Annotated in this window: 109 protein-coding genes, 1 other RNA gene, 3 pseudogenes and 3 other annotated features; of the genes and pseudogenes, 17 read left to right on the forward strand and 96 right to left on the reverse strand. The window is 41.2% G+C overall.

The annotated features are described in order from the left end of the window. Positions 1–205 precede the first annotated feature (205 nt). Positions 206–490 carry a DUF2624 family protein gene (locus tag OMHG_RS11090; protein ID WP_010650900.1) on the forward strand — a complete coding sequence of 95 codons (285 nt, stop codon included), beginning with the start codon at positions 206–208 and terminating at the stop codon, positions 488–490. Between the two features lie 37 nt (positions 491–527). Here the strand turns inward: OMHG_RS11090 and OMHG_RS11095 are convergent, their stop codons facing one another. The 40 genes and pseudogenes from OMHG_RS11095 to gpr form a co-directional block, all read right to left on the reverse strand. Beyond that, positions 528–1,421, reverse strand: coding sequence for a deoxyribonuclease IV (locus OMHG_RS11095; protein ID WP_010650901.1), 894 nt, complete (start codon positions 1,419–1,421; stop codon positions 528–530). A 38-nt stretch (positions 1,422–1,459) separates the two neighbouring features. Next, positions 1,460–2,773: a DEAD/DEAH box helicase gene (locus tag OMHG_RS11100; protein WP_010650902.1), complete on the reverse strand. Its 1,314-nt coding sequence runs from the start codon at positions 2,771–2,773 to the stop codon at positions 1,460–1,462. 20 nt (positions 2,774–2,793) lie between these two features. Continuing rightward, a pseudogene (locus tag OMHG_RS11105) lies at positions 2,794–3,913 on the reverse strand (Nif3-like dinuclear metal center hexameric protein). Then, positions 3,891–4,619 carry a tRNA (adenine(22)-N(1))-methyltransferase gene (locus OMHG_RS11110; RefSeq protein WP_010650903.1) on the reverse strand — a complete coding sequence of 243 codons (729 nt, stop codon included), beginning with the start codon at positions 4,617–4,619 and terminating at the stop codon, positions 3,891–3,893. The pseudogene OMHG_RS11105 and the gene OMHG_RS11110 overlap by 23 nt, the downstream one beginning before the upstream one ends. Positions 4,620–4,695: 76 nt before the next feature. After that, the gene (gene cccA / locus OMHG_RS11115) at positions 4,696–5,088 is read right to left on the reverse strand and encodes a cytochrome c550 (protein WP_010650904.1); all 393 of its coding nucleotides are present in this window, start codon (positions 5,086–5,088) and stop codon (positions 4,696–4,698) included. Positions 5,089–5,172: 84 nt separating this feature from the next. Beyond that, entirely contained in the window at positions 5,173–5,730 is a 558-nt protein-coding gene (locus OMHG_RS11120) for a hypothetical protein (protein WP_010650905.1), read from the reverse strand. 82 nt (positions 5,731–5,812) lie between these two features. Next, complete coding sequence (gene rpoD, locus OMHG_RS11125; protein ID WP_010650906.1) at positions 5,813–6,928, reverse strand: RNA polymerase sigma factor RpoD; 1,116 nt, start codon at positions 6,926–6,928, stop codon at positions 5,813–5,815. A 30-nt stretch (positions 6,929–6,958) separates the two neighbouring features. Next, complete coding sequence (gene dnaG, locus OMHG_RS11130; protein WP_010650908.1) at positions 6,959–8,779, reverse strand: DNA primase; 1,821 nt, start codon at positions 8,777–8,779, stop codon at positions 6,959–6,961. 1,057 nt (positions 8,780–9,836) lie between these two features. Beyond that, complete coding sequence (locus OMHG_RS11135; protein WP_010650909.1) at positions 9,837–10,643, reverse strand: pyruvate, water dikinase regulatory protein; 807 nt, start codon at positions 10,641–10,643, stop codon at positions 9,837–9,839. A 77-nt stretch (positions 10,644–10,720) separates the two neighbouring features. Next, complete coding sequence (locus tag OMHG_RS11140; RefSeq protein ID WP_010650912.1) at positions 10,721–11,350, reverse strand: transcriptional regulator CcpN; 630 nt, start codon at positions 11,348–11,350, stop codon at positions 10,721–10,723. Positions 11,351–11,437: 87 nt separating this feature from the next. Beyond that, positions 11,438–13,522: a glycine--tRNA ligase subunit beta gene (glyS, locus tag OMHG_RS11145; RefSeq protein ID WP_010650913.1), complete on the reverse strand. Its 2,085-nt coding sequence runs from the start codon at positions 13,520–13,522 to the stop codon at positions 11,438–11,440. Further along, positions 13,523–14,401 (reverse strand): glycine--tRNA ligase subunit alpha, encoded by an 879-nt coding sequence (gene glyQ / locus OMHG_RS11150; protein WP_010650915.1) that lies wholly within the window; start codon positions 14,399–14,401, stop codon positions 13,523–13,525. A 67-nt stretch (positions 14,402–14,468) separates the two neighbouring features. Then, positions 14,469–14,634 (reverse strand) — a binding site (T-box leader). Positions 14,635–14,693: 59 nt separating this feature from the next. Further along, the gene (recO, locus tag OMHG_RS11155; RefSeq protein ID WP_010650916.1) at positions 14,694–15,437 is read right to left on the reverse strand and encodes a DNA repair protein RecO; all 744 of its coding nucleotides are present in this window, start codon (positions 15,435–15,437) and stop codon (positions 14,694–14,696) included. 82 nt (positions 15,438–15,519) lie between these two features. After that, complete coding sequence (locus OMHG_RS17960) at positions 15,520–15,666, reverse strand: YqzL family protein (RefSeq protein WP_010650918.1); 147 nt, start codon at positions 15,664–15,666, stop codon at positions 15,520–15,522. Between the two features lie 93 nt (positions 15,667–15,759). Further along, entirely contained in the window at positions 15,760–16,668 is a 909-nt protein-coding gene (gene era, locus OMHG_RS11160; protein ID WP_010650920.1) for a GTPase Era, read from the reverse strand. 239 nt (positions 16,669–16,907) lie between these two features. Further along, the gene (locus OMHG_RS11165) at positions 16,908–17,285 is read right to left on the reverse strand and encodes a diacylglycerol kinase family protein (protein ID WP_010650922.1); all 378 of its coding nucleotides are present in this window, start codon (positions 17,283–17,285) and stop codon (positions 16,908–16,910) included. Beyond that, entirely contained in the window at positions 17,263–17,736 is a 474-nt protein-coding gene (ybeY, locus tag OMHG_RS11170) for an rRNA maturation RNase YbeY (protein WP_010650924.1), read from the reverse strand. The genes OMHG_RS11165 and ybeY overlap by 23 nt, the downstream gene beginning before the upstream one ends. After that, positions 17,737–19,869, reverse strand: a complete 2,133-nt coding sequence (locus tag OMHG_RS11175) for an HD family phosphohydrolase (protein ID WP_010650926.1) — start codon at positions 19,867–19,869, stop codon at positions 17,737–17,739. Between the two features lie 74 nt (positions 19,870–19,943). Further along, positions 19,944–20,903, reverse strand: coding sequence for a PhoH family protein (locus OMHG_RS11180; protein WP_010650927.1), 960 nt, complete (start codon positions 20,901–20,903; stop codon positions 19,944–19,946). Between the two features lie 2 nt (positions 20,904–20,905). Next, a complete protein-coding gene (yqfD, locus tag OMHG_RS11185) occupies positions 20,906–22,123 on the reverse strand; it encodes a sporulation protein YqfD (RefSeq protein ID WP_010650929.1) in 1,218 nt (405 codons plus the stop codon). A gap of 22 nt (positions 22,124–22,145) precedes the next feature. Then, positions 22,146–22,427 (reverse strand): sporulation protein YqfC, encoded by a 282-nt coding sequence (gene yqfC / locus OMHG_RS11190; protein ID WP_010650931.1) that lies wholly within the window; start codon positions 22,425–22,427, stop codon positions 22,146–22,148. Positions 22,428–22,574: 147 nt separating this feature from the next. Continuing rightward, positions 22,575–22,763, reverse strand: coding sequence for a hypothetical protein (locus OMHG_RS18345; RefSeq protein ID WP_010650932.1), 189 nt, complete (start codon positions 22,761–22,763; stop codon positions 22,575–22,577). 22 nt (positions 22,764–22,785) lie between these two features. Then, entirely contained in the window at positions 22,786–23,073 is a 288-nt protein-coding gene (locus OMHG_RS11195) for a hypothetical protein (protein WP_010650933.1), read from the reverse strand. A 29-nt stretch (positions 23,074–23,102) separates the two neighbouring features. Further along, entirely contained in the window at positions 23,103–24,095 is a 993-nt protein-coding gene (gene floA / locus OMHG_RS11200; protein ID WP_010650934.1) for a flotillin-like protein FloA, read from the reverse strand. A gap of 29 nt (positions 24,096–24,124) precedes the next feature. Beyond that, positions 24,125–25,465, reverse strand: a complete 1,341-nt coding sequence (locus OMHG_RS11205) for an NfeD family protein (RefSeq protein ID WP_010650935.1) — start codon at positions 25,463–25,465, stop codon at positions 24,125–24,127. 201 nt (positions 25,466–25,666) lie between these two features. Beyond that, on the reverse strand, positions 25,667–26,113 hold the full coding sequence (locus tag OMHG_RS11210) for a GatB/YqeY domain-containing protein (protein ID WP_010650936.1): 447 nt from the start codon (positions 26,111–26,113) through the stop codon (positions 25,667–25,669). A 15-nt stretch (positions 26,114–26,128) separates the two neighbouring features. Next, positions 26,129–26,305: a 30S ribosomal protein S21 gene (gene rpsU / locus OMHG_RS11215; RefSeq protein WP_010650937.1), complete on the reverse strand. Its 177-nt coding sequence runs from the start codon at positions 26,303–26,305 to the stop codon at positions 26,129–26,131. Positions 26,306–26,446: 141 nt separating this feature from the next. Continuing rightward, complete coding sequence (gene deoC, locus OMHG_RS11220) at positions 26,447–27,118, reverse strand: deoxyribose-phosphate aldolase (protein ID WP_010650938.1); 672 nt, start codon at positions 27,116–27,118, stop codon at positions 26,447–26,449. Positions 27,119–27,151: 33 nt separating this feature from the next. Further along, a complete protein-coding gene (gene mtaB / locus OMHG_RS11225; protein ID WP_010650939.1) occupies positions 27,152–28,501 on the reverse strand; it encodes a tRNA (N(6)-L-threonylcarbamoyladenosine(37)-C(2))-methylthiotransferase MtaB in 1,350 nt (449 codons plus the stop codon). Beyond that, positions 28,489–29,262, reverse strand: coding sequence for a 16S rRNA (uracil(1498)-N(3))-methyltransferase (locus OMHG_RS11230; RefSeq protein ID WP_044476925.1), 774 nt, complete (start codon positions 29,260–29,262; stop codon positions 28,489–28,491). Before OMHG_RS11230 ends, mtaB begins: the two co-directional genes overlap by 13 nt. Positions 29,263–29,297: 35 nt before the next feature. Then, complete coding sequence (gene prmA / locus OMHG_RS11235) at positions 29,298–30,236, reverse strand: 50S ribosomal protein L11 methyltransferase (protein WP_010650941.1); 939 nt, start codon at positions 30,234–30,236, stop codon at positions 29,298–29,300. Between the two features lie 64 nt (positions 30,237–30,300). Continuing rightward, on the reverse strand, positions 30,301–31,428 hold the full coding sequence (dnaJ, locus tag OMHG_RS11240) for a molecular chaperone DnaJ (protein WP_010650942.1): 1,128 nt from the start codon (positions 31,426–31,428) through the stop codon (positions 30,301–30,303). Positions 31,429–31,578: 150 nt separating this feature from the next. Next, complete coding sequence (gene dnaK, locus OMHG_RS11245; protein ID WP_010650943.1) at positions 31,579–33,414, reverse strand: molecular chaperone DnaK; 1,836 nt, start codon at positions 33,412–33,414, stop codon at positions 31,579–31,581. A 31-nt stretch (positions 33,415–33,445) separates the two neighbouring features. Then, complete coding sequence (grpE, locus tag OMHG_RS11250; protein ID WP_010650945.1) at positions 33,446–34,027, reverse strand: nucleotide exchange factor GrpE; 582 nt, start codon at positions 34,025–34,027, stop codon at positions 33,446–33,448. A 106-nt stretch (positions 34,028–34,133) separates the two neighbouring features. Continuing rightward, positions 34,134–35,165: a heat-inducible transcriptional repressor HrcA gene (gene hrcA / locus OMHG_RS11255; protein ID WP_010650946.1), complete on the reverse strand. Its 1,032-nt coding sequence runs from the start codon at positions 35,163–35,165 to the stop codon at positions 34,134–34,136. Positions 35,166–35,254: 89 nt separating this feature from the next. After that, complete coding sequence (gene hemW / locus OMHG_RS11260) at positions 35,255–36,430, reverse strand: radical SAM family heme chaperone HemW (RefSeq protein WP_010650947.1); 1,176 nt, start codon at positions 36,428–36,430, stop codon at positions 35,255–35,257. 84 nt (positions 36,431–36,514) lie between these two features. Continuing rightward, complete coding sequence (gene lepA / locus OMHG_RS11265; RefSeq protein ID WP_010650948.1) at positions 36,515–38,323, reverse strand: translation elongation factor 4; 1,809 nt, start codon at positions 38,321–38,323, stop codon at positions 36,515–36,517. Positions 38,324–38,493: 170 nt separating this feature from the next. Continuing rightward, complete coding sequence (locus OMHG_RS11270; protein ID WP_010650949.1) at positions 38,494–38,799, reverse strand: hypothetical protein; 306 nt, start codon at positions 38,797–38,799, stop codon at positions 38,494–38,496. A 12-nt stretch (positions 38,800–38,811) separates the two neighbouring features. Next, positions 38,812–39,972, reverse strand: a complete 1,161-nt coding sequence (gene spoIIP, locus OMHG_RS11275; protein WP_010650950.1) for a stage II sporulation protein P — start codon at positions 39,970–39,972, stop codon at positions 38,812–38,814. 116 nt (positions 39,973–40,088) lie between these two features. Next, positions 40,089–41,194 (reverse strand): annotated as a pseudogene (gpr, locus tag OMHG_RS11280) (GPR endopeptidase). A 229-nt stretch (positions 41,195–41,423) separates the two neighbouring features. Here gpr and rpsT point away from each other — a divergent pair. Next, positions 41,424–41,684 (forward strand): 30S ribosomal protein S20, encoded by a 261-nt coding sequence (gene rpsT, locus OMHG_RS11285; protein ID WP_010650953.1) that lies wholly within the window; start codon positions 41,424–41,426, stop codon positions 41,682–41,684. 102 nt (positions 41,685–41,786) lie between these two features. Here rpsT and holA read toward each other — a convergent pair whose 3' ends face one another. Continuing rightward, a complete protein-coding gene (holA, locus tag OMHG_RS11290) occupies positions 41,787–42,806 on the reverse strand; it encodes a DNA polymerase III subunit delta (protein WP_010650955.1) in 1,020 nt (339 codons plus the stop codon). A 331-nt stretch (positions 42,807–43,137) separates the two neighbouring features. Here holA and OMHG_RS17965 point away from each other — a divergent pair, with 331 nt between their 5' ends. Next, positions 43,138–43,272: a YqzM family protein gene (locus OMHG_RS17965; RefSeq protein ID WP_010650957.1), complete on the forward strand. Its 135-nt coding sequence runs from the start codon at positions 43,138–43,140 to the stop codon at positions 43,270–43,272. Between the two features lie 107 nt (positions 43,273–43,379). Here the strand turns inward: OMHG_RS17965 and OMHG_RS11300 are convergent, their stop codons facing one another. From OMHG_RS11300 to OMHG_RS11350, 11 genes are all read right to left on the reverse strand, one after another. After that, complete coding sequence (locus OMHG_RS11300) at positions 43,380–45,692, reverse strand: DNA internalization-related competence protein ComEC/Rec2 (protein WP_147629063.1); 2,313 nt, start codon at positions 45,690–45,692, stop codon at positions 43,380–43,382. Between the two features lie 41 nt (positions 45,693–45,733). After that, positions 45,734–46,291, reverse strand: coding sequence for a ComE operon protein 2 (locus tag OMHG_RS11305; RefSeq protein WP_010650961.1), 558 nt, complete (start codon positions 46,289–46,291; stop codon positions 45,734–45,736). An 84-nt stretch (positions 46,292–46,375) separates the two neighbouring features. Next, complete coding sequence (locus OMHG_RS11310) at positions 46,376–46,963, reverse strand: helix-hairpin-helix domain-containing protein (protein WP_010650962.1); 588 nt, start codon at positions 46,961–46,963, stop codon at positions 46,376–46,378. A 123-nt stretch (positions 46,964–47,086) separates the two neighbouring features. Beyond that, positions 47,087–47,839, reverse strand: coding sequence for a class I SAM-dependent DNA methyltransferase (locus OMHG_RS11315; RefSeq protein ID WP_010650963.1), 753 nt, complete (start codon positions 47,837–47,839; stop codon positions 47,087–47,089). A 3-nt stretch (positions 47,840–47,842) separates the two neighbouring features. Beyond that, positions 47,843–48,199: a ribosome silencing factor gene (gene rsfS / locus OMHG_RS11320; RefSeq protein ID WP_010650964.1), complete on the reverse strand. Its 357-nt coding sequence runs from the start codon at positions 48,197–48,199 to the stop codon at positions 47,843–47,845. A 4-nt stretch (positions 48,200–48,203) separates the two neighbouring features. Further along, the gene (yqeK, locus tag OMHG_RS11325) at positions 48,204–48,776 is read right to left on the reverse strand and encodes a bis(5'-nucleosyl)-tetraphosphatase (symmetrical) YqeK (protein ID WP_010650965.1); all 573 of its coding nucleotides are present in this window, start codon (positions 48,774–48,776) and stop codon (positions 48,204–48,206) included. Beyond that, positions 48,766–49,332 (reverse strand): nicotinate-nucleotide adenylyltransferase, encoded by a 567-nt coding sequence (locus OMHG_RS11330; protein ID WP_010650966.1) that lies wholly within the window; start codon positions 49,330–49,332, stop codon positions 48,766–48,768. The genes yqeK and OMHG_RS11330 overlap by 11 nt, the downstream gene beginning before the upstream one ends. Positions 49,333–49,353: 21 nt before the next feature. Continuing rightward, the gene (gene yhbY / locus OMHG_RS11335) at positions 49,354–49,644 is read right to left on the reverse strand and encodes a ribosome assembly RNA-binding protein YhbY (protein WP_010650967.1); all 291 of its coding nucleotides are present in this window, start codon (positions 49,642–49,644) and stop codon (positions 49,354–49,356) included. Position 49,645: 1 nt separating this feature from the next. Then, the gene (gene aroE, locus OMHG_RS11340; RefSeq protein ID WP_010650968.1) at positions 49,646–50,491 is read right to left on the reverse strand and encodes a shikimate dehydrogenase; all 846 of its coding nucleotides are present in this window, start codon (positions 50,489–50,491) and stop codon (positions 49,646–49,648) included. 14 nt (positions 50,492–50,505) lie between these two features. After that, positions 50,506–51,606, reverse strand: a complete 1,101-nt coding sequence (gene yqeH, locus OMHG_RS11345) for a ribosome biogenesis GTPase YqeH (RefSeq protein ID WP_010650969.1) — start codon at positions 51,604–51,606, stop codon at positions 50,506–50,508. Positions 51,607–51,608: 2 nt separating this feature from the next. Next, positions 51,609–52,124 carry a YqeG family HAD IIIA-type phosphatase gene (locus OMHG_RS11350; protein WP_010650972.1) on the reverse strand — a complete coding sequence of 172 codons (516 nt, stop codon included), beginning with the start codon at positions 52,122–52,124 and terminating at the stop codon, positions 51,609–51,611. Positions 52,125–52,716: 592 nt separating this feature from the next. Here OMHG_RS11350 and OMHG_RS11355 point away from each other — a divergent pair. From OMHG_RS11355 to sigK, 9 genes are all read left to right on the forward strand, one after another. Continuing rightward, entirely contained in the window at positions 52,717–52,863 is a 147-nt protein-coding gene (locus tag OMHG_RS11355; RefSeq protein ID WP_010650974.1) for a sporulation histidine kinase inhibitor Sda, read from the forward strand. 372 nt (positions 52,864–53,235) lie between these two features. Further along, positions 53,236–55,557: a Na+/H+ antiporter subunit A gene (locus OMHG_RS11360; protein WP_010650975.1), complete on the forward strand. Its 2,322-nt coding sequence runs from the start codon at positions 53,236–53,238 to the stop codon at positions 55,555–55,557. Then, the gene (locus tag OMHG_RS11365) at positions 55,558–55,896 is read left to right on the forward strand and encodes a Na(+)/H(+) antiporter subunit C (RefSeq protein WP_010650977.1); all 339 of its coding nucleotides are present in this window, start codon (positions 55,558–55,560) and stop codon (positions 55,894–55,896) included. Next, positions 55,889–57,370, forward strand: a complete 1,482-nt coding sequence (locus OMHG_RS11370; RefSeq protein WP_010650980.1) for a Na+/H+ antiporter subunit D — start codon at positions 55,889–55,891, stop codon at positions 57,368–57,370. The genes OMHG_RS11365 and OMHG_RS11370 overlap by 8 nt, the downstream gene beginning before the upstream one ends. Positions 57,371–57,376: 6 nt before the next feature. After that, positions 57,377–57,853 (forward strand): Na+/H+ antiporter subunit E, encoded by a 477-nt coding sequence (locus OMHG_RS11375; RefSeq protein WP_010650981.1) that lies wholly within the window; start codon positions 57,377–57,379, stop codon positions 57,851–57,853. Further along, complete coding sequence (locus OMHG_RS11380; RefSeq protein ID WP_010650983.1) at positions 57,850–58,155, forward strand: Na(+)/H(+) antiporter subunit F; 306 nt, start codon at positions 57,850–57,852, stop codon at positions 58,153–58,155. Before OMHG_RS11375 ends, OMHG_RS11380 begins: the two co-directional genes overlap by 4 nt. Next, positions 58,142–58,537, forward strand: coding sequence for a monovalent cation/H(+) antiporter subunit G (gene mnhG / locus OMHG_RS11385; protein ID WP_010650984.1), 396 nt, complete (start codon positions 58,142–58,144; stop codon positions 58,535–58,537). Before OMHG_RS11380 ends, mnhG begins: the two co-directional genes overlap by 14 nt. A 139-nt stretch (positions 58,538–58,676) precedes the next feature. Then, positions 58,677–60,155: a UDP-N-acetylmuramoyl-L-alanyl-D-glutamate--2,6-diaminopimelate ligase gene (locus tag OMHG_RS11390; RefSeq protein ID WP_010650985.1), complete on the forward strand. Its 1,479-nt coding sequence runs from the start codon at positions 58,677–58,679 to the stop codon at positions 60,153–60,155. Positions 60,156–60,294: 139 nt separating this feature from the next. Further along, positions 60,295–60,999 (forward strand): RNA polymerase sporulation sigma factor SigK, encoded by a 705-nt coding sequence (sigK, locus tag OMHG_RS11395; protein ID WP_010650986.1) that lies wholly within the window; start codon positions 60,295–60,297, stop codon positions 60,997–60,999. Between the two features lie 59 nt (positions 61,000–61,058). Here the strand turns inward: sigK and mtnN are convergent, their stop codons facing one another. The 19 genes and pseudogenes from mtnN to cymR all read right to left on the reverse strand — a co-directional run bounded on the left by mtnN (position 61,059) and on the right by cymR (position 78,702). Beyond that, the gene (gene mtnN, locus OMHG_RS11400; RefSeq protein ID WP_010650987.1) at positions 61,059–61,751 is read right to left on the reverse strand and encodes a 5'-methylthioadenosine/S-adenosylhomocysteine nucleosidase; all 693 of its coding nucleotides are present in this window, start codon (positions 61,749–61,751) and stop codon (positions 61,059–61,061) included. Positions 61,752–61,782: 31 nt separating this feature from the next. Then, positions 61,783–62,472: a YrrS family protein gene (locus OMHG_RS11405; protein ID WP_010650988.1), complete on the reverse strand. Its 690-nt coding sequence runs from the start codon at positions 62,470–62,472 to the stop codon at positions 61,783–61,785. 80 nt (positions 62,473–62,552) lie between these two features. After that, a complete protein-coding gene (locus tag OMHG_RS11410; RefSeq protein ID WP_010650989.1) occupies positions 62,553–62,807 on the reverse strand; it encodes a hypothetical protein in 255 nt (84 codons plus the stop codon). A gap of 206 nt (positions 62,808–63,013) precedes the next feature. Continuing rightward, positions 63,014–63,673: a DUF4352 domain-containing protein gene (locus OMHG_RS11415; RefSeq protein ID WP_010650990.1), complete on the reverse strand. Its 660-nt coding sequence runs from the start codon at positions 63,671–63,673 to the stop codon at positions 63,014–63,016. A gap of 602 nt (positions 63,674–64,275) precedes the next feature. After that, positions 64,276–64,752 carry a transcription elongation factor GreA gene (gene greA, locus OMHG_RS11420; protein ID WP_010650991.1) on the reverse strand — a complete coding sequence of 159 codons (477 nt, stop codon included), beginning with the start codon at positions 64,750–64,752 and terminating at the stop codon, positions 64,276–64,278. A gap of 125 nt (positions 64,753–64,877) precedes the next feature. Then, positions 64,878–65,513, reverse strand: coding sequence for a uridine kinase (udk, locus tag OMHG_RS11425; protein WP_010650992.1), 636 nt, complete (start codon positions 65,511–65,513; stop codon positions 64,878–64,880). A 20-nt stretch (positions 65,514–65,533) separates the two neighbouring features. Continuing rightward, positions 65,534–66,175, reverse strand: coding sequence for an O-methyltransferase (locus tag OMHG_RS11430; RefSeq protein ID WP_010650993.1), 642 nt, complete (start codon positions 66,173–66,175; stop codon positions 65,534–65,536). Between the two features lie 62 nt (positions 66,176–66,237). Further along, on the reverse strand, positions 66,238–67,356 hold the full coding sequence (gene mltG / locus OMHG_RS11435) for an endolytic transglycosylase MltG (protein ID WP_010650995.1): 1,119 nt from the start codon (positions 67,354–67,356) through the stop codon (positions 66,238–66,240). A gap of 122 nt (positions 67,357–67,478) precedes the next feature. Next, positions 67,479–67,760: a DUF1292 domain-containing protein gene (locus OMHG_RS11440; RefSeq protein ID WP_010650996.1), complete on the reverse strand. Its 282-nt coding sequence runs from the start codon at positions 67,758–67,760 to the stop codon at positions 67,479–67,481. A gap of 41 nt (positions 67,761–67,801) precedes the next feature. After that, positions 67,802–68,185, reverse strand: a complete 384-nt coding sequence (ruvX, locus tag OMHG_RS11445) for a Holliday junction resolvase RuvX (RefSeq protein ID WP_010650997.1) — start codon at positions 68,183–68,185, stop codon at positions 67,802–67,804. Then, complete coding sequence (locus tag OMHG_RS11450; protein ID WP_010650998.1) at positions 68,182–68,451, reverse strand: IreB family regulatory phosphoprotein; 270 nt, start codon at positions 68,449–68,451, stop codon at positions 68,182–68,184. Before OMHG_RS11450 ends, ruvX begins: the two co-directional genes overlap by 4 nt. 97 nt (positions 68,452–68,548) lie before the next feature. Continuing rightward, positions 68,549–71,189: pseudogene (gene alaS / locus OMHG_RS11455) on the reverse strand (alanine--tRNA ligase). Between the two features lie 55 nt (positions 71,190–71,244). Next, positions 71,245–71,452: a binding site (T-box leader), on the reverse strand. Between the two features lie 43 nt (positions 71,453–71,495). After that, positions 71,496–72,530, reverse strand: coding sequence for an AI-2E family transporter (locus OMHG_RS11460; RefSeq protein WP_315969520.1), 1,035 nt, complete (start codon positions 72,528–72,530; stop codon positions 71,496–71,498). 82 nt (positions 72,531–72,612) lie between these two features. Next, the gene (locus tag OMHG_RS19075) at positions 72,613–72,801 is read right to left on the reverse strand and encodes a hypothetical protein (protein WP_010651000.1); all 189 of its coding nucleotides are present in this window, start codon (positions 72,799–72,801) and stop codon (positions 72,613–72,615) included. A gap of 69 nt (positions 72,802–72,870) precedes the next feature. Then, positions 72,871–75,192 carry an SF1B family DNA helicase RecD2 gene (recD2, locus tag OMHG_RS11470; RefSeq protein WP_010651001.1) on the reverse strand — a complete coding sequence of 774 codons (2,322 nt, stop codon included), beginning with the start codon at positions 75,190–75,192 and terminating at the stop codon, positions 72,871–72,873. 25 nt (positions 75,193–75,217) lie between these two features. Beyond that, positions 75,218–75,880: a tetratricopeptide repeat protein gene (locus OMHG_RS11475; RefSeq protein ID WP_010651002.1), complete on the reverse strand. Its 663-nt coding sequence runs from the start codon at positions 75,878–75,880 to the stop codon at positions 75,218–75,220. Between the two features lie 15 nt (positions 75,881–75,895). Beyond that, a complete protein-coding gene (gene mnmA, locus OMHG_RS11480) occupies positions 75,896–77,008 on the reverse strand; it encodes a tRNA 2-thiouridine(34) synthase MnmA (protein WP_010651004.1) in 1,113 nt (370 codons plus the stop codon). 13 nt (positions 77,009–77,021) lie between these two features. Beyond that, the gene (locus OMHG_RS11485; RefSeq protein WP_010651005.1) at positions 77,022–78,164 is read right to left on the reverse strand and encodes a cysteine desulfurase family protein; all 1,143 of its coding nucleotides are present in this window, start codon (positions 78,162–78,164) and stop codon (positions 77,022–77,024) included. A gap of 118 nt (positions 78,165–78,282) precedes the next feature. After that, entirely contained in the window at positions 78,283–78,702 is a 420-nt protein-coding gene (gene cymR, locus OMHG_RS11490) for a cysteine metabolism transcriptional regulator CymR (protein WP_010651006.1), read from the reverse strand. 138 nt (positions 78,703–78,840) lie between these two features. On the opposite strand from cymR, the gene OMHG_RS11495 reads away from it, so the two are divergent. Next, entirely contained in the window at positions 78,841–80,118 is a 1,278-nt protein-coding gene (locus tag OMHG_RS11495) for a replication-associated recombination protein A (RefSeq protein WP_010651007.1), read from the forward strand. A 126-nt stretch (positions 80,119–80,244) separates the two neighbouring features. Then, a complete protein-coding gene (locus OMHG_RS11500; protein ID WP_010651008.1) occupies positions 80,245–80,910 on the forward strand; it encodes an RsfA family transcriptional regulator in 666 nt (221 codons plus the stop codon). 194 nt (positions 80,911–81,104) lie between these two features. Here OMHG_RS11500 and ssrS read toward each other — a convergent pair. The 4 genes from ssrS to OMHG_RS18770 form a co-directional block, all read right to left on the reverse strand. Next, positions 81,105–81,289: non-coding RNA, 6S RNA (gene ssrS, locus OMHG_RS17970), on the reverse strand. A 105-nt stretch (positions 81,290–81,394) separates the two neighbouring features. Next, positions 81,395–83,164, reverse strand: a complete 1,770-nt coding sequence (aspS, locus tag OMHG_RS11505; protein ID WP_010651009.1) for an aspartate--tRNA ligase — start codon at positions 83,162–83,164, stop codon at positions 81,395–81,397. Continuing rightward, a complete protein-coding gene (gene hisS / locus OMHG_RS11510; protein ID WP_010651011.1) occupies positions 83,157–84,449 on the reverse strand; it encodes a histidine--tRNA ligase in 1,293 nt (430 codons plus the stop codon). The genes aspS and hisS overlap by 8 nt, the downstream gene beginning before the upstream one ends. A gap of 515 nt (positions 84,450–84,964) precedes the next feature. Continuing rightward, positions 84,965–85,185, reverse strand: a binding site (T-box leader). Between the two features lie 52 nt (positions 85,186–85,237). Then, positions 85,238–85,411 (reverse strand): hypothetical protein, encoded by a 174-nt coding sequence (locus OMHG_RS18770; protein WP_010651012.1) that lies wholly within the window; start codon positions 85,409–85,411, stop codon positions 85,238–85,240. A gap of 116 nt (positions 85,412–85,527) precedes the next feature. On the opposite strand from OMHG_RS18770, the gene OMHG_RS11515 reads away from it, so the two are divergent. Then, positions 85,528–86,589 carry an N-acetylmuramoyl-L-alanine amidase family protein gene (locus OMHG_RS11515; RefSeq protein WP_010651013.1) on the forward strand — a complete coding sequence of 354 codons (1,062 nt, stop codon included), beginning with the start codon at positions 85,528–85,530 and terminating at the stop codon, positions 86,587–86,589. A 255-nt stretch (positions 86,590–86,844) separates the two neighbouring features. On the opposite strand, the gene dtd is transcribed toward OMHG_RS11515, so the two are convergent. The 7 genes from dtd to OMHG_RS11550 all read right to left on the reverse strand — a co-directional run bounded on the left by dtd (position 86,845) and on the right by OMHG_RS11550 (position 95,664). Beyond that, complete coding sequence (dtd, locus tag OMHG_RS11520) at positions 86,845–87,291, reverse strand: D-aminoacyl-tRNA deacylase (protein ID WP_010651014.1); 447 nt, start codon at positions 87,289–87,291, stop codon at positions 86,845–86,847. A 21-nt stretch (positions 87,292–87,312) separates the two neighbouring features. Further along, positions 87,313–89,514, reverse strand: coding sequence for a RelA/SpoT family protein (locus OMHG_RS11525; RefSeq protein WP_010651015.1), 2,202 nt, complete (start codon positions 89,512–89,514; stop codon positions 87,313–87,315). Positions 89,515–89,745: 231 nt separating this feature from the next. Then, positions 89,746–90,258 (reverse strand): adenine phosphoribosyltransferase, encoded by a 513-nt coding sequence (locus OMHG_RS11530; RefSeq protein ID WP_010651016.1) that lies wholly within the window; start codon positions 90,256–90,258, stop codon positions 89,746–89,748. After that, complete coding sequence (recJ, locus tag OMHG_RS11535; protein WP_010651017.1) at positions 90,248–92,563, reverse strand: single-stranded-DNA-specific exonuclease RecJ; 2,316 nt, start codon at positions 92,561–92,563, stop codon at positions 90,248–90,250. The genes OMHG_RS11530 and recJ overlap by 11 nt, the downstream gene beginning before the upstream one ends. Positions 92,564–92,619: 56 nt before the next feature. After that, positions 92,620–92,955: a LapA family protein gene (locus tag OMHG_RS11540; protein WP_010651018.1), complete on the reverse strand. Its 336-nt coding sequence runs from the start codon at positions 92,953–92,955 to the stop codon at positions 92,620–92,622. A 113-nt stretch (positions 92,956–93,068) separates the two neighbouring features. Then, positions 93,069–95,321 (reverse strand): protein translocase subunit SecDF, encoded by a 2,253-nt coding sequence (secDF, locus tag OMHG_RS11545; protein ID WP_010651019.1) that lies wholly within the window; start codon positions 95,319–95,321, stop codon positions 93,069–93,071. A 46-nt stretch (positions 95,322–95,367) separates the two neighbouring features. Then, on the reverse strand, positions 95,368–95,664 hold the full coding sequence (locus OMHG_RS11550; RefSeq protein ID WP_010651020.1) for a post-transcriptional regulator: 297 nt from the start codon (positions 95,662–95,664) through the stop codon (positions 95,368–95,370). A gap of 116 nt (positions 95,665–95,780) precedes the next feature. Between OMHG_RS11550 and spoVB the strand changes: the two genes are divergently transcribed. Next, on the forward strand, positions 95,781–97,334 hold the full coding sequence (gene spoVB, locus OMHG_RS11555; protein ID WP_010651021.1) for a stage V sporulation protein B: 1,554 nt from the start codon (positions 95,781–95,783) through the stop codon (positions 97,332–97,334). Positions 97,335–97,442: 108 nt separating this feature from the next. Here the strand turns inward: spoVB and OMHG_RS11560 are convergent, their stop codons facing one another. Continuing rightward, positions 97,443–98,741, reverse strand: coding sequence for an ArsB/NhaD family transporter (locus OMHG_RS11560; RefSeq protein ID WP_010651022.1), 1,299 nt, complete (start codon positions 98,739–98,741; stop codon positions 97,443–97,445). A 129-nt stretch (positions 98,742–98,870) separates the two neighbouring features. Here OMHG_RS11560 and OMHG_RS11565 point away from each other — a divergent pair, with 129 nt between their 5' ends. Further along, positions 98,871–99,251 carry a TIGR04086 family membrane protein gene (locus tag OMHG_RS11565; protein WP_010651023.1) on the forward strand — a complete coding sequence of 127 codons (381 nt, stop codon included), beginning with the start codon at positions 98,871–98,873 and terminating at the stop codon, positions 99,249–99,251. A gap of 142 nt (positions 99,252–99,393) precedes the next feature. Here the strand turns inward: OMHG_RS11565 and yajC are convergent, their stop codons facing one another. The 13 genes from yajC to OMHG_RS11630 form a co-directional block, all read right to left on the reverse strand. After that, positions 99,394–99,654, reverse strand: a complete 261-nt coding sequence (yajC, locus tag OMHG_RS11570) for a preprotein translocase subunit YajC (RefSeq protein ID WP_010651024.1) — start codon at positions 99,652–99,654, stop codon at positions 99,394–99,396. 23 nt (positions 99,655–99,677) lie between these two features. Beyond that, the gene (tgt, locus tag OMHG_RS11575; RefSeq protein ID WP_010651025.1) at positions 99,678–100,817 is read right to left on the reverse strand and encodes a tRNA guanosine(34) transglycosylase Tgt; all 1,140 of its coding nucleotides are present in this window, start codon (positions 100,815–100,817) and stop codon (positions 99,678–99,680) included. Between the two features lie 18 nt (positions 100,818–100,835). After that, a complete protein-coding gene (gene queA, locus OMHG_RS11580) occupies positions 100,836–101,861 on the reverse strand; it encodes a tRNA preQ1(34) S-adenosylmethionine ribosyltransferase-isomerase QueA (RefSeq protein WP_010651026.1) in 1,026 nt (341 codons plus the stop codon). Positions 101,862–101,892: 31 nt separating this feature from the next. Then, entirely contained in the window at positions 101,893–102,084 is a 192-nt protein-coding gene (locus tag OMHG_RS11585) for a DUF2905 domain-containing protein (protein ID WP_010651027.1), read from the reverse strand. A gap of 2 nt (positions 102,085–102,086) precedes the next feature. Beyond that, positions 102,087–103,091, reverse strand: a complete 1,005-nt coding sequence (gene ruvB, locus OMHG_RS11590) for a Holliday junction branch migration DNA helicase RuvB (protein ID WP_010651028.1) — start codon at positions 103,089–103,091, stop codon at positions 102,087–102,089. Positions 103,092–103,107: 16 nt separating this feature from the next. Then, positions 103,108–103,713 carry a Holliday junction branch migration protein RuvA gene (gene ruvA, locus OMHG_RS11595; RefSeq protein ID WP_010651029.1) on the reverse strand — a complete coding sequence of 202 codons (606 nt, stop codon included), beginning with the start codon at positions 103,711–103,713 and terminating at the stop codon, positions 103,108–103,110. Positions 103,714–103,802: 89 nt separating this feature from the next. Beyond that, the gene (locus OMHG_RS11600; protein WP_010651030.1) at positions 103,803–104,534 is read right to left on the reverse strand and encodes a YebC/PmpR family DNA-binding transcriptional regulator; all 732 of its coding nucleotides are present in this window, start codon (positions 104,532–104,534) and stop codon (positions 103,803–103,805) included. A gap of 88 nt (positions 104,535–104,622) precedes the next feature. Further along, positions 104,623–105,180 carry a YhcN/YlaJ family sporulation lipoprotein gene (locus OMHG_RS11605; RefSeq protein WP_010651031.1) on the reverse strand — a complete coding sequence of 186 codons (558 nt, stop codon included), beginning with the start codon at positions 105,178–105,180 and terminating at the stop codon, positions 104,623–104,625. A 68-nt stretch (positions 105,181–105,248) separates the two neighbouring features. After that, positions 105,249–105,989 (reverse strand): NAD(+) synthase, encoded by a 741-nt coding sequence (gene nadE / locus OMHG_RS11610; protein WP_010651032.1) that lies wholly within the window; start codon positions 105,987–105,989, stop codon positions 105,249–105,251. 238 nt (positions 105,990–106,227) lie between these two features. Next, the gene (gene safA / locus OMHG_RS19245; RefSeq protein WP_010651033.1) at positions 106,228–107,235 is read right to left on the reverse strand and encodes a SafA/ExsA family spore coat assembly protein; all 1,008 of its coding nucleotides are present in this window, start codon (positions 107,233–107,235) and stop codon (positions 106,228–106,230) included. 150 nt (positions 107,236–107,385) lie between these two features. Next, positions 107,386–108,237, reverse strand: coding sequence for a prephenate dehydratase (gene pheA / locus OMHG_RS11620; RefSeq protein ID WP_010651034.1), 852 nt, complete (start codon positions 108,235–108,237; stop codon positions 107,386–107,388). A gap of 29 nt (positions 108,238–108,266) precedes the next feature. Further along, positions 108,267–109,547, reverse strand: a complete 1,281-nt coding sequence (gene obgE / locus OMHG_RS11625; RefSeq protein ID WP_010651035.1) for a GTPase ObgE — start codon at positions 109,545–109,547, stop codon at positions 108,267–108,269. A gap of 13 nt (positions 109,548–109,560) precedes the next feature. Then, on the reverse strand, positions 109,561–110,091 hold the full coding sequence (locus OMHG_RS11630; RefSeq protein ID WP_010651036.1) for a Spo0B domain-containing protein: 531 nt from the start codon (positions 110,089–110,091) through the stop codon (positions 109,561–109,563). Between the last annotated feature and the right edge of the window lie 341 nt (positions 110,092–110,432).

Raw genomic sequence — 110,432 nt, forward strand, 5'->3', positions numbered from 1 at the left:
CCGTGATTCGGCGGGACCTGTGCATCTTTATTCTTCTCATGTTGAAATTCGTCCATAATCAAGACCTCCCATCTATTAATGAGGTGCGTTCATAGTTTATGGAAAGTTCCATTTAATACTGATGTTATATTATGGAATCCCGTTTCATGCACGATTGGTAAACAGAGGCATACAATAATACGTATTCTATAAAGGGGAGTCAGCGATGTCGATATTCATTAAAGAGCTCGTAAAAAATAAATTAAGAAATCTGTCCAGTTCAGAACTATTGAATTACAGTAATAAATACGGCTTTCAAATTTCAGAGAAACAAGCACAGGCAATCATCCATTATCTTAGGCAGTATTCTCCGGACCCATTTGATGCCGTTAAGCGCAAGGAAATGTTTCAGCAGCTTTCGCTCATAACCGATCAGGAAACCGCTGCTAAAGCACAGAAACTATTTGATGAGATCATTCGTTCTTATGGATTGGAACACTTGTTCGATTAAAAAGAGGAATAACAATTTACTGTTATTCCTCCAGTTTCTATGCATTTAGAATCTTTGCCTTCAAATCATCGTCAAAAGTACCACTCTTAATCATATCGATTTCAAGTTTGTATGGCGCCTTTTTATTCTTCTTATCTGTTCCAACATATGGTGTTTCCAGTATTTTCGGCAAGTGCTCAAGCTGCGGATGATGAACAACATAGTGCAGTGCTTGATACCCGATATGTCCAAACCCAATATTTTCATGCCGGTCTTTATGTGCGCCCCGCTCATTCTTGCTATCATTGATATGCAATACTTTAATGCGATCGACACCAATGATTTTATCGAATTCATTCAAGACACCATCAAAATCATTTACAACATCGTACCCTGCATCATGAATATGGCAGGTATCCATACAAACCGACAGATTTTCATTATGATGAACTCCGTCAAAAATTCTGGCAAGCTCATCAAAGGTTCTTCCTACCTCTGAACCTTTGCCGGCCATCGTTTCCAGAGCAATCTGCACTTCGCTGTCCTTTTCGAGAACTTCATTCAACCCTTCGATAATCTTTTTAATTCCCGCATCAGCACCTTCTCCAACATGGGCACCCGGGTGAAGTACGATTTGTTTAGCACCAATTGCTTCTGTACGGGCGATTTCATTTCTTAAAAAGTTGACACCAAGTTCAAATGTTTCTGGTTTAACCGAGTTCCCTATATTAATGATATAGGGAGCGTGGACGACAATATCTGCTATTCCATTGGCCTTCATATGTTCCTGTCCGGCCAGAATATTTAATTCTTCTATTGGTTTTCTTCTTGTATTTTGCGGTGCACCGGTATAGATCATGAACGTATTGGCACCATAAGAAAAAGCTTCCTCACTGGAGCCCAGTAGCATCTTTTTTCCATTCATTGATACATGCGATCCTATTTTTAACAAATTGTACACTCTCCCTGTTACATATACTGTTTCATTTTCTATTTATTAAACTTCGACTTTTTGTTTAATTTTCTCTTGATTGATTCCTGCTGTCTCTTCATTTTCTTCTTATAGCCTGGTTTGACCTTCTTGGCTTTCGGAACTTGTTTCCATGCTTCTCTTTCTGAATTTGTTGTTGTATTTGTACGAAGCTTCCGCTCATTCCATGGCTTCGCTTCTTTCCAGTCCCCGTCCTTTGCTTCCGCATAAGTGAATGTGAGACCTTTTTGCTCAAGTTTTGCAATCAATTTCAGGTCGGCTTCATCATAGAGGCTGATGGCCATTCCTTCCATACCTGCTCTAGCTGTCCTGCCAACACGGTGGATATAGAACTCCTCTTCTTTCGGAATCTGCGCATTGATTACATGGCTGACACCTTTGATATCAATGCCCCGCGCCGCTAAATCAGTAGCGACAACGTATTGATAGCGGAGATTTTGGATATCCTTCAGGACCCGTTTACGTTCCCTTGGTGTTAATCCCCCGTGAATTAGCCCCGCATCCAATCCCTTTTCCTGCAAAGCTTGAGCCAGCTCATTTGCTTGCTTTTTACCATTTGTAAAAATAATCGAAATATACGGCTGGATAGCTTTGGAAATCTCCAAAATGATAGCTGCATCACTACGGTGCTTGCGCGCAATCAGCCGATGTTCCATGGTTTCCGGAGAAAAATGTTCCTCGATTTTAACATACAAAGGGTTTTCCAAATATTTTTTGAAAAAGTGCTGCAGCCGCTGCGGAATGGTTGCCGAGAATACCAATAACTGAATATCTTTTCTTGAACGAACAAGCAGTTGATCCACTTCATTGATAAATCCGAGATCAAGCATCAGATCCGCCTCGTCTATTACAAATGATTTTGCGGAATAAATCGACAGTGCGTCAGCCTTTACCATGTCAAGGATTCTTCCTGGAGTACCTACAATGATATGGGGCGGCCTTTTTAATTTCTCCACCATTTTCTGTTTATCGGTACCTCCTACAAGCAGCTTGGCAATCCATTTTCCGTCTTTTTCGGCATAATGGATTATTTTCCTTACTTCATCATGAATCTGGGTCGCCAGCTCCCTAGTAGGTGCCGTGATAACAAATTGTACTTCTTGTTTGTTGCTGTCAATCTGATTAAATAACGGCAATAAGTAGGCATGTGTCTTTCCGGAACCTGTACGGGACTGTCCAATGACACTTTGTCCTTTTAAAATAGCCGGAATGACTTTCCCCTGAATTTCTGTCGGCTTTTTGAAACCCAGTCTTTCTGTAACATCGTTTATGATGGGATGGAGCGCGAAATGGTTAAATTCATTGTTGTTCATATAAGCAATACTCCTTTATTCTATATAAATTTAAATGGCTCTGTATTCGAATTGGAAATGACTACTTCCAATTTTTCTTGCTTAAGCTGTTCGTCCAAATAATTTTTGGTTGCTTCCTTCATCACTTTTTCAATATAATGACCCGGATCGATGACAGCCAGTCCCATTTGCTCTGCATCCTGGGCAATATGGAACGACATATCTCCTGTAATATAGACATCTGCGCCGCTGTGTTTGGCTGCATGAATATATTTTTCTCCGCTACCACCAAGCACAGCTATTTTGCGGACCTTTTTGTCAAGTCGGCCGATAACACGGAGTGCCGGCACATCCAATACATGTTTAACATGTTCGCATAATGCCCTAAGGTCGGTAGGCTCTTTCAATACTCCGGTTCGGCCAACACCGTATTTCTTTCCTTCATTGCCAAGTGGATAGATATCATAAGCGGGTTCTTCATAAGGGTGGGCATCAATCATATGATTAATAGCATTCTGAAGGCTGGACTGATGAACGACTGTTTCCAATTTGACTTCATTCACAATTTCAAGCTTATTCTCTGTTCCAATAAATGGATTCGTACCTTCCAAAGGCATAAATGTCCCATGTCCATTTGACTGAAATGAACAATGGCTATAGTTCCCAATATGACCTGCACCAGATTCATCCCAAGGCGCTGCGGACAGCGTTTAGATGCGAATCAGGTACATAAATGACAAGCTTGCATAGATTGTCCTCTGCTGACTCCAATAATATCTCTCTGGACTCCACACCCAATAAATCACAAAGCATGTCATTGACACCGCCATCGGCAGCATCCAGATTGGTATGTGAAGCATAAACCGTGATATCATGAGCAATCAGTTTTTGGATAATCCTTCCCTTTGCAGTATCTATATTAACCTGTTTCAGCGGTTTAAACAATAACGGATGATGTGCAATGATAAGATTTGCACCTTTTTCAATCGCCTCATCGACAACTTCCTCCGATACATCGAGTGTAACTATGATTTTTTGGACTGGATGATTGTAAGAACCAATCTGCAGACCTACATTATCCCATTCAAAAGCAAGATTTTTGGGAGCCCAGTTTTCCATAATTCGAAAAATATCTGAGTTATTCAGAATCCCCTGCTTCATCGTTTATTACCTCCTCTATCCATGCCAATTCCCGTTCAAACTGCTTTATTTTGGATGTATCCGGTACATTGGCATTTCGCATTTGGGCAACCACTCTAGTTAATTTTTCATATTCAAGCTGCCATTTTTCCATAAATACCGCAGATCTGTACTTTAACAGCAACGGTCCGAACAATAGTTGCTTTTCCCTTGAGCTGTCGGAGTATGGACTGTTATCTATCTTCCGATCGGCAACTAGGATTTCGTATATGTGGCCGTTTTCTTTCAGGATTGTTTCATCTGTTAAACGAAAGCCATTATCCAGAAACCATTTTCTGACGTTTCTTGCATCTACGTTTGGCTGGGCAATAATACGCTTTGTGCTCGATAATTTTGATTTGCCGTCTTCGAGAATGGATCGTATTAAGGCTCCCCCCATGCCAGCAATTACTATCTGGTCTGTTTCGTCTTTATTCAATATTTCCAATCCGTCTCCAAGTCTTACTTCCACCTGTTCATCCAAATTATAATTTTCTATCGTTGTTTTTGCACTATTATATGGTCCTTCATTAATTTCACCGGCAATTGCCCTTGCAGTAGCGTCCTGTAAACACACATAACATGGCAAATAGGCATGATCTGAACCAATATCAGCAAAAAAAGCTCCTTTTGGCAGAAATGAGGCAACTTGTACCAAACGATCAGAAAGTTTAAGTTTATTAATCATCATGTTCTCCTTCTAAAAAAGAAAAGCTTTCTGTTTGCGCAGAAAGCTTAGACTTTATATACCATTCACTTTATAATTATTGTTTTTCGCTAAGCCATTGAGATAAAGCTGATAGTTCTTCGCCGGCAACCTGAGATTGTGGAGGCATTGCACCTCTACCGTTTTGGATAATTTCAGCAATTTCATCTGCTGAATATTTAGATCCAACAGCAGTTAAGTCCGGGCCTGCTCCACCAGATAAATCTGCTCCATGGCACGCAGAACAGTTTGATTGGAATACAGCTTCTGCATCTCCACCCGCTGTTTCGCCTTCTTGACCCTCTTCTGCTCCCTGTTCTGTTTGTTCTCCGCCTTCTTCAGCTTGCTGAATGTCAGCACGCTGTCCTAAACCAACAACTGAAATAACAACTACGGTAAGTACCCCTAACAGTGCAATAATTGCATATGGTACAACTGGGTTTTTTCTCATTGTGTTTCCTCCTTATGTAATCCCAATAATGTATCTATAAAAGACTATATATAGTTTACTCGAATTTTGATTAATTTTAAAGGATTAAGCCATAAAATTTATAAAAATAATGTACAATAGTGTAAAAATAATACATGAAATACTAAGTGCTTGCAGGAGCTTAATCTTCTTCACGATGCTTATCGACAGCCAAAGGATAAAATTTACAACGATCACAGTTGCTAGTATGCTCTGATTTTGCGTAAATAAACGACTGGCCTCCATTGTGAATAAAAGCAGCAGCAATAGCGATGCGATCAATGGAAAATAAATGAAATCATATTGCTTCCTGCTGAATTGCCGATAAAGCCATATGGAATAAAAACCAAACAAAAGCAAAACCGTAAGTTGCAAAAGTGAATGAAATTCAGTAAAATATATCATAAGAAATGAAAACGGTATCATCAAAAACAAAAGCAAAATGCTGGTGATAATGAATGGTTTCCGCCGCTGCAGCGTTACGGATTCATTCTCTCCATCCTCCAGTTCCTCACCGTTTGTATAAAGCGCGAGGAGATAATCGCAATATCGTTCAGGAAGCATTCTATGCTCCTTCCAATATTTAATTTCTTTAATGATAATAGAGGTTCTTTCATCATTCATGGTTTCACCCCTATACGGATGGTTTTAAGTATGATTATAGGAAAAGTCATTATCCACACAGTGCATGAATAATGACAGCCTATCAATCCAAAAAGTCTTTTAATCGTTTACTGCGGCTTGGGTGTCTCAGCTTGCGAAGTGCTTTTGCTTCGATTTGACGGATACGTTCTCTCGTAACACCAAATACTTTCCCTACTTCTTCGAGTGTTCTCGTGCGCCCATCATCAAGTCCAAAGCGCAGCCGTAATACATTTTCTTCCCGGTCTGTCAATGTATCCAGGACATCCTCAAGCTGTTCTTTAAGCAGTTCATATGCCGCATGGTCTGATGGAGATACAGCCTCCTGATCTTCAATGAAATCCCCAAGATGGGAGTCATCCTCTTCTCCAATTGGTGTTTCGAGTGAAACAGGCTCCTGGGCGATTTTAAGGATATCACGTACTTTGTCAGGACTAAGCTCCATCTCTTCACCGATTTCTTCCGGTGTTGGCTCCCTGCCAAGATCCTGCAGCAATGAACGCTGCACACGAATCAGCTTATTGATTGTCTCGACCATGTGAACAGGAATTCGGATTGTCCTTGCCTGGTCGGCTATCGCCCGTGTTATTGCCTGTCTGATCCACCATGTTGCATACGTACTGAACTTAAAGCCTTTGCGGTAATCAAATTTCTCTACAGCCTTGATCAGCCCCATGTTCCCTTCCTGAATCAAATCCAGGAATAGCATGCCGCGGCCGACATAACGTTTTGCGATGCTGACAACGAGACGTAGATTCGCTTCAGCCAGACGGCGTTTCGCTTCTTCGTCACCTTCTTCAATGCGGGAAGCAAGTTCAATTTCCTCTGCTGCCGACAATAGATTGACTCTTCCAATTTCCTTTAAATACATGCGGACAGGGTCATTTATTTTAATTCCCAAAGGAACACTTAAATCATTTAAGTTGAATTCTTCTTCCTTTGCTATCTTTTGCATGTTTGGATCATCTTCCGATTCACCAATCACATCTACACCTTGTTCTTCCAGGTACTCATAAAATTCATCCATCTGATCTGATTCAATATCAAAATTGGATAAACGGTCTGCCACCTCTTCATAGGCTAATGAACCACGCTTCTTACCCATCTCAACCAATTTTTCTTTTGCTTGTTCCAGCGTTAATTCATTTTCCTTTATTTGCGAAGGCTTATTTTCGGCCATGAGTCCCCCTCCTTCCAGACTAATTAAAGATTAATTTGAATTTGTATTCTTCATATGCTTTTGAATCTCGATGATCTGTAATGCAATCTGTGCTGCTTTTAATGGATCGTTCTGCTGTTCAGCAAGTTTTTGCTGTTCTTTCAATGATTTAATGTTAACGGAATCACCAGACTCATTTTGGATGATGCGGATGTAATCATTAATTTCCCTGTCACTTATCTCTTCCAGGACTGGAATCATGGCGGCTTCCACCACCTGCTGCTTCAAACGATCATCCAGCCTTTCAATAAACAGACTTACATCCGGAGAATGGCCTTCCTCATAAAAAGCAAACAAGTGCGTCGCAATAATCTTATGATCATCCACATTGAATCCTGCACCTAGTTCATCCTGGACCTTATCCGTAATATGCGCATTTTGAAGCATATAGGAAATAAGTTTCTTTTCTGCATTATAATAAGCAGGGAATAACTTTTTAATAGGACGGCTAACTGTTGTCTTATTAGTATATCTGTTCTTTTGACGGTTATCCTTAGGTATTTCCCGTTTGTTCCTGTATTCATTCATTTCAGCAGATAAAGTTTCCAGTGAAATATTATACTCATTAGCGAGTTCTTTTAAATAATATTCCCTTTCAATGGAACTCTCAATCATGGCAAGCTCTTTTAATATGCTTTCTATATACTTTATGCGGTCCCCTTCCAATTTCAGATTAAAATCTTTTTTAAGGTAGCGCATATAAAAGCTCATGTAGGTATCGCTTGCTTTTATGACTTTGCTCTTGAATGCCTCACCACCGAATCGCTGGATATAACTGTCCGGGTCCATATCGGCATCAAGCTTAGCCACTTTTATCGAGCATCCTACTTTCTGCAATAAACTGGCAGCCTTGTAAGTTGCTTCAAGTCCTGCACGGTCCCCATCGTAACAAATGACTACAGTATCCACGTAACGGTTCAGAAGCTTCGCCTGTGGCTCTGTCAATGCAGTGCCAAGCGTTGCAACAACGTTTTTGATACCTGCTTGATAGGAAGAAATCACATCCAGATATCCCTCAAATAAAATTACTTCATTTTCTTTCCGAATATGCTTCTTTGCCAAATCAAAATTGTATAGCAGTTTACCTTTTTGAAATAATTCGCTCTCAGGACTGTTCAGGTATTTTGGTTCCTGATCCTTGCTTATGGAACGCCCCCCGAACGCCACTGTTTTGCCAATATGATTTCTGATTGGAAAGATGACCCTGCCTCTGAAACGGTCAGCTACGTTATTTTCACTTTGCTGAGACAGTATCCCAGCCTTAACCAAAAGCTGCTGCTGAAAACCCTTTTTGGTGAGGAATTCTGCTATAAAGTCTTTTACATTGGGGGCAAATCCCATTTGAAAGGCTTCGATTGCTTCATCCTCAATACCCCTTTCCTTCAAGTACTGGTAACCTTCTTTGCCATCTTTGGTGAATCTTAATAAATGATGGTAAAGTTTTGTCAACCAGTCATAGGCTGACAGGATATTCTGACTCTCCTGCGACATGGACGATTCTTTTTTGATGCCGGATTCCGGCAGCTCTATGCCGCTTCTATCGGCAAGAAACTTAATTGCCTCGTAGAAAGAGAAGTTTTCCATTTCCATCATGAATGTTACAGCGTTTCCACCCTTCCCGCATCCAAAGCAATGAAAAATCTGCTTCTCCTGGGTGACGGAAAATGATGGTGTCTTTTCCCCATGGAATGGACATAGCCCAAAGTAGTTCCTGCCCTGTTTCTTCAGTTGAACATATTCTCCAATAACATCAACAATATCATTGGACTTCCTTACTTCTTCGATTACCTCTTCAGGTATCTGATTGGCCATAATAACCACCATACTATACTATTATTCGTGATTCATTAAAAAAATCCTTCACGTTTCGACATTTTTTTCTGAACTTCCGAAAAAAATCAACCTCTTTATGTTTAGTAACTCTAAGAAGGCTGTCGTTTTTATTGCTTCATATTTACTTACCATTGTACCTCCAGCAACAAGATTATAAACAATTAATAAAGAAAGCATCCCCTTTTACAATTGCTATATGGTTTAATTCTACATAAACAGGCAGGAATCCTTCTTTATTATGAATGTTTTATTTTTCAGAATTGCATTTCATGGTATTTTTTTACGTATATGATTGCACAAAAATTTATTATAATACATTTTTTTTAATATATCTATCTTTATGCTTATTATTTTTCATTAAGACTCTTTGCATATGAACAATCCCAATAATCTTATATAAAATATAAACTACGCCGTGATTTGATGATGTGTTTTATCTCCGCTCCGGAAATACACTGCGCTTTCCGCGGGCTCGCGCTAAGCCTCCTCGCTCGCAAAGTTCGCTCCCTGTGGGGTCTTAGCGTCTTCGCTTTCCCGCAGGAGTCTTCGTGTATTTCCTCCGCTATGATTTGGCTTCTGAATCCTGAATCGATTTACTGATATTCAATTGTTAAGCTGATTGATTGGAGCGCAGGGAAGTCGACTCCAGCGGGAAAAGCAACAGCTGAAGATCCCGCAAGAAGCCGGTTTTGCTTCTGAGGAAGCTGAAGCGTTGCCCGCGGAAAGCGACTGCCTGGAGCGGAAATCGGCCGAAGCGTTCATCGGGTTTACTGACTGCCTTCTTTATAGAATAAATCCATAAGTAATTTGAGATGGCTGATAGAAGCCAAGAAAGTACAGCGGGAATAGCAACGGCTGAAGATCCCGCAGGAAGTGGGTTTCTTCCGAGGAAGCTGAGAGCGTCCGCCGCGGAAATCGGCCGTTGCTATTATGTCGCAGTTTCTATCAAATGAGAAGTTTAGAAATGACGTCACTTACGAAAAACAGCTTTCATAAAAGAAAGCATTCCACTCTTTATGGAGCAGAATGCTGCAGTCTAATTTTTTTGTATCATTCGTAAAATGAGATTTGCTGTTTCTTCAACCGCTTTATTGGAAACATCAATGACCTGACATCCGATCCTGTCTACGATCTTATTAAAGTAATCCAGCTCCTGATGTATCCGGTCCATATTAGCATATGTTGCCTGATCACCAAGACCGAGCGCTTTAAGTCTTTCTTTTCGAATCTCATTTAATTTATCAGCGGTAATCCGTAATCCAATGCATTTCGATGGGTCGACTACCATCAGTTCTTCTGGCGGATCCACTTCAGGCACAATCGGTACATTGGCCACTTTAATTCGTTTATGGGCAAGGTACTGTGATAAAGGTGTTTTGGAAGTTCTTGACACCCCGATTAAGATAATATCTGCCCTTGCGATTCCCCTTGGGTCTCTTCCATCATCATATTTCACAGCAAATTCAATTGCTTCGATTTTTTTAAAGTAATCCTCATCCAGCTTATGTATCAGTCCTGCTTCAAGTCGGGGTGTACGGTTAAAAACCCGCTCCATTGCCTCCATGGTAGGACCCATAATATCAATTGCCTCAATGTCTGCCTCTTTTGCCCTATCATTTAAGTAGCTTCTTAATTCTGGATCGACCAGTGTAAAGCCAATCATACCATTTTTTTCTTTAGCAATCTGGAGAAATTCATCGATGGTTTCTTTATCTTCCACATATGGAACACGCTGAATTTTATAATCACCGTTTTTGAACTGACTTAACCCTGCTTTAACTACCAATTCGGCAGTTTCCCCCACAGAGTCAGATAATACAAAAACAACTGGTTGGGTATTCATTATTAAAACTCCTCTCCATCCCTCGATAATTACCTATAGAAATTTGGAAATAAGTGACAACTTATCGTTGTTTCAGGTTAAATAGCATTATCTGTCGTTAACTCTACCAGAACTTTTGTCATCGTTGTTTTTGTAATCCGACCTACTAGTTCCAGACCAGCATCGGTATCTTTGACAACCGGCAGGCCATCAATCTGTTTGGTAATTAACTTTTGCGCTGCTTCGATCAATAAATCCTCTTTGCGGCACACCGTTATATTGGGCATTCGCGTCATGATGATATGAACTGGAACAGAGTTTAAATCCTGTTGGCCAATACTTGCCCGCAGTAGATCTTTACGGGAAAGTACTCCTGTCAAACAGGCATGGTTGTCAACGACAAATAATGTACCGACATCTTCCAGAAACATTGTTGATATTGCGTCGTAGACTGAGACACTTTCTTTGACAACAATCGGTATTTGCTGGAATTCCTGAACTTTAAATTTCTTTATTTTTTCTGTTAGCAGTTCAGATCCGGTTTTACCAGTAAAGAAATAGCCTACCCTTGGTCTCGCATCCAGAAAACCCGCCATGGTCAATATGGCTAGATCCGGACGAAGTGTTGCCCTTGCAAGATTTAGCTGATCGGCTATATGTTCACCAGTTATTGGCCCGTTTTCTTTCACTATTTCAATGATTTGTTCCTGCCGCTTAGATAATTCCACCTTTTCACCACCTAAAAACATTATGTCATACTATTGGTAAATATTATAGTGCATTACAAAGCAAAAAGGGAAACTAAGTTATACGGATTAGAATTGCTGCTTCCATTCAACCAATTTCAAATCTGCAAAATCCTTAATCAGTACGGATAGGCAGTTAACCAATGCAAGACGATTATTTCTAATCTGATCATCATCTGCCATAACCATATTATTATCAAAGAACGCATGGATGGGTTCAGCCAATGTTGCTAAGCATTCTAGAGCCTTAACGGAATCCTTTTGCTGATCATAAGCATAAAAGTCGTTTTTGCTTTGGTTATATTGATCAAATAAGTCCTTTTCGGTTTCTGAAATAAAGAATTCCTGATTCACTATATCTTTTCCATTGGCTTTTTCAGATAGATTGAGGACACGCAATAATGCTTCTTGTACCGGCTTGAACGCCTGATCATTCCTTTTTTCCGATAAAAGCTCAGCCTTGGAAACCGTGTAATCAAACCTGCCAATTTCGTTGTGAAGTACAGCCTGTATAACGTCCTGCCCCACATGTAGTTCTTTAAGCAGGAAGGCTGCCCGCTGCCTGAAGAACTCTTGAAGTTCCACGGTGGATGTCATGCTCTGCTGTTCCATGTTCACGTTTTGATATAAAGAGATAACGGTAGTCAAAATTTCCTCCAGAGAGAGCTCCCATTCCCTTTCCTTCATAATTCTCAAGATTCCTGTTGCCTGTCTGCGGAGTCCATAAGGATCTTGTGAACCAGTAGGAGTTAAGCCTGCTGATATACAGCCTACAATGGTATCCATCTTGTCTGCTATGCTGACGATTGCTCCTGTCAGGCTATCCGGAAGATCGCCATTTGCCTGTTTTGGCAAATAGTGTTCGCGAATGGCTTGCGCAACAGCTGGTGTCTCACCGAAATGAATGGCATATTTTTCACCTATTACACCTTGAAGTTCAGTGAATTCATTTACCATATTGGTCATGAGATCAAACTTACTGATTTCAGCTGCTCTTACAGCTGTTTTTGTCGTCGTTTCATCCAGTTTCAGTAGATCTGCAATATGTTTCGTAATGGACATAACACGGTTTACTTTATCACTGATTGTTCCCAATTTCTCTTGGAAGACAACCCGCTGCAGCTTCTCCTGATAGAAATGGATGGATTGTCTTTGATCCTCTTCAAAGAAGAATTCTGCATCTGACAGTCTAGCACGTAGAACTTTTTCATTCCCTCTGACGACAGTATCGATCTTATGCATATCTCCATTCCTGACTCCGATAAAACGGGGCAGCAGTTCGCTATCCGCTGACAATACAGGAAAATAGCGCTGATGTTCTTTCATCGATGTGATCAGTACCTCTGACGGTAATTCAAGGAATTTATCTTCAAAACTTCCCATAAACACTGACGGATACTCAACAAGGTTTCTAACCTCATTCAGTAACCCCTCATCGACCGGTATACGGAATTGATGTTTTTCTTCGAGTTCTTTTATTTCTTTTAAGATCATGTTCTCCCGTTCCTGCGAATTTGCAACAACAAAATTTTCTGCTAATGAATCCTCGTATTCAGATGGTTCATTCAGGCTGATTTCCCGGCCAAGGAAGCGATGCCCAAAAGTCTTGCTTCCAGTCTGCACACCGGCGATTTCAAATGGGATAACCTCTTTGCCAAACATGGCTACAATCCAGCGAATCGGGCGTGCATATCGCAGTGTACCATGAGACCAGCGCATATTCTTGCCAAACTGGATGGACTCCATAATTGCTTTAAAATCTGGAAGCAGCTGTTCTACAGGTTTACCTTCAATATGTTTATTAACGAAAATATAGGAAGTACCGTTAACCTCTTTGGTGAAAATGTCATCCGTCGATTTTCCTTGTCCTCTAGTAAAGCCGATGGCAGCCTTAGTCCATTCCCCATTTATGCCCTTCGCTATCTTTTCTGCAGGACCTTTTGCCTCTTCTTCAATCGTTGTCTGGAATTCGGCCATTTCTTTTATCGATACAGCGAGCCGTCTAGGGGTTGCGTAAGAGGTAATGGATTCATAGGAGATCCGCATCTCTTTCAGCCAGTCTGCAGTTTTATTTAAAAGCTGTTTCTCTGCATCATCAATGAATCTTGCAGGCAGCTCCTCTAATCCAATTTCAAATAAAGCATCTTTAGCCATTTACTCCTCCTCCTTCTTAAGCATTGGAAAACCAAGTTTCTCTCTTTCGGCAACATATGCTTTTGCAATGCTTCTGGCCAGGTTGCGGATCCGGGAAATATAACCTGTTCTCTCCGTTACTGAAATAACACCTTTTGCATCAAGCAGATTGAATGTGTGGGAACATTTCAGCACATAATCATACGCCGGGAATACGAGGCCCTTTTCCATCGTTGTCTTTGCTTCTTGTTCATACATGGAAAACAACTGGAAGAGCATATCTGTATTCGACTCCTCAAAAGTATATTTGGAATGCTCATATTCAGGCTGGTAGAATATATCTCTGACTGTCACCCCATGATTCCACTCCAGGTCAAAAACATTTTCCTTGTCCTGAATATAGGATGCAAGGCGTTCTATACCATACGTAATCTCCACAGTTACCGGGTTTGCCTCCAGGCCGCCGATTTGCTGGAAATAGGTGAATTGCGTAATTTCCATTCCATCCAGCCAGACCTCCCAGCCAAGCCCTGCAGCACCAAGAGTAGGGTTTTCCCAATTATCCTCAACGAAACGAATGTCATGTTCAAGCGGGTCAATTCCCAATTTCTGAAGGGATTCAAGATATAATTCCTGAATATTATCTGGTGATGGTTTAATAATGACCTGAAATTGATGATGCTGATACAGCCGATTTGGATTCTCGCCATAACGACCATCAGCAGGCCGTCTAGATGGTTCTACATAGGCAACTTTCCATGGTTCGGGACCCAAGCTGCGAAGAAGTGTCATCGGAGACATCGTACCTGCTCCTTTTTCGACATCATACGCCTGCATAAGTATACAGTTTTGTTCCGACCAGTGTTTCTGAAGCGTTAAAATCATTTCCTGGATATTCATCAAATGCTCTCCTTTATAACCAATTTATAAAAAATAAGAACCGTCCCTATGTCTACCAACTGATAGACATAGGGACGGTTCTTACCGCGGTTCCACCCTACTTGCTCAAAAGAGCCACTTTATCATCTTTGCTCCGGAGTGCCTTTCCCAGTATTCCCGTTGTCCAGCTTGCACTTCCCTGGACTCGCTTTGAACAGATAAATACCGGTACTCTTCTCCATCGTTGCAATTCAATATTAAAATGAAATATGTAAAAATGATACTGCATCCGGCCATACCTGTCAATCGAGAGCTATTTTAATCGATCCAGCTGCTCCAAAAATTTTCTCGATTTCAAATAAAAACCGCCATAACGATCATAGTATGCATTGAGTATCTGTCTTAGGACCTGTTTATTTTCCGGTTTGATGGAAATGGAGCCGATCCTTTCCAGACCAACTGTAGAAAACAGACGGAATAATTTGGCCAGTGAGTCAGATAATCCAACCGCATCTGCATCAAGGTGCCTGCAGCGCTGACAAAGCATCCCACCCTCTGCTATCGAGAATGCAAATGGATAATTTGGATTACCGCAATTTGCGCAGCGGTCAACGGTAGGGGCAAATCCTGCCTTCTCATACAGCTTCAGCTCATACATGATGACAGGTATTTCTGCATCCTCATTTTTGGAAATCCAGGTCAAAGTCTGGTGAAACTGCTCATACAAGGGTGGGTCCGTTACGTTTGAGTCCAGTAATTTATCGGTCAATTCTGTGATATAGGCAGCATAGGCGGTCTTGATAATATCTTCCCTTATTGCCCGAAAAGAATCAATGATCTCCCCTTGCTGAATTGTGCTCAGACCTGTATTGACATATACGAAAAATTGGGCTTGAATGAACGGCTGCGTAACTGCAGCCATCCTGCTTTTTGTTTTCTTAGCTCCCCGTGCAAGAGCAGTAAATTTACCGATCTTTTTACTGAAAATCGTCACAAGTTTATGTGTTTCGCCATAATCCTGTGTTTTTATGATAATACCATCTATTTTCTCCAGCACTCCGTTTCACCTTTCTTATCTTATTGCAAGGAATCAACAAATCCAATGATCTGCAAAATCTCTTCAGCGCAATTCGTCAAAGCTATATATTTGTATCCATTGATTGAATCGATTCCGTTTCAGCCTGTCCACGCTCTTCATTAAATGTTGCATTTTCCAACTCTTTCAGTAATAAATAGGTTTCAATGTTTCCTGTCTGACTAAAGATTTTCCAAGTTAGGTCGATCACAAGAAACCCCACCTTTCTTTTAATTTGAAAATGTAACTTACTAATTAGAGTGACTCATCTGCTGAATATCATAAGTATAAAAAATTACCAGATTTAATATTCATCATCCCGAAAACCATATTCATACAGTTGGCTTTCCTTATTGCGCCAGTCTTTTTTCACCTTAATCCACAGCTCCAGATACACTTTGGATCCCAGCAGCGCTTCAATATCCTTTCGGGCGTTTCTGCCAATATTTTTCAGCATGCTGCCTTGTTTTCCGATCAGTATTCCCTTTTGAGTGCTTCTTTCCGTTACAATAATTGCTTGAATCAGTAATTTTTCCTGTTCTCTTTTTTCTATATTTTCAATTACCACAGCAATTGAATGTGGTATCTCTTCTTTCGTTAGGTGCAACACCTTTTCCCTGATTAGTTCCGAGATGACAAACCGCTCAGGATGATCTGTCACCTGATCGGCAGGATAGTACTGTGGCCCTTCAGGCAAATGCCCTTTCAGTACATCCACTAAATGGTCGACATTATTCCCTTCAAGCGCAGATATCGGAATGATTTCCTCGAAATTGCCTTTATCCTTGTATTGTTCAATTAAGGAAAAAACTTCCTCCGGATGAATGAGATCGATTTTATTGATAATCAAATAGACGGGTCCTTTTACATTTTTCAGCAGATCAAGTATATATTGATCCCCCTTGCCATACCCTTCCTTGGCATTGATCATGAATAAAACAGCATCAACTTCATTTAATGTATTCTCAGCAACTTTAACCATAAAATCACCAAGACGATGTTTCGGTTTATGGATTCCCGGTGTATCGATGAATACCATCTGTGCATCATCCGTTGTGAGTACGCCCTGTATCTTATTTCTGGTTGTTTGAGCTTTATCAGACATAATTGCGATTTTTTGACCGATTACCCGATTCATGAATGTTGACTTTCCAACATTTGGTCTTCCAATAATTGTTATAAAACCTGATTTAAAATTTGAATTTGTATTCATGTTGTGTCCTCCGAAACGTTTTCTATTATATTATATATAATACTACAAATAATGCGTGCTTTCACTTATTCGACAAAACCTTTAAAAAGAATATCTTTTTTTACAGTACCCCATTGAACAATTATGAAATAAGTTTCTGACATTGCAGTTGAGTCTGCAAGGCAGCAATCATAATAAAACAGGCCTACTGATTGTTATCCAACAGCAATCCAACGACAAAAAGCCCTTGAGAATAGGGCTTAGAAAATTAACGATTCTATTTTTGGCCAGAAAATCAGAACACCTATAACGACAGAAATGACGGCAGCCACAAGCACAGCGCCGGCTGCCACGTCCTTTATAACCTTAGCAGATGGGTGTATTTCCGGCCGCAGATAATCAATTGTCTTCTCAATTGCACTGTTTGTGACTTCAGCCGTAAGCACAAGCCCAATGGTTAATATGATAATTCCCCACTCCAGTGCGGAGAGATGAAGCAGCAGACCTGTGATGATTACCAAAACCGTGACAGTCAAATGTATTCTGAAGTTCCGCTCTGATCGCACGATTTCCTTTAAACCGTTCCATGCGTATGAAAATCCAATTATTTTCCGTTTATCTTTCAATTCCAAACTCACCCAGAATATCATCCTGTCTTTTAAACATGATTTCTTCATCGTGCTTATTCATATGGTCATATCCTAATAAATGAAGAAAACCATGAAGAGTCAGGAATGCAAGCTCTCTCTCATAGCTATGATCATAATCAATCGCTTGCTCTTTTGCTTTATCCACTGAAATGACAATATCACCAAGTGTCAGTGGCATATCCTCACCAATCACATCGATAACATCCATTTCACCTTCGACCGATTCCTGCATAGCAAAGGAGATAACATCTGTCGGGGTGTCCTTTTGCCTGTAATTGCGATTCAGTTCTTGTATTTCCTTATTATCAACGAAATTGACAGACATCTCAGCTTCTTTTGAAATGCCCTCCTTCTCTGCAGCAAAATCAAGCAATCGCTGCAGTAAATCAATATAATCCGCGGCCACCGTTTTTGTTTTGTCATGAAAGTCAATATACATTCAGTTTGCCTCCTTCATCGGATATTGTATTCTTGAGTGGAAAATACCTTTCAAAGATTCACATATTGTTCTCTGAATGATTTTTAGCTCCTTTAATGTTAAAGGACTTTCATCCAATTGTCCATCAGCGACTTTATCTCGAATAATGGACGCGACGATACCGTCAATTTTTTCTGCTGTCGGTTCCTTTAAAGATCGTACCGCTGCTTCAACGGAATCACAAATGCAAATAATAGCTATTTCCTTTGTATGCGGCTTTGGACCAGGATACCTGAAATCCGACTCGTTGACATCTATCCCGTTTTCTTTCTCCTTGTAATAGAAGTACTTTAGCAACGAGGTCCCATGGTGCTGTCTCGCTATATTGATGATTTCCTTTGGTATCTTTTGCCTTTTAAGCATATCCGCTCCATCATATGGATGATTGATAATGATTTCAGCGCTTTCCATTGGTTCTATGAAATCATGCGGATTGCGCATGGCAACCTGATTCTCAATAAAATAATGTGGCCTGACGGTCTTCCCGATATCATGGTAATAGGCACCAACTCTGGCTAGCAGACCATTTGCCCCGATTGCTTCACAAGCCGTTTCACTTATATTTGCCACCATAACCGAATGATGGTAGGTCCCGGGTGCTTCGGTAAGCAGCTTTTTCAAAAGCGGCTGGTTCGGATTGGAAAGCTGCAGTAATTTAATATCGGAAAGTATGCCAAGGACGGTCTCGAATAGTGGCAATAAACCAATGGTAAGGACTACTGCAAGAAAAGCAGACAGTAATCCGAAACTGGATTGGATAAATAGATCTATCCATGAATATTTTTCGAACGAGAGAAATACAAATAGTAATACCGTTACCATATTGACAATGGCTATCGCTATCCCGCCCTTTAAAATAGCGAGCCTGTCCTTCATATTGATGAGGCAGATGATTCCGGCAAGCTGTGAAATGAGAAAATATATCCCAGCTTCTACATTCAATGCACCAGCTATTTGGCCATTGAATATGACAGATCCGAGAATCGAATAAACTGCAGCAAGCAAAATTGCCAGCCTCTCATTGATAAGAATCTTACTCAACAGGACACCTGTTGCAATTGGAGTTACAAAAAAGAGCTGATTTGTCGATGTCGTATAGAGACTAACTATTTTCATAAACGCCACAACGAGGATACTAATAAAAAAGATGGCAATGATTTTACCGTAGCTCCAATTTGACTTCTCCGCAGTCCTGTACATTTCGAAACCAATCAAACTGATCATAAGCAGGGTTAGCAGGAATAAGCCCAAGAGCGGGAATATATTCCTCTCTTCATTCAATAGTCCCACAAGCTCAAGTTCTTGGTAAATTTCGTTAGTAATGGTCTGCCCTTCCCTAACAATGACTTCCCCCGCCCGAATCATGACAGGGTCAACACTGCTAGCTGCATCCTTTCTTGCTTCCGATGTACTTTCATAATCAAAAAATGAATTTTCAGTTATCGCAAAACCTGCAAGCTCATTTAAAGCTTCCTTCTGAGCTTCATTCGGGCTCGAATAATTGATAAGCTGCCTTAAATTAGCTTCGGCAGTCTGCAGATTTTCAGTCCGGACACCATTATCCATCGTTTCCTCGAGGGAAGAAATAAACAGGTCCCTTCCAGCTGCCAGGTCTTCCTTAGAAAAATTCAGCAGTTTAAGCAGTGTTGCATCATCCACTTCATTACTGATTTCTTCCGACAGTACCTGCTTTAAATGCATTGTCTTTTCCTGATCGGTGACAAGGACTGACGCATTCTCCCCGTCTTCACTTGCTTCAGGCTCATCCTTTAATTTAATGATCGCATCAAATAACTCTTCAATGAAGCCAACCTGTTCGCTTGTCACCTCATCGGAAATATCGTAGCGATCCTGTACCGCCTGAACGGTCTCTCTTGTCTTTCTTTCTGTTTCCTGTTCGTTCTCTATCGTGATTGGAGAACGGATTGTTACATTAGCATTGCTGAACCTTTCGATATCATATGTTTCCGTATGTACATTGCTTAAAGTCATAAAGAAGAAATAGATTCCCAGTAATGAAACTGGCAACAAAATGAGCAACCACTTATTTTTCTCCTTTAAGTAATCCATGCCTTTTTTTAAATGATCCTTCACTCACATCACCCCATTGTAAGAAACGGTTTATACAGAAATAAGACCCGTATCCAGGGTCTTACTTCTCTAAAAAACTAATTATTAATTTCATATGCTGTAATTATGCGCTGAACTAAAGGATGTCTGACTACATCTGTTTGATTCAAATGTATGAAGGATATACCTTCCACCGAGCTTAACAGCTGCTGTGAAACATGCAGACCGGATTTTACACCTTTTGGAAGGTCAATCTGTGTAATATCACCGGTAATCACCATCTTTGACCCAAAGCCTAACCTTGTAAGGAACATTTTCATTTGTGCCGGTGTTGTATTCTGAGCCTCATCCAAAATGACAAATGCATCATCCAGCGTTCTTCCCCGCATATATGCAAGTGGTGCAATCTCGATTGTTTCCCGTTCGATTAGACGCAAAGTGTGCTCCACACCAAGTACATCATGCAGTGCATCATACAGCGGACGTAGGTACGGATCTACCTTCTCTTTTAAATCTCCCGGAAGGAAACCAAGGCTCTCTCCTGCTTCTACGGCAGGACGGGTCAGAATGATGCGTTTGACCATACCGCTTTTTAGGGCATTGACGGCCATAACAACGGCAAGATATGTTTTCCCAGTTCCAGCAGGTCCAATGCCAAATACAAGATCATTCGATTTGATTGCACTGATATAGCTTTTTTGCCCAAGAGTCTTAACCCTTATGGATTTCCCTTTTACGTTTTTAGATATCTCATCTTCAAACAGCGTTTCCAGCTGGTTGATCTTCCCGTTTTTCGCTAAATCTACGGCATATACAACATCTCTTTCAGAAATGGACTGGCCTTTTCTGATTACATTCAGTAGAGTAAGCAGGATTTCCTGAACCAGGGCAACTGCTTCAGCAGATCCCGATACACTCACAACTTCTCCCCTTGTAACAATGGAAACATCGAGCTGGTTTTCCAGCTGTTTTAAATTCTTATCATTTATTCCAAATAATGAAAGTGCTTCATTCGTACCCGTTAATTGCAAATCGATTTCAGTTAGGCTACCTGACATAATCAATCTCCTTGGTCTATTGGTTCGTGCTTTACTATATTTTCTTCTACAGAGATATATAGGTTTAATTTAACTTTACCATGCTCCATAGTTTCATGCAAAACTTTTTCTGACAATATTTTTGCATCTGTTCCCAATTCATTCTGAAGTTGTTTCACTGCCTGATTGATCCCCGTCTCAACCGCCTCTTCTTTTGTCCTTTCCATGCTATTGAATTCCTTTTCGCTTATCGTGGTTTCAACAACAGAAATCGGAAGCTCCCACTTCAGAAACTGGATTTTATCTTCTGTGCTATCCCGATGTATTTCCTTATATGGCGGTTCGCCAAATCCCCATATTGGCAGCTGGAATCCTGCCGCCTTCAGAAAATACTTCTTCTCCCTGTTTCCGGTCAGCTGCTCATCGCGATATTCCAGAGGAACTGTAACAGTGATTTCATACCATGTGTTTGCTTTTATCTCAGCTTCCGCCACTATTGTTTGTTTTGCTGTTTCTTCTCCATCCTCGGAATCCTCACTGCCTTCTTGCTCCACAATACCTTTTACAAGCATTTCTCCTGGCTCCACATAATCATTTATGCTGACCAGCGGTTGTCCTTTAGTTACATACATGTGGGTGATGACACCTTTTTTAGAAGCGACCAGGTTTCCTGGTATCTCTGGATCTGGTTCCTGTACAACAATCTTTTCTACCCCTTCAATATAGAAGGTTGTCCCTTTTTGATCCACACCTGCCCATAAAAGCTCAGGAACATCATTGATCAGTTTCTGCTGCAGTTCGGTAGGCGGGGCCTGAGCAAATAGCCAGGCGCCCGGATAAACGCCGTAACTGTTTAACTGCTTGTCTATTTTTGCCTCGATATCTTTCGGCACACCTGTAATTTTCACTTCCCAAATGATGTTGGATAAAAAAAGAAATAGGAGGAAACCAGCAAGAAGGCCAAACACCAGTGGTTTCTTTTTCATGAACCTTCTATATGCAAATGGGTAGCCATTTTTACGCAAGAATGAAACCTTATAAATTGTTTTTCTTCTTATTTGTTTCATTTGCCTTATATCGGATAGTCTGATGTTCCCCTCACAAGATTCTTCATCTATTTTTCTGACATTCCACACCTTTATTCCTTCACTGGCGCATTTTTGAAAAAACAATTCAGGTGCAGTGCCTTTAACAGATATCGTTACAAAGCCTGTTACCTTCGAACCGTCGATATGCTTCATAGCAACCTCCTTAAAGTCACTCTTAGTTCATTAAGAATTTCACCTCAGATATCGTACCTTCAAGCAGGATCTCTTTTGGTAGCATCATTTTTAAAACAAATGATGACCCTTTTATCTGTACATATCCTTTATTGACTTTCAGCTTCAGTTCCGTATCGGAATAAGCCGCCAAGCCTTGATGGTTCTCAATGTAAAAATGTATATGTCCAATGATCGTTATCCTGGGCATTTCCAGAATAACATCAGCTGGAAGAGAGAATTGTTCAGTTAATAAGGAACGAAGACGCTGTTGCCATTTAGCCAATGATGATCCCCCCTCACATAAATATTTATGAAAGCGGAAGGAAGATAAGAACTTATTTCATTTTCTTTTAGGCATAGCCCTTGCGAATACACAAAAAAGCCATTCATACGAAGTGCAATAGCACTTCATATGAATGGCAATATTACTTTATCTTATACGATCTTGCAAAATACTTCTATATGGTTTCTTTGCTCTGGGTGCACCCAAAATCTCGGACATCATAACACCGTTGACTAACCCTTTGGCACTAATATTATCAACTACCTGCCTTTTCATTTTTTCCTTATGAATGACAGATTCCCTTGTTGGTTCTTTCAGATTACTTTCATTAGACATCTGTTTGTTAGGATCGTCTATTCTAGTATCCGAAATAGCGCCAAATTTCTGCGATAGCCGCTCGATTTGATCTTTTTTGCCGCTGTTCAAATCTCGTAACAGCTGGCGTTTGCCTTTCCCGGTTGACACTTCGTTCGGCCGCACGCTTTTCACTGCTTTCGAACGGAGCTTGCGGTTTCGGATTTCGGGGAACGGGCCGTTTCTTTTCATTCTTTTTTTGCTGTTCATCATTGTTGTTATTTTTGAAGAAGCCGATAAGCCCCGAAACTATAATTGCAATGATAAACATATTATCAAAAATCCAGTCCATCAGATCCCTCCTTTAACAAATGAGGAAGATTATTTTTGATCATCATCCTTGTTATCTTTAGTCAGTTTACCAATGGTATCGCGCATATCCGTATCGGCACCGATATTTTGATAATTCATATAATCCATAACACCCATTTTACCGGATCTTAATGCTTCAGCAAGAGCAAGCGGCACATCAGCTTCCGCTTCCACAACTTTCGCACGCATCTCTTGGACGCGGGCAACCATTTCCTGTTCTTGTGCAACAGCCATAGCGCGTCGTTCTTCCGCTTTAGCCTGTGCAATGTTCTTATCTGCCTCTGCTTGATCTGTTTGCAGGATAGCACCGATGTTTTTGCCGATGTCAACGTCAGCAATATCTATCGATAGGATTTCAAATGCCGTACCAGAGTCCAGTCCTTTACTTAAAACGGTCTGTGAAATCGTATCCGGGTTTTCCAAAACTCTAGCATGTGTCTCAGAGCTACCGATTGTACTTACGATACCTTCCCCAACACGTGCAATAATCGTTTCTTCACCAGCACCACCGACAAGACGGTCAATGTTGGCACGTACAGTTATACGGGCCATTGCCTTAATTTCAATACCATCCATTGCAATACCTGCAATAAATGGTGTTTCGATAACTTTAGGATTAACACTCATTTGTACCGCTTCGAGCACGTCACGTCCTGCCAAGTCGATAGCTGCTCCCCTTTCAAATGGGAGATCTATGTTGGCACGATGGGCCGCGATTAACGCATTTACGACGCGATCTACATTACCTCCAGCCAGGTAATGACTCTCCAGCTGATTTGTCTTTACATTCAGTCCAGCTTTATGGGCCTTAATCAACGGGTTTATAACCCTGCTCGGTACAACCCGGCGGAGACGCATCCCGATTAATGTAAAGATACTTACTCTAACGCCAGCTGCTAAGGCACTAATCCAAAGCGCCACTGGAACAAATGTAAATAATACTGCTAAAGCGATTAAAATTACCGCAATAATAATCAACGGCATTAATTGGCCTAAATCCATTTAAATTCCTCCTATTGTTTGAATCTATATTATAATTCTTTAACTACAACGCGTACTCCTTCTACCTTAACAACTTTGATCGACTTTTCCTTTTCGATAAAACCGCCTTCTGATACGACATCAATTCGTTCTCCATCAAACACTCCAATGCCGGAAGGTCTCAGAGATGTGACAGACATGCCTTCAAGCCCAATCAGTTCCAGACGATTGACAGAAGAGACATATCCCTGTTCTGTCGTTGTACTGTCCTTCAGAATAATGTGACGGAACACTCCTTTATCCATCCCGATTCTCCTAAAGAGAATGACTGCCGCAACAACAGTAACGAGAAACGCAATCCCTATACTCATCGACATATGACCAAGATCATATCCTGACATAAAAAGGGATCCGATTATCGCACCTACTCCAAGCAGTCCGATGATTCCGCCTGGAACAAAAAATTCTGCAGCAATGAGTATAATACCAAGGATTAGCAAAACGACAGCTTCCATACCTGCAAGACCTGCTACAATATGGCCGTAAAAGAAGAGCAGTAATGCAATAATCCCCATTATCCCAGGTACTCCAAAGCCTGGAGAATAAAGCTCTACAACCAGTCCGAGGCTCGCTACTGACAGCAATATCGGTATAACAATTGGATTTGTCAAGAATCTGGCCACTTCCTCAGCAAAGCTTGGTTCGGTTTCAATGATTGTCGCTTCCGAAAGTCCCATTTTATATAAAAGCTCGACCCGATCCTTTATGATACCTTCTGAATATCCAACCTCAACCGCATCTTCCGGGCCCAATGTCAGAAATTTCCCTTCAGGTGCATCAAATTCCGGCAGATCAACGGAGCTATCTGCCATGGCGGCGGCATACAATGGATCCCTGCCTGTTGACTCTGCTGCACTTCGCATCTGCTCGAGCCATGCTGATTGTGCCTTGGCATCAGCAGCAGTTCCATCTGAATTGATAACACCACTGGCTCCCATCGTTGCATGCGGTTTAAAGTAAATAGTATCAGAAAATAAGGCAATATAGGAACCTGCAGAAAGTGCTTCGTTCACGATAAACGCTGTTGTAGGAATCTCCAGACTCTGTATCAATGATCCGATCTGCCCGGCAGAATCCACCCTGCCGCCAGGAGTATCAATTTCAAAGATAATATGGTCTGCCCCTGCTTCAGCAGCTTCAGCTGTTGCTCGTGACAAAAATGCTTCTAGTCCCCGTTCGACTTCCCTTTCTATCGGGATGACATAAACCGTTTTACCGCCGCCTTGGTCAGCAGCTTCTACAGGAGCACTTTTACCGGTAAACGTAAATAATGAAAGGATAATAGCTGCAATCATCAGTATGTAAAATGGAATCCGTTTCCCCGACAACATATTTCACCTCCCTATGCCTCTCACATACTTATACGAAACTGTTATGTAAAAGGTTTCAATAGACTTGCAGGAGTTTTGCATAACTTGATACTACCATAATCCTGCACCTAGAGAAACTATGGACGCCGCGTATTCTTCTTAAGGTGTCCCGAATACATAATAAAGGACCTCTGTTATTGTAACAGAAGTCCTTCATCTAACTTATTGCAATTGCTGTTGTACTGCTTTTTTTATTTGAGAGCCATCTGCTTTGCCTTTTACTTTCGGCATTACAGCACCCATCACTTTACCCATATCTTTCATTGATGCAGCATTAACTTCCTGAATCGTAGACTGAATGATTAACATTAGCTCTTCATCTGAAAGTTGTTCCGGTAAGTATTTTTCTAAAATAACCAGTTCATTTTCAAGTTTCTCAGCCAAGTCTTCACGTCCAGCAGATTTAAATTCCTGGAGGGAATCTTTTCTTTGCTTAACTTCTCTGGATAGGATTGTTAAATCTTCATCCTCGGATAGTTCATCTTTACCGAGTTTAATCGATTCATTCTGTATAGAAGCCTTCACCATGCGAATAACGCTCAGGGTTTCTTTATCTTTGTTCTTCATCGCTTGCTTCATATCTTGATTCAGACGATCAAGTAACGTCATACGCTTGCACCCTCTTTAGAATTTACGCTTTCTAGCAGCTTCAGATTTCTTCTTACGTTTTACACTAGGTTTTTCGTAGTGTTCACGCTTGCGATATTCCTGTAGTGTACCACTTTTTGATACACTGCGTTTAAAGCGACGAAGAGCATCCTCAAGAGACTCGTTTTTACGAACGCGAGTTGTATTTGACATGCTAATTTCCCTCCCTCCGAAGCACAAAACCATTTTATACAGGCATATATTACCTTCTCATGCCTTTTTAAAGTATAATATAATACTACTTTCAGGTCAACGATTTTTTATACCAAATGTAAGCATTTGGCCATACACTGTTTAATAATCAGAATTACCTTGATTGCCATTAACGATATCCACACCTGCACTAGCCCCAATACGAGTTGCTCCAGCAGCTATCATCGCTTGTGTTGCTTCGAGATCACGTACACCGCCAGATGCTTTTACACCCATGTCGGGTCCAACAGTCTCGCGCATTAGTTTGATATCTTCAACGGTCGCACCACCACCGGAAAATCCTGTTGAAGTCTTTACAAAGTCTGCTCCGGCTTCTTTAGCTAGCTTACACGCCCTTACCTTCTCATCTTCTGTAAGCAGCGACGTTTCTATAATAACTTTTGTTAGGGCATTGTCGGAAGCGGCATCAACCACTGCCTGAATATCAGCTTTAACGAATTCATCATTCCCTGATTTCAATTCCCCTACATTGATTACCATGTCTACTTCCGAAGCTCCGTCACGGATAGCTTGCTTTGTCTCAAAAACTTTTGATTCTTTTGAAGTGGCTCCCAAAGGAAAACCAATGACTGTACAGACTTTGACTTTTGAATTCTTGAGATGGTCAAAACAGTACGAAACCCAGTGCGGGTTTACACAAACTGAGGCAAATTCATATTCCAATGCTTCATCGACAATTTTTTTAATTTGCTCTTTTGTTGTATCAGGCTTTAATTGTGTATGATCGATATACTTAGCCAGATTTTGATTCATAGTAAACTTCCTTTCTTTACAAAAGCTTTCTTATTAATGAACTTTTTCAGCAGCATGTGTAGCATTGTCCATGATTCTGACAAATGTCCCATGATTATATGGATAACCTGATTTCGTAATTTTGACGCGGACAATTTTCCCAATCATATCCGGGGTACCTTCAAACTGCACTTTCATGTAGTTATCCGTATAGCCGACGAGCAATTCAGGATGTCCTTCGTCCAGAATACGTTCCTCCGGGATTACCTCGAGTACTTCATTTTCATAATTCGATGCATATTCTTTTGCCAGCTGATCGGATAAAGAAATCAGACGATGTACCCGTTCTTCCTTTACTTCATCCTCTACTTGATTATCCATTCTCGATGCAGGTGTTCCGGTTCTTCTGGAAAACGGGAAGACATGCAATTCAGAGTACCCGATTTCCTTTATGAAATTGTAGGTCTCCATAAACTCTTCTTCCGTTTCACCAGGGAAACCAACGATTACATCAGATGTTATGGCAAGGCCAGGCAAGGCCTGTTTGATTTTTTTCACCTTTTCTTTATAAAAACCGGTAGAATATTTCCTTCTCATTCTAGCTAATACTGCATCCGATCCAGCCTGTAACGGTATATGCAAATGTCTGACTATCTTTTTGGACTTGTCAAGCACATCAATAACTTCATCGGTGATTTGACTTGCTTCGATAGATGAAATACGGATTCGTTCCAGCCCTTCCACTTTTTCAAGTTCCTGAAGCAGCATTGCAAAATTGTAATCCTTCAGATCTTCTCCATACCCCGCAGTGTGTATGCCAGTCAGCACAAGCTCTTTGTAGCCCGCTTTTACCAGCTTGTCAGCCTGGTTGATGACACTTTCAGGGTCTCGGGAACGGAGTAAGCCGCGGGACCATGGAATGATGCAGAAAGTACAGAAGTTATTGCAGCCTTCCTGTATTTTCAAGGATGCGCGTGTGCGGTCTGTGAAAACTGGAACATCCATTTCCTCAAATACACGGTTCTTCATAATGTTGGAAACACCGTTGATAGGTTCCTTGGTCTTTTTATGCTCATCAATATAACTGAATATGTTTTTACGATCTTGGGTACCGACAACGACATCCACACCCGGAATCTCCATTATTTCACCAGGAGACGTTTGTGCATAGCAGCCTGTCACACAAATGACGGCATCTGGATTTTTCCGGATTGCACGTCTGATCACCTGTCTGCTTTTTTTATCACCTGAATTTGTCACGGTACATGTATTGATGACATAGACATCTGAATCATGATCGAAGTCTACGCGCTCATACCCCTTTTCAAGGAACATTCGCCAGATTCCTTCTGTTTCATAATGATTAACCTTACATCCTAATGTATGAAATGCTACTGTTGGCATTCATCACACCTCAATTCTTCAAAATGATAGGAAATACTTGCCAAGACATATAGTGCAGCTGTTTCTGTCCGCAGTATTCGCGGACCAAGCCTGACCGGGTGGAATCCTTCCTCCTTCAGCAACTCTGCTTCCTTCAGTGAGAATCCGCCCTCAGGACCGATGCACACCAAGAGACTCTGATTCGGCAAAAGGGCGTTAATGATGATCGTGCCAAATGACTTATAATCAGAAACCTTCGCCTCTTCTTCATAGGCAAATAACTTTACATTAAAGTTTTTGCTTTCCTCTATCAGAGCTTGAATGGACATGGCATTGTCTATCGCCGGCACTTTGTTTCGATGACTTTGTTCACTTGCTTCCTTAACGATTTTATTAAATCGTTTCATTTTTTTCTCTAACTTTTTAGGATCCCAGACGGCAACAGACCGTTCAGCCTGGAAAGGGATAAAGGAGTCTGCTCCAAGCTCCGTTCCTTTTTGCAGGATCAGTTCAAACTTATCGCCTTTGGGTATTCCCTGCGCGATAGTTACAGCTACCGGCAGCTCCACCGATTCATCAAGCCATTTTTCAACGATTGCATATACCGCGTCGTCCTTCATTTCAATGATCCGGCAAAGGGCCGCTTGTGCATGATCATTATTGCAAATGATATGATCTCCGACCTTATTCCTCATGACACGAATAATGTGATGGACATCATCACCTTTTATGAATACTTGATCACCCTCAAAATCACTAGAAGGAATAAAATATCTCTGCAATTTGTGCACCCACTTCATTGTTGAATTGCATTCAATTAATTTTTTCTGGCAACCATTGAAATCCAATCTTCCATTTCATTTACAGCGAGGATCTCAAAACCTTGTTTTTCCAGTTCATCCTTAACATGCTGTTTCTTATTTTGTATGATGCCGGATGTAATAAACAAGCCGCCTTCAACAAGATTATTCCAGGCATCATCAATGAACCGAACGATGATTTCAGCCAATATATTGGATACAATGACTTTTGCCTCCATGTCAATATTATCAAGCAGATTGTTCTGCTTCACAGTAATCCGCTGGTCCATTTTGTTAACCTTTGCATTCAATCTAGTACTGGCTACTGCAACCTCATCAAGGTCATAGGCGAAGACTTCCTTGGCGCCAAGCTTTCCTGCAGCAATGCTGAGAACCCCTGAACCACAGCCAACATCAATCACCGTATCGTTCGTGTTCAAGTATTCCTCAAGTGCCTGGATGCTAAGCACTGTAGTCGGATGTGTACCTGTTCCAAAAGCCATGCCTGGATCAAGTTCAATGATCAATTCATCACTGGAAACTGGAGTATAATCCTCCCATGTAGGTGTAATCGTTATTTTTTTTGAGATTTTCACCGGCTTATAAAACTTTTTCCAGGCTGTTGCCCATTCCTCTTCATTAACTTCACTCAATGATACTTGGTTTCTCCCGAGGTCGATGTCATATATCAATAAATTATTGATTGCTTGTTTAATCTCCTCAATCGTTTCACCAAGAAAACTATTCATTGGCAGGTATGCCTTTATCCGAACACCTTCTTCCGGATACTCACTTGAATCCAGATCATAAATCTCTCCAAAAACGTTTTCTCTTACTTTCACCAGATCCAAAGGGTCCTCGATAACCAGCCCGCTTGCACCGGTTTCATGCAGGATATTGGAAATTGGTTCGATTGCTTCGTTTGTCGTATGGATACTAATTTCTGACCATTTCATCATTCTTCACCCATTTCATTGGTAACATAATATGTATAGATGCTGCAAAGCAGCATCTTTTAATTTATTCTCCTTTAAAAGCCTTCTTAAACTTTTGGAAGATATTTCCGTCTTGTTCATCAGTAGAATCATTGCCGCCAATTTCATTAAACTCACGCAATAATTCTTTCTGCTTTTCGGTCAATTGGGTAGGCGTCATTACCTTGACACGAATATGCTGATCACCTTGCCCGCGGCCACGAACATTTGGAACACCTTTGCCTTTCAAGCGGAAGGTTTTGCCAGACTGGGTGCCTGCTGGAATCTTCAATTTAACCTTCCCATGAACTGTAGGCACTTCTAGTTCGTCCCCAAGCGCAGCCTGGGTGAATGTTAGTGGCAGCTCACAGAAGATGTGATCCTCTTCTCGTTCAAAGAAATCATGTGGCCTGATTTTGATAAGCACAAACAAATCACCGGCAGGTCCGCCATTTTTACCCGGTTCACCTTTTCCGGAAACGCGGATCTGCTGACCTTCATCAATGCCTGCAGGAATATTGATATGGATATTCTTGTTCTTTTTAACCGTACCTGTTCCACCGCATGTATTACATTTTTCGGGGATGATCTTACCTGTTCCGTTACAATAATGGCAGACTCTGCGGTTCACCACACGACCAAATGGTGTGTTCTGTTCCTGATTCAACTGGCCTGTTCCGGTGCAATGGGAACACGTTTCCGCACTTGTTCCCGGTTTAGCTCCAGAACCACTGCAAGTATCGCAGGTTTCCTCTTTAGGAATCTTAATATCTGTTTCTTTACCAAAAATTGCTTCTTCAAAATTAAGCACCATTGTATATTGCAAGTCTGCTCCCTGCTGTGGTGCGTTTGGATCTCTCGTGCGTCCCCCGCCGCCGAAGAACATATCAAAAATGTCTCCAAATCCACCGAAGTCCTGTGCTCCGCCGCCAAAACCGCCAAAGCCCTGACCCTGTGGACCTGCATGACCAAATTGATCATACTGGGCACGCTTTTGCTGGTCACTCAATGTTTCATATGCTTCTTTAGCTTCCTTGAATTTATCTGCAGCATCCGCTTCTTTATTTTGATCCGGATGATACTTCTTGGCGAGTTTTCGATATGCTCTTTTTATTTCTTCTTTAGATGCACCTTTGTCAACACCAAGGACATCGTAATAGTCTCTTTTACTCAACCTTCATCACTCTCCCGACACACTATAGCATAGGTTTTATCATATCATCAATTATTCACTTATAGCAAATGATGATTATTTGCTTTAAAAAAGTCAAAGTCAAGAGAATCCTGACTTTGACTTTTGGGTTACACATATAACAGATCTAAATTACTTGTTATCTTTGTCGTCATCCACTTCAGAATAATCCGCATCGACAACGTCATCACTTCCGCCATCTTCCTGCTGACCTTCTTGCTGTGCTGCTGCATCCTGCTGCATTTGTTCATATAATTTTACAGACAGCTGCTGAACATGCTCCTGCAATGTTTCTTTCTTCTCTTTTACTTGGTCCATATCGTTGGATTCCAAGGCTGTTTTCAATTCTTCTTTAGCAGCTTCCGCTTTTTGCTTATCTTCTTCACTTACTTTGTCGCCTAAATCCTTGATTGTCTTATCTGTTGTGAAGATCAACTGATCTGCTTCGTTGCGCAATTCTACTTCTTCACGGCGTTTTTTGTCCGCCTCAGCATTCTCTTCTGCTTCCTGAACCATTTTTTCAACTTCTTCATCAGAAAGACCTGAAGAGGATTTGATGGTAATGGACTGTTCTTTGTTTGTGCCCATATCTTTAGCACGTACATTAACGATACCATTTGCATCAATATCAAAGCTTACTTCGATTTGAGGTACTCCTCTTGGTGCTGGTGGAATATCTGTCAATTGGAAGCGTCCAAGTGTTTTATTGTCTGCGGCCATCTCACGTTCCCCTTGAAGGACATGGATATCAACAGCTGTTTGATTATCTGCTGCAGTAGAGAATACCTGCGAATGACTGGTAGGTATAGTCGTATTGCGTTCAATTAATTTAGTAAATACAGATCCCATTGTTTCGATACCAAGTGAAAGTGGTGTTACATCAAGTAAAACAACATCCTTCACATCACCTTGCAGGACACCGCCTTGGATTGCTGCCCCTAATGCTACAACTTCATCCGGGTTTACACCTTTAGATGGTTCTTGGCCAAGTTCCTTTTTAATCGCTTCCTGAACAGCAGGAATACGAGTTGAACCACCAACCAGGATGACTTTGTGGATATCATTTTTCGATAATCCGGCATCTGATAGTGCTTTACGGGTTGGAACCATTGTACGTTCTACAAGATCAGATGATAATTCATCAAATTTCGCACGGGTCATATTCATTTCCAAGTGCAATGGGCCAGCTTCTCCAGCAGTGATAAACGGCAGAGAAATCTGTGTCTGAGAAACTCCAGAAAGGTCTTTCTTCGCTTTTTCAGCAGCATCTTTCAGACGTTGCATAGCCATTTTGTCCTTGGCTAAGTCGATACCATTTTCTTTCTTGAATTCCTGTACCATATGGTTGATGATAACTTCATCAAAGTCATCTCCGCCCAGACGGTTATCTCCAGCTGTAGCAACAACTTCAAATGTGCCATCACCGATATCCAGGATAGATACGTCAAATGTACCGCCGCCAAGGTCATAAACAAGAATGGTCTGATCCTGATCGTCTTTATCAATGCCGTATGCAAGTGCTGCTGCAGTAGGCTCATTAATAATACGCTCTACTTCAAGTCCTGCAATTTTACCAGCGTCTTTTGTTGCTTGACGCTCCGCATCATTAAAATATGCAGGAACTGTAATTACTGCCTTTTCAACTTTTTCACCAATGTAATCTTCTGCATAGGATTTGATATACTGCAGAATAATTGCTGATATTTCTTGTGGCGTAAATTCTTTATCGTCAATTTTCACTTTGTAGTCTGTACCCATATGACGTTTAATGGATTGAATGGTATTTTGGTTTGTAATAGCCTGACGCTTTGCAACTTCACCAACCTGTCTTTCGCCATTTTTAAAGGCCACAACAGACGGAGTTGTCCGATTGCCTTCCGGATTAGGGATTACGACTGCTTCCCCGCCTTCCATTACTGCGACACATGAATTTGTAGTTCCTAAGTCAATTCCAATAATTTTACTCATTATTTGTTTCCTCCTTGTGCTTCTATTCCCATTATTTATTTACTTTTACCATTGCTGGGCGAATAACCTTATCTTTTAACATATAGCCTTTCTGAAGTTCCTCTACAACAGAATTGGGATCAATGCTCTCATCCTCAACCTGCATAACAGCATGATGCAGTGTGGGATCAAATGTCTTCCCTTCTGTTTCGATCACTTCAACCCCCTGGGACTTCAATGCATCCTGAAGCTGTCGGTATACCATTGTAATTCCTTCTACAAGGCTGGCGTTTTCCTCTGTTGTTTCGACTTGTAACGCCCTCTCAAAATTATCAATAGCCGGGAGCAGTTCATTAATCAACTCCTGCGATTTATATTTTCTGTCGGCCTCTTTTTCTTTTTGTGACCTTTTCTTGAAATTATCAAATTCTGCCTGAAGGCGAAGCAATCTGTTATAGACCTCTTCTTTTTCAGCTTTTAATGTTTCCATCTCTTTTTCAAAACCAGATGTATTCTCCTGAGCCTTCGTTTCTTTTTCGGCAGGATCGTTTTCAGCAGAATCAATTACTTCAATCTCTTCCTCATTCTCAACCGTTTTTTCTTCATTTGCATTATTTTTGTTGTTTTCTTCCACCAGTGCCACCTCCATTATAAAAATTCCATGTAAGACTATATCACGAAAAGCATTCTAAACAAAATACAATGCATGATAGACTTTCCATTCAAACTGCCCTGTCAGGCTAGTCATTGAATCTATTCCACATATACAAAGCATCCGTCATCTCACTCGACAACCCTCTTATCAGCGAAATGACCTTCCTGTATTCCATCCTGGTTGGCCCCAGCAGCGCAATGGTTCCCATATGGTTCCCGCCCAGATGGTAGGAGGCAGTGATGAGACTGAGATCTTTTATCGCCTCAACTTCATTTTCATTTCCAATCGAGACTTCAATTCCGTTTTTACTGTTTTTAAGCATACTCGCTATTTCATCCTCTTTTTCCATCATGGAGAAAAAGGAACGGATTTTATCAACGTCGTTAAATTCAGGCTGCATCAGAATATTGGATTTCCCACCGATATAAAGTTTCACAGGATGGTCACTCACAAAGATTGCTTTCAAATAATCGAAAGATCTATTCGAGTCATTCATATACATTTTCATCAGCTGGGCGACTTCAGTATCCAGAACTTCCTGCAATCTGATGATCGGCACACCTTTAAGCCGATCATTCAATATATTGACCATTTTCTCCAGATCAGAGGAATTAATCTTTTCCGGTATTGTGAATGAACGATGTTCGACATGTCCCGTATTGGTTACAAGAATCGCCACCGCGGTATGTGCGGACAGCGGAAGAATCTGAATCTGCTTCAATGTAGTTTCAAACATTTCAGGCCCAAGGATAATCGACGTATAATTTGTCAGCTCGGATAGAACCTCTGCAGACATCTGTACAATCTGTTCAAGTTCAAAAAAACCGTCCTGGATGATATCCTTGATAATACTTACTTCATTTTGTTTTGTACTTGGCCCAATCAGGTGATCGACATAGTAACGATATCCTTTTTCCGATGGTACCCTTCCGGATGAAGTATGGGTTTTTTCCAAAAAACCGAGTTCTTCAAGGTCTGCCATATCATTCCTTATCGTGGCCGCACTATACGGGAGACTCTCCTTTTTGGAAAGTGCCCTGGAGCCGATGGGACGGGCAGAATCGATGAAATCATCAATAATGACTTGCAATAAGATAAGTTGCCTTTCTGTTAACATGATGATCACTCCTGTTAGCACTCTATCTCATCGAGTGCTAATACTATAATAAAATTATCAAATCCCATTTTTTTGTCAAACAGAATGTCTCAGATGGCTCCGTTTTTAAGCAACCGTTCAAAATCATTGTCGAGAAGGAATTTTTCAAAAACCCTGTTTCCCAGCAGCATTCCCTTGTCAGTAAGCTGGATTGCCGATTCACTCTCGCTTATCAGTCCCGTTTTGGTCAGCTGGTCAAACTCACGTCTGTATAGTTCTTCTGGTCTGAAGGCAAACCTCTTCGCAAAGCTTTCTTTGTCAATTCCGCTCATTTTCCGAAGTCCAAGGAACATCTCCTCTTCTATCCTTTCTTTTAACGTAATTTTATCGATCTGCAGAACCGGTTTGCCATCCTTCATGGCCTGTTTCACATAGGCAGGGAGCGGCCGGATGTTGGTAATCCGGCGGCCTGGAAGGTATCCATGTGCCCCCGCACCAAAACCGTAGTAATAGTTATTGCTCCAATAAGTCAAATTATGTTTACTTTCATATCCGGGAGCTGCAAAATTACTGATTTCGTATTGATTGATTCCGTTTGTTTTCATGGTGTGCTTTAGAATCTCATACATCATTACTTCATCGTCCTCTGGAGGTCTGTGAAGCTGTCCTTTTTTATGCTTTTGATAGAATACCGTCTTTGGCTCAATCTGAAGTGCATAGGTTGAATAATGAGGAAGGCCAAACGACAATGCCTCTTGCAGAGAATGGCTGAACTGTTCCACCGTCTGATGCGGCAAGGCATATATCAGATCTAGACTCACATTCCTGAAATCATGCTTCTTCAGCAAATCCACTGTATGGTACACATCCCTCACACGATGGACTCTCCCCAGCTGTTCGAGCATGGCATCATCCATAACCTGTACACCAAATGATATTCTATTAATGCCATACTGTCTAAGCAATTGTGCCTTTTGACCATCAATATCGCCAGGATTAACTTCAATTGAAAATTCTTCACATCCTGCAATATCAAATTTCTCATTCAAGAAACTTAACAACGTCTCAAGCTGTGTTTTATTTAACGCTGTCGGCGTACCACCGCCAATATAGATTGTTTTCATTTTATGCTGCCCTCCCGGCAGCGAAACGTTTATTTCCTTTTTCAATGCTTCAATATACTCTGTCGCCAATTGTTCATTGTAGAAAAACTTAACGAAATCACAGTAATGGCAGATTTGCCGGCAGAAAGGGATGTGAATATATACAGATTGGACTTCATTCATTTGTGGTCAACTCCTATGTAAATTAAAAAAGGAAAAACTATCCCGCAAAGTAGATGCATTCAAGTTCTTCCTTTATCAAAGATATTAATCGTCATTCATTTCCAGGACGGCCATGAATGCCTCTTGAGGCACTTCTACAGAACCGACCATTTTCATCCGCTTTTTACCTTCTTTTTGCTTTTCAAGTAATTTGCGCTTACGTGTAATGTCTCCCCCGTACAGTTTCGCTGTTACATCTTTCCGAACAGCTTTGATCGTAGACCTGGCTACAATCTTGTTGCCGACTGCTGCCTGTACCGGAACCTCAAATTGCTGTCTCGGAATAAGCTCTTTTAATTTATCTACAATCTGTTTGCCGCGATTGAATGAAAAATCCTGATGGACAATGAACGATAATGCATCGATAGAATCGCCGTTCAGCAGAATATCCATCTTAACGAGTTTGGACGGCTGATACCCGATGAGCTCATAATCGAAGGAAGCATAGCCCTTCGTCTGTGATTTCAGCTGATCGAAGAAGTCATAGACAATTTCAGAAAGTGGTATATGGTAGATTACATTTACCCGAATATCATCCAAATATTGCATATCCACAAAATTTCCGCGCTTCTTCTGCGCAATTTCCATTACAGCACCGACATATTCATTCGGCACCATAATGGTTGCCTCTACATACGGCTCACGGATTTCCTGAACGGATTGCGGATCTGGCATTTTAGACGGGTTATCAATGTCAATCACTTCACCATTTGTCTGTTCCACTTCAAAAATAACACTTGGAGCAGTAGTGATAAGATTGATATTAAATTCGCGTTCAATTCGTTCCTGAATGATCTCCATATGCAGCAAACCAAGGAAACCACAACGGAAACCGAATCCAAGTGCCTGTGATGTCTCCGGTTCATATTGCAGGGACGAGTCATTCAATTCAAGTCTCTCCAATGCTTCCCGCAGATCATTATAATCATTGGAGTCCACTGGATATAGTCCGCAGAATACCATTGGATTTAATTTTCTGTAGCCGGGCAGTGCTTCCGTTGCCGGTCTCCCGGCATGTGTTACCGTATCACCGACACGTGTGTCACCAACGTTTTTAATAGATGCAGTCAGATAGCCGACATCACCCACTGTTAGTTCACCCTTTGAGATAGGTTTTGGAGTAAATACGCCAACATCATTTACCTCAAATTCTTTTCCGGTTGCCATCATTCTAACCTTGTCGCCGACTTTGACCGAACCTTCTTTAATACAGACATAGGCGATGACACCGCGATAAGAATCATATAAAGAATCGAATATAAGTGCCTTCAGGGGTGCTTCTGCATCGCCCGCAGGTTCTGGCACAACTTCTGTAATCCGTTCCAGAATTTCATCTATGCCGATATCTGCCTTAGCAGAAGCAAGTATGGCTTCACTGCCGTCAATTCCAAGCACATCCTCCAATTCCTTTTTCACGCGCTCAGGGTCTGCACTTGGAAGATCTATCTTATTGATAACCGGAATTATTTCAAGTTCATTTTCCATCGCAAGGTAGACATTTGCCAGTGTCTGGGCTTCAATCCCCTGGGCAGCATCCACTACTAAAATCGCTCCCTCGCACGCAGCAAGACTTCGTGAAACCTCGTATGTAAAATCGACATGTCCCGGTGTGTCTATTAAATGAAATATAAATTCTTCGCCACTTTTACTTGTATAAGCAAGCTGAACAGCATTTAACTTTATCGTAATGCCGCGTTCACGCTCAAGATCCATTCCATCGAGCAGCTGATCTTTCATTTCTCTTTTTGTTACTGTCTTCGTATTTTCCAAAATTCGATCTGCCAAGGTTGATTTTCCGTGATCAATATGTGCGATAATCGAAAAATTACGTACTTTACGTTGTTTATTCACCATTCCTGATGCTCACTCCTACAAGACTTTCAGCTGTTATCCAGATGAAAGTATCAAAATTTAAGGCGTCCATAGCTAGCATTGATTATAGCAATTGAACTAGGTTTATTCAATCAATAAATATATTGGATGCCTTAAATCATAGATAACAGTACCGTTTATCCATCGACTAATCAGAAGAAAATCTGTGCTGTCTGATACATCACCTGCATGATTATCTCAAAGAATCCTTTCACCCCCGCCTCCAATGCAGAAGCTGTCTTTTGCGTAAGTATCACCGACGAATCCCCGTCCAGCTCCGGCTGAACAGCTGATTTCGCAATCGTTTCCTCATCAAGCTCTAATGATTCTTCCGGCTCTGCCTCTGTTATTGAAGCTTCACTGTCTTCAACTGTCTGATTCGTTTCCTGATTCGTTCCATATACGATACCCGACAAGAAAAATACTGCCATTAACAGCAGAATGACAATCAACCGCATGTTTTTACCTCCTTAAGGATTTCCTTGGACCTCTTCTGCATCCCAATAATAGTCACTGAACACTTCTGCAAGCGCATCCGCTGAACGATACAGCTCTTCCATCGTATTTTCGACACCACCGAATTCCACAAGTATCGCATTTTCTGATAGGTCCTGATTAAAAACGCCGTTCGTACCTGCCCCTTGTTTGGGGACAACCCCTCTGCTGAGTCCAGGATAGTTCTCTTCTATCAAGGCATTCAGTTCTGTAGCAATTTGCAGGTTTTTCTCATGGCCGGCATGTTCCATCCCGACAACGAACATAATCCTGGCATAGGATTCACCATTTATTTCTTTTGTCGTTTCTTTCCTTAGCTGGGCATCCCGGTGCAGGTCAAATACGTATTGAATCTCTTTATTAGTGGAAATTGCCGCTTCTACCACCTCTCTAGATGCATCATAGGATTGCCAATACTCCAATCCCTCCTCATCCAGAACATTGCCTATGTCTGTGTGATCGATCTGTGTGCCGATCCCTTTATTCTTTAAAGCTTCTGCAAGTCTATCGCTGACTTTTGTGATATTCATTTCTGAGTGATGTGCTAAGTCAGGATCTGTTGTATCTGGTAAATACGGCAGGAATGATTCCCGATTATGCGTGTTATAAATAAAAACAACATTCCGTTTTCCTGTGGTTTGCTTGACCTCTTCTTTCGGTTCCCCGATTGGCTGCTCCGTTTCTTCCTCCATGATCGCTTCCCTGTCTCTAAGCACTTCTTCGAGCGGTGGAAATGATTCTATCGGAAGGTTAGTATAGTCTGTACCTTCCCCGGCTATCAGAATGTCACTGTCGTATATGGAAAAGCCAGGCAATTCATTTCCCAGCAGACTTCTCGGGTCATTTGGCTTTAGATTTGTTGCAATCTGGAAGATGACATTCGATAGTTCTGGCAGTTTGCGATCTTCCGGAAAGGCCTGCTTAAAGGACCTGTTTTCCATGCCTAGCAGATTGTAGAACACAAATCCATCTATATCCCTTGTCCATTCCGTGATTAAGGTAGAAGAAAAGCGGTAGGCGGGTTGAACTGTTGTCAGCATTCCGATAAAAACAAACAGGATGGCGACACTGAACAAATAGATGCCACTGCGCCTCGATAAAATCTGTGCATTGTTTTTCAGGTGATTTTTACTCATAAAAATACATGATCCCACCTTTCTGCTCTGTGCTCTTGTTAAAATCTATGAGCCATGCACAAAAACTAGAACCATGTTTTTTAAAAAAATAGACCAATTAATAGAGCCTGCTATACTTACCTCGAATAGGATGCAAAGTTATCCACATTCACGTTTTCATGCAATGCCGCATTCAATCCATTAGCAATCAGACTGGCCATATCTATCATGAACCCATCAACCTCTTTAGGGGTTACCATTAAATTATGGCCAATCGGTGTTAATACCTCAGTAATAAGCTTCCTCTTTTCATCTTCCGACAAGCTCCCGACAATCCCCATAAACGTTTTCCTTTTTTCCTCATCAGGAAGATCTTCCTCGGTAAGCTTCTTTGATCCAAAAGACATCCCGGCTGGTGCCAGCGATTTGGACGGTTTGTCTTTTTCATTCCATTCGCGTCCGAAGTGCTTCAGCAGGTAATCAATCGTATCACTGGCAATTGTGACGGCATCAACGACGGTTGGGACTCCAATGGCCAGTACGGGGACACCAAGCGTTTCCTTGCTGATTTCTTTACGCTTGTTGCCTACTCCAGATCCAGGATGGATACCAGAGTCCGACAACTGGATCGTCTCATTCACCCGCTCGATGCTTCTTGAAGCAAGTGCATCGATTGCGATGACGAAATCTGGCTTGTACTTTTCAGCAATGCCAAAGATAATGTCGCTCGTTTCAATTCCCGTCACTCCCATCACTCCCGGTGTAACAGCAGCCACATCTCGGTATCCGTCCGCAACAGTCTCCTGCTGCAGTTTAAATAAATGGCTTGTTACCAGCACCTTTTCCACAGTCATTGGTCCCAGGGCATCCGGTGTTACATTCCAGTTACCGAGACCAACAATCAGGCAAGTTCCATTGGCGGGTATGTCATTTCTGGATATCAGGTCCTCCAGTTCTTTTGCCAGCACCTTAGCAGCAGCCTCCTGTCTTGCCGTATCCTGTTTTTTGACGCCGTCTGCATAAATGGTTACATAGGAACCCGTTTTTTTGCCCAATAGCTTGGCGCCCTCTTCATCAATATCCACATAGGATATCTGTATATTGTCTTCATTCCGTTCTTTAAAAGTTACCCCTTTTATTTCGCTTTTCTTTTTTTCACTGCTGGTTCTGATTCTGTGTACATATCCCGCGCTTCTACCGCTAAGTCTGTTCTCACCTGAAACGATTGATTTAAGTCCTCCATCTGTAAGCCTTCCCTTCATTTGGTTGTCAATAATAGAATGGACAATTTAACCAAAAACATACGAAATGTTCAATTACACAACAATTCTATTGAAAACATCCGCTTCCTTTGGTAAAATACAATTTGTCCGCACTGAAAGTTGACTACAATAAACTTGATAACTTTACGAGGATGATTGAACTTTATTAACCTTTAATGGAATAACGTTCCTTACTAGGAGGTGAAATATATGGCTAATGTTAAATCAGCAATCAAACGTATTGGTGTAAACGAGAAAAAGCGTGTTGCCAATACTGCACAGAAATCTGAAATGCGTTCTGAAATTAAACGTGTTGAAGGTCTGATTGAAGCTAACGATGCAGACAACGCTAAAGCTGCATTGCAAACTACAACAAAACATATTGACAAAGCTGTTCAAAAAGGTTTGATCCACAAAAATGCAGGCGATCGTCAAAAGTCCCGTCTTGCTAAAAAAGTGAATAGCCTATAGGATTTTATATCTTATAATAGAAAAACGATCCAGATTAACTGGATCGTTTTTGTTTGTTTAATTTCATTTTTATTTAACTATCTAATTTCTTTCCTTCTTAACCTATGTAGCCTGTATTAGATCATACAACAATAACTCAAAAGCAAGTTCCTTCTCCATCTTTCCTTGCTTCATGACCGCATCGGCATCAGAGAGTTTACTCATGATATCCTCAAGTTTTTCAATTGTAAATTTCTTCTCACGGCTCAGAGCAATTTTAATTACATATGGATGGGAACCGATATTTTTTTGTATTTGATATTGACCATAACCCTTCTGTTTCAGCAATTTCGCCCGTAATATAGTGCGAAATTGAAATGCCAGCAAACCAATCATCGCAATTGGCTCCTCCTTCATTTTCTGCAGGTCTTTATAGATAGATATCGCCTTATGCAAGTCCCTTTCGATGACTGCATCTACGAGCCTTAGCGAGGAACTGTTTGAAGTGTGGGCAATAAGGCGTTCCGCTATCTCTTTGGTTATGGCTCCATTTTCACCCACATATAACGCAAGCTTTGTCAGTTCACTCTCGAGCAGCTGAAGGTTGGCAGAAAGTTCAGATTCAAAAATTTCATAAGCATCTGGGGCTATCTCAATCTGCAGACTGTTCGCCAATGAATCGATCCATTGCCTTAAATCCTGTTCCTTAATTGGATTGCAGACAACAACGGTTGTATTTTTCTTTAACATTTTACTTACTTTTTTCCGTTCATCGATTTTCTCATAGGGCGCTATCAGAACGAGCACCGAATATTCTGCAGGCTGTCCCAGATATCTTTCCAGGTATGCGAAATCGTGTTCAAAAGCAAGGTTGTCCGCTTTTGCCTTCAGGAAGCTGGCGTTATTGGCAATGATCAGTTTCCTTCCACCGAAGAAAGGATATGTCTCTGCATCTGTCACCACTTCCTGAATCGGTGTATCTTCCAGATCATATATGGAAAGATTATCTTCTTCTCCCGCGAGCACCTTGTTAGTAAGTTCTTTTTTGATATTCTGCAGAAAAAAAGCTTCCGAGCCATAAATAAGGTAGACGGGGGCTATTTCATTTCTTTTGATTTGTTTCATGACATCCATATATGACATTCATACTCACTCCAACTATGTATAGTTATAATGGTAAAGCCGAACGCATTGAATGGCAAGTGATAATTTGGAGAGGAGAATTTCTTTTTGTCAACACTTATGGAAATCCCCCCTCCAACATCTATATAAACGTTTGATTTACAGCTCTAGAAACTGCTTGCCAAACGATATTTTTACTTGTCTTTAGCTTATGCCGACACAGCAAAAGTATAGATGTAAAGTCTTACTAAAAATGGAGATGAAAATAAATTTAAATGATGTATTGGATATAAAGTAGATTTTTTGAACAAATTATTTTATACTAGGATTGATGACATAGGAGGGGTATATTGTGAACGAATTTGAAAAAGATGTACAGTATAAAGGCAATGATGTAGTCGATTCCATTAAAGGATTTGCCTTCTCATTTGTATTCTTTGTATTAATCTTCGCTATCGGGGCTGCTATCAGCGTTATCGGCCAATAAGTCTTTACCGAAAATTATATTCCTGCAATTGTATCGAAAGAGACTGCATTGTCAGTCTCTTTTTTGGCGCTGGTGAACAATCTTTTATTGTCCCTTACATCGGTAGTCTATGGCAGGAAGGTGAAAAATGTTCCATCATCCTGATCATAAAAATATTGGACTGCCCCATATCTGTCCGTTCTTAAAATTGTGATTCCTTTCTCTCTCAGCCTGTCCAGCACTTCGCTTCCCGGATGGCCGTAAGAATTATTTTCAGCAACGGAAATGAGTGCCGTACTGGGGTTTACCGTATCCAAAAAGCTCTGCTCTGTCGATGTATTGCTGCCATGATGGGCAACCTTAAGTATATCGACTGTCATATCCGGGTAATTTCGCATCAATTCCCGTTCCGCTTTCTGACCAATATCGCCTGTAAAAAGCCAGTCTTTCCCTCCTAATGGAGAATATAGCACAAGTGAATTCTCGTTTGCCGATAATAGATCCATTCCTGGTGCGATTACGTGAAATTGATGTCCTCCAATTAGGATTGTATCGCCCTGCCCAACCCTCCTTACATCCACTTTTTTCTGATTACCGCTGAATTCATCCAATAATGCTTCATCAAAATGATGGCTCACGATTATTTTCTCCACATGCATCTCATCAATAATGGAAGGGACACTTCCTGTGTGATCAAGATCTTCATGTGTGAGGAACAATGCATCTATATTCCTGATCCCCCGTGAATACAGATATGGCTTCAGGATTTGATCATAGATCGTTTCAGTTGCTTCCATATTGTCAAACGAAAATCCTGCTCCAGCATCAATCAACAGCACCCCTTTGCGATATGGAAGTTCAATTACAAAGGCATCTCCCTGTCCTATATCAAGCATGGTAACTACTCCGCTTGAAGAAAAATATGGTCTTGCTGCAATTCCTGCAATCAGGAAACACATTAATGTACCCGCCTGGATAGAACGATATAGTTTTTTGCGCTGTAGATTCATCATAAAAAGAAAAAATAAAACGAAATATAGTGTGGCAGCAGCAGATGGCAGCCTGTCCATGAGAAGCGGAAAAAAGAGCGTTTCATCGATATATTCAATGAAGCCAATCACAATGCGGTGAACATATGCAAATAATCCATCAAGTAGACTCACTATAGAATGCGGCAGAAATGTTAACGGCAGTAATATATACATGAACGGAATGGCTAATAAGGTAAAGTATGGAACGATAAGCAAATTGAGGATAATCGACAGGGGCTGGAAAATGGAAAAGTATGCAAACTGAACAGGAATGATTGCCATTTGTGAGACAAAGCTGATTTGAAGGACCTGCCAAAATGGAGAAGAGGTTTGATTTATCCATTTCCTGGATAAGAGGATAGCGAAGGTCACGAGAAAAGACAGTTGAAACCCTATATGATAGACAATATGCTTATCAAACAGGATAAGCAACAGAAAAACAATGCTTAAGATATCCGTATAGCTAAACCTGAATCTGGATTTGTTCAGGAAAATTAAAAATATAATCATGCTTGCCGCTCTCCATACGGAAGGCTCACCACCTGCCAGCAAGGCATATACTGGCAATAATGCAATCATCACCCACTCCGCCTTTTCCCGTGTTAATATATTCAGTTTAAGCAGCAGAAAGTAAAACAGTGCAACGATAAGTCCTATGTTGGAACCCGATATTGCTATAATGTGCGAAAGGCTCCATCGCTGGAACACTTCTTCTGTATCTTTATCAATCATGGAATCATCCCCAAAGACTATCCCGCTTAACCAGGAAGCCGTAAAATCACTAAGGGTTTCCTCCACATGAAGAAGAAGACTCTCCCGCAGCATATAGAAACGGTTAAGAAAGCCAGAACCAGTGCACTGGATATCCGCCAAGGAATCCACTATAAGCTGATAGGCAATTCCTCTCGTCTCCAAATAACGCCGATAGTCAAATTGACCAGGATTCCTGATTTCTTCGGGTAACTCTGCAAGCCCTGTCAATTGGCATTCAGCCCCAGATTTCAGATAAGAGCCTTTGGGGTTTTTTCTTATAGATTCTTCGTTGTCATCAGGAAAGTAAAGGATGAGGATATCATGATGGGAGTGCTTTTCAGAGAACACAAATTCAACCTTATCATCTGTTATGGTTACTGGTCCTGTGATTTGCCCATTATAGAGGCTAGTTTCTGAGGGTAAGGAATGTTCCGTGGCGATTCCCTTATCTAAGGAGGGGATATAAAAGCTAAAAAAAATGAGGACAGCCAAGGAAATGATAATGGTCCACTTCCCTAGCAGCTCATGATGAAACAGATAGAAGAGCCAAAATATAAAACTGAAGATAATCCAGTATTGCTGACTATATACAGCACAGATTGCAGCCGCGGCCGCCAGAGCCGGAAAATGCCAATATCCTTTCAATAGCTTAGTCACCTATTTCGATTATTTTTCAAGACTGGTTCGTAACGCAGCTTTTAAAGAAGTCTCTCCGCTATTTTCTTCATAGCATGGACTTCTTCGTCGTCTTCTGTAATTGATTCCAGTTTCCCTAACAGATTATTGATAAGTGATGTCTTTTGCTGGTAATTTGTGTCGACCGCAAGATAATCAAGTTTAACTTTGACTGTCTTGACACCTGCCTCTTTAAGCAACTGTACAGCATATTCATGATTATGGTAATCCTCGGCATAGAACACTGTCCGGATTCCGCTCTGAATCAGCTGCTTGGTACATTGCAGACATGGAAAATGGGTAACATAGATGTCCGCATTATCGGTAGGTACACCAAATTTAGCGCATTGCAACAATGCATTCGCCTCAGCGTGAACTGTCCTGACACAGTGACCATCAATGACATAACATCCTTCATCCATACAGTGGACACCGCCTGATACACTTCCATTATAACCACCTGCAATAATTCGCTTATCACGTACGATGGTCGCACCTACCATCAGTCTAGTGCATGTGCTTCTAAGTGCCAGTAAATGGCTTTGTGCCATAAAATACTGGTCCCATGATATTCTTTCCATCTCTGTGCATTCCCCTTTTTATGTGATTATTACCAGTTTACATTCCGGATTGAAGCTTCGTCAATGCTATAAACCATACTGCAATTATGGAACCTGTATTTTGTCTTCCAGATTTTCTAAAGTCTTCTCACCAATTCCTGACACTTGAAGCAAATCCTCAATTGTTTGAAAATAGCCAAATTCCTCCCTATGCCGGATAATTGCCTCGGCCTTTGACGGACCGATACCCGGTAATGTTTCTACCTCTTCCTGGACGGCATAATTTATTCGCAGCTTGCCATTCTGGCTTGCAGACGATGCATTGCTGTCGGTCAACTCTCCCATGTCCGGAACTATGATTATCATTTCATCTTGTACTTTTTGAGCTAGGTTTACCTGTGATTGATCGGCATCTGCTGTAAATCCTCCCGCTGCTTGAATGACGTCATTCACTCTCGCATCCAAATCCATTTCATATACTCCCGGACTTGAAACCGCTCCTTTTACATCAATTATAGCTGTTTCACTGAGCTGATCGATCTCAGACCGCTCTTCCTGTAAATTATCGGTTGCTTCTGCTGGGTGAAGGTTGTTTGCTATTGTCTCCTCGTCTTCATTTGTAAAGATAATAAAGAGGATTACAACAACTGCAGCAGCAATAAAAAAAGAGGATTTTTTGAAGAGCTCCAGCAATCGGAATACCTCCTTCCAAATAAAATTTAACAGTGGAGAAGATGGTGTAATAATGTGTTCTATAGTCTATTTCGACATTTGCCTTAAAAATCCTGCACAAAAGAAAAGACCGGAATAAGATAATTATTCCGATCTTTTTTCGGCCAAAAAGAAAATTCTTTCTGCCTTTTCTTCTATGAAATTTTGCTTTAATGAAAAATCTGCAAATACTTTCAGATTTTCGAAGCCTGCATGCCTTAAAAGATTTTTATAAAAATCAACAGAGTAGGTTTTTTGATGATGATATTCATCAAATCGCTTATAATCTTCCCCATCAAGTGCGAAGAAGGTCAAGTCATGAAACATCTCACCGCGCTCATCGCCCGCCGAACAAAACCAGATATAGGAAGCTTCCTCTGTCACATCGGCAAATGTCTGGTTAATATAATGCTGCTCCACCTGAAAAAGCGAATGAACATCAAACATGAAAATCCCACCCGGCTTCAGCGACTCTGCCACGTTTTGGAAGGTTTTCTCAAGCTCAGCAGGCTCTGTAATATAATTGATTACATCGCAAAAACTGATTGCAGCATCGTAGTCCATTAATCCGGTCAGATTTATTAAATCCTGCTGGAGCCATTGAATGGACAGATTTTTCTCGCTCGCCTTGTGTGCTGCATAGGTAAGCATATCGGCAGAATAGTCAATCCCGGTCATCGAATAGCCCGCTTGAGCCAATCTGGTTGTAATTTCGCCAGTTCCGCAGCCAAGATCCGCTATCTTCGTGATATTTTTCCCTGACTCATTCAGTACCTGTTCCGTAAAAGCAATCCACTCATCATATGGTGCATTCAGCATTAATTTATCGTACAATGTTGCCATTTCCTGATATGCCATCGATTAGCCTTCCTGCCCCAATTGCAGCGGCACCTGGGCAGCATCTCCCCATAGTCTTTCCAGATTATAGTAGTGCCTTTCATCTTTATGGAAAACGTGGCATACGATATCTCCAATGTCCACCAGAACCCAGCGGGCCTGCTCGAGTCCTTCTATCCGCTTAACATCTATCCCTTTTTCATCCATTGCTTCTTTAATTCCCCTAGCAATTGCCTGTACCTGTCTTTCTGTGTTTCCGTGGCAAATCAAGAAATAATCTGCAACTAATGATACTTGATTCATATCCAATGCAATAATATCCTCAGCGCGCTTATCATCACAAGCCTCAGCAATTATTTCAACAAGTTGTTTATTCTCCATATAATTAATTCCCTCCGTTTATTTGTTTAGTCAAATCATTGTAAGCATGAAAACTGTCTGGATAGATCGTGGCGTTCTTATTCATCAGATGGGCAATCGTATTTCTGGATGCCATCCAGCAAGCCTTTGTCAAATCCTGTTTAGCCATTTCTCTTACTTCATCAACTCCAGGAAATTTCCTGCCCGGTTCTATATAGTCGGCCAGAAATATAATTTTATCCAATTTACTCATATAGGCTTTTCCTGTTGTATGATAATAAATGGCATCCTGAATTTCACGATCTGCTATCCCATGTTCAATCTCGACAAGTATGGATCCAACAGGTCCATGCCATAATTCATGGTGATACTCGAGCAGATCCTTCGGCAAAGATGTTCTCTTTATCCAGCGCGCCAACTCGTCTATAGGCCGGTATTTGGCATAATCATGAAAGACCGCTGCAAGCTCAGCTTTTACTGACGAAGCTTTATATTGCTCCGCTAATTTTACTGCAGTCTCTGCAACGCGGAGTGTATGTTGAAACCTCGCGTCGGTCAAATGTGGTTTAACCTTTTCTATTGCAAGCTCAATCTTCATATAAATGATGCTCCTTGATATAGCTTATCACTGCTTCAGGTACAATATAGCGAACATCCTTCTCTGACCGCAGCCTTTTTCTTAGCATAGAAGATGAAATATCAATCATCGGAATATCTACTTCGGAAATAGGATACTCTGAATGCAGCTTGTAGCCTGCCCGTTTGACTCCAACAAAGTTTACAAGATAAAGCAGTTCATCAATTTTGTTCCAGTGCGGCAAGTATTCAACCATATCTGCACCAATAATGAAATAAAATTCCTTATCCGGATGCTTCTGTTTCAAAATTCTCATTGTATCCAATGTATATGATTTTCCCGATCGTTCTATTTCAATGGTATTTACTTTAAAGAAAGGATTATTATCTGTCGCCAATTGCAGCATGTTTATCCGATCTTCTGCGTTTGTCATCGAAGCTGCTTTGTGCGGGGGAGTATAGGTTGGGATGAACCAAACTTCAGCAAGTTCCATCGCCGTCCTTACCTCTTCTGCAATCAGCAGATGTCCCAGATGCGGCGGATCGAATGTGCCGCCCAATATTCCGATTCGTTTCATTTTAAACCCCTCTATTTAACTTTAAGGTAACTGCAGCTGCTTATTTTCCTTTGATTCCTTATAAAGGACAATATTATTGCCGATTACTTGTACGATATCAGAATGGGTACCTTCAGAAAGCTGTTCGGCTACTGTATCCTTATCTTCCATACAATTCTGAAGTACGCTTACTTTCAGCAATTCTCTTTTTTCCAATGCTTCTCCGATCTGTTCAATCATATTTTCATTTACACCCGTTTTTCCAACCTGGAAAATCGGCTTCAAATGATGTGCCTCTGACCTTAAAAAACCTTTTTGTTTACCTGTTAACATATTATCTTCCTTCCAATACAGCTTTTAGTTTCACATCTAAATCATTAATTGACAATTGTCTGTCTGTCCAAATCTCGAATGCATATTGTGCCTGATAAAGCAACATCGTATGGCCATAATGCAGCATCGCTCCGCGATTTTGCGCCTGTTGAAGAAACTTAGTCTGTAATGGCTGATACACAATGTCACTGACGATTGTGTCTGAGGTCAGTCTATCCAATGATAGGATTGCCTCATTCACATGCGGTTTCATACCTACAGATGTCGTCTGGATGATTAAGTCATATTGATCGATACACTTTTCTGCCTCACCCAAAGACAATATGTTTGATTTGCAGGAGTTGCTTGCAAGTTCCGAAATTTCTCTGGCACTCCCAGGGGTTCGGTTGGCTATATCAATCGCTGTAAACCCTGAATGGTTAAGTGCAAAATAGATTGCTCTTGCAGCACCACCAGCACCAATCAATAATATACGTATATTTTTATTCTGAACAAATTCCGGGTATTTATTTTCAAGCGAGCGTAAATACCCCATTCCGTCGGTATTATAGCCAATCCAACGATTATTCTTTTTTACTACCGTATTAACGGCCCCCATGTTTCTCGCAGTATCATCGATTTCATCCAGAAAAGGAATAATCGCCTGTTTATAAGGTACGGTAACATTGAAACCATCAGTTTCTTCCCTTTTAAGATGTTGCACGCTTTCTTCTAAAGACTTTTCGGGGCTTATTTCAAATATCGAATAAATCCCCTTCAGTTTTGATTTCTTGAGAAACTGCTCATGGATCCATGGAGAAAGGGAGTGTTTGATTGGGTAGCCAATAAGTTTGAAGCGATATCCCATAGTATCTCTCCTTTTTACAACAGTGATTTTCTTTTGGAAACTGCAACACCTTTTGGACTGTGTGCTGTGACGGTTGTATTTGCTCCGGCAATACTGACCCACCCCAGACCAGGGAAAACAATATCTGTTTTTTCTCCATCAATCTTAAAGGTGCTCTCCACCAGCTTCGGTAATTGTTCCAATGTCTTCTCATTTGGCGGAGACAATAACTCCCCGGCATGGTTTTCATACAATTCATCGGCTTTTTCAAGCTTTGTACGGTGAATGGGCAGTTCATTTGAAAAATAGCAAACAAATGATTGTCTGTCACCCTTGATAAAGTCGATCCTGGCCAAACCGCCGAAGTATAGCGTTTGTTGACTGTTCAATTGGTATACCCTTGCTTTTATTTCTTTTTTGGGAGTGATGATCTTCAAATCTTCATCAGAAATATAATGAGCCATTTGCTGCTTATTGACAATTCCCGGAGTGTCAATAAGTGATGTATTCTCATCCAAAGGAATCTCAATAAACCCAAGTGTTGTCCCCGGAAAATAGGAAGTTGTAATTACTTCGCCCATTCCTGTCGACTGCTTAATCAAACGATTAATGAACGTTGATTTCCCCACATTCGTTGTACCTACAATATAGACATTCTTATTGTTGCGATACCATTCAATCTGCTCTGTCAGCTCCTCGATTCCAGTACCCTTAACCGAAGAAATCAAGAACACATCCTTAACTTTAATACCGGCATCTTTTGCCTCTGTACGCAGCCATTGTTCCAGCTTGTTGCGATTGGTTGACTTTGGCAATAGGTCAAGTTTGTTTCCTACCAGTATAATTGGATTGTCGCCAGTGATCCTTGGGAGACTCTTAATTAAACTTCCATCAACATCAAATATATCAATCACATGGACAACAAGACCATTTGCTTCTCTTATGGAACTGACCATTTGCAAGAAATCATCATCTGTAATCGAGACATCCTGTATTTCATTATAATGTTTCAGTCGGAAACATCGCTTACATAATATATCTTCTTTTTCGAGTGATGAGGCCGGTGTATACCCTATTGCATTCGGATCTTCTGTCTGGATTGGCGCACCGCACCCTTGGCAATATATCGTTTCCAAATCTATTCCTCCCAGCTGATTTTGCCCTTACGACGCATATAGTTTAAGATTCTGCGTTCGATAGACCGGTTGATTTTCGTGATTTTTCCATCTGTCTTGACTATCGGTACTACAAGCACCGTATAAAATCCCGCTAGGTTGCCGCCAAGTACATCTGTAAGCAGCTGATCGCCTATCACAACTACTTCTTCCTTCTTTAATTCCATTTCCCTGGCCACGGTCTTAAAAGCTTTACTCAACGGTTTTCTGGCACTGTAGACAAAAGGTGTTCCCAGCGGCTCGGAAAATATCTCCACTCGTTCCTGATTATTGTTTGAAATAATAGTTACTTTTATATCATGGTCCTTCATTATTTTAAACCATTGAAGCACTTCGGAGGTTGCATCTTTCACATCCCAGGCTACCAACGTATTATCAAGGTCGGTAATTATTCCCTTTATGCCTCTTTCTTTCAATGTTTCCGGCTGTATATCAAACACCGTTTTTACATGCTGATTCGGCAGAAAATACTTTAACATTCCTTACACCTCAATGCTTTCATATGTACTGAATATATACAATACCACATTATAACCTAATCCTATAATAACTTACTACCGTTTTACAGCGAAAACTTCTTAAATAGTATGGCTGTCTCAGTTTGTCACGAAATTTATTAACTACGACGCAACAGCACCGGCTGATTTCCGCTCCGGGCAGGCGCTTTCAGTTTGCTCAGAAGCAAGCTTGGCTTAGCGTGAGTCCGCGGAAAGCGCATGGTATTTCCGATTTTGTGGATAAGGTATCAATTATTTCTCATTCGGCCATGGTTCCATTCGACTATAAAGTCTAGTTAAATTATCAGGATATGAATGAAAAGCTTCGTTAATTCCCAAATAATCGATAAAATCTGAAAAAATCGTTCGACAAATTCTATTGTTTTTCGCATTGTGGATAACTTTGCCAACAAGAAAAAATGGATAACAGGGGAATTAGTGAGCTTTTAAAACACCTTTATACACAAGTTATCTACAGCCCCATGTATATAACTTCCGCCTTGTCCTCAAAATAGAAACATGTTAAATTATTAATAACTTCAAACAAGAAAAATAAATGTAGGAGGGCTATATTGTGGAAAGTTTATCCGACGAACTATTGCTGGAGTCCTATTATACAGCATACGAATTGAATTTAAGCCCTGATTTCCTGTCTCTATTTGAAGAAGAGATTCATAAACGATGTTTATCCCATAAAATAAAACATCCTAAACTGGGTTGATTTAGGAATCTCCTTGCTTTTCATCGTTTTCACCTTTTTGAAGGCCAGCAAACCTGATATCTTCATGAAAATGAAATTACATTTGAAACCTGATACATCATATAAAACAGCAGTCCCTATCTTTATCTGATAGGGCTTTTTTGTTTTTAAGAGCCTGTTAATTGTGTTAAACTGTCCTAAAGTATGTTTTTTACATAATCAAACTGAATGAATTGTGTACCAATCGCATGAAACCAACGAAATCCCTGTAAGATCCACCAGTTTAAAACAGGCATGCCAGTAAAACTGCCCCATGTAAGAATCAATACCACACTACCCATTACTAAAGAAAAAAATCACATTCTTGTTACTGCTAAGGAGGAATACCATTAGATGATTTACGCAATTTTCGCTCCACTGATTTTGGCCCTATTTGTTCCACTACTGAGTAGGATTAAAGATAAAATACATACTGGTATTTTTGTTTTTTTCATACCACTGATTATATTTATATCCTTTGCCAGTCATATCGGGAGAAATTTCCAGCCCATAAGGGAAACCGTTAACTGGATACCATCAATGGGTATCAACTTTGATTTCTATCTTGATGGCTTAAGCTTACTATTTGTACTGCTCATCAGTGGTATTGGGGCGCTGGTAGTTTTATACTCTGTATTTTATCTGAACAAATCAGAGAAGCTTGGTTCTTTTTATGTCTATTTATTAATGTTTATGGCGGCAATGCTCGGTGTTGTTCTTTCCGATAATGTATTTGTACTTTATACATTCTGGGAATTGACATCCATTTCCTCATTCCTGCTAATTGGTTATTGGAATTTCAAGGAGCGTTCAAGATATGGCGCACAAAAATCCATGCTTATTACGGTGTTTGGCGGACTGAGCATGCTCGGTGGATTCATTCTGCTAACGCTTGTTACGGGTACAACGAGCATTCAGGGAATGATTGCTCAAGTGGATTCCATTCTGAACAGTGATTATTTGCTTTTGATTCTCTTATTGATATTACTTGGAGCCTTTACCAAATCTGCCCAATTCCCTTTCCATATCTGGCTGCCGGATGCAATGGAAGCTCCTACGCCTGTCAGTGCTTATCTGCACTCTGCAACGATGGTGAAAGCGGGTATCTTTTTGGTAGCGAGATTTTCACCGATCTTCGCTACGTATGAATGGTTCTTTATCATTGTAAGTCTTGTGGGAATCGTTACGATGTCCTGGGGAGCTTATATGGCTGTGAGACAAACTGATCTTAAAGCAATCCTTGCCTTTTCAACAATCAGCCAGCTTGGTATGATTATGGCAATGCTTGGATTCGGTACGGAAGCAGCAGCCTTTGCTGCCGTGTTCCATATTCTGAATCATGCAACCTTTAAAGGAAGTTTATTTATGGTTACGGGTATTATCGATCATGAAACAGGGACAAGAGATATCCGTAAACTAGGTGGGCTGATGACCTTTATGCCGATGACCGCGACACTTGCTCTATTCGGTACATTTTCCATGGCCGGGGTTCCATTGCCGTTTCTGAATGGCTTCTATAGTAAGGAATTGTTTTTTGGTGCCGCTGCTGATTTGGAAGGCATCGACCTGCTTAGCCAAGCAATCCCTTATTTGGCGGTATTGGCAAGTATCTTTACCTTTGTGTATTCCATGTATTATTTCTTTGGTGTCTTTACCGGATCAAATCATGTCGATAAATTACCAAAGAAGCCACATGAAGCACCAATCGGAATGTTAATCTCCCCTATCATTCTTATATTGGGAGTTATCCTGATTGGTATCTTCCCGGATATGGTCAACGCACCATTCCTTCTGCACGCAGCTGAAGCAGTAAACAGCGGTGCAGAGTTTGCAAGCATCCATTATTGGCATGGCTGGGACAGTACACCATTTATTATGTCACTCATTGTCGTAGCAATCGGAACTCTACTGTTCCTTACGCGTAAAAAATGGACCATGGTATATAATGTTCTCCCTGGTAAATTAAGCTTGAATAAGGCTTATGACTGGTTGATCGACAAAGTGGATAGTTATTCAGAGGCTATCACCAATACGTATATGACTGGATCTTTAAAAACGTATATGGCCCTAATTCTCGGTGCGATGTTTGTCGTAACAACGGCAATCATGATAATCACTGGCGGATTCACGATAAGCTTTGCCGACACTGCCGATCTTAGCAGCCTGGAGATTTCCGTTGTAATCATTATCATAATCGGTGCAGTTGCTACACTCTTTACTAAAAATAATCTGGCTGCGATTCTCGTTGTCGGAATTGTCGGCTATGGGGTTTCTATGCTTTTCGCAATATACCGTGCACCGGATATTGCTCTAACACAGCTCGTAATCGAAACAGTATCCATTGCGCTCTTCCTGCTTTGTTTCTATCACCTGCCTAAAATGGAAAAGCGTGTAGAAAGCGCTCGTACCATATCATTGAATCTGATTATATCAGTCGGCTTTGGAGCGATGATGACATTGATTGGCATCTCAGCACATAGCACGAATTGGTTTGACTCTATATCGGATTACTTCCTGGAAACCTCCTATAAGCTTGGTGGTGGAGATAATGTTGTCAATGTAATCCTTGTAGATATGCGCGGACTGGATACATTATTTGAAATAACCGTGCTGGGAATTGCTGCACTAGCAGTATTCGGCCTCATAAAGATGACCAAAAATAAGGAGGCGAAATAATTGGAAATCATTATTTTGATTCTCGCGGGAGTATTGTTTGCAACAGCAATCTATAATCTTTTGCAAAAACAATTGCTCCGAATTATCATCGGTACGGTTTTACTATCACATGGAGCCCATTTGTTCATACTGACAATGGGTAAATTAAAAACAGGTATGGCTCCGGTTTTGACAGAGGGTATAACAGACTATACCGATCCGTTGCCCCAGGCCCTGATCCTGACATCGATCGTTATCAGTTTCGGTATTACCGCCCTTTTGCTGGTACTGGCATACCGTACAACACAGGAAAACAAAACAGATAATATGGAAGAGTTGAGGGGTAATCCGAATGAGTAATCTAGCTGTTCTACCAATACTTATACCGTTAATATCAGCTGTAATTCTTATATTTTTCAATTCAAAAGTCAATGTTTCCAGAATGCTGACCAAGATTTTTTCAGTTGTAAGTCTAGGGGCTTCCGTCTACATTGCCTGGCAGGTAATTGAACACGGAACGATTGTACTGGAAACGGGAGGTTGGGTGGCACCTTATGGTATTGTGCTTGTTTTAGACTCACTTGCAGCCGTCCTTGTACTTACAACAAATATAATTTCAGTGGCAGGTGCTTTTTTTGCACCCTATGCCGGATTGGGTGAGAAAGAACGATTTTATTTCTACCCCTTCTACTTTTTCCTGATTACAGGGGTATCAGGTGCCTTCATAACTGGTGACCTATTTAACCTTTTCGTATTTTTTGAAGTGCTGCTGATGGCTTCCTATGCATTGATTGTGCTTGGTGGCGGGAAAGTACAGTTAAGAGAGTCTGTGAAATATCTTTTGATCAATCTATTTTCCTCCATGCTATTTGTTACGGCAGTAGCCTTCCTTTATGGGGTTGTCGGCACCATTAACATGGCTCAGATTGCCCAGCGTGTACAGGAGATCGATCAACAAGGCATCTTAACGACAATTGGAATATTGCTCTTTTTCGTCTTTGCAACGAAAGCAGCTGTCTTCCCGCTTTACTACTGGTTACCGAATTCGTACATAGTGCCCAATCCATTAATTTCTGCTCTGTTTGGTGCTTTGCTCACTAAAGTCGGGGTATACTCTCTAATCAGGGTGTTTACATTAATTTTTATCTATAGAATTGATTTGACACATGATATCTTTTTATGGATAGCTGGATTGTCCATGATATTCGGGGTTATCGGCGCGTTATCAACCAATAATGTTAAACTCATCGTTGCCTATAACATTATTCCTGCCATTGGATACGTCTTAATGGGGATTGGAATATTCAACCAGGCAGCATTAAGCGGCTCCATCTATTACCTGATTCAGGATATGATTGTAAAGTCAGCGTTGTTTCTGCTGATTGGTATCATTGTCTATGTGGCCGGCACGTCGGATTTAAGGAAAATGAATGGGCTGATCCATCATTATCCCGTGCTCGGATGGCTGTTATTCATCTCTGCATTCGTATTGGCAGGAATTCCGCCTTTCAGTGGATTTATCGGCAAGCTGCTGCTGCTTGAAGGGGCATTTAAAAGTGATTTGATCATCCTTGCAATAATCGGATTGCTGACAAGCCTGCTGATCCTCTATTCCATCATAAAAATCTTCGTACGAGGGTTCTGGGGGGATGAAGAGGCAATGGCCGGGATAGAAAAGAAACCAATTAAAGGCATGGTAGCACCAGTCGTTTTTCTATTGTCACTTACGGTGGTGCTTGGTGCTGGCGCTGAGTTATTCTATCCGATTGCAGATTCGATTGCTGCTTATCTGCTGGACCCGCAAATCTATGTTGATTCTGTTTTAAAGGAGTAGTTGAAGATGCCATTTCAAATCGTAATTAATTTAACTGTTGCAATTATGTGGATGTTCTTAAGTGAATCTTATACAATGCCAAGCTTTATCACTGGTTTCATCTTCGGTATTCTGCTCCTCCTCTTATTGAGGAGGTTTTTACCAGGTGGCTTTTACCTGAAACGAGTATTTAAAGCATTCAAATTATTATTCATCTTCATAAGAGAGATGATTCTATCCAACATTGATATGATTAAATATATTTATTCGCCACAGCCAATCAAAGAGCCGGGCATTTTTGAATATCCGATAGAGTTAAAACGTGACTGGGAGATTACCCTGCTGGCGAATCTTATATCCTTGACACCAGGAACACTCTCGATCGCCATCTCAGATGACAAATCAAAATTATACATCCATGCGATGCATATTGATGACGTGGAGATTGAAATCAAATCGATAAAGGATACATTTGAAAAGACAATCATGGAGGTGACAAGATGACGGACGTACTTCAAGCAACAGAGACAGTACTAGAATGGACATTGCTGGTTGGGTTTGCCGGTATTTCCCTCTCGTTAATTATGCTTATGTATCAGACCATTGTTGGTCCCTATAACAGTGACCGTGCCGTTGCACTTGATACTATCGGGATCAATCTAATGGCAATCGCTGCCCTGCTCTCGATTTATCTTGTGACCGATAAATTGAATGATATCGTATTATTGATCGGGATTCTTGCTTTTCTTGGTACTGTCGGTATAGCCAAATATTTGGAAGCAGGTGTTATCATTGACAGAAATTGAAGCTTTGTTTCGTATAATTATAAATATAGCGATCATTTTTTCCACTTTAGTTGGTACGTTCTTTATCCTTTCAGCTTCGATTGGAATTATTCGCTTTCCCGATATTTTCACAAAGCTGCATGCAGCAACAAAGGCATCCACTTTAGGTGTCATCAGTATCCTTATTGCCGCTTTCTTGTTCCTTTATCTTCAGCATTCAATTATTAGCGGGAAGCTGCTGCTTGCCATTGGATTTATCCTGCTTACCAATCCGGTTTCAGCACATATGATCTCACGGGCAGCACATCTAAAGGGTGTAAAGCCAGTACTCAACAATCGGAAGGATGAATATAACGAAGCAATGAAAAATCTTGAAAGCAACACATCAGCCAATCGCGAGTGACTGCAGAAGCAAGCTTGTTTGCTTTCTTATTTTCATAAATGGGATTAAAACGTTTAATTAAAGGGAAATATGTTTAATAATACTATTTTTATGTCAAATGAAAGATGAAAAGATTTTAAAGATTGTGAGGATTATTATGATGAATACATATGAATTGCTTTCCAGCCTGAAAATGAAACAGGTTTTTGGAATGGTACCAGATCATATACAAGCACTCCAAGATGATTCCAGAAAAGTGGTAAAGGACTCTATGTTCATATGTATCCGCGGTTATACTGTTGACGGGCATAATTATTATTCTGAAGCGATTAGAAATGGAGCGACCGTTATTATTGCAGAGGAGAAGCTTGATATTGATTTGGATCATGTTGCTTTAGTTGTCGTAAAAGATTCAAAGAAGGCCTTGGCACTTTTAGCCTGTAAATTTTATGGCTACCCTTCAAGTCATCTAAAGATTTTTGGTGTGACCGGTACGAATGGAAAAACTACTGTCACATCACTGATCAACCATGTTTTAAAAAAATCCGGTCAGAAAACGGCACTGTCAGGCACAATCGGTTCTCAATTAGATGAAGCATTTTCAAGCAGTCCCAATACGACGTGCGATGCTTTGACAAATCAGCAAATGATGAAGAAAGCTTATGATGCCGATATAAAGAATATGGTAATGGAAGTCTCTTCCCATGGCCTGTCTCAAGGCAGATTATGGGGCGTAGACTATGATATCGTAACGTTCACAAACCTAACACAAGACCATTTGGATTATCACAATACAATGGATGAATATGGCTATACCAAAGGATTGCTATTTGCCCAGTTAGGCAATGATTTGACAAAGGAAAAGTTCGTCGTTTTGAATCAGGACGATCCCTGGTTCGAAAAATACTCGATTATGTCGCCAGCTGAAGTAATTTCATACGGTATCCAAAGTGACGCCCATTTTAAGGCAGAAGATATCGATTGCCAAGAGAATGGGACCGAATTTAACCTTATTACCCCAGAAGGCACATACCGAATGAGCATAAATCTCCTAGGAGAATTTAATGTTTATAATACGCTTGCAGCAATAGCATCGCTCTACGCCAAAGGTGATATACCACTGGAACGGATCATCCATTCGGTTCAAGAGATGAGACCGGTAAGCGGGCGTATGGAAAAGATCGATGTCGATTCACCGATAACGATCTATCTGGATTATGCACATACTCCAGATGCTATTGAAAAGGCAATTACTACTGTCCAGCCTTTTAAAAGGAATAGGCTCATATTCGTTGCTGGAACAGGCGGAAATCGTGATGAGCTGAAACGGCCGATAATGGCTGAAAAAGCGTCTGCCGCAGATTATGTTATCCTGACGGTGAATGACCCTCGTTTTGAGGACCCCTCTTCCATCCTTTACGATATGGAAAAAGGGATGCGTCATAACAATTATGATATGATCCCAGATCGCAAAGAAGCAATACACCAGGCAATCGATATTAGTGAACCTGGAGATATCATTATTATTGCAGGGAAAGGCCAGGAAGATTACCAAGTGATTGAAGATAAAAAGTATCCTCACAGCGATAAAAAAATTGCATTGGAAAAATGCATGTCCAAGTATCCTTACACCGTCTAAAGCATTAGAATCTTTTAGATATTATTATCATGGACAGACACTAATCAACTCCTTGCTTCATAAAGATGATATATAGGCAAATACCCAACAACATCTTTTTGAACTTGAACCAGAATACCTGCCTGGGAGGTGATTGCGTTTGTCCGGGATACTATCTGTTCTTGCTCTTCTTATCAAAGAAGCCATCTTTTTCGTTTCCTATGTAAAAAATCATGCTTTCCCACAGCCTTTACCCTCTGATGAAGAGGCAAAATACATCCAGGAAATGCAAAATGGCAGCGAATCTGCCAGAAATAAGTTAATTGAACATAATTTGCGGCTTGTTGCACATATCGTCAAGAAATTCGAAAATACTGGTGAGGATATGGAAGACTTGATTTCAATTGGAACAATTGGGCTGATTAAGGGTGTTGAAAGCTTTTCCACCGATAAAGGTACAAAATTGGCCACCTATGCAGCAAGATGTATTGAAAATGAAATTCTGATGCATTTACGGGCACTGAAGAAAGTAAAAAAAGATGTATCTTTACATGACCCCATCGGTCAGGATAAAGAAGGAAACGAGATTAGCCTGATTGATATACTAGAGGCTGAAAATGATAATGTTATTGAATACATTCAGCTAAATATGGAAATTGCCAAAATGCAAAAGTATTTCTCTGTCCTAGATAAACGGGAACGTGAGGTAATTGTCTACCGATATGGTCTGAACGATTATGAAGAAATGACACAAAGAGAGATTGCCAAAAAGCTGAATATTTCCAGAAGCTATGTTTCACGAATTGAAAAAAGGGCTTTAATGAAGGTTTTCCACGAGTATTACCGAAAAGAACGGCAAAATTAAGGCAGGAGCGCTAAAATTAACCTTTAGCGCCCCTGCTTCTTTTTGTGTCTTATTTTATGCTATTCAATCTCCTTCAGCATATTCATAATCAATTCTGCAGCATTTTTGGCTGCCTTTTCCAGGAATTGATCAAATGATACCGAGGATTTCTTCCCTGCTATATCCGATAATGCCCGGATGATGACAAATGGCTTTCCGTACTGATGACAAACCTGAGCCACTGCTGCAGCTTCCATCTCTGCTGCGAGCATTTCCGGAAATTTTTGACGTACAAATGCGACTCTGCTTGGATCTTCCATAAATGAATCTCCTGTCGCAATAATCCCCTGTTCATACTTGATATCCAGATTTTCGATTGCTGACACCGCTGCCCTTACTAAATTACCATCGGCCTGATACATTGCCGGCAATCCTGGAACCTGTCCGTAAGCATAATCAAACGCCGTTACATCCACGTCATGATGGACTACTTCTTTCGAAATGACCACGTCCCCGACTTCAAGGCTTTCAGCAAAGCCGCCTGCCGATCCGGTGTTAATCACATGTGTCGGAGAAAAACGTTCCAGCAGAATGGTTGTCGCCATTGCGGCATTCACTTTACCGATGCCCGATTGCAGAAGAACAACTTCCTTTCCGCGCAGTTGTCCTTCTATAAAGTGACAATTGGCTACCGTCACTTCCTTGCTATCTGTCATATTTTCCTTTAACAGGGCCATTTCCTCATCCATTGCCCCAATAATTCCAATCTTCATCCAGAATCCTCCAGTTTGCTTTCTTCGGCTATTATTTCTTATCATTCTCTATTAGAACTTCTATTTTTTTCGGCTGCCAGCCTTCTCCATCTATCCAGTCCATGAACACACGGTAGGTATCCGTTTCTGCCTTATCCGAAACAGTTGCAATTACTTTCTGTTCGCCGCCATTATCAACCCACCATACTATCATATCATCTTCTGCTATTCCCGTGGCCATTGCCGCTGCCCTTTTTACTTCGATCCGGTCATCTGAACCGTCGTCAAAGTTGGTTGTATGCGGACCGGTTTGTTCGGTGCCGATTGGGTCCCAGTTGCCGGAATATGCTTCAGCTACATTATTATCGGACGGTTCTGCAGGTTCCGTTTCTATATCTTCCTCTGTAGTTTCCTGTTCTTCTTCATCGATAGGATCTTCTCCCGATTCGTTTTCCTCAGCAGATTCCTCTTGATTTGAGTCATCATTAGCAGAAGAATCATCCTCTGCATTATTCTCAGCTTCTTCATCTTCATCCTCAGTCTCCGTGACCAGGAAATCAGAATCCTCCTGCTCGCTTCCTGTTGAATCCTCAGCCGTTTCATCATTGCCGCCGAAAAGCCATACAGCAAGCAGAATGATCAGCAGCAATGCTCCTGCTACAAGGAAAATAGAAATTGCCTTTGTATTTTTTCTGCGTTTATCAAATTTGTTTAAGCGTGAATGATTGTCTGAATCGCTCATCTCTATTCCCTCCTATTTCTATATTATAGTATCATATAATAGGATATATTCCGATTCAAACCATAACCATTTGTTTCACCTTAATTCCTATCATTATTGTATTGACCAAACACCCGACGCGGACCGATAAACCAGCCGATCAGGATTAGAAAAATAACGGCCAATAGAATAATCGGGATTACTGTCGCTGTTGTGACGTTATCTACTATCCCTGTATCCAAAAGAAAGTCTCTCATTTTATTTACCGCCCATAGAGCGGACACAACAATCCAGCCGATGATTTCTGAAAATAGCATCTTCAAGAAATCAAGAACACTATTTAACATTTCTTCCATTTTATTCCCTCCTCTTGAAAACTTGATTGAGGTTAAATTTTGTTATCGGCTTCAGCTGGAAATACTGTTGAAGTCCAAATATAGACCGAATTTCTCAAATGATGGTTTATGCAGTCGGCTACAAGCACGACCGAAAATACACCCTTATAGATGAAAAGTATCCTCAATATATTTTATCGAGCACTGGATACAATTAATTAAAATGATTATTCCACTTCATTTGTAGAAAATTCAAAAGAAATTTGATTCGAGAGTCCTTCATAGCCTCTTCCAGCGTGGAGCACATAGGAATCACTGACTTCCATGTCATAGAGCAATACACCAGTCTGAGATCCTCCAGGGGCAATTTCTTCCGTCCATTCTTCTGCTACACCATCAACATAAAACCACGGAACAGCATAGCCTTCTGCCTCCGTTGATAAGAATGTCGTACTGAAAGCATCTGCAGCATAAGCTGCTTCATCACTGAGATTTGTCAATGTCACATCTACAATTACATAATTGCCTTCTAAAGAAGGTTCTTCTCCTGCTTTTTCTGTTATTTCAACAGAATTCAACGTAATTTCATATTCTCTATAATCATTTTTTAAATGGGCAGTATCTCCGATGGAAAGGCCCAACTGGTTTTCAGGTAGTTCACCTTCATTGCTGGACGGTTGCTCGGTACCTGAAGTATCTCCACTTTCTTCTACTGACAGTTCTGACGGTTCTGCCTGATCGTCATCTGAACCACCATTTTCTGTTGAACTTCCTTCCACTGATTCTTGAGATTCTTCTTCACCATGATTATTGTCTTCCCCGTTACAAGCAACAAGCAATAAGCATAGCATAAAGCTGGAAATGGTCATTTTTAGAATTCGTTCCATATATAATCCTCCTTGTTATACTTCTTCTTGTTTACTTCCAATCTTTTACTGTATTTCCTCATTGATATCTTGAGCGCCGTCTGGGTCCATTGTAATTCACTACTGCAATACGTATTTTTTTATCTATTCACCCTCATTCTTAAAATCTACTGCTTTCACTTTGTCTGAAACAATATTACTAAATTTATTGCAGAATATTAAGTGTTTCACTCAAAAACAGTCATAATTTCCTATTTTTCATGTAAGGATTATCTTAGTTTCAAGACAAATTGGTTAAGTACTGTCAGATGTGATAATTTTAATATCGTCAGCGATAATTTTATGTAAATACAAATATTTTCTAATATTTTATTTATTATATATCTCTACAAAAAATTTATTATTTTATTCCAGAATCAAATAAGGATATACTTAGGTATTTAGCTATAAATAAACGCTATCGTAACATAAATGTAATATCTTGCTTGCCTATTCTTTGCAGTAAAATTGGAACCCTAGCGTTAACTTGATTCAAATGAAAATGAATACTTTGTAATCAGTGAATCAGATAAAAAAGTCTTTGAAATCAAATAAAAAAGCGGGGAATCACCCCGCTTTTTGCCTTAATCAACTTTTACGATCTTAACTTGAATATCTCCGCCTGGAGTGGCAACTGCCACTTCGGCACCGACTTCTTGTCCCAAAAGACTTTTTGCCATTGGTGAATCGTTTGAAATTCTGCCTTCAAATGGATCTGCTTCTGCACTCCCAACGATTGTATATGTTTCTTCTTCGCCATCAGGCAGTTCTGCAAACGTAACGGATTTCCCTAAGGAAACCACATTTGGATTATCATTGTCATTTTCGATGATGACCGCATTGCGTATCATTTTCTCAACCTGTGTGATCCGCTGCTCAACAAAAGCTTGTTCATCTTTTGCTGCATCATATTCTGAGTTCTCGGAAAGGTCACCGAAGTCACGGGCAACTTTAATGCGTTCCACAACTTCCTGCCTTCTATCTGTTTTTAAGAAATGCAATTCCTTCTCTAGCTTTTCTTTCCCCTCTTGAGTCATGTAATAACTTTTCTCTACAGCCATTAAAAACACTCCTTCTCTTCACTGTCCAAATAAAAATAAGCTCTAAAGCTTATGCATAAGGTATTAAGAATATACTAATCAATACTATGGCAGATTTGAATTAAATTTTCAATCTTTTTGACTGTTTATTTTCTTTTGCTCCTATCAAGAATGTTCTCTATCTTCGTAGCCATGATATCGATAGCTACATGGTTCTGGCCGCCTTCGGGAATGATGATGTCCGCGTAACGTTTCGTCGGTTCGATAAACTGCAGATGGGATGGTCTTACGTTATTGATATATTGATCGATTACCGAATCAAGGGTACGGCCTCTTTCTTTAATGTCACGCAATAGTCTTCGAATAATCCGAAGATCCGCATCTGTATCCACGAAAACCTTTATATCCATGAGATCTACCAACCTTGGATCTTCAAGGATCAAAATACCTTCAACGATTATTACTTCTTTCGGTTCGACAAGAATGACATCATCAGATCTGGTATGGATCTTATAATCGTATACGGGCTTATTGACAGGTTTATTATCAAGCAAATTGTGAAGATGTTCAATCAGCAAGTCATTATCGAATGCCAGCGGATGATCATAATTCGTGTTTAACCGTTCTTCAAGTGGAAGATGGCTTTGATCCTTATAGTAATAATCCTGTTCTATCACTAGAATGGTTTTGTCTGTAAATCGCTGGCAAATGGAACGGGTTACAGAGGTTTTTCCGCTTCCGCTTCCGCCAGCAACACCAATAACTACCGGTTTATCTTTCAAAGCTGCCACACTCTCCTTCGTTAACTTTTTTTGTAGCTCACTGCAACTCCATCGCCGATAGGAATAATAGACGTTGTAAAATCTGGGTGGCTCATTAGCATCTGATTATAGCTTCTTATCTTTTCAACCATTTTAGTGTATCTTTTTGGAACATCTTCTGGGTTTGCAACGAAACCTCTGAACAATACGTTATCCGAAATGATCATTCCGTTTGGGTTCAACATCGGTTCAGCAAGCTCAAAAAAACGCTGGTATTGCCCCTTTGCTGCATCGATGAACAATAAATCGAAGGTACTGCCATTCTCCGATAATTGCTGTAGCTTGTCCAATGCATCGCCATATATCACTTCAATCTGTTGTTCCTTGTTTAGTTCCCTGATATGTTCCATAGCCTGAGCGTAACGGTGTTCATCTTTTTCTATCGTTACGATCGAAGCATCTGGTGCAGCTTCCAGCATCCTTAGTGCTGAATAGCCAATAGCAGTACCGATTTCCAATATTCGATGCGGCCTTGAAATTCTGATCAGCTGCATCACCAGGTTTATGCCGGCCTTATCCATGATCGGTACATTTTCAGCCAGTGCCATTTCTTCAAGCTTCACTACCCAGTCCGCTTGTAAAGGCAAAGTATCCGTTAAATAATCTTTCAATTTTTCATTCATATGCCATACCTCTTATCCCTATAAAAATGGGAAATGTGAAGCAATTACTCCACATCCCCATTTTAATTCATGTATTTATCTCTATTTTGACGATGCTCTTCAAATGTCTCTGCAAAGTATATATTACCCTCGCCATCATGGAGAAAATATAGATTATTCGAATCTTCAGGAGCTACTACAGCCTTCAGGGAATTTTCGGCAAAGTTCGAGATTGGTCCAATTGGAAGTGCTTCAACAAGATACGTATTATATGGTGAATCTATCTCGAGATCTTCATATGTTACTGTCTCATTATGCTCACCAAGCGCATACAACACGGTCGGATCTGTCTGAAGCGGCATACCTTCTTCTATTCGATTATAGAAAACACCTGATATTTGTGCCCGCTGGTCCTCACTCGCAGTCTCTCTTTCCACTATAGAGGCAAAGGTAAGTGCCTCATGCGGGGTAAATCCAAGCTGTTCGATTTGCTCTGCATAAGCTGAATAGACCTTCTGTGTTTGTGAAAGCATTGTTTCAATGACAAGCTCAATACTCGGCTCCTCTTCATAGAACTGATAGGTGGATGCAAACAGATAACCCTCTAAAGGTGTCTTAATTTCAGGATCCAGAACGGTCTCTGACAAAATATCCGGATAGGCTGCAATCAATTCATTGATATATTCCTCATCGCTTGCCTTATCCAGGAATTCTTCTTTGGAAAAATGTAATTTTCCGCTAAAAATGCCCGCTATCTGGTCAATGGTAAGACCTTCAGGGATTGTAATTGTATGCACAGCTTCAAGCATTACTTTCCCATTTTTCAAAGACTCGATAATTTCATCAAAAGTTACTGCAGGTGTGAATGTATATTCTCCGGCCTGAAACTCAGATTCATTATTGAACTTCGTATATAATCGAAATATCCGTCCGTCCTTTATAATCCCATTTTCTTCAAGAATCGCTGCTATGGAAGAAGTTGAAGAACCGATGGGTACATCGATTGTAATCTCTTCGTCACTATCCGGATCAACCGGTTCAAGTGCAGACTTAACATACATGTAGCCGGAAATGCCGCCAATCAAAACAATCAGCGCTAGGGCTATAACGATGATAAAGACAATCTTCCTGACTGTTTTGGCTTCTTCGCTTCTAGCGGTAAGGTTGTCCTTAAAATCGCCAGTCAGTTTCTTTTTAGACATTAAGTATCCCCCTTTCACCCGGTATATTATACTAAATAAAGAACTTTTAATCCATCATATAGGGGATTACAAGCAAAAACTGATGTCTATTTACAGACATCAGCCGCTTTTATCTTTCATTCTTACGCTTCGTCTTCTTCATCTGCCAATGTGTTAAGCATTTCTTCGACCAATTCCCATTCCTCATCCGATTCTATAGGGAAAAGTGTGAAGTCTTCATTATCCTGTTCTTCAAAACGGAATGCATAAACTTCCACTTCATCCTCTTCTGCCTGTTCAGCAGGAACCACTGCAATATAGGATTGCTCCGTATCATCTACATCAAATGTAAAGAGGACTTCAAATAAATGTTCATCGCCATTCTCATCCGGTATAATAATTCTTTCTTTTTCTTCCAAAGCCATTCGAACACTCCTTTATTTTTGATTTAGGTAGCCTTGTAAAATCATAACAGCAGCCATCTTATCAATAACTTTTTCCTTTTCTTTCTGCTCATGTCTGCTTCAAGAAGTACTCTTTCGGCTGCAATTGTAGAGAGCCGCTCATCCCATAGTTCTGCTGGAATGCCGTGCACTTCCTCTATATGGCGTGCATATCGCTGTGAAGCCTCTCCGCGTTCTCCAATCGAACCATTCATGTTCTTTGGAAATCCTACAATAGCTTTGCCAATTTCGTGTGTTTCTATAATCGATTTTAACTCTGCATCGGCCGAGTCAATCTCATTTTCATCCCAGTTGATTGTCGTCAACCCCTGAGCTGTCCAGCCAAAAGCATCACTGACTGCAACTCCGATGGTTTTTGAACCAACATCCAAGCCTATTATCTTCATTTACTCTCCCTGTTCTGTTCCAAGTAGAATTTTACCAGCTCTTCGATCACTTCATCACGTTCCACTTTACGAATCAGATTTCTGGCATCGTTGTATCTCGGAATATACGCAGGGTCACCAGATAATAAATAGCCTACTATCTGATTGATTGGATTATATCCTTTTTCCTGCAGTGATTCATGGACAGTCAAAAGTATATCTTTGATATCCTGATCAAATGGCTCTTCTGAAAAATTGAACTTCATCGTTTTATCAATTGAACTCATCGTGACACCTCGTTCCAAGTTTGCCTTCTAAAAATAGTTTAACATGTTTATTGGTATTATTATACTTTTTTAATGTCTGGGACACAAACCTGCTGATTTATTTTACGTTTTCGATCATATAATTCCTTGCCGATTCAAGTGCCTCGTCAATCTTGGCGGGATCCTTCCCTCCAGCCTGAGCCATATCCGGACGGCCTCCACCGCCCCCGCCGCAAATTGTGGCAGCTTGTTTAATCAAGTTCCCTGCATGCAGACCTTTTGCAATCAAATCTTTGGAAACACCCGCAGCCAGGAGTACCTTTCCATCATTATCTGCGGCAAGTAAAATTACACCGCTGTCTAATTTCTGTTTCAAATCATCCACCATATTGCGGAGCTGGTTCATGTCAGCAACATTGACTTTTTGTGCCAGCAGCGGGATTTCCTGAACATTTTCAATCTGATCCAGAATGGAAGAAGCCTCCATATTGGATAATTTGGCACTTAACGATTCATTTTCTTTTTGCAATGCTTTTAATTCCTGCTGTAACCCATCAATTTTCTCAGGAAGCTGTTCATCGTTTGCCTTAACCAGCATTGCAGATGTGCTCAATAATTCAAGCTTGTTATTCAGAAACGCATATGCATGTTTGCTTGTGACAGCTTCGATTCTTCTTGTTCCCGCACCAATGCCGCTTTCAGAAATGATTTTAAATAATCCTATTTCTGATGTATTCGTTACATGGCAGCCGCCACATAATTCAAGACTATAGCTGCCAATTTGGACAACCCGTACGACATCGCCATATTTTTCACCGAATAATGCCATTGCGCCCATTTCTTTTGCTTCATCCAATTTCTTATTATCGATTGCTACAGCGATGGACTCCCATACCTTCTCATTTACAATCCTTTCCACTTGTCCCAATTCTTCATTGGAAACACTGCTGAAATGGGAAAAAATCAAACCGTAATCGTTCTGGAGTCACTAAGGATCCAGCCTGATTAACATGCTTGCCCAATACATCCTTCAATGCCTGGTGGAGTAAATGTGTTGCCGTATGGTTCTTGACAACGGACGAGCGGAAACGGGAATCCACTATTGCTTTTACCTTATCACCGGTACGGAATTCACCGTCTTTGATTTGCACCCTGTGGATATTTTGCCCCTTAGGTGATTTCTTAACATCTACGACATAGGCAGCTGCAGTGTCCGTATATATCCAGCCATGATCGGCAACCTGACCACCGCTTTCAGCATAGAATGGTGTTTCATGGAGAAACAGGAAGACTTCATCATCTTTCGCTGCTGTCTCAACGACTTCTTTTCCACCAATCATTATCGCTACTGTTGTTTCGGCCTCAAGCTGGCTATAGCCTATAAACTTACTGTCTATATCTATGTCACTTAAAATGGTATCCTGCACCTGCATGGAGTCCACTTTTTGTCTGGCGCTTCTTGCACGTTCCCGCTGCTTTTGCATTTCACGGTTATAGCCTTCATTATCTACCGTAAATCCCTGCTGTTCCACATATTCGGAAGTGAGTTCTTTTGGAAACCCATACGTATCATATAAACGGAAAACTTCCTTGCCCGGAAATACTGTATTGCCAGCCTGTTTTTCCTGCTCCATAAGTGTCGTTAGGATTTCAAGTCCATCATTTAATGTTTCATGGAATCGTTCTTCTTCAACCTTAATGATATTTTTGATGAATTCCTGCTGTTCCAGAACTTGCGGGTAGAAATCCTTCATAATATCTCCAACAGTAGTCACTAATTCATACATAAACGGCTTTTCGATTCCAATCTCTTTAGCAAAACGGACAGCTCTTCGAACAAGTCTGCGCAGGACATAGCCTCTTCCTTCATTCGACGGAACTGCACCATCTCCAATGGCAAAGCTTACCGTTCTGATATGATCGGCAATCACTTTAAACGCGGTATCGCCTGCTGCGTCTTTTCCATATGCTGTATTTGAAATCTCTTCCGTTTTGCGAATAATCGGCATAAATAAATCTGTCTCAAAGTTCGTTGGCACTTCCTGTATAATCGAAGTCAGACGTTCAAGACCCATGCCTGTATCAATGTTTTTCTTCGGCAGTGGTGTGTACGTGTCATCCGGATTATGGTTGAATTGTGAAAATACAAGATTCCACACTTCCAGGTAGCGATTATTCTCTCCACCGGGATAAAGCTCCGGGTCGCCAGGATCATTACCATACTTTTCTCCCCGGTCATAAAATATTTCCGTATTGGGTCCGCTTGGCCCTTCTCCGATATCCCAGAAATTTTCTTCCAGACGGATAATACGTTCCTTCGGCAATTTGATATCATTTAGCCAAATTTCATATGCTTCATCATCTTCCGGATGGACCGTTACAGATAGCAGTTCCTTATCGAATCCAATCCATTTATCATCTGTAAGGAATTCCCATGCCCAGTCAATTGCCTCTTTTTTGAAATAATTACCAATGGAGAAATTCCCCAGCATTTCAAAAAAAGTATGGTGGCGTGCTGTAAAACCAACATTTTCAATATCATTTGTACGGATTGATTTTTGGGCATTCACAATACGCGGATTCTCCGGTATGACCCTTCCATCAAAGTATTTTTTCAATGTGGCAACACCACTGTTGATCCATAACAAGGTTGGATCATCATTTGGAACAAGTGAAGCGCTTGGTTCAACTTGATGTCCTTTTTCCTTGAAAAAGTCAATAAACATTTGTCTGATTTCTGCTGAGCTTAATTGTTTCATCATATACCTCCCATAATCATTCGATAAAAATAAAAAAATCCCCTCTCTGCAGTATTGCAGGGACGAGATTTGATCGCGGTACCACCCTAATTATGAATGAATTGCTTCATTCATCACTTCATCATGTTAACGGTATGACACCGGCGGGGTTTGTCCGCACTCCGGATTAGCTTTCCATGACATGTGTTTAGAATCTCTTGCAGCCTCGGAAATTCCTCTCTAAAAACCATCATTCATGTACTCTTAACCATCAGCGTTTTTGATTTTATTATGCTAGCGATATTATATGAAACTTTTGGATCATTGTCAACGATAAGAACGCAGGGCAAGGATCTGGGCAACAATAACTTTTGATATGGTCAGTACCGGTACCGCAAGAATCATTCCGCGTACACCAAACAAGCTACCTCCAAGCAGCAAGACAAAGATTATTGCAACTGGATGAATCTCTATACTTCTGCCCATTATGTATGGCGACAAAAGGTTCCCATCGATGATTTGTATAATGAAAATCGCGATAATGACAAGAATCGCCTTGTTCCCAGCGGTGGTGAATGAAATGGCTACAGCAGGAATGGCACCAATGATGGGCCCAAAATAAGGAATTATATTCGTAATACCCATGATGACAGATAGCAATAGGGCATATTTAATATTCAATAATTTAAAAAGAACCAGTGATGTGAGGCCGACAAAAGCGCTGACAATCAACTGGCCCCGGATATACCCGCCAAGCCCTTTATCGATCTCCTGCATTAATTTAGTCGCATCATCCCTATAACGTACGGGAATGAATTTGACGATAAAGGATTTGATTGTCGTGTAGTCCTTAATGAAGTAAAAGACAAGAACTGGGATGACGGTAATGATGATTAGCATATCCACAATCTTGGCAAAACCGCCAATAAGCCGATTCAGCAGGCGTTCAAGGGATGTCTCCAGGGAAAATACCAGCTCATCAATCTTATCGTGAATCGTTTCCGGTAAGAAAGACGTATAATTATATAACTGGTAGATTAAGTTCTCGTACATATCGATAAATTGAGGGAGATTTTCATTTAAATCTCTCAGCTGGTGGACAATTGCCGGATATCCCCTATATAGCAGGTAGCCTGTTCCCCCAAAGAAAATAAAATAAATCAGCAGGATTGCCAGGCTTCTCGGAATGTTCATACCATGCAATTTTTCAACCAATGGATGCAATAGATAAGCAATAAGGCCAGCAACAATAAAAGGAATGAGCAATCTCCAAAGAAATGAAAAAAAGCTCCATAATACGGCATCGTTTTTACGAATAAAAATGAGAATATAAACAAAACAATACCAATCAGCAAGAAATATAGGATGGTAAACCGTTTCTTCTCGTCAAACATGAAAGACACTCCTCAGCAGAATAAACTTTATTCCTATAGTTCGGAGTACTTTACGGAAGTTGTCTTTGTTCCTTTGTGAAAAGATCGTCGAGCGAACTAAGACTGCCATCAGATTCAATCTGATGCACCATTAATTCATTGCCGGATATAGTCATTTCAATGCAACAGGTCCAACAGAAATAATCCTGTGTACCTATCTTACCGATATCTTTACCATTGCAATTCGGACAGCGCAGCATATACATACCCCTTTTCGGATAATACGCTACTATCGTTGCCCAAAATCCCCTATTCCATACCCTAAAAAATCACATAAAATCATAGGGCGAAATTTCGTGTTCCTCTGAGTCAAGATTCGCTGGTATTGTGATATCTTCCAATCTCGCAGTTAATTGTTCCTTTAAAGAGGTATAACGCTTATTCGTATCCTTTGTCTGAATACCACGCATAAATGCCTGCTGTTCTCCGCAGATTATCAACGATTCTTTACTTCTTGTTATTGCTGTATAGAGAAGATTCTTTCTGAGCATCCGGTTATAGGTGGATACAACAGGCAAGATGACAATCGGAAATTCACTTCCCTGTGATTTATGGATAGAGATGCAATAGGCATGCATGAAATTGACGTAATCCTTACGCTCATAGACTACTTCCCTATCATCAAACGTTATGACCACCTGCTCGACATTTTCCTTGTTTTCATCTGGTTTAAAAATTGCTGCTACCTCTCCAATATCCCCGTTATAAACACCATCTTCAGGCTGGTTTACCAGCTGGATCACCTTGTCGCCTACACGGTAAATCACATCATTGAACTTGACTTCTCTTCGTCTCTTCGTCATTGGGTTGATGAGATTCTGCAGTTCTTTATTGATCGTGGTGATCCCTGCCTGTGTCCGGTACATCGGTGCGAGCACTTGGATGTCACGCACATCCATTCCTTTATCCAGTGCCTTTTTTATGATAGATGTTATGACCTGGACCATATGATGTTCGAAACATGAAATAAAGCTGAAATCCTTATCATTCTTAAGTGATTCAATCGTACATGCATCATTTTTGATTTCATGTGCAAGCTGAATGATTTTGGATCCTTCCTTTTGACGATACACTTCATTCAAACTTACAAATGGCAATAAAGCACTGCCCAATAAATCGGAAAGCACCTGTCCCGGCCCGACAGATGGTAGCTGATCCTCATCTCCTACAAGCAGAATCTGCATATCGTCCGGTATGGCCTTAAATAAACTGTTTGCCAGCCAGGTATCAACCATCGAAAATTCATCCACGATTAAAAACTTTCCTGAGAGCTGTTCTTGTTCGTCTTTATCAAAACCGTCACTTCCATTCCAGCCCAGAAGTCTATGTATAGTCAGTGCGGGAAGACCGGTTGATTCATTTAGCCGTTTCGCCGCCCGTCCAGTAGGAGCAGTTAATATGAATGGAAAATCCTGCTTATTCTCATAATCTGCAGGGTCAAGCGATACTTGGTGAATGGTGGCATATGCCTTGAGAATTCCTTTGATTACCGTTGTCTTCCCTGTACCTGGGCCGCCTGTTAATATCATTATTTTCGAATGGAGTGATTGGTTGATTGCTGAAAACTGTTCTTTTCCATAGCTCAGTACTTCAGCTTCTTCAATTTCACCGGTTATTTTCATGAGTTCAGCCAACGACGTCTCACTCTCGATAGGCTTGCTCATTATTCGTTTCAGATTGGAAACAAAGCCATCTTCTGCATAATATAGCGAAGGCAGATATACATTGCCATTTTGGATAATCAATTTTTTCTCAGCATTCAGCTCTTCCATTCTATCGGTAATAATCGACGTTTCTTCCGGCTGTATAGCAAGAAGCCCCGAAACTTGATCCACGCAAAGGTCCACTGGCAGGAAAACGTGGCCTTCCTGAATACTATTTTGCAGAATATAAATACATCCTGCCCCAATCCGATTCGGGTGTGTCAATGATAATCCATTCTGACTGGCAATCTCATCGGCTGTTCGGAAGCCAAACCCCTCAACATCAAAAACATATTGATAGGGATCCTTTTTCAGAATATCAATTGCCTCTTCTTTATACTTCTGATATACGTTTTGAGCCATTTTCAATCCAATTCCATAATTGGAAAGGAAGACTGCTACATGCTCAAATCCCTGATTATCTCTAAGACTCTTCGCCAAACGCTCAGCAGCTTCTTTATTTAGTCCAGGAACCCCCTGCAAAACATTTTCGTCTTGAAGAATTTTGCTTATAGCCGTTTCTCCCAGGTGTTCAATGATGCGTTCTGCGGTCTTTTTGCCGATTCCATAAAAAAGATCACTTGATAAGTAAGCAGCCAAACCATCCTTAGTATCGGGTACAATGGTTTTATAGGATGTCACTTTATACTGCAGGCCAAATCTTGCATGCCTTTCAAACTCGCCATAAAAAAAATAGGTTGTTTGTTCCTGGAGATTGGAAAAATACCCTTTTGCAACAATCTCTTTTTCTTTGAAGTTTTCATTCGTCTCTTGGACGCGAAGCTTAACGATCGAAAAATGTTCTGCTTCGTTATGAAATATGGTATATAATATTTCACCTTTCATATATCCCAATTCTTCATTTGATTGTTGCTGATCCTGTTCCATTCCAAACAACCTCACTATTCTCTACCTAATTTTCATTCAATAACTGCTCGACATTCTTCTTCCCGTTTGCAGCAAGAACATGATCGGGCTGAATCCGGAGCGCCTCTTCAAAATGATGCAGTGCCGCTGCTGTCTGGTCGTTGAATAAGGAAAGGACACCCAGATTATAATGGGCATCACTGTGTTCACTATTCATATCCAGTACTCGGCGGAACACTGTATCGGCATCCTTCAATATATTGCTTTGCGCAAGAGACAGTCCATATTGAAACAGGATTTCCTCATCTTCTGCATCCAATTCCGTTGCCCTCAGAAGGTATGGCAAAGCCAATCTATACTGTTCCTGATTCTGCAGGGTCAGTCCAAGCATGTAGTAGACATCACTTTCCTCCAGACCAAGTTCAATCGCTTTATGAAAATTGTGCTGCGCTTTCTCATAAAGGGAATTTTCAAAGTAAAGATTCCCCAAACCGTAATAGGCTGTAGCAGCTTCAGAATCCAGTTCAATTGCCTTCTTAAAAAACCGCTCCGCACGGTCATTTTCATTCAATTGAATTAATAGATTGCCAAAATTGATATAGCCTAACGCCTCATTCGGATGCTCTTCAATAACCTCATTGAATAATCTGGCCGCCTCAGCGAAGTTCTGTTCTTGCATATACTTTATTGCCTGTGCATTTTTATCCATCGAATTACTCCTTACCTATCCTACATATTCCAGCGCATGATCATTCTTTATGATCTCATCGATCGTTCCACCGCCAAGACATACTTCCCCATCGTAAAAGACAACAGCTTGTCCAGGGGTTATTGCACGCTCTCTGCTGTCAAATTCGACAAATGCTTTACCGTCGCTTTGTATGCTGACCGTTACCTGACTGTCCTTTTGACGGTAGCGGAATTTGGCCGTGCAGCTAAATCTTTCCGTGATAACATCCGCGTTGATCCAGTTTAGATCCGTCGCCACCAAGGCATCTGAATAGAGCTTTTCATTGCTGAATCCCTGTTCGACATACAGAATATTATCCTTCAGATTCTTGCCGACAACAAACCATGGATCTCCTGAACCGCCAATACCAAGACCTTGCCGCTGTCCGATCGTGTAGTACATGAGACCATCATGACGGCCCATCACTGCCCCATCAAGTGTCTGCATTTCTCCAGGCTGTGCAGGTAAATATTCACTTAGAAATTCTTTAAAATTACGTTCCCCGATAAAGCAGATTCCGGTTGAATCTTTCTTATCTGCTGTAACCAAACCATGCTCCTTGGCAATCCTTCTTACTTCTGATTTGGGCATATGTCCAAGCGGGAACATTACTTGCTTCAAGACATCTGCAGACAATTGGTTGAGAAAATAGGTCTGGTCCTTGTTGTCATCCACACCCCGGAGCATCTCAATACGCCCGTCAGTTTCTTTGACTTGTGCATAATGCCCTGTTGCCAGATAATCGGCTCCAAGGGACATCGCATGGTCAAGAAAGGCCTTGAATTTAATCTCTTTATTACACATTACATCTGGATTTGGTGTACGTCCCGCTTTATATTCATCCAGAAAATAGGTGAACACTTTATCCCAATATTGCTTTTCAAAATTAACGGAGTAATATGGGATGTCCAGCTGGTTGCAGACACGCACGACATCGTCAAAATCCTCTGTTGCCGTACAGACCCCAAACTCATCTGTATCATCCCAGTTTTTCATAAAGATGCCGACTACATCATAGCCCTGCTCCTTTAGAAGCAAAGCAGCTACTGAAGAATCAACACCACCGCTCATCCCGACTACTACCCGAATATCTTTATTGCTTTTCATCTGATTCAGTCCCTTATATTGTTAATCGTTTTACTATCCGCGAAACCCGTTTTGCAGCTTCTTCCACGTTCTCCTTTGTATTGAAGATGCCAAAGCTGAAACGTATGGAATTGGTTGTACATGGATTATCTTTTCCAAACATGGCCGTCAATACATGAGATGGTTCAACACTTCCGGCTGTGCACGCACTTCCGCTTGAAGCAGCGATTCCTTCCAAGTCAAAATTTGTTAGCAGTGCCTCTACATTGGCACCAGGAAAACTGATATTTACAATCGAAGGTATTGCTGACTCCGGATCACCGTTCACTTCAAAGCGAATTCCATTCTCACGCAGCTCTTGAATGAACAAATCCTTGAATCCTTTATATTCTTCATTTCTTGATTGCCGTTTGTCCATTGATAGTTCGACCGCTTTTTTAAAACCGGCAGCCCCAGCTATATTTTCAGTCCCTGGACGGCGTTTTCTTTCCTGTTCCCCGCCAAATTGCAGGGCATCAATCTTAATCCGTTCGTCCGCATACAGAAAACCGATTCCTTTTGGACCATTTATTTTATGAGCGGACACGGTCAGCATATCAATGCCAGTTTCTTTTACATTTATATCAAGCAGTCCATAGGCTTGCACTGCATCAGTATGAAAATATGCCTGGTGATCCTTTAGTAGTTCGCCTATCTCTTTAATTGGCTGGATGATGCCAGTTTCATTATTGACATACATGACAGAGACAAGGATCGTTTCATCGGTTAAAGCACTGCGTAAATCCTCAAGCGCTATCTTGCCATTTTTGTAAACCGGCAGATACGTTACCCTGAATCCCATTTTTTCCAATGCTTCTGCAGTATGCAGCGCAGCATGGTGCTCCTGCACGGTCGTTATGATATGGTTCCCTTTATCCCGATTTGCAAGCGCAGTTCCCATTAAGGCAAGATTATCCGCCTCGGTTCCTCCACTGGTAAAAATAATTTCCTTTTCATTTGCATATATGCTTGCAGCCAGCACGCGTCTTGACTCATCCAGAAGCTGTCTTGCTTTTCTTCCGAATGAATGTACGCTCGAAGGGTTTCCAAATACCTCATTATAGACTGGCACCATTGCCTGAACAACCTCTTCGGCTATCGGAGAGGTTGCTGCATGATCCATATAGATTGGTTCCATAATACATTTCCTTTCCCTAGGGCAGACAGAATAGCTGACACGGCTTTGCCATTTCACAAAAATAAGCCATGGCTGCTTCTTTAAGCCCATATTCTCACATCATGCTTTTGATCGCATGTTATATATAAAACATATAGGCGTCCTGTGGATCATCATTTTCATGATTGGCCAATTCGTCCAAATTTGTTTTGTCCAGGACACCCTTTACGGCATCGCGAATTTGCAGCCATAAAGCCTGCTGTGCTGGCTTTTCAGCTTCAATCCCCTCTACGATTGTGAGCGGTCCTTCCAGAACACGAATAACATCACCTGCCGTAATCTCTCTTGGCTCTCTTGACAGAATATATCCGCCGTACGCTCCGCGGATACTTTTAATCAGACCGGCATTGCGGAGTGGAGAAGCAAGCTGTTCCAAATAATGCTCCGACAGATTATTTTCTTTTGCGATTGATTTCAATGATGTCGGACCTTCCCCGTGTTTCTTCGCTAGATCAATCATGATGGTTAATCCGTATCTACCTTTTGTTGATATCTTCATTAAATGCACCTCAAATTCTTTCTTTCGTCCATCATTCTATAATAAATGCTATTATAGCATGAATAGTATGTCCCTTGCATTTAAGCTGAATCGGGATTAAGCTTTTAAATATATTATTATATATAAAGGACGATTAAAATGAAACAAAAACCGCTCGCATTTCGAATGAGGCCCGAACATATAGAAGAAATTATCGGACAGGAGCATCTGGTCGGTGAGGGAAAGATTATCAATCGGATGGTTCAAGCGAAAAGACTGGCTTCCATGATTCTTTTCGGTCCACCCGGAACAGGAAAAACTTCCATGGCCTATGCACTTGCCAAAACAGTCGGTCTGCCTGTTAAAATGCTGAATGCCGTCGCAGACAAGAAGAAAGATATGGAAATTGTCGTCGAAGAAGCAAAGATGATGGGTCAGGTAGTATTGATTCTCGATGAAGTGCACCGTCTCGATAAAGCAAAGCAGGACTTCCTTCTGCCGCATCTGGAAAGCAATCTGGTAACCTTGATTGGCTGCACCACCAGCAACCCCTATCATTCCATCAATCCAGCAATCCGCAGCAGATGTCATCTATTTGAATTACAAGCCTTGACTCCGGACAATGTTAAGACTGCTATCATTCGTGCACTTAACAATAAGGAAGAAGGCTATGGCACACTTGATATCGAAATCACTGATGATGCCATAGAACATTTGGCAAACGCAGCAAATGGAGATCTCCGTTCAGCATTGAACGGACTGGAGCTGGCAGTATCGTCAACACCGGAAAATCCTGAAAATAAACGCTTAATCGACTTGCATACAACCGAAGAATGCATGCAGAAAAAGAGTTTTTCCCATGATAAAGACGGGGATGCCCATTATGATGTACTATCCGCCTTTCAAAAATCAATACGCGGCAGTGATGTGGATGCCTCACTTCATTATTTAGGAAGATTAATTGAAGCGGGTGATCTGGATAGCATTGCGCGACGAATGATTGTCATAGCCTATGAAGATATCGGTCTTGCAAATCCGCAGGCAGGTCCGAGAGCGGTTGCTGCTGTACAAGCTGCCGAGAGGCTCGGCTTTCCAGAGGCGAGAATTCCCTTGTCCGTTGCCATTGTCGAGCTGGCACTGTCTCCGAAATCAAATACTGCCTATAAGGCATTGGATGCAGCATTAACAGATATAAGGGCTGGCAAAAGCGGGGAAATCCCCTTGCATTTGAAGGATTCCCATTACCAGGGTGCGGCAAAACTCGGACGGGGAAATGATTACAAATATCCGCACAATTATGAAGGCGCGTGGATTAACCAGCAATATCTGCCAGACTCTATCAAAAACAAAAACTATTACCAGCCCAAGAACAGCGGGAAGTTCGAGCAGGCATTAAAGCAAGTTTATGATAAAATTCAGAGAGATAAAAAGAATTGACGTATAAATCCCTTTTTATGAGGCAACAATAGACTTAAAAGTTACAATCTATTGTTACTAGTGCATGTTCAAAGAGCAGTCTACAATCTTTGAACATCCTCTATTTATAAAAAGGAGTTGAACATATTGGTAAAAGTCAGACAGGATGCCTGGTCTCATGAGGATGATTTATTGCTAGCAGAAACAGTTTTACGTCATATCCGGGAAGGCAGCACACAACTGAATGCTTTTGATGAAGTCGGAGACAAATTGAACAGAACCTCTGCAGCCTGCGGTTTCCGCTGGAATGCAGAAGTTCGAACAAAGTATGAAAGTGCTATCGATCTTGCAAAAAGGCAGCGGAAAGAGAAAAAACGGGCAATGGGCACCGCAATGAAAAGAACGAGAGTACCAGCAATCCCTCTCTCAACTGTATATGATGCAGAGGAGACTGAAGAAGAAAACACATCCATGATGGTGTTGGAACAACCATCTATAAATCTTGACATGGTTATTCAGTTTTTACGAGAGTTGAAAAAAGACTATCATGCTTCCAATCAATCAAAATCCGCCCTGGAATCAACTGAAAAAGATAATGCCATGCTTAAAGCAAAGGTTGAGGAACTAGAGAAACAGCTTTCCAGTACGGAAAACCAGCTGGTATCGATCCAGGAGGATTATCAGACATTTATTCAAATAATGGATCGCGCAAGAAAAATGACCGTTTTGGATGACAAGGGAAGCCATGCATCTCCGGCATTCCGGATGGACAAAAACGGCAACTTGGAACAGCTTGCCCAGGGGAGCAATTAATAGTATTGCTCTATAGCCGCCCCCATGAATTCCAAAAAAGCTGGATTTGACGCGGCAGACAGAAAGCTAAGCAATTAACCAAAAACATTAAAAATCCGAACAGCTAAAAATTCTCATAAGAATTTAGAAGCGGTTCGGATTTTTCGTTGGTTAAAACACCTATGCCAACGCTATACTCTAATCATATGTATTCGTTCAATCCCGATTGTGCCGTCGACGTAAAGTTTTGATCCCGCTTTAAGCAAGTGGGTACCCTGTTTTATAGATATTGTACTTCCTCAAGCATGAGGCAGGTACGCACTATAAAAACAAAATCAGGTTCCCATTTTTATAGTTGTTCGGTCAAAATACTTGTAACAGACGAACACATCAGGATTGAACGATTTGTATCAATTTGTAAATATATATTAACATGCATATGATATTTTTTCAATATCCATAAATGTTAAATTACCATTACACACTGTAATAAAAAATGCTTTGGTCAGTCTTCCTTGTCGGCCAATTCGATTGAGAGTTCTCCAAGCTGAACATTGCTAACTTCACTTGGTGCATTCGTCAATAAGTCGGAGGCAGACGCCGTCTTAGGGAAAAGAATCGTATCTCTAAGATTTGATCTTCCTGCAAGAAGCATAATGATCCGGTCGAGACCTAGTGCAATCCCGCCATGTGGCGGAGCACCATACTCAAGCGCGTCCAGAAGGAACCCAAATTGGTCTCTCGCTTCTTCTTCACTGAATCCAAGTGCTTTAAACATATGATCCTGCTGCTCTTTTTGATAAATACGAATCGATCCGCCGCCTAATTCATATCCATTTAATACAAGGTCATAAGCATTGGCGCGAACGCTGCCAGGATCGGATTCAAGCTTCTCGATATCCTGCTCGATTGGGGAAGTGAATGGATGATGCGCTGCAAAATACCTGCCCATTTCCTCATCATATTCAAATAATGGCCAATCCGTTACCCATAGGAAATTAAACTTGTCTTCATTAATCATACCTAATTGCTTTCCTAGCTTTAAACGCAAAGCTCCAAGACTATCATAGACAACAGATGACTTATCTGCTACAAACAATAACAGATCTCCATCTTCTGCATTGGCCTTTTCTATTATGCAGGCTTTTTCTTCATCGGTAAGGAACTTAAGGATCGGTCCCTTCAGATCAGACCCTTCTGCCTTCAGCCATGCAAGACCTTTAGCTCCATATACTTTGACAAAGTCTGTAAGCTTATCGATGTCTTTCCGTGAAAAGTTTCCAGCTTCCCCTTTCACATTAAGTAAAGCAACCTTTCCACCAGCTTCAATTGCACCCTGAAAGACTTTAAAAGTGGATGAAGCCAAGACATCTGACACCTGAATTAATTCCAGATCAAATCGCGTATCCGGTTTATCGGAACCATAACGATTCATTGCTTCGTCATACGGCATTCTTGGCAATGGCAATTCAATATCAATATCCTTAACTTCCTTCACAACCTGCTGCATCATTTTTTCCGTCATTTCCATAATTTCATCACTGGTCAAGAATGAAGTTTCAATATCAATCTGGGTAAATTCCGGCTGACGGTCTGCACGGAGATCTTCATCACGGAAACATCTGGCTATCTGATAATACTTCTCGAAACCGCTCATCATAATTAACTGTTTGAATAATTGTGGTGACTGCGGCAATGCATAAAATTCGCCTGGATGTACACGGCTGGGGACAAGATAATCACGTGCCCCTTCAGGTGTGCTTTTTGTCAATATTGGTGTTTCCATCTCTAAAAACTCATTATCGTTTAAAAAGTTCCGAATAGACTGTGTTGTCCGGTGGCGCAATTTGAATGTTTCCTGCAAGGAGCTTCTTCTCAAATCCAAATAACGGTATTTCAGTCTGACATCCTCGTTGACATCTGTCTCGTCCTGTATAGCGAAAGGAGGTGTTTTGGATTTATTCAAGATATTGATCGATGTGGCAATCACTTCGATTCTACCTGTTTCCATCGTTGTATTTATGGTGGATTCATCGCGACCAACAACTTTACCGCTGATTTCCACAACATATTCCGAACGGATTCTTTCTGCAATTTCCAAAGCTTCCTGAGAATGGTCCGGATTAAACACAACCTGTACAATTCCTGACCTATCGCGCAAGTCTATAAAAATCAGCCCACCAAGATCACGTCTTTTCTGTACCCATCCTTTCAGTAAAATTTCTTGTCCAATGTATTCTTCCGATAGCTTTCCAGCTAATATCCGTTCACTCATCAACCTTACCTCCTGCAAACTTTTCCTTCATTTTTGCCGCAATGTCATTTAATGGTATTTCTACTTGCTCCCCTGTTTCCATTTCTTTTACATTGATAACCTGTTTTTCAAGTTCATCTTCACCTAGAACCAGAACATATCTCGAACGGTAACGATCGGCCGCTTTAAACTGCCCCTTCATCTTTCGCCCCTGATAATCCTTATCGACTTGAATCCCGCTCATCCGCAGCTCGTGTACCAGACGGGCGGCCGCTTTCTCTACAGCAGCAGAACCCATGGCAACTACAAAACAATCCAGATCATCGTCTGCAGGAATTTCTATATTTTCTGCTTCCAATGCCATTAACAGGCGTTCAAAACCCATACCAAAACCAATACCTGGTGTGTCAGGTCCGCCCAGCTCTTCTATCAAGCCATTATAGCGGCCGCCGCCAGCCAATGTTGTAATAGCTCCGAATCCAGAAGCTTCACTCATAATTTCAAAGGCAGTATGATTATAATAGTCAAGACCTCTGACAAGGTTTGCGTCGACCACATAGTCAATATCCATCATGGATAAATACTCCTGTACCTTGTCAAAATACAATTTAGATGCTTCATTCAAATAATCAAGAATAGATGGAGCAGTTTTCATTGCCGGATGATCACGGTCTGTCTTACAGTCAAGAATCCGCAGCGGGTTTTGGGAAAGTCTTGTCTGACAATCCTTGCAGAGCTCTTCTTTATGTGGTTCAAAATGCTTTACAAGCGCCTGTCTGTGATTATCTCTGCTTTCCTTATCTCCAAGGGAATTAACAACCAGTTTCAATGATTTCAATCCTAATTGCTTGTAAACCGTCATCGCCAGATCAATAACTTCTGCATCGACCGCCGGATCATCGCTTCCAAGGACCTCCACTCCAAACTGATTAAGCTGACGCATACGGCCTTTTTGCGGACGCTCATAGCGAAACATCTGTGCAAAATAATAAAGCTTAACAGGCTGGTTTGGTTCACCGAATAACTTGTTTTCGACAAAGGCCCTTGCTACTGACGCTGTTCCTTCAGGTCTTAAAGTTAAGCTTCTGCCGCCGCGATCCTCAAAGGTATACATTTCCTTTTGGACAATATCTGTAGAATCCCCGACACCACGCTGAAATACTTCCGTATGCTCAAACAAAGGTGTTCGAATCTCTTTAAAATGGAATCTGTTACAAACATCTTTAATTATATTTTCGGCATATTGCCATTTAGCTGCATCCTTAGGCAATAGATCCACTGTACCTCTTGGCGCTTTCATATTCATCTTTATAACCCCCGATATTAAATTATAAAACAAGGCTGTTTTCTCAAAGTTTGTTGTTTTGCATAAAATATATAAAATGCGACGTAATTTGATGATGTGTTTTATCTCCACTCCGGAAATACACTGCGCTTTCCGCGGGCTCGCGATGAGCCTCCTCGCTCGCAAAGTTCGCTCCCTGTGGGGTCTCATCGTCTTCGCTTTCCCGCAGGAGTCTCCGTGTATTTCCTCCGCTAAGATTTGGCCTTCTGAATCAAATTACTGATATTCAATTATTAAGCTGATGGATTGGAGCGTAGGGCAGTCGACTCCAGCGGGAATAGCAACAGCTGAAGATCCCGCAAGAAGCCGGGCTTGCTTCTGAGGAAGCTGAAGCGTTGCCCGCGGAAAGCGACTGCCCGGAGCGGAAATCGGCCGTTGCTAGTTATGTCGCAGTTTTTAGCAAATACAGCGTTAGAAATAACAATAATACTTACGAAAAGAGCCTAAAACAAAAAACTCCCGTCCCTTATATAAATATAAGGGACGGGAGTTTACCCGCGTTGCCACCCTAGTTGATGCCAAACAACAGCATCCGCTCTACACAGTTAACGCCTGCAAAACGTTCATACCTACTATATTTCGATATAAATCCTCGGGAATGTCCTTCATCAGACCACCATGGAAAATGCTCTCAGCCAGGCGACATTTTCTCTCTATACATGTGATATCTGATTACTTTTTCCGTCATCAGTGTACATTGATTTAATTTAATTGAATGTCTATTATATTAATCGGAACAAACTATAATGTCAAGAACGGCTTAACTTTTTCTTCAATAATTTGACTTCGCCAATCGATATCCCCAATTCGCTTGCAATCTCAAGGTAATTCCCCTGCCCTTCCAGCTCGATAAATTGGTGGAGATCCGCAGTGAAAATGTCTTTCTGGGTTGCTGCATTCCATTGCTTATCATTCATTCTCAACCTAGTTTCCTCCTCATTTCATATACCTGTCATCTATAGTTTTGCCTTAAATGAAAATTTTTATTATACTTATTAGATAGATACATAAACATAAAATGAAATTTGGGAGGAAAACCGTGCATTCAGGAAAACTGATTTTAATATTATTTACTGCATTCATCTTCTTCCATGCAACCGGAGGGAATGTCTATGCTGAAGAGGCCGTGATTACCGGATCCAACCTCAATATCAGAAGTGGACCCGGAACAGAATACGAAAGCATCGGCAGTGCCGATACTGGTCAAAGCTATACGGTTGTCCAGCAAATGGACGACTGGGTTGAAATTGAATTGCCTGAAGGAACGGGCTGGGTTTCAGCAGAATTTATCTCTGTATCCGAAGACTCGACAGCAGAACCAGAATCCTCTGCCGTATCAGGTGAAGAACCCGGTGTCAGTTCCATTACAATCCAGGAGGACAACACACAGTTAAGAGAAGGACCTTCAACAGAGCATGATATTATTGACTTTGCCGCTGAGGGTACTGAATTTGAGGTTATTTCCAGTTCTGGCGATTGGTATGAGGTATCAAATGAAGAAGTTACGGGATTTGTATTAAAGGATCTCATCAATGATTCCGGCAGTACCGATAACAGCGGATTCAAAAATAAGACAATCGTCATCGATGCGGGCCATGGCGGAAGAGACGTTGGAGCAATCGGCGCAACAGAGTCGTTTGAAAAAGACATTACCTACCTGACAGCCCACGAGCTGGCACAGGAGCTTCAATACCTTGGGGCAGATGTACATCTCACGAGAGCAGATGATGAGTTTATTTCCCTTGCCAGCAGAGCAACATACTCGAATTTTGTCGACACGGATGCCTTTATCAGTCTCCATTATAATAGTGTACCGGAGCTGCCGAATGTATCTGGGATAGAATCGTTTTATTATGCCGGTCAAAATGAAAAAATGGCTCAATATATTCAAGAAGGCATCATAAAGGAAACCGAGGTATCTGACCGTGGAATAGGAGAAGGAGACTTTCTTGTGCTGCGAATGAACATGAAGCCTTCCGTGCTCCTGGAACTGGGATTCATATCCAATCCCGAGAAGGAAGCATTGCTTAAAACAAATGCCTATCAGAAGAAACTGGTCAGCGGCATCGTCAGCGGTCTTGGTGCCTATTTCGACGAATAAATAAACAATCTGCTTTCCTTAATACAAAGAGGATGATGTTACAGCAAAAAATCGCCCTGTCCGTTAATTGTCGGTTATTCACCTGCAATATAATGGACCTGGCGATTTTTTTAATCGTTCTTGCCAGAAATGACATGGAACGTTTCGTGATATAAAAAAGAAACTCTATGTTTGGCTGCAGCCCTGAAAACTCCTGCAGCACATCAAAAAAGGTGCCCTCAAGCCATAAAATATATGACACAGCCCCTTTTTTGCCTATTTCTCCTTACTGTCAACGATCAAAGTAACCGGCCCGACATTTGTAAAGGTAACATCCATCATTGCGCCGAACTCGCCTGTTTCTACAGTTATCCCCTGTTCTCGCAACTGACGATTAAAAATCTCATATAATTGTTTTGCAGCCTCCGGTTTTGCTGCCTGCATGAAATTGGGACGTCTTCCTTTTCTTGTATCTCCATAGAGCGTAAATTGGGATATGGACAAAACTTGACCATTGACGTCCTTTAGCGAAAGATTCATTTTTCCGCTGGCATCCTCAAACACACGCAAATGAACAATTTTATTTACCAGATATTCTACATCATCGATTGTATCTTCATGGGTGACCCCTAGAAGAACAACAAATCCGTCATTGATCTCACCGACAGTTTCTTCTTCTACTTGAACATCAGCATTTTTAGCCCGTTGTATGACTGCTTTCATTTCTATTGCCCCTTTAAATAATTACTGTACCGTTCTTGTAACCGTATAGACATCTTTTATCTGCTTGATGCGTTCAACAATTTTCCTCAGATGATTGGTGTTATGAATCAGTATCGTTATATGGATAATCGCCATTTTATTTCGGTCAGATTTTCCGTTAACATGTGTAATGTTCGTTTTCGTTTCATTCACCGCCTGAAGCACTTCATTAAGAAGACCCCTGCGATCATATCCGGTAATCTGAATATCGACATGATATTGCTTGTTGTCTGTATTTCCATTTTCCCACTCAACATGAAGATAGCGTTGTTGTGCTTCTTCTGTTTGTACATTTGGACAATCAGAACGATGAACCGAAACACCTCTTCCCTTTGTGATATAACCGAGAATTGTATCACCAGGTACGGGATTACAGCATTTAGCAAGACGGACAAGCAGATTGTCCACGCCTTCCACTTTTACACCAGAGTCCTTTTTATGGGACCTGCTGTGGCTGGGATCGGTTTTTACTTCCTCCAAGGTTGTCGCAAGGTCCTGTTCCTTCTGTCTTGTCTGACGGAGTTTTTCAGTCAGCCGAGTAGCTATTAACGCAGCAGTGATTCCCTGATAGCCGACAGCTGCATACATATCCTCTTCATTCGTGAAATTGAACTTATCGTATACGCGCTGCATATTATCGGGCAGCAGAACTTCTTTCGGTTCAATATTTAAAGCGCGGATTTCCTTCTCAACCGCTTCCTTGCCCTTGATAACATTTTCTTCTCTGCGCTGTTTTTTGAAGAATTGCTTGATTTTGCTTTTGGCCTGTGACGTTTGCGTCATTTTCAGCCAATCCTGCGAAGGACCATAGGAATGCTTTGATGTCATTACCTCGACAATATCACCGTTTTGCAGTTTATAATCCAGCGGCTCCATTTTGCCGTTTATTTTGGCACCTATTGTCTTGTTTCCTATTTCGGTATGGATTTTATAGGCAAAATCAAGTGGTATCGAGCCGGACGGCAGCTCAATAACTTCTCCTTTTGGCGTGAACACATATACCATATCGAAAAAAAGATCGATCTTAAGTGATTCAATGAATTCCTCCGCATCATGTGTATCATTTTGCCAGTCAAGTATCTCCCTGAACCAAGTCAGCTTTTCTTCAAAAGATTTTTTGCCTGGTTTCACTTGCTTGCCCTCTTTGTAAGCCCAGTGGGCAGCAATACCATACTCAGCAATCTCATGCATTTCCTTTGTTCGTATTTGAACTTCAAGCGGGTCGCCCTTTGGCCCGATTACCGTTGTATGGAGTGACTGATACAGATTCTGCTTGGGCATTGCAATATAGTCCTTGAATCGTCCTGGCATTGGTTTCCAGTTTGTATGGATGATTCCCAGGACCGCATAGCAGTCTTTAATACTGTCGACAATGATACGGACTGCCAGGAGGTCGTATATTTCGTTAAATTGCTTGTTCTGCAAAACCATCTTTTGATATATACTGTATAAATGTTTCGGACGACCGGACATTTCCGCTTCAATATTCACTTCATGTAAATCTACCGAGAGTTCATCAATAACTTCTTTAATGTAAGATTCTCGTTCTTCCCTTTTCTGTTTCATCAATTGGACAATTCTATAATATTGCTGGGGATTAAGGTACCTTAATGCTGTATCTTCCAACTCCCATTTGATAGTTGAAATTCCGAGACGGTGTGCGAGAGGAGCGAATATTTCCAATGTCTCATTGGAAATTCTACGCTGCTTTTCAGATGAAAGATGCTTTAGCGTGCGCATGTTGTGCAGCCTGTCTGCGAGTTTGATCAGAATGACACGGATATCCTTTGCCATTGCAACAAACATTTTACGATGATTCTCGGCCTGCTGTGCTTCTTTTGTTTCATAGCGGATTTTCCCTAATTTGGTTACTCCGTCAACCAGCATTGCTATTTCATGATTGAATTCCTGCTCCATTTTTTCGAGGGTAACGTCAGTATCTTCTACCACGTCATGCAGAAAACCTCCGGCAATTGTTTCGGCATCCATTTCAAGATTGGCAAGTATTCCTGCAACCTGGACAGGATGAATAATATAAGGTTCACCGGATTTCCTGAATTGATCATGATGGGCTTCACTTGCGAAATCGTATGCATGCTGAATCAATTCAACATCATCGTTCGACAAATAAATACTAGCCTTATTTATAATGTCTGTTATCGTTAAATTTTCTTCTTTTGCCATATAATCACCTTTACTAGCTGTCTGGATTATTTATTACATATTTTCATGGAAATAAACTCCGACATATTTATACAAATGTCCTAAATATTTTAATTATATGCCTTTCCGCTTCCCATGTCCATTTAAATTTTCATATAACAATAGGTCTGACGATAGATAGCGTCAGACCTATTGTTTTTATACTATTCATTCCCGCAATATATTGCAACTGCGAATGTTCCGGACCAATAATCAATATGTCATTAAGGTTAAAACGTCATAGCCTTCTAGTTTTTCTTTTCCATCCAAGTAGCTCAGTTCAATCAAAAATGCGCAGCCGGCAACAATACCGCCAAGTTCTTCCACTAGTTTAATTGTTGCTTCAATGGTACCTCCAGTAGCAAGAAGGTCATCCGTTATCAATACACGCTGGCCTGGTTTGATAGCATCTTTATGAATGGTTAATACATTCGTTCCATATTCTAGACCGTAATCCACTTTAATGACCTCACGTGGGAGCTTGCCTTCTTTTCTGACAGGTGCAAAGCCAATCTCCAAGGCATAGGAAACAGGACAGCCAACAATAAATCCGCGCGCCTCTGGTCCTACTACGATATCGATTTCTTTTTCTTTGGCAAATTCCACGATTTCATCTACTGCTGCTTTATATGCTTTTCCATTGTCCATTAATGGCGTAATGTCTTTAAATTGAATTCCTTGTTTCGGCCAGTCTTCTACAATTTTAATATATTGCTTATAATCCATTTACTGCTTCCTCCTTGGGATTTCCCAAATAATCCATACAACTGCTGAACCATTCTTTTAATTCATCATAATTGGAATAGTATAATTGTTTTTCGATTGCTGCCTTTTGAAGACGCTCCTGATAAGATACGGAGTCCTGCAGATCCTTTTTCGCAGGATTTGCAACCGCCTCAATTATTCCATTGTCTATTTTAACAAAACCAAGTTCAAAAAACACCTTTGATATAAAGATAACCTTGTCCCTGTTCCAGCCTTTATGTGTTAATATGGCGTTCATCTCTGACTTCATATCAATCACTTTGCGCTTTCTGACCAATGCATAGAACCATATAAATTCTTCTCTTGCAGGAAATGCCGACAGATAGGCACTATCCTCCAAATGAAAGCAGGCATAGATATTAACCGGCTTTACCTTTTGAATAATATCTTTTAATACATCTAGATTGGAGGGCAGATCATACAGATAGAGATTGTCTTTCTTTTCCAGTGATTCTACTGGGTCACCGTAAGATACCTGATCAACTCCGGCATGAATTTCATCACCGGATCCCACTATCAATTCTCTTCCATTCCAATCGGGGGTAATAGATTCCATGCGCTTTCCACGATAGTCAAACAGCTGCCATTCGTCAATTCTCATGTCCTGGATCATCATTTGTACTTTTCGGTTGCCGTTCCATTCGTTGACCCCAAGTTCACCAGCGACTGTCAAAGCTGTTTGCGGAGAAATATACTTATGGAGTTCACCCAAACCAAAACCGATTCCATCGAGTAATGTCCCTTGGCTCCTGAATTGCAGCTTAAGATGATTTTTGGCACTGCCGATTATACGAGCGTCAGCAGGGATTTCTTTTAATTGAAAAATCGGCTTGGGGTTTTTCATCCCAAATGGTGCAAGCTTCTCAATTTCAGTAACAAGATCTTCGCTTACTTGATCCATAGTCAGTTCTGCGCTGATCAATAATTCCTGTTTATAATCAGCTTCCGATAGCTCTTCATGGATAAACATATCAAGTTTCTCTTGGACAGCAGCAAGGTTTTCAATAGGAAATGTCATTCCGGCAGCTTGGGCATGGCCCCCGAAGTGTGTAAAAAGTTCTCTGATCTTCATACAATTCCGGAAAAAATCAAACGCCGGAATGCTTCTGGCTGAGCCTTTGACAACTCCAGTCTCTGGTTTAATTGTTAATACGATTGCTGGGCGGTCATACTTACGGACCAATTTGGATGCCACAATACCAAGAACACCTTCGTTCCATCCTTCTTTTGCGGCAATGATAACTCCATGCTCCTTAGACGATTGTATGACAGACTCTGCCTCAATGACAATATCGTTTACAATTTTCTTCCGCTGCTGATTGATCTGATCGATTTCTTCCGCAATGTCCTGTGCCGTTTCCATGTTATCGGTTAGAAGCAGCTGGACAGCCAAATCGGCATCCTGCAGTCGTCCAACAGCATTTATTCTTGGTCCGATTGAAAAACCGACATCCTCTTCAGAAACATTCCCTTCTATATTGCAAAGCCGTTTAAGTGCCTTGATGCCCGGATTGTTCGATATTGTCAAAGCATGGAGGCCATAAAAGGCCAATACTCTGTTCTCGTCGACCAATGGCACCAGATCGGCTATTGTACCGATTGCTGCAAACTCCAATAAATGCTTAGGAAAATAACCAAGTAAGACTTGAGCAAATTTAAACGCAACTCCTACCCCCGCCAATTCTTGAAAAGGGTATTCCGGTGAGCATTTCGGATGCAGAATACAGAAGCACTCGGGCAGCTCCTCCTGCGGTTCATGATGATCGGTTATAATCAGATCAATACCTAACTCTTTAGCGATTGCAGCCTCATGTACGGAAGCAATCCCCGTATCTACTGTAATAATCAGCGTATATCCTTGCTCTGCAGCTGTTCTGAATGCAGCTTCATTCGGTCCATACCCTTCCGTAAAACGGTTTGGAATATAATAATCACAAATCGCGCCAATTTCTTCTAAAGCTTTGATCATTACGGTGGTCGAACTTACACCATCTGCATCATAGTCACCATAGACAAGAATTTTTTCATTTGCTGCAACAGCATTATGTACACGCTCGGATGCCGCTTCAATAGCAGCAATGCGAAGCGGGTCGTGAAGGTTTTTAATATCAGGTGATAAAAATTGTCTCGCTTCTTCTGTACTTGTAATGCCCCTTTGCAGTAAAAGCCTTTTCACGGTTGATGACAATTCAAGTGAGTCTGCATCAAACTCCACCGACTCTTTGTTTGCCTCGCTATATTTCCATTTTGATTTACTCTCTAACATTACTTCACCCCTGACTAATCTATTATACAAGAGACTAGCAGGGGTAGCAAACGGAATTATTTCTCTTCAGTGGACCCATCCTGGAAATCTGTTGGTTCTTCCATCGTTATTCCTTCTGCAGGAACATTATATTCCTCAAGCTTTTTAATTAGTGCTGCGTTCTCAGCCTTTAATACCTTTATTTCTTTCTGTAATCGGTAAAATCTCATAGAACCAACGATTGCAGTAATAATCCCGCCCATCAGTAAGGAAAACAAGATTACGAGGATCAATGGTGACTCCTGTGTCGAAAATAAATAATTCACTTCTACCGGTTCTACATTGATCACTGCAAAGACTGCCACAATGATCACCAGAATAATTGCTAAAATGACGTATGTCTGACCTTTCATACGGTTCTCCCTCCATTTTTCTTTATAGTTTAGATTACCCTCTCAGGCTTTTATTTAAGCATAGATTAAAAACAAGCTTTGTTAGGTTCACTAACAAAGCTTGTTTACTGTCATTAAACCTGTGGGCCATCCACACGCTTCTTCTTGGTGAATTCCAGCGGTTTATCTTTTACTTTCCTTCCGCGCCATACAAGCCATATTTGCGAGGCAAGCAGCAACGATGAATAGGTTCCTGCAATTAAGCCTACTGCCAGTGCGATTGCAAAGCTGACAATGGAGGATGCTCCCAATACCATAAATGCCAATACAGCAATGACGGTTGTAAGCGAAGTGTTTAGCGTTCTCGTAAACGACTGCACAATACTCATATTGACAATACCTGCAAGTTCTTTGAACGACTTGACGCGTTTCTTCTTCCTGATATTTTCTCTGACACGGTCAAAGATTACAATTGTGTTATTGATGGAATAACCTACAATCGTTAAGAGTGCCGCCACTATTGTAATGTCAAATTCAATCTGTGTAATGCTGAAAGCGGCAAGCATAATGAATACATCATGCAGTAGTGCAATCAATGCCGTTGCAGCAAAGAAAAATTCAAATCGGATCGTAACATAAATGATCATGAATACAGAAGCGATGGCCACTGCATAGATTGCATTTTTAACAAGTTCCTCACCGACAATCGGGGACACGACACTTACACTCGGATCCTGTCCGTATTGCTCACTAAAATGCACTCTCACTTCTTCTACCTGATCATCTGTCAGCACCGTTTCAAAACGGGAGACAGCAAGCTGATTATCGTCTCCGGAAAGGACAACCGATTTAGGCTCTATTCCAAGCTGTTCAAATTCGGATTCCACTTCTTCCGTTGTCAGACTCGAGTCAGATACAATCTCGACACGGGTACCACTTGTAAAATCGACTCCAGGGTTGATTTGGAAAACGGCAATGGAAATGGCGCCAGCAATAATAAGGATTAGGGTACCGATAAAAAATTTTTTACGATGCTGCACAATGTTCACATTACGATTAAATAATTTCGGTTCCTCTTCTTTTTCTGCTATATCGCGAATATCTTTCTGCTTTACGCCAAGCCACGTTTTGCGTTTTGTCAGAAATCCGCTTTGCACCCAGAACCCAAGCAGCAGTCTTGTGCCGAGGACTGCTGTCAGGAAGCTGATCAGTATACTGATAATCAGCATCGTTGCAAATCCTTTAACCGAACTCGTACCAAATATAAACAGAACGATAGCGGCAATCAATGTCGTGATATTCGCATCAAGGATGGTCGTAAATGAGTTTTTGTTACCGGTCTTAAAGGATGCTTTTGCTGATTTGCCTGTCCTTAATTCTTCTTTGATGCGTTCGAATGTAATTACATTCGCGTCTACAGCCATACCGACACCTAGAATTAACGCTGCAATACCCGATAGAGTCAAGACCCCATGCAGCAATTCAAACACCAATAGAACCAGATAGACATAGAATATTAAATTGATTGATGCGATCAGACCAGAGAAACGATAGAAAACAAGCATGAACAGGAGGATGAGTCCTACACCAACAATACCTGCTATCAGGGTTTCATTTAATGCCTGTTCTCCAAATTGAGCCCCAACCGATGTAGAGAAAATCTCTGTCATATGAACAGGAAGAGAGCCCGAATTAATGATATCAGCCAACTGTTTGGCAGACTCTACCGTAAAGTTACCGGAAATCATGACATTGGTCGTATTCAATGGTTCACTTACGTTCGGAGCTGAAACAAATTTCGGCTCTGCCTCGAGTGCTTCAGCCTCGTATGAATCTCCTTCTTGAAAGTCCATCCAGATGACGAGCTTATTATCCGGTTCTGCCATCTGACTGATCTGAGTTGTTATTTCCCCAAATTTAGCTCCGTCCTTTAACTGCAGGGTGACGATTGGAGCATTTGTCTGCGGGTCGAAATCCTGCTTGGCACTTCCCTCTTTAATATCTGTTCCATCCATTAATTCTTCGTCATTTACATCACGGAAAGATAACTGTGCAGAAGTGGACAGCAATTCTCTGGCCGCTGATTGATCTTCAATACCTGCCAGCTGAACCCGGATTCTGTCTTCGCCCTCAATATTGATGACAGCTTCACTAATTCCCAGCCGGTTGACACGATCGTTTAACGTTTCAACTGTACCTTCCATTAAATCTCTGGTAACTTGCTGTGTTTCATCGACAGGTTCAACTTCATAGAGAACCTCAAAGCCTCCCTGCAGATCCAATCCAAGATTAATATCTTTTGTTATTCCTGTTACCGTTGTTCCAATTGTTCCTGCCAAAACCAGTACGACAAGAAAAAAGGCAACGATTCTGCCTCTTTTATTCATTTAATCAGCTTCCTCCTTAATAGTGCAAAACAACTATGTATGATTCCTACTCTTCCCGCTTCCCGCCAGTTAATGCAGCGATAGAGGCCATGAGATTATCGTTTTGATAGGATTTCATCGTCAAGTAGCTTAGATACGTATTTGATGCCAGGTGGAGTATGTCCTGAACAATTTCATGCAGCCTCTTCTCAGGTTCCCCCTTCCATACCTTTTTTACAAGGCATGTCCAGACATCTTCAGGTGTTGCCTGTGAATAACCCATCATTTCAAGTTCCTCTGCCTTGCTCTTCAATGCTGGAATAATCATTTGTTTCCATTCGCTGACCGTCTGTATAATTTCCATATTTACCCACCATTTCTCCGGATATACTTTTTTAGCTTGTCATGCATTGTCCACCTTTTAGCATATATATCATTGTATATGATATTTAATTATTTGAGAAGGCAGGTCGACAAAAAATGACCAAACAAACATTTCTCCAGGGTGCGCTAATACTAATAGTTGCTGGCATGATTACGCGATTTATGGGTTTCATCAATCGAATTGTTGTTGCAAGGCTGATGGGCGAAGAAGGTATAGGTCTCTATATGATGGCCCTCCCTACCCTGTTTCTCGTAATGACCCTGACACAGCTCGGCTTGCCTGTTGCCATATCGAAGCGCGTAGCAGAAGCCGATGCAGTAAACGATCAGGCCAAGATTAAAAAAATCCTAATTGTGTCCATAATGGTAACTATGTTTACGAGCATCCTCTTCACCATACTGCTTGCAATCGGTGCACCATACCTAGCATCCTTCCTGCTTACAGACAGCAGGGCCATGCTTCCGCTGATTGTCATTAGCCCAATCATTCCAATCACCGCTGTTGCTGCCGTTCTAAGAGGATATTTCCAGGGCAAGCAAAACATGAAGCCGCAAAGCTATGCCCAAGTGATTGAACAAATTGTAAGAATTACTTGTGTTGCTTTTTTTGTAAACCTTCTGATGCCCTACGGAGTGGAATATGCTGCTGCAGGTGCGATGATTAGTGTAATCATTGGCGAATTCATTTCCCTGTTGTACATGATCCATACATTCAAAAAGAAAAAGACTTTGAAACTGAGAAACCGATTTTTTGCATCCTTAAAATCAGGACAAGATGTAGCAAAAGAGCTCTTCTCCATTGCTATACCAAGCTTGGGCAGCAGGATGATCGGTTCCATCTCCAATTTTCTCGATCCAATTTTAGTCGTACAGAGTCTAGCAATCGCTGGAATATCAAGCTCACTGGCCACAAGGCAATACGGAGAACTTACTGGCTATGTCATGCCATTATTATATCTCCCTACATTTATAACCCATTCATTATCAATTGCACTTGTTCCATCAATTGCCGAGGCTGAAGCAAATAAAAACAGGAAAATGATTCATTACCGGATTCATCAGTCTATCCGTATTTCGTTTGCTTCCGGAGCGATTTCGACGGTCGTGCTCTCCCTGTTTTCCGTTCAACTGCTAACCTATATGTACGGAAACGGCGATGCCAGTCATTATTTGATATTAATGGCGCCATTTTTCCTGCTCCTCTATATACAGTCTCCGTTACAGGCCACACTACAGGCGTTGGACCTTGCAAAGCCTGCCATGTGGAACAGTTTAATTGGCATGGGGTTAAAGTCGGCTGTATTGATCGCCCTTGCCTCCAACCCTAATTTTGGCATGATAGGGGCTGCAATTGCTATTTGTGCCAGTGTGGTAGCAGTTACCTTACTCCATTTGGCCGTTCTGCATAAAGTAATCGGGTATTCCATACCGTTGCTGGATGCTTGTAAAATGGCTGTTCTGCTGTGCCTCTCCTTTGCCGGCGGCAGCTACCTGAAGCATATCTATGAAGAAATGGAAGGTAATCTTCTGCTATTTATAGGTCTCCTGCTCCTATTGCTGATAATTTATATATTCCTGCTTTTTGTTCTAAAATTCATTACGAAAGAAGAACTAAAGCAGATTCCATTATTTCAAAAGCTCCTGCAATAAGACTAAAAAACATCCAGTCCAGTTTAAGTGCTGCAATAATCAGCTAAAAACAGCTTTTACAGCATAGTTAAAAATACAGACACCTGCCAATGGCAAGTGTCTGTATTTTTATCCTTCCCCCATATAAGGAATCAAATATCGAATATAAATATAAACAGTAGATACAATCAGAGAAACTATCACAATCGGAAGACCATACTTCATGAACCTGATAAAGGAAATTTTTTGATCATCGGCCTCTGCCATTCCAGCTACTACAACATTGGCGGACGCCCCTACAAGGGTGGCATTTCCTCCCAGACACGCTCCAAGGGCCAAGGACCACCAGATAGGGTCCAGATAGACCATTCCGTATGTTTCGAATTCATGGATGACCGGTATCATGGCCGCTACAAACGGGATATTATCGATGAACCCGGAGAATAGGCCTGAAACCCATAAAATGAGCAACGTCGTTTTCACATAATCTCCTTCTGTCGAATAAACGATCATCCTTGCCATCTCATCAATTGCCCCCACTTGCTGAAGGCCTCCAACCAAAGCAAACAAACCAATAAAAAAGGATAAGGTAACCCACTCCACTTTTGAAAGCACGTGTTCTGTTTTCAGTTCATTTTCTGTCAGCAATAAAAGTAAAACCGCTCCTGTCAGCGCAATGGCTGTCATTTCAATATGAAGTATCGAATGCAGGAGAAATCCGCTTAATGTCATAACAAGAACCGCAATAGATTTATATAGGAGCGGAGATTGAGTAAGGTTTGCTTTGGCATCAATAGCCATCAGTTCTTCCAGATTTGGAGTTATTGTCCCTAAACTTTTCCTGAAGAACAGTATGCTGAAAAGGATAAGAAGCAGAAACATAATGCCCGCCACCGGGGCTGTATGCTGAATAAACGAAAGGAATGTAAAATGCTCGACAGCCTGTCCAATCATAATATTTGGCGGGTCTCCGATTAACGTTGCCGTCCCACCAATATTTGAACTGAATATGATTGTTAATAGATAAGGGAATACCGGCAATTTGAGCAGTTTGGTTATTTTCAGCATGACCGGCACAAAGATTAGCACCGTTGTCACATTATCAAGGAATGCTGATCCCAGTGCCGTCAAAAAAGCTGAGCCAATCAAAAGCGATATTGGATTCCCCCGTACTTTTTGGGCAAATCGGATAGCAATGAAGGTAAATAATCCCGTTTGTTCTGTTATTGAAATAAGCACCATCATGGAAAACAGCAATGCAATCGTATTCCAGTCAATATACTGAAAGAACACCTCCTCTGTCGTGTAAATTCCTGTCAGGAGCAAGAGAACGCCACCAGCGAGTGCTGCTATAGCACGGTTAATTTTCTCGGTCATGATGAAGAAATAACTAATTAAAAATATAAGGCCTGCAAGTATGACATCCATATTAGCCCTCTTTCACCTTAATTTATAGATCTCTATAAATTGTATGCTTGTGAAAATATAAATATCTTCTTCTAAATTAATTTCATGCGAATAAAATGAGGGTAAACGGACAAACATGGGGGGAAAGCAATGCAGAAAAATCAATTCATTGCATTATTGTATGGTTGGATTGTAGTCTTTGGCATTATACTAATATCCAGTTTCATTTTAGCCCTGATCTGGAATTTCACGGCATTAAAAGAGTCTGGACTGCAATGGGCAACATTGGTGATTGGCCTGTTGGCCCTATTTTCCGGTGGAATTACAGCCGGCATCAAAGGGAAGGCAAAAGGATGGATGATTGGCGGAGCTACTGGAATAGGGTTCTCTTTAATCATTTTTCTCATTCAATATCTTGGTTATCAGCAAGGTTTTTCACTGGAACAGGGCCTCTATCACCTGAGCTATCTGGCAGCAGCACTTCTTGGCGGCATTATCGGCGTAAACCTGACTGAACCAATCAGTGAATAATGTAATTGAAAAAAGAAGTTAATGCATTGGCATTAACTTCTTTTCATGAAAACGATGTGTGCTTTCTATGTATCTTCATACATACCATGCACCCGTATAAGCCAAGAATCAGTGTTTCTCAGCTTATAACCCGGTTACATTATTAAGCCTGTTTCACTTCGCGGACCGCAGAGCGATCGTACGTAAGTTTTGTACCATCGACAGTGACTAAAATGAGTGTAGATTCATCAACCGCATGAACCTTACCATGCATCCCGCCAATTGTAACGATGTCATCTCCCTTTTGCAGGTTTGTCTGCATTTCCCTAACTTGCTTCTGTCGCTTTTGCTGCGGACGAATAAGAAGGAAGTAGAAAATGACGAACATCAAGATAATAGGTAATAATGATACTAACATATCCATATTATTTCACCTCTTTCTATTACTTAAAAATTCTTTGCATCTGGTTTATTCAAACCATATTGCTCAAAGAATGACTCTCTAAAATCACCAAGTCTATCTTCTTTTATAGCAGTTCTTACCTGCTCCATCAATTTTAACAGAAAATGGAGGTTATGATAAGTCGTAAGTCTGAAACCAAACGTTTCATTGCATTTTATTAAATGCCTAATATAGGCACGTGTATAATTTTTACATACATGGCAGTCACAATTTTCATCAATAGGACTAAAGTCACGTGCATACTTGGCATTTCTCACAACTAGTCTTCCGCTCGATGTCATGCATGTACCATTTCTTGCAATTCTGGTTGGAAGGACACAATCAAACATATCAACACCGCGAATAGCACCATCAATTAATGAATCTGGTGAGCCAACGCCCATAAGATAACGCGGCTTTCCCGATGGCATTAGTGGTGTCGTGGTCTCGAGAATTCGATTCATAATGTCTTTAGGTTCTCCAACTGACAATCCTCCAATAGCATAACCGGGAAAATCCAATGAAACAAGGTCCTGTGCACTTTGCTTCCTTAGATCCTCATATTCGCCTCCCTGGATGATGCCAAACAGGCCTTGGACATCTTTTCTTTCATGGGCCTCCAAACATCTTTCTGCCCATCGGGAAGTCCGTTCGACTGAGGATTTCATATAATCATAGCTGGCAGGATATGGAGGGCATTCATCAAATGCCATCATAATATCCGAACCGAGTGCATTTTGTATTTGCATCGCTTTTTCAGGAGAGAGGAAAAGCTTGTCTCCATTTAAATGATTCCTGAAATGGACACCTTCTTCTTTGATTTCTCTCATGTCACTTAGGCTGAATACTTGGAAACCACCGGAATCTGTCAGTATTGCCCCATCCCAATTCATAAATTTATGGAGACCGCCCGCTTCACGAATAATATCCTCACCAGGACGCAGCCAGAGATGATAGGTATTGGACAAAATGATTTTCGCATCCATTTGGTGAAGCTCTTCAGGACTCATGGTTTTGACGGTTGCAAGTGTTCCTACTGGCATGAAAGTCGGTGTATCAAAAGATCCGTGCGGGGTATGGACCCGTCCCAGCCTTGCACCTGTCTGTTTATCTGTCTTAATCAATTCATAGGTTATTGGTGTCATAAGTATTCTTTCCTCTTTTTATAAAATTAACATCGCATCTCCAAAACTGAAGAAACGATATTTTTCCTTCACTGCCTCATTATAGGCTTTTAGCATCGAGTCTCTATCGGCAAGCGCACTAACGAGCATGATCAGCGTTGATTTTGGCAGATGGAAGTTTGTAATCAGACCATCAATTGCCTTGAATTCATATGGCGGATATATGAAAATATCAGTCCAGCCGCTTGATTCCACAAATGTATCGTTGTCTCTTGCTATTGTTTCCAATGTTCTAGTAGATGTTGTGCCAACAGAGATGATTCTGCCGCCATCTGCTTTTACCTGATTTAACGTATCGGCTGTTTCCTGACTCATATGATAGAACTCGGAGTGCATCTTATGTTCATCGATATCATCCACACTAACAGGACGGAAGGTTCCCAGCCCGACATGCAAGGTAATAAAAGCAATGGTTACGCCCATTTCGTTGATTTCTGCAAGAAGTTCGTTCGTAAAATGCAAACCTGCTGTAGGTGCAGCTGCAGAGCCCTCTTCCTTGGCATAGACGGTCTGGTAGCGTTCTTTTTCAGGAAGTTGTTCTTTAATATATGGAGGAAGAGGCATTTCTCCCAATTCATCCAGTACCTCATAGAAGATTCCATCATAAGAAAATTCCATTACACGTCCGCCGTGTTCTTTCATTCCTTTACATGTCGCCTTCAGTTTCCCGTCTCCGAAGATCAGCTCTGTTCCAAGCTTTACTTTTCTGGCCGGTTTTGTAAGGACTTCCCACGTATCCTGTTCTTCCTGATGCAGCAGCAATACTTCTATCTTTGCACCAGTATCCTGTTTTATTCCATAGAGCCTGGCGGGAAGCACCCGGGTATCATTGAGGACGAGACAGTCACCTTTTTTCAAGTAGTCCTTTATATCGCTAAAATGCCTGTGCTCGGTTTGCTTTGTCTGTCGATTGAATACAAGCAGCCTTGACGCTGTCCGTTCTTTTAAAGGGGTTTGGGCAATTAATTCTTCTGGTAGGTCAAAATCAAAATCTTCTATATTCATGTTGTATCTCCTTACTGTAAGCTTCACAATCTTAGCGGAATTTTCCTAGAATAAAAAATAGCAATGAAAGTATGATGCTGATGACAATTGATGTCATGATTGGAAAATATACCGTGAAATTCCCCTTTTTGACAGTAATGTCACCTGGCAGTTTGCCAATGAAAGTCCAAATGAGACCAATGATTACGAACGCGATACCGAGGACAATAAAAAGCTTTCCCATGTTCATCCTTCACCCTGGCCGTTTAATCCAAAATGCTGGTATGCTTTAGGTGTGACCACTCTTCCCCTTGGTGTACGCTGGATAAAACCAATTTGCAGAAGATACGGTTCATAGACATCTTCAATCGTCTGGGATTCTTCTCCGATTGTCGCTGCAATGGTGTCCAGTCCAACCGGTCCTCCATTGAAGCCATCCATAATTCCTTTTAACAGCTTGTGATCGATATGATCCAAACCGGCATCATCCACCTGCAGCATGTTTAATGCAAGATCTGTCGTTGCAAGATTGATTTCCGTTTCTCCTCTAACCTGAGAAATATCACGTATCCTTTTCAACAGTCTATTGGCAATCCGGGGCGTTCCCCTCGATCTTCTTGCAACTTCGATAGCTGCTTCTTTTGTAATGGATGTATCAAATATTTCGGCAGTTCTCTCCACAATCGAGCACAGGTCTTTGACTTCATAGAATTCCAGTCTGCTTAAAACTCCAAACCTGTCCCGGAGCGGCGCAGTAAGCAGCCCTGCTCTAGTAGTTGCCCCGACAAGCGTGAATGGAGGCAAGTCAATCCGAACTGATCTGGCGCTCGGGCCAGTACCAATAACAATATCGAGGAAAAAATCTTCCATCGCTGGATAGAGGACCTCTTCAACGGCTCTTGGAAGACGATGCACTTCATCGATGAATAACACATCCCCCGGCTCAAGCGATGATAGAATAGCGGCAAGATCGCCTGCACGTTCAATAGCAGGTCCTGATGTTGAACGGAAATGAACCCCCATTTCATTCGCGATAATAGCAGCCAATGTCGTTTTACCTAGTCCGGGTGGTCCGTATAATAAGACATGGTCAAGGGGTTCTTCCCGCATTTTGGCAGCCTGAATAAATATACTGAGGTTTTCTTTCACTTTGTCCTGCCCAATATATTGATTCAGGCTTGTTGGACGCAGACTAAATTCAATAGCGGTGTCATCCTCTTGGATTTCACCAGTAATCATACGTTCGTCCATAATGGTCCCACCTTTCCTAATTTCTGACAAGCAGCCCTAGCGCTTTTCGAATTGCCTCATCTGTGCTTGAAACATTCTCCTTCTTCAGTTCGGGCATGATCCCTTTTACTTCTCTATCGGTATATCCAAGAGCTTTCAACGCTTCTCCTGCCTCTTTGATTAGCGCACTCGCATCTTCTTGTTTTTCCGTTGTCTGTTCTGTCTCCGTATCTATCGAGAAGACATGGATAAGCTTCCCTTTCAAATCGAGAATAATTTGTCGTGCGGTTTTCTTGCCAACTCCAGGAAAGCTTGTCAGGAATTTGTCATCTTCCCTCTCAATCGCTGCCACGAAACCAGCTATGTCCACACCTGCAAGGATCGCCAAAGCACCTTTTGGACCGATGCCGGAGACGGAAATCAGTTTCGTAAATAGATACTTCTCGTCCTGATTCTTAAACCCGTATAATACCTGTATATCTTCACGTACATAATGATATGTATTGATCAATATCTCTTTTCTTAACGATGTTTGAAATGCAAATGGATTTGCACAAACTATTTCATAGCCGACACCTTGTACATCGACAATTACTGACTCATCCTGAATCGTTGTCAGCTGACCCTTAATATAGGCAATCATACAATCATTCCCTTTACTTATTTTAACATAGTTACTCCGGAAACAATAAACTTCTATTCCCTCATAGAAATAGAAGTTTATCTCACAGTTTAATTGGATTCTTCCAAATTATGATGAATATCCTGTACATCTTCGCTTTCTTCCAATGTTTCAATTAGATTCATCATTTTTTGCTCATCTTCCGGGGCGAGCTGATTGTAATTTTGGGCAATCAATGTCACTTCCCCGTCAGAAATCTCATACCCGTTCGCAGTTAGGTGTTCGGAAACGGTCTGAAAATTCTCTGGCTCGGTAAATATTTCATATGCTCCGTCCTGAACGGCAATATCCTCAGCACCTGCTTCAAGTGCGTCCATTGTTATCGCATCTTCATTGATGGAGGCATCATCATTGGTGATGACTATATATCCTTTGCGATCGAACATAAAGGATACACTGCCATTCTCCCCCAGATTTCCGCCATTCTTTTTGAAGGCATGTCTCACTTCAGCAGCTGTTCGGTTTTTATTGTCTGTTAAAACATTTACGATAACAGCAACACCGCCAGGACCGTAGCCTTCATAGGTAATCTCTTCATAGGTTGCACCGTCAAGTGTACCCGTTGCCTTCTTGATATTACGGTCTATGTTGTCATTGGGCATATTATCTGCCTTTGCCTTTTCCACTGCCGCTCTCAAAACGGCATTCGTACTAAGGTCTGCTCCACCCTGTTTTGCAGCTATATAGATATCTTTGGCATGCCGCATAAAGATTTTACCTTTTTTAGCATCCTGAGCATTTTTTCTTTTCTGTATGTTTTTCCATTTAGAATGACCAGCCATTGGACTTTCCCCTCTCTAGAAATTCTTTTCTTACTATAACAAAAAATACAGTTCGGGAAAAGGAAAATCCTTTCTAAAAGCCGATCATCTAATCGTTCAGCTGAAATAAATCCTCAATGAATTTCTCCACACCTTCTCCGCTGTTTTTCGCTCCCAGCCTGGCATCCAGGTTTTTCATTCGGTCCCAATGGATTTCATCTGTGTATACGATGATCTCCTTATCGGTATCCGGAACGATTTCCCTGACGTATTCCTCAACATCCGGCACCTCAAGGTTAAAGCGTTCCTGAAGCATGACAGCGACAATAATACGGTCATCTGTGGATGCAACCTGAGCCTGAATGATATCTTTGCGCTGCTGCAATTCCTCAGATATTCGAATCGATTCTTCATTGGTATATGCATCTGTATAGTTGCTGAAATCAGCATCATTAGCCATCTTTTGTTCACTTTGAGGATAGCCGCCCTGTTCTCCGATCGATGATTCATCTTTATTGTAGATGTCCCGATCTTTCCTATCAAAGTGAATGGGCTGTATCGAACCACCATCATTTATATCCGAAGTCTGCTGTGTACGTTCGCCATTTGTACATCCAGCTGCAAGCAAAAGGATCAGCATTAGTGATAGCAATAATTTATTCAACATAAAATAAACCTCCCTTATATGTAGTTTGCATAAGGGAGGTTTATTTACACAGTTAAATTAAGGAAAAATCAGCTACGTTTAAACTGCGGTAGACCATCGCGTTTATGGGATGTGCGTCGATGCATTGTCTCGATGATTTCTTTATCTCCGGCAGCAATTTCCTGCCCCTTCAAATATCCGTCAATTGTATCATAGGATACACCCATTTCTGCTTCATCGGTTTGATTTTCCCAAAGATCAGCACTTGGCTTCTTGGCAACAATCTGTTCTGGAACTTCCAGATATTTAGCCAATTCTCTAACTTCTGTTTTAGTAAATTCGACTATTGGCAGAATATCCACTCCGCCGTCGCCATATTTGGTGAAATAACCCGTATACCATTCCGCTGCATTATCAGTTCCAACCACTAAATAATTATAATTGGTTGCAATCGTGTACAGCGTACCCATCCGAAGTCTCGCTCTCAGATTCGCTCCCGCCAGGCGATCATTCTCTTTGTTAAATTGACCTTTTTCTTTTAATCCGCTTTGGATCTGCGAATACATTACATTGTGTGTGTCTGTAAGATTCACCGTCATGGAATCAATTCCACTCTTTTCAATAACACTTTTCGCATCATCCAAGTTGGCATCTGAGGTATAAATTGGCATCATAACACCCAGAGAGTTATCCGGACAGGCTCGTTTGATTAAATTGGCAACTACAGCAGAATCAAGACCGCCGCTAACGCCAACAAGCAGTCCATCTACGCCGGCCTGTTTAACTTGTTCCTGCAACCATTCTACAATTGCATTTACTTCATTTTCCATTATAATCTCTCCTCATAACATTTCTATTTTTATTATATATTACCATTGATTCCCTATTTTTCAAAAATAAAGGCATATACGAAGAAGAATTTTGTCGGTTTGGAGCTGGTAAAATAATGAAAAGCTGAAAAATACTGATATATGCTATATGTCACGTGGCCAAGCTATAAAGCTTGCTTATATAAAAATAACGACAGACAAAATAAAAGAGACGAACTCTAGGTCGCCTCTGTTGTAGTTATTCATGATGGTCCTTTTCTTCATTTTCTTTACGCAATCCGGAAAAATTAGGAAATGTAGGGGGACTCGGATAATAATTAGTTTCTTGCGGGTTTTGAATTTGTGGCGGGTACATGTTGCCAAAACTACCCTGGTTCGGATAGGAACCAGCCATTGCATTCTTGCCCTGATCCGCTGGATATGGCACCAATGGACTGCTTCCCTGACATCCACAGTCGGACGTGGCAGGAGCAACTTGCGGCATCATCGGGTATGCTGGTTCCATTTGTCCTTCCATAGGGTATGCAGGATGGTGGAACGGCATTGCAGGCCAACATGGATGACAATAATGCCAGTAAACAGGGACCATATGCGGGGGCGGGCTCTGTATTGGCTGTTCTGCTGCCGGCTGCTGATATGTCGGTTGTTGAACCGGTTGCATCTGCTGATATGTCGGCATCTTCCCAGTTTGTTGTTGAGCAGCCTTCTGCACAGGCTTCTGTCCTGGATCCTTCTTTTTTGTTTCTGGTTTTTTGTTTTCTGGTTGTTTGTTTTCTGGTTTTTTAGCTTCTATTTTATCCGGCAACGGTGCAGGCAATATCTGCGGCATCTGTGGCATCTGTGGCATCTGCGGAAAGTTAATTGTTGTGTGGTTGCTGATATCCTGCTCCATCATGGGCATTTGCGGTAATGCAGGAACAGGCATTTGCGGCTGTACGGGTTTTTGAGCCTTTGTATCATCTTCTTTAATTGCTGGCATTGGCTTTGGAGAAGTATTCATGTACGGCTGCTTGACTGTTTCCTTTTGATTCTCCTTTTGAGTTTCCTTTTGCTGTGTTTCCTTTATAGCAACAGTTTCTTTTTTAACGGCTTTTGCCGAACCTGGCACTTTAATTTTCATGCCGGGCATAATCATATCCGGACTCGACAGCTGTGAATTTAATCCTTTCAGCTCTTCAAAATCCACTCCGTACTTTTTGGAGATTTCCCACAATGTATCTCCCTTTTGAACAATGTGTATTTTCAAAATGAACGAACTCCTTTCATTGCATTAATCTGGGCTAATTTCTCTATATCAGCATATGCACTAAAAGATTAAAAGTTGCCCACGAAATTCCAAATGGACGTCAAATGAAAAAAACCGCCGATGCCATTTATTGGCCCGACGGTTCGTTGTTTAAATATTCATGTGGTAGACAGGATATGTACCAAGAATGGTCACTTTGCATCCCAATGCCTCCAATTCCGCTTGGACACCAGGGAAAAGGACATCATCATACTGCTGGTTAACATCGATCATAAAGAAGTAATTGCCTAAACCTGTTTTCGTTGGACGGGATTCAATTTTGGAGAGATTCATCTTCCTCCATGCGAATGCGGATAAAATCTGGTGCAATGCACCGGACTGGTCACTTGGTAAAGTAATCAGCAATGTTGTTTTCTCCGTCTGAATCGGGTGGTTGATCTGGACAAGATCTTTATTTTTCGTCAAAGCCAAAAAGCGTGTATGGTTATTTGGATAATCGTGAATGTTCTCCTGCAGTATCCGTAAACCATACTCACTCGCAGCCAGTTTATTGCCAATTGCAGCAATTGGTTCATTGCTTTCGCTGACAAATTCTGCAGCCTTACCGGTAGATGTCGTATATATCGTATTCGCATTTGGCAAATTCTGATGGATATACTGGTGACATTGTGCTATAGCATGGCTATGTGAATGCACCTCCATAATGTCGGAAAGCTCACCAATGAAGTCTTCCCGCACCAGCAGATGCTGCTGAATCGGAACGACAATCTCTGCTGCAATCGGAAGCCTGACCTGATGCACCAAATAATCTACGGTTAATTGCACCGTTCCTTCGATAGCATTTTCCAATGGAACGACTCCTATATCGATTATTCCTTTATCGACCGCATCAATACATTCCGGGATTGTCTTAAAACTTTGCTTCTCTTCTCGGTTAAAGGCAGTATCTACTGCCAATTTGGTGAAGGTCCCCTTCGGACCCAAATAGCCAATCGTCGTCAAAAATATCCCCCCACAATATCCTGCTGTTTCTATTCTACAAATTCAAATTCATAATCCAGCAGACGGATAATGTCGCCGTCCTTTGCACCACGTTCCCTTAGGGCAGTATCTACACCCATTCCGCGCAATTGTCTGGAGAAGCGTTGTGCTGATTCATCGTGCTGGAAATCAGTCATTTTAAATAATTTCTCTATTTTAGTTCCATAAAGGACATATGAACCATCCGGATCACGGGTTATTTGGAAAGGTGCTTCCTCTTTCTGATAGCGGTATACAACTGTTTCATCCGCATCATCAAGTTCTGTCGTGACTTTCGGAATGGATTCAAGCGCATCTGCTATCGCAAACAGAATATCGCGTAATCCCTCTCTTGTCAGAGCAGAAATTTTATAAACCGGATAATCATCACCAAGTTGCTCTTTGAATTTCGCCAGATTCTCTTCTGACTCAGGCATGTCCATCTTGTTGGCCGCAATAATCTGCGGACGGTTCATTAATCTTGGATCATATTCTGCCAGTTCCTGATTGATTTTGACAAAATCATCATATGGATCTCGCCCTTCCGTACTGGCCATGTCAATCACATGAACAATCACTCGTGTACGTTCCACATGACGGAGAAACTGATGTCCAAGCCCAACGCCTTCTGATGCTCCCTCAATCAGACCAGGTAGATCGGCCATCACAAAACTGCGATGATCACTTGTATCGACCACACCTAGATTAGGGGATAGTGTTGTAAAATGATAATCTGCAATTTTTGGTTTTGCAGCACTTACGACCGAAAGGAATGTTGATTTACCTACGCTTGGAAATCCAACCAGTCCAACATCGGCGATGACCTTCAGCTCCACCTTAATATTCCTTTCCTGACCTGGCTCACCATTTTCAGCAATGGCCGGAGCAGGGTTATTGGCTGTTGCAAAGCGGGTGTTTCCTCTTCCGCCCCTTCCGCCTTTCGCTATAACTGCCTGCTGCTCATGAACCAGCAGATCTGCAATCACTTCGCCAGTATCCTCATCAATTACGGTCGTACCTGGTGGAACAGGAACTACTAATGCCGATGCATTTTTCCCATGTTGGGTTTTACTCATTCCGTTTTCTCCGCGCTTACCTTTAAAATGGCGATTATAACGGAAATCCATTAACGTGTTCAGACCTTCGTCAACTTTAAATATGACGTCTGCCCCATTTCCGCCGTCACCACCGGCCGGACCGCCAAGTGGTACATACTTCTCTCTGCGATAGGCAACAAGGCCATTACCGCCGTCACCTGCTTTTACAAATACACTGACCTGATCTACAAACATTCAATTCACCTCATTATTGACATGGTACAGAAAAACCAAAAATTATTCCATCGGCAGTATTGTCTATGTCAATTTCTAAACTTTCATTTCGATTTTTTATAGCTTCTATTTCTTGAACAGATTCATTGGATTCACTTTCGATTAAAAGGGTTGCCTTTATCGGAGAATCAGCTGAAATTTCCAGTTCCAGCTTCGTATCATACAAAATCTGACTGTCCAATACATCCTTACATATTCCTACAATATATTGACATCGCTCCAATAATATCGAATCCAAATGCTGCAGATCCCGATGTTCTGAACTGATTTTGTATGTAAGCCGAAAATTCTCGTAACTATGATTAAATCCGATTATCCAAAGCATAAAGGCAGGCATATTCAGACTCATTAGTTTTCGTTCTTCATTGTAATGACGGAGCGTTTCACTCAGCTTATCTTCTGCTTTATCTGCTTTTCCCATGCCTAAATAGCCTTGGACAATCTGCAGCCGGTTCATTAAATCATGCCGGTAATGCTGTAAAACTCGAATCGTATCATCACTCATCACACTTCCACCCCATTATGAAGAAAGTATAGCAGAAATAAACTAAAAGCGGAAGCGCCCGGGTTGCGACGTATGGGCTGGACCGATCCGCAGGAGATATAGGAAACAGGATGAGCTTCAGCGAATCCATGTTGACTTATCGCACGGAGGCGAGGGAAGTCCAATAGGCGCTGGGCGCTAGAGCTGGATAAACTAAAAGCGGAAGCGCCCGGGTAGCGACGTATGGACTGGACCGATCCGTAGGAGATATAGGAAACAGGAAGAGCTTCAGCGAATCCATGTTGACTTATCGCACGGAGGCGAGGGAAGTCCAATAGGCGCTGGGCGCTAGAGCTGGATAA

This window comes from Oceanobacillus massiliensis str. N'diop, assembly GCF_000285495.1.
In the GTDB taxonomy this organism is placed as follows: Bacteria; Bacillota; Bacilli; order Bacillales; family Amphibacillaceae; genus Oceanobacillus; species Oceanobacillus massiliensis.

Excerpts from the sequence above, each read along its gene's own strand:
- OMHG_RS11090 (WP_010650900.1), top strand. The coding sequence starts at position 206 with ATGTCGATATTCATTAAAGAGCTCGTAAAAAATAAATTAAGAAATCTG.
- OMHG_RS11100 (WP_010650902.1), bottom strand. The coding sequence starts at position 2,773 with ATGAACAACAATGAATTTAACCATTTCGCGCTCCATCCCATCATAAAC.
- OMHG_RS11110 (WP_010650903.1), bottom strand. The coding sequence starts at position 4,619 with ATGATTAATAAACTTAAACTTTCTGATCGTTTGGTACAAGTTGCCTCA.
- cccA (WP_010650904.1), bottom strand. The coding sequence starts at position 5,088 with ATGAGAAAAAACCCAGTTGTACCATATGCAATTATTGCACTGTTAGGG.
- OMHG_RS11120 (WP_010650905.1), bottom strand. The coding sequence starts at position 5,730 with ATGAATGATGAAAGAACCTCTATTATCATTAAAGAAATTAAATATTGG.
- rpoD (WP_010650906.1), bottom strand. The coding sequence starts at position 6,928 with ATGGCCGAAAATAAGCCTTCGCAAATAAAGGAAAATGAATTAACGCTG.
- dnaG (WP_010650908.1), bottom strand. The coding sequence starts at position 8,779 with ATGGCCAATCAGATACCTGAAGAGGTAATCGAAGAAGTAAGGAAGTCC.
- OMHG_RS11135 (WP_010650909.1), bottom strand. The coding sequence starts at position 10,643 with ATGAATACCCAACCAGTTGTTTTTGTATTATCTGACTCTGTGGGGGAA.
- glyS (WP_010650913.1), bottom strand. The coding sequence starts at position 13,522 with ATGGCTAAAGATGCTTTATTTGAAATTGGATTAGAGGAGCTGCCTGCA.
- glyQ (WP_010650915.1), bottom strand. The coding sequence starts at position 14,401 with ATGAATATCCAGGAAATGATTTTAACGCTTCAGAAACACTGGTCGGAA.
- era (WP_010650920.1), bottom strand. The coding sequence starts at position 16,668 with ATGAATACAAATTCAAATTTTAAATCAGGTTTTATAACAATTATTGGA.
- ybeY (WP_010650924.1), bottom strand. The coding sequence starts at position 17,736 with ATGTATATTGACTTTCATGACAAAACAAAAACGGTGGCCGCGGATTAT.
- OMHG_RS11180 (WP_010650927.1), bottom strand. The coding sequence starts at position 20,903 with ATGTCAGGTAGCCTAACTGAAATCGATTTGCAATTAACGGGTACGAAT.
- yqfD (WP_010650929.1), bottom strand. The coding sequence starts at position 22,123 with ATGAAGCATATCGACGGTTCGAAGGTAACAGGCTTTGTAACGATATCT.
- OMHG_RS18345 (WP_010650932.1), bottom strand. The coding sequence starts at position 22,763 with ATGTCTAATGAAAGTAATCTGAAAGAACCAACAAGGGAATCTGTCATT.
- OMHG_RS11195 (WP_010650933.1), bottom strand. The coding sequence starts at position 23,073 with ATGGACTGGATTTTTGATAATATGTTTATCATTGCAATTATAGTTTCG.
- floA (WP_010650934.1), bottom strand. The coding sequence starts at position 24,095 with ATGGATTTAGGCCAATTAATGCCGTTGATTATTATTGCGGTAATTTTA.
- OMHG_RS11205 (WP_010650935.1), bottom strand. The coding sequence starts at position 25,465 with ATGTTGTCGGGGAAACGGATTCCATTTTACATACTGATGATTGCAGCT.
- OMHG_RS11210 (WP_010650936.1), bottom strand. The coding sequence starts at position 26,113 with ATGACGTTACTTGATCGTCTGAATCAAGATATGAAGCAAGCGATGAAG.
- rpsU (WP_010650937.1), bottom strand. The coding sequence starts at position 26,305 with ATGTCAAATACAACTCGCGTTCGTAAAAACGAGTCTCTTGAGGATGCT.
- deoC (WP_010650938.1), bottom strand. The coding sequence starts at position 27,118 with ATGAATCAAAATCTGGCTAAGTATATCGATCATACACAATTAAAGCCT.
- mtaB (WP_010650939.1), bottom strand. The coding sequence starts at position 28,501 with ATGCCAACAGTAGCATTTCATACATTAGGATGTAAGGTTAATCATTAT.
- prmA (WP_010650941.1), bottom strand. The coding sequence starts at position 30,236 with ATGAAATGGTCAGAAATTAGTATCCATACGACAAACGAAGCAATCGAA.
- dnaK (WP_010650943.1), bottom strand. The coding sequence starts at position 33,414 with ATGAGTAAAATTATTGGAATTGACTTAGGAACTACAAATTCATGTGTC.
- hrcA (WP_010650946.1), bottom strand. The coding sequence starts at position 35,165 with ATGTTAACAGAAAGGCAACTTATCTTATTGCAAGTCATTATTGATGAT.
- hemW (WP_010650947.1), bottom strand. The coding sequence starts at position 36,430 with ATGAATGAAGTCCAATCTGTATATATTCACATCCCTTTCTGCCGGCAA.
- lepA (WP_010650948.1), bottom strand. The coding sequence starts at position 38,323 with ATGGTGAATAAACAACGTAAAGTACGTAATTTTTCGATTATCGCACAT.
- OMHG_RS11270 (WP_010650949.1), bottom strand. The coding sequence starts at position 38,799 with ATGCGGTTGATTGTCATTCTGCTGTTAATGGCAGTATTTTTCTTGTCG.
- spoIIP (WP_010650950.1), bottom strand. The coding sequence starts at position 39,972 with ATGAGTAAAAATCACCTGAAAAACAATGCACAGATTTTATCGAGGCGC.
- rpsT (WP_010650953.1), top strand. The coding sequence starts at position 41,424 with ATGGCTAATGTTAAATCAGCAATCAAACGTATTGGTGTAAACGAGAAA.
- holA (WP_010650955.1), bottom strand. The coding sequence starts at position 42,806 with ATGTCATATATGGATGTCATGAAACAAATCAAAAGAAATGAAATAGCC.
- OMHG_RS11305 (WP_010650961.1), bottom strand. The coding sequence starts at position 46,291 with ATGGAAAGAATATCATGGGACCAGTATTTTATGGCACAAAGCCATTTA.
- OMHG_RS11315 (WP_010650963.1), bottom strand. The coding sequence starts at position 47,839 with ATGGCATATCAGGAAATGGCAACATTGTACGATAAATTAATGCTGAAT.
- rsfS (WP_010650964.1), bottom strand. The coding sequence starts at position 48,199 with ATGGAGAATAAACAACTTGTTGAAATAATTGCTGAGGCTTGTGATGAT.
- yqeK (WP_010650965.1), bottom strand. The coding sequence starts at position 48,776 with ATGAAGATTGAGCTTGCAATAGAAAAGGTTAAACCACATTTGACCGAC.
- OMHG_RS11330 (WP_010650966.1), bottom strand. The coding sequence starts at position 49,332 with ATGAAACGAATCGGAATATTGGGCGGCACATTCGATCCGCCGCATCTG.
- yhbY (WP_010650967.1), bottom strand. The coding sequence starts at position 49,644 with ATGTTAACAGGTAAACAAAAAGGTTTTTTAAGGTCAGAGGCACATCAT.
- aroE (WP_010650968.1), bottom strand. The coding sequence starts at position 50,491 with ATGGGATATCGCTTCAAACTTATTGGCTACCCAATCAAACACTCCCTT.
- OMHG_RS11350 (WP_010650972.1), bottom strand. The coding sequence starts at position 52,124 with ATGTTAAAGTATTTTCTGCCGAATCAGCATGTAAAAACGGTGTTTGAT.
- OMHG_RS11360 (WP_010650975.1), top strand. The coding sequence starts at position 53,236 with ATGATTTACGCAATTTTCGCTCCACTGATTTTGGCCCTATTTGTTCCA.
- OMHG_RS11370 (WP_010650980.1), top strand. The coding sequence starts at position 55,889 with ATGAGTAATCTAGCTGTTCTACCAATACTTATACCGTTAATATCAGCT.
- OMHG_RS11375 (WP_010650981.1), top strand. The coding sequence starts at position 57,377 with ATGCCATTTCAAATCGTAATTAATTTAACTGTTGCAATTATGTGGATG.
- OMHG_RS11380 (WP_010650983.1), top strand. The coding sequence starts at position 57,850 with ATGACGGACGTACTTCAAGCAACAGAGACAGTACTAGAATGGACATTG.
- OMHG_RS11390 (WP_010650985.1), top strand. The coding sequence starts at position 58,677 with ATGAATACATATGAATTGCTTTCCAGCCTGAAAATGAAACAGGTTTTT.
- mtnN (WP_010650987.1), bottom strand. The coding sequence starts at position 61,751 with ATGAAGATTGGAATTATTGGGGCAATGGATGAGGAAATGGCCCTGTTA.
- OMHG_RS11405 (WP_010650988.1), bottom strand. The coding sequence starts at position 62,472 with ATGAGCGATTCAGACAATCATTCACGCTTAAACAAATTTGATAAACGC.
- OMHG_RS11410 (WP_010650989.1), bottom strand. The coding sequence starts at position 62,807 with ATGGAAGAAATGTTAAATAGTGTTCTTGATTTCTTGAAGATGCTATTT.
- OMHG_RS11415 (WP_010650990.1), bottom strand. The coding sequence starts at position 63,673 with ATGGAACGAATTCTAAAAATGACCATTTCCAGCTTTATGCTATGCTTA.
- greA (WP_010650991.1), bottom strand. The coding sequence starts at position 64,752 with ATGGCTGTAGAGAAAAGTTATTACATGACTCAAGAGGGGAAAGAAAAG.
- OMHG_RS11430 (WP_010650993.1), bottom strand. The coding sequence starts at position 66,175 with ATGAATGAAAAATTGAAAGATTATTTAACGGATACTTTGCCTTTACAA.
- mltG (WP_010650995.1), bottom strand. The coding sequence starts at position 67,356 with ATGTCTAAAAAGAAACTGACTGGCGATTTTAAGGACAACCTTACCGCT.
- OMHG_RS11440 (WP_010650996.1), bottom strand. The coding sequence starts at position 67,760 with ATGGCTTTGGAAGAAAAAGAAAGAATTATTATACCGGATGAGAATGGC.
- ruvX (WP_010650997.1), bottom strand. The coding sequence starts at position 68,185 with ATGAAGATAATAGGCTTGGATGTTGGTTCAAAAACCATCGGAGTTGCA.
- OMHG_RS11450 (WP_010650998.1), bottom strand. The coding sequence starts at position 68,451 with ATGAGTTCAATTGATAAAACGATGAAGTTCAATTTTTCAGAAGAGCCA.
- OMHG_RS19075 (WP_010651000.1), bottom strand. The coding sequence starts at position 72,801 with ATGCTGCGCTGTCCGAATTGCAATGGTAAAGATATCGGTAAGATAGGT.
- recD2 (WP_010651001.1), bottom strand. The coding sequence starts at position 75,192 with ATGGAACAGGATCAGCAACAATCAAATGAAGAATTGGGATATATGAAA.
- OMHG_RS11475 (WP_010651002.1), bottom strand. The coding sequence starts at position 75,880 with ATGGATAAAAATGCACAGGCAATAAAGTATATGCAAGAACAGAACTTC.
- mnmA (WP_010651004.1), bottom strand. The coding sequence starts at position 77,008 with ATGAAAAGCAATAAAGATATTCGGGTAGTAGTCGGGATGAGCGGTGGT.
- OMHG_RS11485 (WP_010651005.1), bottom strand. The coding sequence starts at position 78,164 with ATGGAACCAATCTATATGGATCATGCAGCAACCTCTCCGATAGCCGAA.
- cymR (WP_010651006.1), bottom strand. The coding sequence starts at position 78,702 with ATGAAGATATCAACAAAAGGTAGATACGGATTAACCATCATGATTGAT.
- OMHG_RS11495 (WP_010651007.1), top strand. The coding sequence starts at position 78,841 with ATGAAACAAAAACCGCTCGCATTTCGAATGAGGCCCGAACATATAGAA.
- aspS (WP_010651009.1), bottom strand. The coding sequence starts at position 83,164 with ATGAGTGAACGGATATTAGCTGGAAAGCTATCGGAAGAATACATTGGA.
- hisS (WP_010651011.1), bottom strand. The coding sequence starts at position 84,449 with ATGAATATGAAAGCGCCAAGAGGTACAGTGGATCTATTGCCTAAGGAT.
- dtd (WP_010651014.1), bottom strand. The coding sequence starts at position 87,291 with ATGAAAGCAGTCATACAACGGGCTAAAAATGCTGATGTTCAAGTAGAA.
- OMHG_RS11525 (WP_010651015.1), bottom strand. The coding sequence starts at position 89,514 with ATGGCAAAAGAAGAAAATTTAACGATAACAGACATTATAAATAAGGCT.
- OMHG_RS11530 (WP_010651016.1), bottom strand. The coding sequence starts at position 90,258 with ATGGATTATAAGCAATATATTAAAATTGTAGAAGACTGGCCGAAACAA.
- recJ (WP_010651017.1), bottom strand. The coding sequence starts at position 92,563 with ATGTTAGAGAGTAAATCAAAATGGAAATATAGCGAGGCAAACAAAGAG.
- OMHG_RS11540 (WP_010651018.1), bottom strand. The coding sequence starts at position 92,955 with ATGAAAGGTCAGACATACGTCATTTTAGCAATTATTCTGGTGATCATT.
- secDF (WP_010651019.1), bottom strand. The coding sequence starts at position 95,321 with ATGAATAAAAGAGGCAGAATCGTTGCCTTTTTTCTTGTCGTACTGGTT.
- OMHG_RS11550 (WP_010651020.1), bottom strand. The coding sequence starts at position 95,664 with ATGGAAATTATACAGACGGTCAGCGAATGGAAACAAATGATTATTCCA.
- spoVB (WP_010651021.1), top strand. The coding sequence starts at position 95,781 with ATGACCAAACAAACATTTCTCCAGGGTGCGCTAATACTAATAGTTGCT.
- OMHG_RS11560 (WP_010651022.1), bottom strand. The coding sequence starts at position 98,741 with ATGGATGTCATACTTGCAGGCCTTATATTTTTAATTAGTTATTTCTTC.
- OMHG_RS11565 (WP_010651023.1), top strand. The coding sequence starts at position 98,871 with ATGCAGAAAAATCAATTCATTGCATTATTGTATGGTTGGATTGTAGTC.
- yajC (WP_010651024.1), bottom strand. The coding sequence starts at position 99,654 with ATGGATATGTTAGTATCATTATTACCTATTATCTTGATGTTCGTCATT.
- tgt (WP_010651025.1), bottom strand. The coding sequence starts at position 100,817 with ATGACACCAATAACCTATGAATTGATTAAGACAGATAAACAGACAGGT.
- queA (WP_010651026.1), bottom strand. The coding sequence starts at position 101,861 with ATGAATATAGAAGATTTTGATTTTGACCTACCAGAAGAATTAATTGCC.
- OMHG_RS11585 (WP_010651027.1), bottom strand. The coding sequence starts at position 102,084 with ATGGGAAAGCTTTTTATTGTCCTCGGTATCGCGTTCGTAATCATTGGT.
- ruvB (WP_010651028.1), bottom strand. The coding sequence starts at position 103,091 with ATGGACGAACGTATGATTACTGGTGAAATCCAAGAGGATGACACCGCT.
- ruvA (WP_010651029.1), bottom strand. The coding sequence starts at position 103,713 with ATGATTGCCTATATTAAGGGTCAGCTGACAACGATTCAGGATGAGTCA.
- OMHG_RS11600 (WP_010651030.1), bottom strand. The coding sequence starts at position 104,534 with ATGGCTGGTCATTCTAAATGGAAAAACATACAGAAAAGAAAAAATGCT.
- OMHG_RS11605 (WP_010651031.1), bottom strand. The coding sequence starts at position 105,180 with ATGTTGAATAAATTATTGCTATCACTAATGCTGATCCTTTTGCTTGCA.
- nadE (WP_010651032.1), bottom strand. The coding sequence starts at position 105,989 with ATGGAAAATGAAGTAAATGCAATTGTAGAATGGTTGCAGGAACAAGTT.
- obgE (WP_010651035.1), bottom strand. The coding sequence starts at position 109,547 with ATGTTTGTAGATCAGGTCAGTGTATTTGTAAAAGCAGGTGACGGCGGT.
- OMHG_RS11630 (WP_010651036.1), bottom strand. The coding sequence starts at position 110,091 with ATGAGTGATGATACGATTCGAGTTTTACAGCATTACCGGCATGATTTA.